Consider the following 115,343-nt stretch of genomic DNA (forward strand, 5'->3'; position numbering starts at 1 on the left):
CCGGGTCATCTCATTTAATTCTCGATATAATTCGGAAATATTTCTGCTTAAACTAAGCAGCTTATCTACGCCGTTTTCATATAGCATTTTCATTCCACCCCCGCATTTTCTTTTTCTTATTATAGCAAGAAAATTCTAAAAATAGTTTCTTTCTTCTGAAATATTAGGAAACTTATTTCAATTGCTTTACAATGAAACTAGTGAATGAGAAAGGAGAAAGAAAATTGGAGAAAAAATTATATTACAACGATGCTTATCAGCAAACCTTTACAACTAAAGTTATAAAACAAGAGCATGATACAGAAGGAAACTTATATGTTGTTTTAAATGAAACTGCATTTTATCCAACAGGCGGCGGACAACCACACGACACTGGAACTTTAAATGGTATTCCGGTAAGTAACGTTGAAGAAGTAAATGGAGAAATTCGTCATTTCATAATAGAACAATTACATACAGAAGAAGTAGAGGGTAAAATAGATTGGGAGCGCCGTTTTGATCATATGCAGCAACATACAGCTCAGCACATTTTATCTGCTGCTTTTTGGGACCATTTTGACATACCAACAATTGGGTTCCATCTCGGAAAAGAAACGGTAACAATTGATTTAGAAACGGAAAATCTTCCTACAGAAACGGTTGAAAAAGCAGCGCAAATTGCCAACAAAATTGTTTTTGAAAACCATCCAATCCATACCCAGTGGATGAACTTAGAAGAAGCGAAAACATTACCTCTTCGTAAAGAACCTACTATGACAGAAAATATACGCGTTGTTATTATCGAAAATTTCGACTACAACGGCTGTGGTGGAACGCATCCGAAACGTACAGGTGAAGTAGGTCCTATTCAAGTACTTAATTGGGAGCGCAATAAAGGTGGCATCCGCTTAACATTTATCGCTGGTTGGCGCACACTTAAACTAATGGGACAACAGCAACAAATTATGAAAGATGTTTCTAAACAATTAAACAGTAGCGAAACTGATATTCCAGCAAAAGTAGCACAGATTCTTACTTCTCAAAAAGAAAACGAAAAAGCAGTACAAGCAATGAATGAAAAATTATTATTTGCAGAAGCGAATGAATTATTGCAACAGCCAGAAGAAATACACGCTGGAACACTTATTTCTAAAGTATTTATAAATCGTTCCATGCAAGAAATCGCAAAACTTTCTGCTATTATTACAGAACAACAAGAGCATGCAATTACGTATTTCGTCATTGAAAATGATGACAAACTACAATGTATTCTTGCTTGTGGTAAAGCAGTGATACTCGATATGAATTCTCTTTTAAAAAATGCCCTTCCTTCTATTGAAGGAAAAGGCGGAGGAAATAAAAAGAGTGCTCGCGGCGGTGGGAAAGCAATTATGAGTGGAGATGAGTTTTTAAGTCGGCTTGTTTCTTCTTTACAGTCAGCAGTGTAGATTATTTTATGAGGAAGATGTCATCTAGTGAAGCTTTTTGACTAGGTGGCATCTCTTTTTGTTTTACTAGCAATACCTTTTCGTCTTCAATTAAAATTCCAGTAACCCGAACTTACATTACATTCGTCATAATCTCTCCCCTTTTTCTATTAAATTTACAAATAAATCCTTCCATAAAAAGAACGTACGTTTTATAATTAAAGAAAATTATGGAAGAAAGAAGTTGTTATATGCATGCGCCCACCTTTAACAAAAACTATATCTCTTGAAGATTTCCAAAACTATTATTGGTTAAAAACAGAACTGCAAACATTTTGTCGTGAGCATGATTTACCAGCTAGTGGCTCTAAGATCGAAATAAGCGGGCGTATCTCACATTATTTAACTACGGGTAAAGTATTAAAAAACCGTTCTCATCAAAAAGTGAGTAAAACTTCCCTCTCTTATAAAGATCTTTCTCTTCAAACAATTATTACTGAAAATCACCGCTGTAGTGAAGATGTGCGTGCTTTTTTCAAAGAAAAAATTGGAGCAAACTTCCGCTTTACAGTAGCTCTTCAAAAGTTCTTTAAAGAGAATATCGGAAAAACATATGAAGACGCTATAACGTTTTGGTATGAGGAAAACGAACGTAAAAAAGACCCCACATATAAAACAACTATCGGTACACAATTTGAATATAATCGTTTTACTCGTTCTTTTTTCGAAGACCCAAGCAACAAAGGAAAATCAAAAACAGATGCTATCGCTGCTTGGAACGAAATAAAAGCAAAACCTGGTAGCAACGCCTATATTCCTGAAAAAGTAGAAAACTAGTTAACTTGCTAGTCTTCTACTTTTTCAAATAAAAGAGCAAGCCCAATTCCCCCACCAATTCCTAATGTCGCAATTCCATATTTCATATGCTCTCTTTTAGCCTGATAAAACAAGCGCGTTACAAGCATAGCTCCAGACGCACCGTACGGATGACCAAGCGCTATTGCACCACCATTTACATTTAACTTTTCATACGGAATTTGTAACGTTTGCGCACATGCAACAACTTTAGCGGCAAACGCTTCATTCATCTCAATACAATCAATATCTTCTATCACTAAATTCATTTCTCTAAGTAGTTTTTGTACAGCAAATATCGGACCAGTTCCCGGAAGGTTTGGATCCACTCCAACTACAGCACTGCGAACGAAACGAAGAAAAGGCTTATATCCTAATTTCCGGGCTTGCCCCTCTTCCATTACAAGAACAGCACATGCCCCGTCATTTACACCACACGAATTCCCTGCTGTTACTGTTCCATTTTGTAAAAATACAGGTTTCGTTCTCTTTATCATTCTTTCATAATTCATTTCTCGCTTTATAGATTCATCTAATAATCCATTAAGTGACAATATTTCATCTTGTATATATCCATTTTCTAACGCTTGCAGGGTCCGTTTATAACTAAGACAAGCGTACTCGTCTTGCATTTCCCTCGTTATGTTATAACGCTCCGCGACATATTCAGCCGCTACTCCCATATCAGGATCTCCAAGTATTTCAGGTGAAAACCGCGCTCTCTTTTGAAAAGGTGACGTACTTGTACTCTCTACTCCCCCGGCGATATAACAATTACCTGCTCCCCCTTGAATGAGATGACACGCCATACGTACTGCTTCCAATCCAGCACCACATTGCCGGTCAATCGTTACACCAGGAATATGATAACCGAGTCCCGCTTCTAAAGTAGACAGCCTTGCAATATTTCCTCCCGGTCCAACAACATTCCCTAATATAACATCATCTATTTCTCTCTCAATTCCTTTACTTAAAAACGAAAGAATTGGTGCTGCTAAATGCTGAACTTCATAATCTTTCAACATCCCATTTTTCTTACCAATGGGTGTCCTTTTCGCTTCTACAATAACTGCTCTATTCATATATCTTCTCCTGATTTCCAATGATACTTTTTGCTGCATTACGAGCTATTTTCCCGCTACTTGTATAAGGGATGTCATCTACAAAATGCCATTCTTTCGGTATTTTAAAAGAGGATAATCGTTGTAGGCAAAAGCTCTTTAATTGTTGCTTCGTAGCACTTCCTTTTACGATAGCGACAGGTTTTTCACCCCAATAACTATCTTTTATACCAACAACAACTATTTCATCAACAGCTGGATGTGTCTGTAATACACTTTCTATTTCTTCTGGGAAAATATTGATTCCTCCAAAAATAATCATATTCTTCTCTCTACCGACAATGTATATAAATCCCTCTTCATCTTGATAACCTACATCTCTCACTGTCATCCAACCATCTACAGTCAACTCTGGAATTAAAACCCCATCCAATATGTATCCCATAAAAAACTGATCACTTTTCACATAAACAGTTCCTACCTCGCCTTTCTGCACTTCTTCTCCTGCTTCATTACATATTCGAACTTGTACATTATGACAAGGTTTCCCTACTGAATTCGGTTTTCTTTCACTCTCTTCTTCAACCAATGCCGTTACAAAGCTTAGCTCAGACGCACCGTAAAACTCATATCTTTTTGCATAAGGAAACACATTTTTCATCTTTTCTTTTGCTTCAGCTTCCCATTTCGCTCCTGATGAAATAATTTTCATTTCACTTTCAATTACTTTATTTTCTTTATACAAAGACTCAAGCATTGTAGGGACTGTATACATTACAGAAATATTCTCTATCTTTATACTAGATAGCACTTGAACTGGTACAAACTTTCTCATTATATGTACCGTTTGTCCTAAATATAAGGCACTTATTGCTCCATATAAGAATAAAGAATGAACAAGCGTCCCAGCTATTAAAATAGAATCTGTATTTTTCATATAAAAATCATGTACATTGCAATCAAAACTATGTACCCATGACTGTTGAGCACGTAAAAATGCTTTTGCTTTTCCAGTCGATCCTGATGTAAATCCCATATAAAAAGGAGCGTTTTGTACATTTTCTACAGGATGATATGTAGGAAGATAGTTCTCAATCATTTCTTTCCATTCTTCAATCTCAATAACCCTTCCTTCTTCGCAGAATATATCACTAAGCCTATACTGCTCCGCCACAATAATATCCGGTTTACTAATCGCTATTCTTTCTTTAAGTTCATCTCGTTTCCATTTTATATCTAGCGGCACACAAACCCATCCAGCCATTGCGGAACCCGCAAATATTTGTAAAAACTCAGTACAATTTTCTAATACAATTGCTACTGTTTTATTCTTCGATTCTTTTTCATTCAACCAGTTTGCTACTTTACAAACTGACTCGAACCAATCTTTATATGTTAACACTCTATCATTTTCTTTAATCGCTATTTTATTCGGTTGTAAAGAGGCATACTTTTTGTATTCTTTTGTAATCCCCATATGTGACGTCCTTTCTTTACAAAATAATAAAGAGAAACACGCAAGTAACGTGTTTCTCCTTTTTCTTATCCTGCATTTGTAATTTTTTTATTCTTTAAAGCAGGCGTAATAATATGTTTCAATGAGCGATGTAATCTTGTCACAAGAATCGCTGCTATAGTCGCCTTTATGCAATCACCTGGTAAAAATACGACACTTACTTTCATCGTTTCCCATACGGAAATATCCATTACGAAAGCTTGGACAATGATACCAAATACATAAACTACGAAAATACCACCAATTATATTAATGCATAATACTTTTATAATAGAAACTTCACGTAAACGCTCAATTAAATATCCAATGACAAACGCTCCAACGATATAACCAAGTAAATATCCTGCACTTGGCCCAACAAATACACTTGGACCCCCGCGTCCACCAGCAAGTAATGGTGCTCCAACTCCAACTATAAGTAAGAAAATAAGCTGACTTAATGCACCGAGACGTGATCCTAACAGTCCACCAGCAAGCATAACACCAAGTGATTGTAATGTAATCGGAACTGGTGTAATAGCAAGAGCAATTGGAGGTATTAACCCTAACACTCCCATAATAGAACTAAATAAAGCGACGAAAACTAAGTTTTTTGTATTCATATTTGCTTCTCCTATTTGTAAACTTAAATTAGATTTTAGATAACATATTATAGGAGTTATATTATCTTTCTATCCACCCTTTGTCAACCTTATTTCTACATAAGTTTACAAATATAAATTCAATCACTTCTCTTTATGCAAATGCTCAAGTTCTTTCCTAAGCGCCTGTTTTAAAAACTTCCCAACAGATGTTTTCGGAATTTCCTCCATAAATACAATATCGTCTGGTAACCACCACTTCGCAAACTGTGGTTTTAAAAATTCATATAGTTCCTCTTTTGTAACAGTGCTATTTTTCTTTTGTACAACGCAGGCAACTGGACGCTCTTGCCACTGCGGGTGTGGAATTGCAACGACAGCCGCTTCAAATATAGCGTCATGTGCCATTAGAGCATTTTCAAGGTCAACGGAGGAAATCCATTCTCCACCGCTTTTAATAACATCCTTCGTACGATCAACAATTTTGACGCAACCTTCCTCATCGACTGTAACGACATCGCCAGTATATAACCATCCATCACGGAACCCTTCCACCGTACGCTCATCGTTATAATAGCTTGCAGCGATCCATGGCGCTCGTAAACATAGTTCTCCCATCTCCGTACCATCCCACTTCACTTCACCATTTGTACCGACTACTTTCATCTCTACACCAGGGACAAGATATCCTTGCTTCGATCTTATCTCAAGTTGTTCTTCATACGCCAAATCTGTTTCATAGCTTTTTAGACGTGCAAGCGTTACGAGTGGACTCGTTTCAGTCATGCCATATGCATGTACGAAAGGAACATTATATTTTTGCTCAAACGCTTTAATAACGCTTTTCGGTGCAGCTGCGCCTCCGCATAGTAATCTCGTTATACTAGATAAATCATAACTATTATTTTCTAACTCTTGTAAAACACCGAGCCAAATTGTCGGCACACCCGCAGCTATCGTTACTTTTTCAGTTTGAATCATTTCTAATAAAATTTTCGGAGTAAACATCGGTCCCGGAAGAACTTGTTTTGACCCAAACCAAGTAGCTGCAAAAGGAAGTCCCCAAGCGTTCACATGAAACATTGGCACAATAGCCATTGCTGCATCACTTTCCGATAAAGCTGTCGTATCCGCTAATCCAAGTGCCATACAGTGCAACACTGTACTACGATGTGTATAAACAACACCTTTTGGATTCCCTGTAGTCGCTGACGTATAACACATACCAGCAGGTGTATTTTCATCAATATCTTTAACAAATTGGAAATTTGGGTCGCCGTCTTCTAAAAGTTTCTCATAATGATATACAGGCTGAAGGGTAGTTTTTGGGAGCTCCTCTTTATCAGTCATAATAATATATGCTTGTACAGTCGATAATTCAGACTGGATATTCTCAATGAGTGGTACAAGATCTTCATCAATAAGTAAAATACGATCTTCTGCATGTTGAATAATGTATGAAATATGTTGAGGAGATAAACGAATATTAATTGTGTGTAATACGGAAGCAATACCTGGAATAGCAAAATATGCTTCTACATGTCGATGATGATTCCACGCTAACGTTCCTATGCGCTCGCCTTCTTTAATTCCAAGCTTTTTTAACGCACTGGAAAGTCTTCTTGTCCTTTCCCCTAGCTGCTTATACGTTAAAGTCGTAACTGTATCATGTGTTCGAGAAACGATTTCTTTCTTCGGGAATAGTTTCTCTGCTCTTTCCATCATAGAACTAATTGTTAGTGGTACATTCATCATCATATTGGTTACAGCCTCCCTTTAAAGCGTTTTCATTTCTGTATATTATAACAGACTTCTACAAATAATTACGACATTTTTCTGTATTTTCTGAATTATTTCTTTGGAAATAATTCTAATAAATAAAAACCATGTTTTGAATACATACGATACAAAACATGGTTCTCTCCTATTTAAAAACTATCTACCTTTTTTCTTACTTTCTTTTTTAATTTAAAAATGAAACGATTACTATATTCTTTATTTTCTACTAAAATCCGATACGTCTCTAACACTCCTAACACACGAACAAAAAGATAAACTCCAATAGCAATAAGTACAACACAATAAGGGTAGTACTGCACGAGCTCTCCTGACGTGATTCGTTTTTTCTCAAATAAAAATGGTATTGCTCCTGCCGCGATAAAACAAAATCCAACGATCACTACTGCCGCATACTTCTTCTTAATAGTCGCATATTTTTTTGTCAATTCTTTTAGAAAGTTTTGATCAAATAGTAGTTCTTCCTTTTTTAATACATTGTATCGACTCTCTTCTATCGTTACAGGTACCATCATCGCTCCAATTCCAAGGACAGCAATGATAATGACAAGGAATGTAGACATTGTTGCATTTTCTTTAAATAATAAATACGGTATTGTAGATAAAATAAGCAAGCTAAATCCTAATGCGATATATTTAGAAATTTTTTGCCCATACACTACATACCCTTCCGCCATTTCCTTACTTACATAATAACCATTTTCCTTTTCATTACTTTGCTCAGCAGTTTCTTTTAATAAGTAATCAAGAGAGACTTCAAATATATTTCCAATCATTATTAGTTTTTCAGTTTCAGGAAAACCTTGACCATTCTCCCATTTACTAACTGCTTGCCTTGTTGTGTTTAAATTTTCAGCTAATGCTTCTTGAGAGAGGCCCTTTTCCTTTCTTAATTTAAATAACTTCTCACCAAATCCCATATGTGTATCCCCCTTTGCTTTCTTAACTAAATTGTATGTAAACATTGCTCTCATCTCTATCTTCCTGCGGTTGCACTTTGTCAACTTACGGTTGCGATTATGTTATATAACGGTTTTATATACGATTTAGCTGTTTTTTCTATGATTATTACGTTAATAAAATAACACCTCTAAATAACCAATTATAACAATTAAAGGTGATTATTGTTAAAAAAACAAAAAACTCCTTTATTCATTTAAAGGAGTTTTCGTTATGAATCATTCTAAGATGACTACTTTTTCTTCTATATATTTTTCCGTTTATGTAATGAATGATGAGCATCTCATACAGTATATGTTTTTATCTCTTTTTTTAAGGCGTACTCATATATATGTAAAATGTCACTTGTATTAACTTAATGTAAGATGTTTCGTATACGACGTTTTATATTACCACTTCTCAATAATCATAACGGCTTCTGCTTAAACTTTTCATAATTCCGTACCTTTAATAAAAGGATATTCCCGCAATCCGTACAAACATAAGCATCTACTGGAGATGATGTAAACATCGTTTCCTTTTTCCGTATTTGTGCATATCCGACAAACTCACCTTCTCCTATGTTTTGAGAACCACAATTAGAGCATGTCTGCACGTCTTTCTGTTTCATGAGAGCACCACCTTTAATCTGTTTTCACTCCCTTCGACAGTTCACTTCCATTTCCCTTCCAAAAAACTTCTTATTCTCTTACATTTCAACAGGAATCTCAGAACAAAAATCGTATATGTACTATGAAATATATTTATTGACGGAGGAATTTTATCCTTTTCGGCAAGAAGACTACATCTGATTTGTGCTACGGGTGAAGCCCAACAATTCAGGTGGAGATGAATTGCCGTCAGTCAATAGGCTGAACTCTCTGAGAAAGGTGGTGAAAACAATGGCTAGAAAGAAAGCAGTTAAAGTATTACGTAAACAAAAGAAAAGAGAAAACATGCAACGATTCACTCAGAAACAGAATATCGGACGAGCTTGCCTCACGGCAAAAGAATTTCGTTTACTTCAACGCATGTCGCATAGTTCAAAAGCGTTGCGAAATGTTGGATTGTACACCATTAAACAAAGTTACTTGAACAATAATAAAATGGCTACTGTAAAAGAAGTGGACACTGCCATGCAAGCCGATATGAACTACTCGGGCATGCAATCAAACTCTGTGCAAGCGATTCGTAGAACCTTATATACAGAAGCGAAGAGCTTTTTTAAAGCATTGGAACAGTGGAAGAAAAATCCTGAGAAATTCACAGGTCGTCCTAAGTTTCCGAATTATTCTGGTTCAACTGACAAACGAATCATTGAAATCTATCAAGTTCCAAAAGTTGATGATAACGGGTATTGGATGATTCCGATGAATGTTGAATTCAGAAAAAAATTCGGTTCCATTAAAATACGTATGCCTAAAAATTTAATAAATAAAAAAGTCTCCTACATTGAGATTGTACCCAAGCAAAAAGGTCGGTTTTTTGAGGTGCATTATACATATGAGATGCACGTTTCTCAAATGAAGAAACAATCCACGACTACTAGTAACGCTTTGAGTTGCGATTTAGGTGTAGACAGATTATTAAGTTGTGCAACAAATGCAGGTGATACATTCTTAATTGATGGAAAAAAATTAAAATCCATTAACCAATACTTCAACAAAATGATACGTAATCTGCAACAGAAAAATAGGGGAAATGGACTTTCAAAACGAGTTGTAACGAATCAAATGGCTGCACTTTGGCATAAACGAGAACGACAAATAAATGGTTACATTTCACAAACTGTAGGCCTGTTGTTCAAAAAAGTGAAAGCATTCAACATAGATACGGTTATCGTAGGTTATAACACTGGTTGGAAACAAGAATCTGATATGGGAAACAAGAATAATCAAAAATTTGTTCAAATCCCATTTCATAAATTGATTTCAGCAATTGAGAATAAATGTGTAAAAGAAGGCATCCGATTTTTGAAACAAGAAGAAAGCTATACCTCAAAAGCTAGTTTTCTAGACAAAGATAGGATTCCTGTTTGGTCTAAGGATGATAGGACTCATTATCGTTTTAGTGGCAAACGAATGACTCGTGGTCTGTATCGAAGTAAATCAGGAAAATGTATCCACGCTGATATTAATGGTGCGTTGAATACATTGCAAAAATCAAGAGTTGTAGAATTGGATGAAAATCTCAAAGTGAAAACGCCGATTCTATTAGAAGTGCAAACACGTAAGGCTGTTGCTTCGTGCATAGCTTAGTGGGTGCGTCAACCATCCATGTGTACTCGACTTGTCGGGGCTTGTAGCACACGCCGGAGTCATCTGAGTGGTGGCTTCTTCCACAAGGAAGAATTGCTCTTTTTCGAAAGGGTGGTGCAAGTGGGAAAACAATAGTTCGTTGCCAGTACCAACCAAAAACTTACTTGGGGTGTCACCGAAAGATGGCATGAATTCTAGAGCGTCAAACTGTCTAGCGATAGACGAAAAGACCTAGAGTTCTAACTCAAGCCCCCACTGAAACGTTTCACCTCAGTGGGGGTAGTTGACGAGTACTATTATGACACTCAATACAGCACAAGAAATTGAAAACGCAGAAATAGATATGCTATCTTCTAGATTAAAAGCATTACAAGCGATAGCTGGAAATCCAATGCAAGTACAAATGAAAAAGTTCGGGAGTGCCACTGCCTTTTCATCAAAAGTAATTGCTGGTCCTGCTTTTAACACAGTAAAGGGTATTGCATTCACAAGTACAGATGAGATAGATGAAATCATCTCTTATTATCAATCACTACACATCCCTTGTCGTTTTGAAATTACACCGGCTCAAGACACAACTGAACTATTTCAATACTTATCTCAAAAAGGCTTTTACCAATCTAGCTTCCATACCGCTTTATATAGCATACCGGAACAAGATTTTCCACTTCCCCCTTCTAACATTTCAGTACGCAAACTAAAAGAAAATGAGTTTCATACTTTTGCAGATATTTATGTTCAGGGATTTAGTATGCCTTTATTCACAAAAGATAGTGTTCGTCAAAATAATGAAATTCTTTACAATCAGCCAGGATGGCATTTTTTCATAGCCGAAGTTCAAAACACTCCAGCTAGTATAGGGGTACTCTATATAAAGTGAAACTTTAATCAGTGGGGGTTTTGTTCATCCCCCACTGATTATTAGCCCTCACCAATCGGGCGTTTACGGGCAGTTGATCTCCCACCTAACTTCTTTGCTCCACCTGAATTTTGAGGTGGGAGTTTTACTGCCCGTTAATGCGGGATAAATAACGGTGTCGCCTCACTAGCTGCTTCTGCTACTTTGCCAGAATTTCAACGTAAAGGTTGTCATACCGCATTAATTCAAAAACGAATTGAGACCGCTGTTGAATCCAATTGCAATTTAATAGTTGGACAAGCTAGATTTGGTAGCGGCAGTCAAAATAATATGGAACGTGCCCATATGAAAATTGCTTATACAAAATCAATATGGACTGCTAAAAACACAATCGGTAATGTAAAAGAAAAAACACATGAATATACAGAGCATAAAGAAAACAAATAAAAAAGAGCCATCTGGCTCTTTTTTATTTACCCTCATTCTTCTCTAACACATATAAATCTTCTTCAATATTAGATAATTTTTCAGTTACAAGCTTTCTTGCATCTCCAATTGCTTGATTGTATGCAAATGGCCCTACTAACTTTATCATTTCTTCTATTAAGCGCTCTGCTTGGAAACGTCCAATCTCATCTAAATCTTCTTCAACGAAAAATTGCTGAATTTGTGCTACAAGCTCTTCTTTTTTATCAGTCGGTATTTTTATGTTCATCATCATGAGTTACTCCTCTATATTTAAGATAATACTTTTCTTAACTCTACCATAGAAAAGCGATTTCCTGGACAAGTTTTTGTAACCCCTTCTAACTCCCTATGACCGAGTATATTTCTTTTCTCTATGGCAAACTGCTTCATAAACATTTTACATAAAGAATATAATGAATTCATTTGTACAATAGTTGGATCATATTTATCAAAATCCCCCGTCATACATATTCCAATTGTATCACTATTATTATCTTTCGCATGTGCTCCAATATGTAAACCTCGCCCTTCGACTACAGTTCCATCTTCTTCAATAAAATAATTGTAACCAATCCCGCTCCATCCTCTTACCTTTTGGTGAAATTCGTGAGTTTTATACACATCCCATCCATCTTCTGACGTATGGTGGATAATCAGTTTATTTACTTTTTCTAAAGGAACTAACTCATTTTGAAATGTTAAATTTGCACATTTAATTTCCATATGAACATCCTCCTCTTACAAATCGATCATAATAACTGTTTTATCATCTGGTCTTATTCTATTTTCTCCTTCTAGCCTTTCAATGATTGCTACATATTCTTTTATACTATTCTTTCTTATATATACTACAGTTTGTTCTAACGACCACTCTGGGTGAAACAATCCGTCTGAACAAATAAAAATCCCACTTACTTCAGCTACCTGTAATTCACCATATTGTAAATAATCCATAGCTTCTTTCATCCCATTTGCAACTGAGTAGCCGTTTGACATATTTGCAAGATAGCGATTGTATTTTAACTGCTCCCGAACATCTTGAAAAACGTGTTCTTCAGGTACAGGTAATCCATTTTCTCTATCTTCCTCTCTTTTCTTTTTTGCACGTTTACTAATTCCCTTAACTGTATCTTTCGTTAATACTCTCATCATTCCATCTTGAAGTATAGCAACGATCATACAATCACCTAACTGTGCATATTCAAGTTTCTCGCCTTCTATTTGAACTGCTGCAATACATGTACACCACAGATGTTCTTTTTTTCTCGTATCAACCTTGTACTCTATCATCTTGTTTTGCAATAATTCATTCGCCTTTGCAACTTCACCTTGTAAACTATTAATCTCCCGTAACGAAGTAAAATGACTTGCAAATAAATGCGAAGCGATGTATGCTCCATTATGTCCTTCTTCATCACAAAACGGAACGAGCGGAGTTGCTCCATCACATACACCGTACATCATTTTATCTTCATTACAAAAAAATGAATCCTCACACTCTTGTTTTAAAGGACTCTTCTGTTGGTACGTTGTTATCTTCATATCTGTACCCCCTTCTAAATAATTAAACACTCGAACTATTTAGATTAATCTAATTTTCCGAAATAAACTGTTTTCCCCTAAAACTTTCAATTTCATATATAATCTTGAAATAATATGATTATTTAGTGAAGGACGGGAAAGAGATGGTCAGATTTCTTGGTGTTATTTTTGGTTCTATTATTATTGCAATTGCCTTTAATCTTTTCCTTATCCCCCATAAAATTTTAAGTAGTGGAATTGGCGGAATTGCTATTATTTTAGGAATTGCAACCCCTGTGAACACAGGTATTATTAACTTTGTATTGAACTTACCTATCCTTATTTTAGGATACATAGGTCTTGGAAAAAAAGTAATTTTTAACACCGTTGTCTCTGTAATTGTATTATCTGTTGCACTATACTATGTTCCTGTAAAAGTCGTAGCAACAGATCCACTTTTATCTTCTGTATTTGGCGGTGTCATCGCCGGCGCTGGTATTGGCCTTGTCTTTAACTGCCATGGTTCAACTGGTGGATTTGATATTATCGGTATGTTGTTATCTCGCAAGCGAGATATTAAACTTGGTGGATTCCTTATTGCATTAAATACTGTTGTTGTTGTCATTGCGGGATTTTTCTTCACTTGGGATGTTGCCCTTACAAGCTTACTTTCAATTTATGTAACTGGTAAAGTAATTGATGCCGTTCATACAAAACATCGTAAAGTTACACTTATGATTGTAACAAATCAAGCGGAAGAAATGAAAAAAAAGCTTCTTTCAACTGTAGTACGCGGAATTACGTTACTTGATGGTGAAGGTGCTTATTCAAACGAAAAAAAACGTGTACTTATGACAGTCGTTTCGCGTGAAGAGTTAGCAAGTATGAAACTAACGATTTCCGAAATTGATCCTCATGCATTCGTTAATATTACAGAAACTGTTGAAGTATTAGGATTGTTTAGAAAAGCATAAAAAACTAGGTGGACCTTCACCTAGTTTTTATTTTGCATAAATTCAATTCGATTTCCAAACGGATCTGATACGTAAAATCTAATTACATCTGGTCGTGCATTATCATCTATTACTTCAACACCTTGCTTTATTAACTCTTGTTTAAATTCATCAATTTTTAAAACATAAAAAGCTGGATGCGCTTTTTTAGCTGGATTAAAGTTTTGCTCAACTCCGATATGAATCTCTTGATTTCCACACTTAAACCAACACCCACCACGCTTCTTTAATTCCTCCGGCTTTGGAATTTCCTCCATTCCAATTTTATTACCATAAAATTCTCGCGCCTCTTCTTCACATCCTACGGGCGCAGCTACTTGTACATGATTAATTCCTTGAATATAATTTTTCATATTACTTCCCCCTCTTCTATTCTAATCGTATAACGAAAACACATTCATGTAACTTACAGAAAATTAATTAAGCAATATAAGATTCTCTTATTACTACCTTTTATACCTTCCACTAATAATAAAAAAAGAAAATTTATTCTGTATTTTCCATTTTTTATAGAAATAAACGTCACACCTATATTATAGTTATTAATAGATCCATCTTTTTTAGATGCTAATTGTACGGAGGAAATATTATGAGTCGTAAAAAATATTCATCTACTCAAAAAAAGCGTCATCCGAACGTATCTGGACGCCTGCGAAACCATATACAAAATCGTTCTTTAGCAGAGATGTATGCATCTCTTTTTGAACATAACCCTGATAGTATTATTTCATTGAATTTAGAAGGAGTTATTTTACATATTAATCCCTCTGCTGAAAGAATATTAGGTTATACTTCTAACGAATTAGAGCGAAAAACAATCACTTCTATTTTAGAAGCACATATTTCTGATCAAGTACTACAATACATAAAAAATACTGCAGCTGACAATCAAAAAGAGTATATCGTCTCTATTTATCATAAAGACGGATATTTACTAGATGTCGTAACAAAACTAGTTCCTATTTTTGTTAAAAATCGTTTAACAGGTGTATACGCCATTATGAAACCCCTTGAAAAATCAGAAAGAATTGAGAAAGTATTACAAGAGAGTGAGAAACGATTACGCACATTAATGAATTCAATGCCTGCATTTGTTATTTTTAAGGATCATGAAGGACGCTGGCTTGAAGCAAATGACTATGCGCTTTCTTGTTTCAATTTCCATAACGTACCTTATCATGGAAAAAGAGATAATGAACTCATTCAATATAACGAAGCGTACCGCGAATCTTTTTTGCATTGTGAAGAAGTCGATGAACTAACATGGCAAAAAGGACAAATTCTTCACGGAGAGGAATTTATTATACATAGAGATGATTTTGACCTAGTTTTAAGTATTTCAAAAGTCCCACTCTTCCACCCTGATGGCTCACGCAAAGGTCTTATAGTAATGGGAAGAGACGTTACCGAACTAAAAGAAACTGAAAAGTTATTACGAAAATCCGAAAAGCTTGCAGTAGTAGGACAACTGACAGCTGGAATTGCCCATGAAATTAGAAACCCGCTCACTTCATTAAAAGGATTTTTAACATTATTACATCCAGAAATAAATGAGAAAAATAAATGGTATGTGGACGTTATGCTGAGTGAGATTTCACAAATGGAATCTATAACAAGCCAATTTATGGCGATGTCTAAACCACAAGTGTTATCTATTCATACATGCAACGTACAAACATTAATTGAAGAAGTTGTAACTTTTATTTTACCAACAGCAATTATGCATAGCGTTCATATCATCATGGACCATTTCGATTATATTTCTGACATTCAATGTGACAGTAATCAATTAAAACAAGTTTTTATTAACATAGTAAAAAATGCGATTGAGGCTATGCCTGATGGTGGTAACATATTCATTCAAACAACTTCGTTAGAAAATGATTTTGTTTCAATACGCATTATCGATGAAGGTTGTGGGATTCCTGAAGAGCGCATGGCTCGTCTTGGCGAACCTTTTTATAGCTTGAAAGAAAAAGGAACTGGCCTTGGCTTAATGATGTGCTATAAAATCATTCAAGAGCATCACGGGAAATTATTCATTTCAAGTGAATTAAACATAGGAACAACTGTCGATATCCAATTACCAGTTGCTACAGCTCAGCCTGTAACAAACTCTTAACTATGGTACATGAATAAAGTAAAAGATATCTGTTATAAGTAGTTCAGTTATTGTGGAAAACATCTACACTAATACGCTAAAAAGCTCAAAGTCCCTATATGACTCTGAGCTTTTTAGCGTATAAAACGCATTTCATTACATCCATTCTCTTCCATGTTCACGAATAAATTTAATATCCTTTTCGTAATGTTCAAGGTGTCCTTCATCTATCATCTTTTGGAAGTTCATATCGCCTTCTTTTGCTTTTCTTTTCATGTATTTACATAATCCTTCTAATCGTAGAAGTACCATCTCCAAATAATCCTCGTCCATACCCTCACCTTTATAGGACTCAAAAAACAATTTAATCCTTTGCTTTATACGTTCCACATGCTGTAATGAATTATAATAAACTGCCTTACCTGTTTCCGTATAATAAACTCTACTTAATGGGACACAAGTGTAAAGAGTATAGGCTATGTCCCAAAGTCTTGGTCCAGGACCAGCAACATCAAAATCAATAATACCTACTGGTTTTTCGTTATTAAAAATAATGTTATATATTGCAAAATCATTGTGGCATACAACCTCTATTTTATTTGGAGTATTATCCATTGGTTTCCAATCATCTGATAAAGGAAAATCACTCACAGCATCATGATAAAGACGGAGCATCTTCGCTATTTCTTTTAAAACATCATTAGACCACATGTACTCTTTTAAAGGATAATTACCAGCTTTCCCTTCAATAAATGATAATATCTCTCTATCTTTATCATCAATACCTAAAAACTTTGGTGCATAACTAAAACCTTTATTTTCTAAATGATTTAATAGCTTATGAATTTTGGTACTGCCTTGCTTTAATTCTCGTCGAACTGTATCTTCTGAACGATATACGTTTGAGACATTGCCTCCCGTTAGCATTTCTTCATTTTCGTAGTTTGCCATCTAATAGTTTCCCCCATTATTAGAATAATCGACACTCCTGCTCATTAACAAAACAGGAACCCCTTTACTTTTATTTTAACATAACTTTCCTATTCTCTTTTAACCCCTTAAATTGCAACAAAAAAATCGAGTATAAAATCTTTATGATTTTACACTCGATTTAGTCTACTATTTATGCATGTGAAAACATTTTTTCATACCATTCTGTTGCCTTCTCTACTTCATTCATCGTTAATTGATGTCCTCTATTTTCCCAATGCATTGTTACATTAGCATTTGCATTTTCTAATAGCATCTTCAATTCCTCTGACTCAGAAGGTGAACAAATTGGATCATTTGTTCCAGCAGCAATAAACACTGCTTTCTCTACTAAATTAGGAAGTTCTATCCCTCTTCTTGGAACCATTGGATGATGAAGAATGGCACCTTTTAATGCATTTTCATAATGGAATAATAAACTCGCTGCAATATTTGCTCCATTTGAATACCCAACAGCTACGATATTATCTCTATCAAATTCATATGTTTTTGCTGCTTCATTTAAAAATTCATTTAATTCCTTCGTACGGAAAACAAGATCCTCTTCATCAAAAATACCTTCTGCTAATCGGCGGAAGAAACGAGGCATCCCATTTTCTAATACATTTCCACGAACACTTAAGACAGAAGCTTCCCGATCAATTCTTTCTGCAAGCGGTAATAAATCTAATTCATTTCCTCCCGTACCATGAAGCAATAATAGTGTTGGTTTTGACTCATCTTTTCCTTTTTGAAAAACATGTTTCATCATTTTTCTCCCCTTTCAATTCCTTATATAATTAGTATAGTTATCTTACTTAAATTGGTAATAACCCTTGTTCAATCTGTTTTCTATGCTGATTATATCGCTGTGGTAATTTTAATTCCTCACCCATCGTCTTCTCCATGCCCTTTTTTATTTCATTACAAAAAACGTTTATTTGCTAAAATTCATTATTCATTTTGTCCATATGATAAAGTTCAATCCGCAATGCTATTTTATCTCAATTTTGAGATGCCTCTCAAAAAAACTAACACATTTCATCTCGCTCAGAAATTATCTCGAATTCGAGATAATCCGCAAAAAAAACTACAGTTCTTATGATTATATTTAAAATATTGATTTTATGTTTTTGACTATCCTTCAAAAATACCTTGAATTCGAGATTTATTATAGTCTAATTAGTTTTTATTGTCAATGCGTATATCGTTTCATTTTTTCATCAAAAACAATATTCTGATAACTCATCTCCATCAAATAATTTGTTTGAAAAAGAGCAACAGACAAGCGGGAACATTCATGTAATAAACTTCTACTTTTCCCATAACCAAAAAAGCCATACAAATGTATGACTTTTTACTCATATTTTTTGTTCAGCTACATATTTACTTCCCAATTACGGAAGGAAACAATTCCGAAAGTGGAACTACTCTCCCCATCTCATCTTTAAACACAATATGCTCTCTCGTTAAATGGCGCGGGCTCTTTACCCCCGCCGCTGCCGCTAATGAAAACAAACTATATCTCATGCTAATAATGTAGTTCATTACTCGCCATTTCTTCTCATATGGATCTAACGCTTTTTGGTAGTGTGGATTCGTAGTTGCAACACCCGATGGGCATTGCCCTGAATTACATTGAAGCGCCATAATACAGCCACTTGCCATCATGAAGCCGCGTGCTGAATTTACGGCATCTGCACCGATAGCTAAAGCAATCGCTACTTTATCTGGTGTGATTAATTTCCCTGAGGCAAACACCTTTAATTTATCCCGAACACCGTAATGATTCGCCGTATCAATAAATGTAAGTAATGCCGGTATAAGCGGTAACCCCATACTATCTGCCATCGATTTATACGTTGCACCTGATCCACCTTCTGAACCGTCGATTGTAATAAAATCTGGATAGATGTTTAATTCTTTCATTGTTTTTAATAAATCTTCCAAAGGCTTCTGTTGACCAATTACAATTTTCATGCCCACTGGTTTACCACCATTTTCTTGCAAATCTTGAATAAAATATAAAGCCTCTGCCGCACTATTAATAAATGAAAATCGATTTGGCGAATTAATCGTTTCGCCTTCTCGTACTTTCCGAACGGAAGCGATTTTCTCATTTACCTTCTGTCCTTCTAAATGACCACCACGTATTTTTGCTCCTTGCCCAAATTTCAATTCAAACGCTTTAATATTACTTTCTTTCGCCTTCTCCATAAATTCCTTCATCGAAAAATTCCCGTCCTCGTCACGGTATCCGAATAATCCAGGACCAATTTGCGCAACGATATTCGCACCCGTATGTAAATGTTCTGGAATTACGCCCCCTTCCCCAGTATTAATCCACGAACCACCTGCCATTTTTGCACCAAACCCAGCTGATAAAATATAATTTTCTCCAATCGCACCGTAAGATGTAGCTGACGCTCCAAACATCCCATACAGTTTCCATGGATATTTACGATTTTCGCCGACTATAATTGCATCATCTTCTTCATACAACCAAAGGTTTGTTGTATCCGCTGTCAATTTTTCTCTTCTTGAAAATAACCCTTCTTTATGAATCATATACTTTTTCCCCTCACGTTCTTGCGTGAGATTCACACTTAATTCATCTGTTAATGTGGGGAATAATGTATTAGCAATATAATAGCCAGATTCCTCAAAATCCCGTTTTGATCCAAAACCAAGTATTTCAGAACGGTATTTTGCTAGAAACATAACACTTTGAAAATCGTAGCGCGAAAAAGGCTTTCCGTCAGTATCATGATCAAACCAATATTGCCTAAATTCTGGGCCTATTTTTTCGAGTAAATAGCGCATTCTACCTAAGTATGGATGCAGTTTTAATATAGAATGATGCGTCCGTTTTTTAATAAAAAATGTAATGATAAAAAAGACAATTAAAAGTAGCATCAAAAAGAGCAATATACTAATAATAACGAGTAGCGCTTCACTCATTCCGCTTCCCCCTATATATGAAATTCCATAATAAAAAGAGAACACTCGATGTGTTCTCTTTTTATCCTTATTCACACTAACGTAGCAAGATGCTCTTTCGCGTCATATTCAACTAAACTTTCAGCATTTTTAATTCGATGAACAAAATCTGGGTTAGCGATTAATGGTCTTCCGAACGCCGCTACATCAATTGTTCCTTCTTGCAATGCTTCTTCTGCCTCTTTCGGATTCAAATTGCCCACCCCAACAATAGTACCATCCCAGTATTTTCTTACTAATTGATGAAAATTCTTTCCGTCAGCAATAACTTGCGTATAATTCATCGTTGAAGGGTGAATCATCGTTAATCCAACTTCTTTGAACATATTTACAAAAGTTTCAATCGCAAGTTCTGGGTTTTCCCACATATAGGCAGGGTTATCACCTTTAAAGGCAGAGAAGCGAAGCAGCGTTTTATTAGCTCCAACTGCTTCAATTACAGCCTCCGTTACTTCTTTCATAAATGTTAACCTTTGCTTTAAGTCCCCGCCATATTTATCTGTGCGCTTATTTGCAAATTCATAAGTAAATTGATCAATTAAATATCCATGTGCACCGTGAATTTCTACTCCATCAAACCCAGCTTCGATTGCGTTTTTTGCAGCTTGTGCATATTGACCAATAACTTCTTTTATTTCTTCTATTGTCATTGCTTCTGGTATATCAAACGGTTTACGAAAACGCGGAACATTACCCTCCGCAGCAATAGCAGACGGTGCTTGCGGCATTTGACCACCAATTATTTCGTGATGACTCATACGTCCAACATGCCATATTTGAGCAATAATCGTTCCGCCTTCTTTATGTACTGCCTCTGTAACAGGTTTCCAAGAATCAATTTGCGCTTGTGTATAAATACCTGGTACTCCCGGATTCCCTTTTGCTCTCGGGCTAATGACAATTCCTTCTGTAATAATTAATCCAATCCCATCCGCAGCACGTTTTTGGTAATACTCTACTACATCAGTACCAACTACCCCAGTCTCATTATTTGCAAAACATCTCGTCATCGGTGCCATCGCTATGCGATTACGAAGAGACCAAGATCCAATTTGAATCGGATCAAACACCTTTGTTTCATCAATGTTTTCAAAAGATCCCCAATTATTTATATTTGTTCCTGCATAAATATTTGCTGCTTTATTGTTTGAACTTGTCATTTTTCTTCCCCCTTATAAAAAAATTACTATAATCGCATCATACTTACTTTTAAATAGTAACGTCAATTTATACGTCTTTAACATTAAAGATTCGAATATTAAACAAATAGAATAATAAAAACAAAAATTAAAGAGGTTTCCTAATTAGGAAACCTCTTTTAGTTGACCATATAAGGCTAACAATTCGTTTATCTCTTTTACATAAAGAAAATAAACAATTATTATCTCCTCACATATGAAAAATCCCGTAACAATAGGAATGAGAGTGGCTCAGTATTCTTCTAAAAATAAAAACTTATATACCTAAAACAATGAAAGCCCTACCTCTCTTTCATCCTTACGGCTCCTTGTCCGTGCCAGTGTGAATCAGGATTGCAAAAATCAAGTAACTATTTTATCGAAGTATTGAATTAAACTTCGAACATTCGTAAAAGAAATTAAAAAATAAAAATGGATTAAATTGTAGTCATAACAAACGAGGTTAATGCTTTAAAAGTGGTTTGAAAGAGTTGAATGTTTTTGAAATGATTGATTTTCTATAATTATATTCCCAAAAAATTCAAGATCTTTTTTGGGATGTAATACATTATCTACAATGAATCTTAACAAAAGCTTTTTATTTGATTTTCTGTGATACCTTCAATTAATCCCAGTTCACTAATCAAAAATTCATGTGCATTATCTAACATTTTCTTTTCGCTTGCATTAAGTGCTTTTTCTTTCTGCATACGTAATAAATCACGTACAACTTCAGCACCTTCTTGTATTTTACCCGTTTTTATTTTATCTGTATTCAATTTATACCTTTGTTTCCACGTCAGTAATCTGTCTGATTCTCCATGTTGAAAAATATCTATTATGTTTGTTAATGCCTTTATATCTGTGACTGGTCGTATATTTGAAGTCAATACTTTCCCAATAGGAATCATCACTTCCATATTACTAGCCGACATTTTTATAACATAATACTGTTGTTTTTCTCCTGAGATTTCCTTTTCTTCTATGGCTTTAATTATACCTGCTCCGTGCATTGGATAAACGATGTTATCGCCAATTTGAAACAAATAATCCACCTCCATATATGGTAACCTTCTCAATCTTAACACACATTTATTTTTTTAGCAAAATTTTTATAATATCACAAAAATATTTTCTATGTCAATTTATTTACGCATAAAAATTCAATCTGTACAGAAACACTAAAAAACCCGCATTTTGTTACATTTTCCACACACATATCTATTCTAATTTCACATTCTCATTTAACATAAAAACACATTACTACATATGAGTAGTAATGTGTTTTTTATAAGTTATAGGAAAACATTCACTTTTAATTTTACGTCTATATACTAACCTGCTTACGAACTGTTTCTCGCGCTAAAAGAAAACTCATAATCACTTGCGCAGCTACTCTACTCGTCATATCCCTAAAATCAAGAGTTGGATCAATTTCTACTATATCCATCCCTTGAACGAGTGGCTCTTTACCAAGGAATTCAATTGCATCAAGTAAAGTTGTACTATCCATTCCACCAGGACCGATTGCTGGACAGCCTGGTGCAAACGCTTGGTCTAATACGTCCATATCAAGAGAAATATAAATAGAAGTCACACCTTGTTTTCTTAATACTTCAATACTTTCTGAAATAAGATCTTTTATTTCTCGCTCTCTTACATCTTTCATTGTATACACTGTCACGCCATGCTCTTTTGCATATTCATGGTACGCTCGTGCATTTGAAAAATTACGAATCCCAATTTGAACGAGTTGTTTTCCTGTAATCACATCATTTTCTAGTAAACTACGGAACGGTGTACCATTTGATGGACCACCATCATCTAAATTACGTAAATCATGATGGGCATCAAATTGAATAATACCGACCTTTCCTTTACTATTTGCAAAACCAGTTATACTCGGAAAACTAATCGAGTGGTCACCACCAAGAACGATTGGTATCATTTTCGGATTTACTTTCGTCAAGTGGCCAACTGTTTTCGCAATTCGGTTATGACTCTCTTTTATATCTGTCACATGCATCGTAATATCACCGCAATCATGAAGAACACTTTCTTTCATATCGTGTTCTTCTGTAATTGCGTACGTGCTATATGCATCTAACATCGCACGAATTGTTTTTGGCGCAAAACATGCCCCCGAATGACTAATAGATGGTTTAGAAAGGGGCGCTCCAATTAAGGCAGCACCGAATATTTCTACGCCTTCCTCCCAATCTTTAATCATTTCGCTCCATTTCGTTACTTCACGATCGATAAACTTTGCATTTTTCTTTAAATAGTGGCCGTACTCCACGATTGTTCACCTCTTGTATATGCGATATTACCATTCTTCCATACTGTATTCACATGACTTACACCGTAATGGTACGGTACGTAAGCATAATTATAAGCATCCCATAAAACTAAATCCGCCTTACGACCAACTCTAATTTTCCCAGCTACATCGCCTCGATTAATGGCATAAGATGAGTTAACTGTTACCGCATTCCAAACTTCTTCTGGTGTCATTTTTAGTTTCAGCATTGCAATACTCATAATAAGCTGAATGTTTTCAGTTGGACAGCTTCCTGGGTTAAAGTCTGTAGCTAAAGCAACAGCAACACCTTCATCGATCATTTTGCGGCCGCGTGCGAAACTTTCTTTATTTAAATAGAAAGTTGTTCCTGGTAATAAAGTCGCTACTGTATTAGAATTCGCAAGCATTTCAATTCCTTTATCAGAAGCGCCAACTAAATGGTCCGCTGTCGCTGCACCGATTTCAGCCGCTGCTTCCGCACCACCAAGAGGGTCGATTTCATCTGCATGAATTTTCACATCAAAGCCCAGCTCTTTCGCTTTTAATAAAAATTCTTTTGATTCTTCTACAGAGAACACACCTGTTTCACAGAAAATATCAACGAACTCAGCTAATTGCTTCTCTTTCATCTCTGGTAATAGATCTAGCATCCATTGTAAAAATTCTTTCGATCTTCCTTTATACTCTTTCGGAACTGCATGAGCACCTAAAAATGTTGAAACTAAATCAATTGAATGCTCTTTTTGTAATTGTGCAGTTACCTCTAATTGTTTCCATTCCGTCTCATCATCTAATCCGTAACCACTCTTCGCTTCTACGGTTGTTACACCGAAAGATAGCATACGGTCTAAATGAAATTTCGCTTTTTGAACAAGTTCTTCTTTCGATGCTTGTTTCGTTGCATTTACAGTTGAAAGAATACCTCCGCCTTGTTCTAAAATTTCTAGGTACGGAACTCCTTGTAATTTCAGCGCGATTTCATTTTCACGAGATCCACCAAATACAAGATGAGTATGCGGATCTACAAGACCAGGAGAAACCATTTTCCCGCCGCAATCAATAACCTCTTTCGCTTGTAATCCTTTTGCTTCTTCCGCTGTTCCAACGAAAGTAATTACGCCGTTTTCGATTCCAACAGCACCGTTTTCAATAACAGGAAGCGTGTTCATCGCTTCCTGTCTTAACAAGCCATCTTCTTGATCCATTGTTAGTAATTGACCGATATTTATTAGTAAAGTGTCCAGCATGTTTCTTCCTCCTTATTTCATCATTGGAATGTTAACGCCTTTTTCTTTCGCAGTTTGAACCGCTAAATCATAGCCAGCATCAACGTGACGAACAACACCCATACCAGGGTCAGAAGTTAATACGCGTTCAATACGTTTTGCCGCTGCTTCTGTTCCATCTGCAACGATAACCATTCCAGCATGAAGTGAATAACCCATACCAACGCCACCACCGTGGTGAACAGATACCCAGCTTGCACCGTTTACACTGTTAATTAATGCATTTAAAATTGGCCAGTCTGCTACTGCATCACTACCGTCTTTCATAGATTCTGTTTCACGGTTTGGAGATGCTACTGATCCGCAATCTAAATGGTCACGGCCGATAACGATCGGTGCTGATAATTCACCATTAGCCACCATTTCATTAATAATGCGGCCAAATTTTGCACGCTCACCATAACCAAGCCAACAAATACGTGATGGAAGACCTTGGAACTCAACTTGCTGACGTGCCATACGAATCCAATTACATAAATGCTCATTATCCGCGAACTCGCGTAAAATAACTTCGTCTGTTTTATAAATATCTTCTGGATCACCAGAAAGTGCTACCCAGCGGAATGGTCCTTTTCCTTCACAGAATAATGGACGGATAAATGCTGGAACGAATCCTGGGAAATCGAAAGCATTTTTTAATCCTTCATCGAAAGCAACTTGGCGAATGTTATTTCCGTAATCAAATGTAATCGCACCTTTTTCTTGCATTGCAAGCATTGCTTCTACATGTTTTTTCATACTTTCTTTTGATAATTGTACGTAACGTTCTGGATCTTCTTCACGAAGTTTCTCTGCTTCTTCTACTGTGTAACCTACTGGAATATAACCATTTAATGGATCATGAGCAGATGTTTGATCCGTAACTAAATCTGGCGTAATATTACGCTTCACTAGCTCTGGTAAAATCTCTGCCGCATTTCCTAACAGTCCAATTGAAATTGGCTCTTTCTTCTCTTTATACTCGTTCGCAATAGTTAACGCTTCTTCTAAAGACTCTGTATACAGATCACAATATCTCTTTTCAATACGACGGTCGATACTACGCTTATCTACATCAATAGCAATTACAACACCGCCGTTCATCGTTACAGCAAGAGGTTGTGCGCCACCCATGCCACCTAAACCAGCAGTAATCGTTACAGTACCTTTTAATGAACCATCGAAATGTTGACGTGCCGCTTCACCAAATGTTTCATATGTTCCTTGTAAAATCCCTTGTGTTCCAATGTAAATCCAGCTACCTGCTGTCATTTGTCCGTACATCATAAGACCTTTTTTCTCTAGTTCACGGAAGTGATCCCAGTTCGCCCATTTTGGTACTAAGTTTGAGTTCGCTAAAAGAACGCGAGGCGCATCTTCATGTGATTTAAAAATTGCAACTGGTTTTCCTGATTGAACAAGTAACGTTTCGTCGCTTTCTAACGTTTTTAATGAATCAACAATTGCATGGTAGCTTTCCCAGTTACGAGCTGCACGGCCAATTCCACCGTATACAACTAATTCTTCTGGTTTTTCAGCTACTTCAGGATCTAAATTGTTCATTAACATTCGAAGTGCAGCTTCTTGAACCCATCCTTTCGTTTGTAACTCAGTACCTCTTGCCGCACGAATTGTTTGTTGTACTTTTTCCATTTCAATCTCTCCCTTTTCTCATTTTATAGTGCTGCATTTACATCCAATCTTTCCTTTATTGAATAGTTCGTTTTTAACCAATACGCGATATTTTCGATATCCGTTGAGAATATACGGTCATTTGTAATAGAAGGCACTTGCTGACGACCTTGATGATAGAACGTTTTTGTAACTGTACTCATGTTTTCAATCCCGCGATATTCTGCTGCTTGCATCGCACAGATCATCTCAATTGCAAGAACGCGTCTTGCATTTTGAATAATTTGATGCGCATGACGTGAAGCGATTGTTCCCATACTTACGTGATCTTCTTGGTTAGCTGACGACGGAATTGAATCTACACTCGCTGGATGAGCTAATGTTTTATTTTCTGAAACGAGTGAAGCCGCTGCATATTGCATAATCATGGCACCTGATTGAAGTCCTGGTTCTGGACTTAAAAATGGTGGTAAGTCATTTAATTGCGGATTTACTAGGCGTTCAATACGGCGCTCTGAAATATTTGCAAGCTCCGCCATCCCTACTTTTAAGAAGTCCATTGCAAATGCAATTGGTTGTCCGTGGAAATTACCACCAGAAATTACTTTTTCCCCGCCATCAAAAATAAGTGGATTATCTGTTGCTGCATTCATTTCAATTTCTAATTTTTCTTTCACATAATTTAAAACTTGCCAAGAAGCACCGTGAACTTGCGGGATACAACGAAGTGAATATGCATCTTGCACACGAAGTTCTCCTTGTTTTGTCACAAGTTTACTATCATGAAGAATATCACGAATTCTGCTTGCCACTTCCACTTGCTCTTTATAACCACGCGCTTTATGAACATTTTCATCGAATGCATCAATAATGCCGCGTAATCCTTCCATTGTCATCGATGCAATTAATTCTGATTGATAAGCACTTGCTTCAGCTTCTATATAAGAAAGAACCCCTTGCGCTGTCATCGCCTGCGTACCATTGATTAACGCAAGACCTTCTTTTGCTTCAAGTTCAATAGGTTCAAGTCCTTCTTCTGTAAGAGCAACCATCGCATGAACTCGTTTTCCTTTGTAGAACACTTCACCTTCACCTAATAAAACGAGAGCAAGATGAGATAAAGGTGCTAAATCACCGCTCGCTCCTAGTGATCCTTGTTGCGGAACGACTGGATGAATTTTACGATTTACAAACTCAAGAAGCATATTTACAACAAGTGGTCTAACACCCGATACTCCTTTTAACATCGTATTAGCTCGTAAAATTAACATACCGCGTGATACTTCTTCCGGGAATGGATCGCCTATTCCGCACGCATGTGACTGAATTAAATTATGCTGAAGTGCCTTTACATCATCTTTTTGAATAAGTACATCACTAAACTTTCCAAATCCAGTTGTAATACCATAAACGACTTTTCCGTCCTCTACGATTTTCTCAACTACTTCGCGGCACTCCGCTACCTTTTGCATACTATTTGGACAAGCTGTTACACCTTCACCTTCAAGTAACAACCTCTTCATTTCTTCAACTGTCAATGTATGTCCTGTTAACGTAATCATTCTTTTTCCTCCTTATAAAGGCAAAAGGGGACCTTATCTTTTTAAGACAGACTTCTGTCCTAAAAAATAAGGCCCCCTTCTAACTAATAGACTATGGGCAAATCATATGTGATTAATTCCTAAACCAATCGCCTCATGCTCAGATCCTTTTACAGGTGCACCAATCGTTCCATAAAGTGCAACAGCAACCCATTCGCCTTCTTTTTTTCCGTCGTATGGTGTACCGCGCACAATCGCAAAGCGAAGTCCTACTGTACGAAGAACGTCTGCTAACTGAATTTGACCTCTCGTCACTCCGTACAAAGCTTCCATAATTGCATGATAAAGTGCATGTGTTTCTCTGTAAACATCTGTTTCAATAACTCGGTTGCTCTTAGCCGCTGTTTCCATTGCTGCTACTACTTTTTGCGAATTCATAGAACCAACTTTCCCAGTACAATATTTCCAACCTTTCGGAATAGATAATACGGGACTTTCATTCTCATCCGCAAGTGCCAACAGCATAGCCATACGACCAATTCGATGTGTTCCTTGAAGAAGCATGTGACTCTCTCATTTCTTTTGAATTATTTGAATATTACTTAATTTAAGAATATATGAAAACGGTTAAATCGTCAATAGTTTAAAATATTATTCAAACAATTTTTTATCCCTCTCATACTTGTGTACACAATTTATTTACAGATTTTTTTCAGGCGTGCTATAGTCTCACTAACAGATGCAAAGGGGCGAGATTTCAGTGGCAAAGCGAAAAGATATTCATTTTCGAATTGAAGAAAAATTACTTGCAAGGTTTGAATCGGCACTCCATTACGAAAGTTTAAATAAAACAGACGTGTTAACACATGCGGTCCAGCAATTTTGCACGAAGGTGGAATGTGAAAAAATGAATGATGTAAAACGCCAATACAACGTAAGCAACCATTTACAAACACGTATCGATACGCATAAACATTTCGAAGAGAAACGAGTGAATTTAGATGAAATCGTCATTGAACATTTACAACTTCAAGGGAAAGAAAAAATATTAGAGGTCGGATGCGCTAACGGAAAATTCCTTTCCCTTTTGCAAACGAATGGTCATAAAGGACATCTAACTGGTTTTGATCAATCGGAAACTATGCTTTCTGAAGCTACAATAAAGAATAATATAATCGAATAGAAACTGGGTGATGCTAGTAAACTTCCTTTCGAAGCTAATTGTTATGATTGGGTAATCGCAAGGCATATGTTATACCACATGAAAGATGTCGAAAAAACAATTCAAGGATTCCATAAAGTAATTCGTCCCGGCGGCGCACTTTTAGCTACAACAAATTCTAAAGTTTCATTACCTCGTATAGATGAAATGTGTAACAAAATGTTAGTCGCATTTGATTTACCAAAAACATCACCGTCAGCAGCTCCATTTTGTTTAGAAAATGGTAAAGATCTATTACACTCTGTTTTTTCAACTGTTGAAGAAACAATTATTCATAATGCACTTGTTTTTCATCATGCCACTCCAATCATTAACTATATTTCTAGCATGTTTCCGTCGCTGAATATACCTGATAATATGTCCCTTCACACCGAAATGAAGGACTGGCTAAAAAAAGAAATAGATAATGAATTAACAATTCATGACGGTATATGGAGCGATCCGAAAACGTTAGTAATTTATCGATGTAAAAAGAAATAAGCTAGCATTCGCTAGCTTTTACACGTTTTCCGGTAAAAGATTCTCCATCATTATATTGCCCTTTCCACGATAAAAATTTGTATCATGTTCATTCGCTGCTCCAAAATAAGAGGCAATCGCTAGTCCAAATGGCACAAATGCATGTCCTTGTGCTGTAATAATATTTGCGTGCTGTACAACTTCTGTATACACAAAATTTTCTACTGAAAAACAATCTAATTTTTGATAATCTATGGTCACTGTATAAGAACTTTCTTTTAGTAAACCTGCTCTTGCTAACGCATACGGTCCAGCACAAATCGCTGCCACTAATTTTTCTTGCTCAGAAAATTGACGAATAACTGAAAAAAGCAGTTCTGCCTCTTTCATATGTATTTCATCTCCGCCCGGAATGATAATCCCCTCATACTCTTCCACACGCACTTCATTTAATTCTATGTGCGGTTGTACTTGCAAGCCCGTTTCACTTATAACCATTTCTTTCGTTACACCCGCTGTAATAATCTCATATTTATTTTTCAGCAATGCCGTTGCTACCGTAATTTCAAACTCCGCAAATGTTGGGTATACGAATAATAATATTTTTTTCATAGTCCTTTCTCCTTTAGCCACCCTATAAAATATGCCTCTAATTCGTCCACTGCTAGTACATTAGTGTTCACATAAGTTATAGGAAATTGTTTATACCATTCCTTTTCGATTTCTACTAATTTAAATTGTTCATCAAATGTACTTCGATTTCTTGCCCTATCATTATTTTTTCTATCATACAAATTCTCTTTCGAAACATCTAAATAAAAAATTGCATCTGAACGACATTCTCTTAATTTATACAATTCATCTTTTAATTCTGTTTCTATATCCCACTCTTTCCCTATCATCTTCGGATAAAAAAGTGTATAAAATTCAATATCTTCTGGTCCGCGATCAAAAATTATGACTGAACTTTTCAAATTTTGAAACTCTTTTATTTTTGCTTCAATAAACATTTTTTGATTTGTAATAAACCCCTCTTTTGAGTTCATATCTAAATACAATTCTTTTCTTTTTTCTACAATTGGATATGGATTTTCATATATAATTGAAAGCCCATATTGCTCTAACCTTTTTGCCAATGTTGTTTTTCCACTTGCCATCGGTCCTTGGAGTGAAATTACGTATGCCATCCCTCTCATTCCCTTGTACTATAATACATGGATAATAAACAGAATTTTGAAAACTATCAACAAAATATATATCATCTTGTTTCTTATTCTTATCTAACTTATAATAAAAAATAGAGATTATGACGGACGCATCAATAATGTAAGCTTGGAAATCCAAGCTTACATTATTTTTTGCTTTCCCTTTTCTTATAAAAAGAGTATACTAGATTAGAACGTATGTTCTTAATAATTACATACAGTAAGGAGATAGAACAATGGTATACGACACAAAAGCAATTTCTTGGAATGAATCTTTAAAACAACTTCAACGCCGCTATACAAACAAACAAGTTGACCGAAAAGAATTTGAAGATATTGAACTGATGGAATTCTTCCGCGATAACGACTACATTTCTTTACCTACACATATAAGCGGCCTATCAACAACACGTTTTACTTCTTACTCTATTTTCACAACTGAAGATAAAGATCGTAAAGTTGGCACACTCATCATTGAATATGTAGAAAATGATAATGATATTTTATGTGTTGAACAACTATACTTCGTTTAAATCACAACGCTTGGTCAAAATGATCAAGCGTTCTTGCTTTCTATGAATCTCATTGCTTATAATATAAATAAAATACAAAATATTGCTTTCGTTAAAGGAGGGCATACAATTGCTTGAAGGATGGTTTAGTTGGTTTATAGTCACTTGGACTGTTGTATTATTAGGGCTTATGTCCATTGGTGGATATTTCATGTTCAGAAAATTCCTAAAACGATTACCGAAAGAAGATGGTATGTCCATTTTAGATTGGGAAGAGCACTATATTAATAAAACGAGACATTTATGGGATGACGAACAAAAACAATTATTAGAAGAACTAGTAAGTCCCGTTCCTGAACTATTTCGTGATGTTGCCAAGTCAAAGATTGCCGGTAAAATTGGTGAACTTGCAATAAAGGAAAACGCTTCAAAAATTACACAAGATTTAATTATACAAGGATATATCGTTGCCACACCGAAGCGCGACCATAAATTTTTAATTAAGAAACTTCAAGAAAAAAAGATTGATTATTCAAATTACAAATCTTTACTTGCAAAATAATCTTCATTTTTTATTTCCCTATTTTCGACAAGTTACGTTTTATACGTCGTGGTTGGGACAGAAGGTGCTAACAATACCAATAAAAAATACAGCGTCAAAGACGCTGTATTTTTTATTTTATACATATACAGTTTTAAGTTAGTTTCATATCTTTTTCGTTATAAAAACCATCTTCTTTTTCCATTTCCTTCTGTAATTTCGTAAAGGAACGGTACATCGCAATTCTCCATGACACAATCATTGCAAACGCAAGTAAGAAGAACATACCGCTAAGTTGTCCTAAATCAAGAGATTGGCTTAAGTATGTTTTAAACACGATACGCACTACAAGTAATCCAATTAAAATAAATACAAATGCTTTTGAACGCTTCAAATAAATCTCTTGTCCGCGTATTTCAAATTTAGATGTTTTAATAAGAAAAATGGAGAAAAATAGACCAACGACAATCGCTTCTAACATTTCTGCTGGAGTTAATCGAAATTCAGGAAAAACATACATCAATGCTCCTGTGCTCATGAAAAATGGCGGAAGTATAATTTTTTTCAATGTTGCAGGTTTCTTAGCTGCTTTTAAACGAATAAACATCGCACCGACAGCCATACAAACAGCAACGATACTTGATAACAAAACTATGTTCATATTTTCTCATCCTTTTTTGTGGCTATATGCAAAATATAATTTCATTATATGCTTTTCCGTTAGTATTTCCAACATTTTCACAGAATAATACTAAAAACCGGTAAATCCACCAAATAAACTTGAGAAATATACGATAATTTTCGTCATCCAATTAAAGTATAGGAAGATCCCCATAACGATCATTATGTATCCTCCGACTTTCATGAACGCCATACTATTTCTTTTAATCCAAGACATTTTCGTAATAAAGAATGAAAGTACGAAAAAGGGAATCGCAAATCCAAGTATGTAAGCAATCATATAAATCATTGCCGATTCTGGATTTGTTGCAGCTAATCCAATTACAGACACTAATATAGGCCCCGTACAAGGTGTCCATCCAGCGGCAAATGCTAATCCAATTAGAACTGAACCAAAATAACCACTCGGACGGTTTTTAAAAGTAAATTTACGATCTTGCATTAAAAACTTCGGCTTAAATACACCGACAATAATAAGACCGAACACGATGATAAATATACCACCTAGCTGTCTAATTAAATCTTTATAATCCGTAAAAATCCCTCCGATAAAACTTGTACCAAATCCAATTGCGATAAATATAATCGAAAATCCAAGTAAGAAAAACGCTGTATGTATCATACTTCTTTTGCGAAGCATTGCATTTTCTTCTTTCAATTCAGAAACCGACATACCTGTTATGTATGATAAAAATGCCGGATAAAGCGGTAAGCAACATGGGGATATAAATGATAAGAACCCAGCTCCAAACGCTAAAAAAATACTAATATCTTGCATTATTCCACTCCTCTCCTCCTCCATATTGTAGCAAAAACAATTGAAAATACTATGGACATTTCATGAATTCACTTTTCCAACGTGACAATAAGAAAAACTACCCTTTCACACAGTTTCTAATAAAACGTTTTCATTTCCTTCTATTATATAGAAAAATCTCAATTGAATTATGAAACTCTTTCTAATTGTTACTAACATAACAAAGGTTCCACAGTTTCTCAAATCATTAGCACATTACAATTAACTTCACACATATTAAGCCTAAAAATTTTTTTTCAAATGCTGTCTTTATACAACGTAAAGCTGATTTTACAATACTTTAATTATTATTAATTTCAAGATTATGCATAAATATCATACTTTTATTATTATTCTATAAAATTTCGCACTTTTCTTTCATTTGACCCTTCATTTTTAATTTTGTATACTTCCCTCTAGTTATATATGTCCGTTACGGAACAATTTCATATAGATGGGAGGAATTTTTCATGCTTCGTTATTCTCTTTTAGTTTTATTAGGAGCGTGTAGTTATGGGGTTTTAGCTATTTTTGTTAAACTTGCATATGCAGAAGGATTTTCACTTGGAGAGGTAATTGGTAGCCAGTATTTGTTCGGTTGGATTATTTTACTTGCTATTACACTTCTATTTTCTAGACATCGTGTTCCACTAAAACAAATGTTAATTTTATTCTTCGCAGGTACGTCTGCAAGTTTTACTGGAATTTTTTATTACGCTTCTTTAAAAACTGTACCAGCTTCTATTGCAATTATACTTTTATTCCAATTCGTTTGGGTTGGAATTATTATTGAAGCAATTACAACGAAAACATTACCTTCAAGAGAAAAAGTTATTTCAGTAATCTTCTTACTTGCAGGTACATTTTTATCAAGTGGGTTATTAGAAACATCAGCTGGTGATTTCGATACGACTGGAATCATTTTAGGCTTATTATCTGCTATTACATTTGCAACATACATTTTCGTAAGTGGTAAAGTTGCCGTTGAAGTACCTTCGTTACCACGCGGTGTCCTTTTAATGGCTGGCGCTTTAACTTTAGTCATGATCGTATTCCCGCCAACATTTATTTTTAACGGAGCAATTTCTCAAGGCCTTTGGAAATACGGCTTAGGCTTAGGAATATTTAGTATCGTTATTCCGTCCATTGCCTTTACAATCGGTATTCCAAAAATCGGATCTGGCTTAGCAACTATTCTTGGTGCAGCAGAACTGCCCGTTACAACAATTATGTCTGTATTCGTTTTAAAAGAAGCTGTACTATCTTCACAATGGGTCGGTGTATCACTTATTTTAATCGGTATTGCAATCCCGCAAATTGCATATGCAATGCGTGGACGTTATAAAAAACAGCATACTCATAAAAAAGTTGCAGCATAAACGAGAGAGGATTTTCATTTGAAAATCCTCTCTTTTATTATTGTGCTATATAATGAATACAAATATTTCACTTAAGAAAGAGGGGATAATAAGTGGCATCCATTCCAAATCAATTAACAGAAAAACTTATTTCTATTCGTCGCCATTTACACGAATACCCAGAACTATCGTACGAAGAATTTGAAACAACAAAAGCAATAAAAAATTGGTTAAACGAAGCTAATATTACTATTATTGATTCCAGTTTAGAAACAGGAATTATCGCTGAAATTTCTGGTAATCAAAACGGACCTGTGGTAGCGCTTCGTGCTGATATCGATGCCCTTCCTATCCAAGAAGAAACAGACCTTCCATACACTTCAAAAATACAAGGTAAAATGCATGCTTGTGGGCATGATTTTCATACAGCTGCTATATTGGGTGCGGCTTACTTATTAAAAGAAAAAGAAGCTTCTCTTAACGGAACTGTGCGTTTTATATTCCAAGCTGCTGAAGAAAGTGGAAACGGAGCATGTAAAGTTGTTGAAGCTGGACATTTAAAGAATGTGCAAGCCGTTTTTGGTATGCATAATAAGCCCGATTTACCAGTAGGTACAATCGGTATTAAAGACGGTCCACTAATGGCTGGAGTAGATCGATTTGAAATTGAAATTCATGGTGTTGGAACACATGCAGCTGTGCCTGATGCCGGCGTCGATCCTATCGTTGCATCATCTCAAATCGTTATGGCACTTCAAACAATTGTAAGCCGAAATATTAGTTCTTCTCATAACGCTGTCGTAAGTGTAACAAACATTCATTCAGGGAATACGTGGAACGTTATTCCCGAAAAAGCAATATTAGAAGGAACTGTCCGTACATTCCAAGCTAAAACACGTGAAAAGATTCCGGCATTAATGGAACGTATCATTAAAGGCATTTCTGATGCACTAGGTGTAAAAACAGAATTTCGATTTTACCCAGGTCCTCCTGCTGTTCAAAACGATAAAGTACTCACTGATTTTTCTATTCAGATTGCAGAGAAAATGAATCTAAACGTTATCTCTCCTACACCGTCAATGGCGGGAGAAGACTTTTCTTTTTACCAACAAGAAATACCAGGTTCATTCGTCTTTATGGGAACAAGCGGTACACATGAATGGCATCATCCAGCTTTTACAGTAGATGAAGAAGCATTACCTATTAGCGCGGAGTATTTCGCCTTATTAGCCGAAGAAGCTATTCATCAATTATCACAAACAAAAAGCCGTTAAGTTACCCTTAACGGCTTTTGCTTATGCTGTTAAATCTCGTTTTATAAATACAGTATAGGACACCCCTAAAAATACAGCTAAGTATAGAAGAAGCATACAAGAAGCGAATGGGAATGTTACTCCATCAATAAAGCTCCCGCCCTTTGAAAGCCCATATAAATCTGTATTCGCTGGTAATAAATATTTCGCCCATTCATATCTTGATGCCGGAATTAGCGCTATTCCCCCTGATAAAGCGAGAAATAGAGAAATCCCGATTGCACCTCCGCTCGATCTAGTTAAGATGGAAATCATAAATGCAAATGCAGCATACACCAGAGTTGGTAGCCACGATAAAATATAATATTTACTTGCTTCTACGAAAATATTTTGTTTTATTATATTTCCGTTTTGAACGACAAATTCAGTCCAAGCTGGTTGTTGGAATTTATAAATAATTAGCCCACATAATACGGAAAAAATCATATTAAATATAAATAATAATGCCGAAAATATAACGATTGCCAAAAACTTAGATGTTAAAATTTTAAATCGACTCGCCGGACGAATCGTTAAAAATTTATATGTTCCCCAGCTATATTCATTCGCAAAAATTGTACTCGCATATACGAGAATAAACGGAAGTAAAATAGGAAAAACAATAAAACCAGTATCTCTCATGAAAGAAAGTGGAGCACTACTTGCTGGCGCTGTATTCGTATCTAAATGCTTCATTTTAAGCTGGTATTCCTTTACAAGCTCGTCTCCTGACTTTTCTGTTAAAATATCCTCTTTTTTCATGCCGAGCTTTTTCTCAATTTCTACAGTGCGTTCTGTATAATCCGCTTTCCACCCTTTTGTTTCTGGCTCTAAATACTTTACCGTAACCCATCCTAACCCAATAATTAATACCGCAATAGCTGCAAAAGGAATAATCGTTCGCTTTCGCTTAAATATTTTATACAGCTCGTTATAAACTAAATTAAACAATATCTTTTCCCCCTGTTAATTCTAAAAACTGCTCTTCTAGCGTTTTTCTTTCTTCATATACACGATAAACTTGAATATTTTTCTCCATCAATGTACGAAGAATATTTGGAATTTCTTCATCTTTCACGTTTATAATTAATTCGTTTTCTTTTACTAAAACATCGTATTCTAAAACCTCTGCCGCTTTATTCGCATCATCTACACGGATATGTATTTCTTCTGTTTCTTCCTTTTGATCACTTTGAATATTTTGTGTTGCGACATATTCTCCGTGCTGAATAATAATAACCCTGTCACACATTAATTCAACTTCTGAGAGTAAGTGACTAGAGACAAGAACAGCTTTTCCTTGTTCATGTGCAATTTTCTTTATGTACATCCGCATTTCATGTATACCACTAGGATCTAATCCGTTCGTTGGTTCGTCTAGTATTAATACATCTGGATTATGTATAAGTGCCTGAGCAATTCCTAAACGTTGTCTCATACCGAGTGAATATGCTTTTACTTTACGGTCAATCACTTGTCCCATTCCTAATAGTTGCACAACTTCATCGATACGCTCTTCAGTTACATTTCCATTCATTCGTCCGAAATATGTTAAATTTTCATGGCCGCTTAAGAAAGGATAGAATTCTGGTGTCTCAATTACAGCGCCAATTTTCGCAGCAGTTTTTTCAAATTGCTGTTTTACAGATTGACCATCAATCCATACTTCTCCTTCTGTCATACGAATCATTCCGACCATCATTCGCATTAATGTCGTTTTTCCAGCACCATTTGGTCCTAATAAGCCAACTACTTCACCTTTTTTCACTTCAAAACTAATATTTTCTACTAACGTCTTTGAACCAATTCGCTTTGTTAATCGATCAACTTTTACGATCGCTTGCTCATTTATCATTCCATACAACCTTTCTTCTTAACTCTTTTTTTCAGTTCTTCCCACTGTATCATGATTAATAACATGTGTAAAATGAAGAAAAAGCCATGATTTCTCATGCCTTTTTCCTTGTTTCATATGACTTTTCACCCTTTAACCTTTGTGTAAACCTACAACATTGCCACATTGATATTATAATGACGGTTATCATAACAACTGCTGTTACCATTATCGCATACGTCGTAATCGGTGCATTTGTTACTCCTTGGATTCCTACTGCTTTCATAAAAATAATAATAAATAATTTCAAAAATAACATACCATGAATTAATCCGAAAACGAAAGCTCCTCCGTAAATTAATAATTGCTCATGACACAATAAACATAACATTTCCTTTCTCGTCATATTCACTACTTCGTACGATTTAAACTCCTCTCTTCTTACCTGTAAAAAAGAGGCTGTCATTTTATAAGTAATGAAAATACATACAAAAACTACAAATAGAAACATAGCATAAAACCACTTTACAAATATAAGTGTATATCCCACTTTACTTATTACAGCTTCATTGAATCGGAATGATATCATAAAAAAACAAATCATTGTATTCATAGCAATCCACATAAATTGTTTTAACCTTTTGGTAGCAAATGTTTGTATATTTTTTCTCGCTAACCGACATAAAGACATAGATCCCTTCCCCTACCTTACTTCATAACATACGCATTCTATACTACTAGTGTATAAAAATATGACATTTTAAACATCGCACTTCAATCGGAATCTTTACTAAGCCTTTAGTCCTAGAAATAAAAATGGAAATAAAACCATTTACATACTATAATTACAAAAAAAGTGAGGGGTTATATGCGTGTAAAATTACTGTTTATTCTTTCTTTGTTACTTTTCACTAGTTGTAGCCCACTAAAAAACAACGAAGATGCCACTGTTAAACCATACAAGTTAACAAAAGAACAATCTGATATTTTACAAATGACTCCTATACAAGAAGGAAATAGAATGTTTTATGATGTTACAGTCAAGAATAATAAAGATGAACTACATGCTACGATTGAATATTATCAAAATGGTAAAAAAGTGAAAGAGATTGCTAACATGGCTTCATCACATTTTTTAGAAAAGAAAATAAGGCTTTCTTTCATACCACCATATTTCCAATTTGATAAAGATGTACAAGAAAAAGGTCAATGGTACATTAATATCGAAGGTGGTTCAACACTTGTTCCTGCAGTAGCTCCTCCAAGCATAAATAGTTCTGCAACCACTACAATTCAATCTACTAAAAACGTAAAATACAATCAAAAAACGATTTTAGCCGCTGTAATAAAAACAAGTAAAGATACTTTAAGTGTTCCTACAATTGATGAAGAACCAGGCATTGAGTTACTCTTAAAAGAAAACGAACACGTTTATCTATTTAGTATCGAGCTAAAAAAAGAACAATAAAGAGGAAAGGCAACTCAAATGCCTTTCCTCTTTATTTTTTAACAAGGTGTACTTTTATATATATAAATTAAATCGCTTTTTCGTCACGATTACTACTCGTCCTTCTCATCTCCTATTTCTATTCGTTTCTTCTCTCTTGCAATTTTCAAAAACTCTAACAACTCTGGATTGTTATTCATTTTTTTATAAGCCACTGACATTTCTGCAACAAAATTAGAATCACATAACTCTTTATATACAACTTCTGTTTTATACAATTTATTTGCGGATACAGGTATTACTGTAATTCCAATACCTGCTGCTACAAGCCCCATGACAGTTTGATACTCCGTTGCTTCTTGTACAATATGCGGACTAAAACCTACATCGCGGCAAAGCGATAAAATTGTATCGTATAACGCTGGCCATACTGGTCTCGTAATAAATACGAAAGGTTCATCCCTTAAATCTTCGATATGTATTTCGTCCTTTTCAGCAAGTGGATGTGCCTTCGGTAAACATAACGTACACGAAAGTTTTTGAATTGGTTCTAACTCAAGTAATTGCGTTGGAATTGGCGGACGTAAAAATCCAATATCAATTCGATTATCATGAAGTGCATGCACCTGATCCGGTGTTGACAATTCATGCAATGCAACAGACACTCTTGGAAATTTCTTTCTATACTCCCTGACGATTGACGGTAAAATATCATATATCGCCGCACCTACAAAACCAATTGAAAGTGATCCCACTTCTCCCCTTTGAGCACTTTGTGCGACTTCTACTGCTTTTTCAATTTGTTCAAACGCTTTTTTTACTTCTTTTAAAAACATTTCTCCAGCTTCTGTTAATTCAACCTTTCTCTTCGTTCTTGAAAATAACATAACTTCCATTTCTTTTTCTAATTGCTGAATTTGTTGACTAAGCGGGGGTTGTGTCATTTGTAAACGAGCAGCTGCTCGTCCAAAGTGCAATTCCTCTGCCACTACAACAAAATATTGCAAATGCCGTAATTCCATTTTGGACACCCTTTTCATTTTCGATTAATACATCTAATATATTAATAACATATAATTTATATATTAGACAAATATTTCGAATGAACGTATAGTAGAAATTGCGAATTATTTTTTACAATTTTTATGTAAAAAAACAAAAAGGTGGTTACTGTATGAAATGGTGGAAGTTAAGCGGACAAATTTTATTATTATTTTGTTTCGCTTGGACAGGTGAATGGATTTCAAAACAGGCACACCTCCCAGTTCCAGGAAGTATAATCGGTATTTTTTTATTATTAATCTCATTAAAATTTAACATAGTGAAAAAAGAATGGATACAAGACGGTGCAGACCTTTTATTAAAAGAACTTATTTTATTTTTCATCCCTTCTGCAGTCGCTGTCATTCGTTACAAAGATACATTATCACAATATGGAATCGATCTCATTTTAATTATCGTGATTAGTACACTTTGTGTCACTCTCGTAACAGGACTTTTAACAGAATTGCTATTAAAGCGGAAAGGATCACCACAATGATCGGCTTTCTTTGTTTACTATTAACACTATTCACATATTGGGTATCTAAAAAAATGTATCAACGCTGGAATTGGAGTTTGCTTTCTCCCCTTCTTGTATGCCCAATCATATTAATTGCTTTATTACTTGGATTAGATACACCATACGAAACCTACGAATCTGGTAGTCATTGGCTAACAGAATTATTAAAACCTGCTACAGTTGCTTTCGCATGGCCAATCTATAAACACTTTAATTTATTAAAAAAACATGGAACGGCCATTTTAATTAATGTCATTGTTGGTTCATTTCTATCGGTTATTACTTCCGCACTATTAGCTGATTTTTTTCAAATTGACTCTACAATAGAACAAAGTTTAGCACCGCACATTGTAACAACACCTATTGCAATGGCTATTTCAGAAATGATTGGCGGCATGTCACAATTAACAGCCGTTTTCGTCGTATTAACTGCCTTAACTGGAGCATTACTCGGTCCTACGCTCATACGCATATGCCGTATTAAAACAGCGCTCGCAAAAGGGATAATGCTAGGTACTAGCGCGAATGGAACCGGAACATCAAAAGCATTTGAAATCGGTCCTGTAGAAGGTACAATTGCAAGTTTATCAATGCTTTTAACAGCTGGAGCTAGTTTAGTTATCGTTCCGCTTTTCTTATCTTGGATACAATAAAAAAGAAAGTATTTAAACACTTTCTTTTTTATTTGTATATTTATATAATAACTCATATTCTTCTGGAAACGATAAAGATAATTTTTTCACTTCATCTATTCCTTTCCAATCTATTTCATGTATTAACTCATCAGGGTCTTGTATTTTCATGTTACCACCTATTAACTTCACAACATAGTAATACACATGAACTGGTACCCCATATGTTATCCCCTTTTTTTCACATAGCTTGTCTATAACTTCTACTTCATAACCCGTTTCTTCCCATACTTCACGAACACAACACTCTTCAAGCTCTTCTCCCTCTTCTTGTCCTCCGCTCGGCACAGACCATCGCTTCTCTTCATTTACTTTTCCTTGTAATACCATTAGAAACTCATTCTTTTCATTCATACATATAGCTGCCGTACCAATCCATCTTTTCATCCTATCTCCCCCCATACTAACTTTCTATCTTTCTTTATATTTATCCTTGAAAAAAGAGGAAAAAAGTAAAACGATGACGAAAGATTACATCAACTTCATGAGCAGTCCCTTCTTAGAAATTCAAACCGAAAGGATGAAATTATGATTTCTAAATATGTTGTGGAATGTATTTTTTGTGAAGAAAATCGGAAACCTCGACAAGCAATTGTCACAGTGCCTGCTACTTCTCAGCTACTAGCCATTCAAAAAGTACGGGCTGAATGTAAACGCCGCTTTGGAAAAACTTTATTATTGCAAACAGAAATTAAAGAAGACTTACTCTTTGAACAAAAAGAAAGCTGACCATAAATTGGCCAGCTTTCTTATCCGATCATATTTTCACATGAAGATTAGGGGCATCCTCTTTAAGGATTGGGATTTACCCATTATGTGCGTTCCATAATGGTCATCGAACAATATATTTCTATACAATAAACTATTGAATAGAATAGGGCAAAACTTGTTCGCATTTTTAGAAAAGGGATAGGGATATAATTCAAGTAATACTTCGAATACTCGAACTTTACACTCATTATATTAAAGCAAATCTTTTTATATGGGAAATATGAATTACTTACATAATTCATTCGTAAAATATATTAATAGTTTTCTTTACTCTACTAACAACATACATACACCCAGCTAGTATCGGTGTCATAATAATTTCCACATATTCCCCCTCCAATTATCTATCATATGCGCACTTCTATACAAACAAAAAGCACCCTAAATGGATGCTCTTTCTACTTTTCTATATTGATACTATGTACTTACTCTTGATTAATCAAAATAACAGCCGGACCAGAAACAACTACTCCGGCCACTTCTATCTTTTCAAATTCCATCACTGTAATAGATATAACCCCTTCTCTTTCCATCAATTCCTTACTCAGGACATCAGTCGGTATCGCTTTCACCGCCCTACCTCCTTTTCATTTTATACAAAATTATAAAAAACTACCAATGCCTCTAAATATATGCATCACCTCCGCTTTCATTCCTTATTCCATTCAACAATTCATGCCCCTTCTAAAACAAATTAAACAATAAAAAAGAAGCTATAAAAGATATAGCTTCTTCCCTCAATATTTTAATCTCGTTGCACCTTATATTCTATTACTCTTCCATCTCTATCAAATTGCAATACAAGGCACTCACTATCTATAGAAATAAAACCACGTTCATTCCCAAGATAATACAAAGTAGTAATTCCCTCTTCCCAACTTCTTGTTTCCGTAGGGGCCCCTAACAATTTTGTAATTTCCTCGTTTGATTTCCCTATCATTTTATGTTCTTCCAATAAGTTATCTACCATATATACCCGTTTTTCTTTATAATTTAACCATCGATCCTGATTAAAATTTGAAGTGTATGCATTTATACTTAATTGTACGATGCACACTATTAATGGAATGAGCCCCACCATCATTACAGTAAACAGTTGTTTCTTACCCTTATTACGTTTTGCAGAAACATGCAAGCTAAACTTTTGAATAATAACTAATAGGACAAAAGGCATTACTACCAAAAAAATACTCATTACACTCAATGACACATGAACCATATCAATAACAAAAATAAACGTAATATACATTAATATATACAAACAAAAATAAATGTATAATATCCCCCTCAATATAGCGCTTTTACCTTTTACCTTTCTCCATTCATTCAACACCCCTACTTTATTTTTCACTTCGCAACATAATTCATCTGGCCAATCATATCTCTAAGCTTTTGTAGTTCTCTTGCTGTATATATTACTTTACTTGTTAAAACTTCATTTCTGAAAAACGTTACAATTTGCTCTCTATCTTTAAATCTCGGCAATTCTTCATTAGAAAGATCAATAACTTCTTTTCCGCTTTCATTTTCAAAATATACAATCGGTTTTACTTTTTCCTTTACAATATCTACTTGCATTTCTTCCAAACAATTATATAAATTTTGAGATAGTATTTTCGCTTTATACGCTGGATTCCCTTCATTTCTTACTTGCATAGTTAATGAAGTTCCCTCCGTAATAAATTCAAACGTCTCTTCTTTTTCAATTTCATGTTGATACTTACCAATTTCCTCTATCATAAATGAATATATACCAGCATTTTCTCTCGTTAAACCATGAATTAATGTCCCCGTCCATTCTTTCGTCTCAAGTAGATAAATGCCAGTTTTACATAAGATGAGGTGATGGATTCGATTATCATTTATGTCACGTTTATCTCTATATTTATTACTTCTCATAAAAACGTTCGGTATAATATGAAACTCTTCTTCTAGTATTATTCCTTGCTCAACGAAACCTCGCTTCATATAATGTAATGTTTCATGCGCATTCACTTCAGCACCATTTTTGGTATATTCTCGTAAATCCGCAATTAAATTTTGAAACATATGTATTTCATTACTATGCTTATCTTGTATTTCACTACGTTCTTTACTATGTTGAACAGCCAATTGATTTTTCATCATACGCATATTTTCAAGTTCTCTAGCTGTATTCACTTGTAAATCATTATATTTTTTCTGTTCCATATTCTTTAAAGTATCCTGTTGTTCTTTATGCTCTGTAATCGTAGCTGCAATCTCACTTTCATACGTTTCAATCGCTTGTTTCTTTTCAAACTCTACTTGCTGACTCTCTGATTCTAACTGTTTATTTTTATAAAATAGTACAAACACTACAGCTAATAATATTAAAATCCCACCTATTAGCACATACTCCATATTATTACTCCTTTATTTCATTTCCGATTATTTTTATAAATATATCGATTATATTATACTATGCTTTTAATATACACTTTGTAAAAATTATATATTTTTTATAAAAAGGCACCTCAAGTAAGATACCTTTTTATAGTTAGACTGCTGGTAAAAAACAATTGGTACTGGCCAATTGTCCAATAATCAGTGTGGACAATCCTCATCAATTAAAGTTTCACTTTATTGTACACCATACTGAATATAACTTGAATCATAGTATACCCATTGATTTGCCCCTAAGCAAAGCCATCCATCTTGCCTACTCCATACTCGATATGATTCACCATGATGTAACTGTCTTATAACATTCCCGTTTAATGATGGGGCGTCTCGTAGATTCACATTATCACCAGAAATAATTGCCACATAATGTTTATACTGAATATAACTAGGATCATTATATACCCATTGATTCGTCCCTAAGCAAAGCCATCCATTTTGTTCCCCAAAAACTTCATATGATTCACCACGATTTAGCTGGCGAATCACACTAGATTGTAAAGTTGGTCCACTTCGCAAATTTACATTATCACCATTAATTACAGCAACTCCGTATACTGGGGCTGCATTATTAGGCGTGGAAACATTACCTCCACCACTTGCTCCATTTCCTTGTAAAGCTTCTAATGAAACAGCTGCTGATACATCACAATTTCCTACACCTGAAATTTGCCCAGAATCTGTGTACTGCCATGCTGTCCACTCTGTCCATCCACCAGCATCAGCAGGCGGTGTACTAGAATATCTGGAAATCCAAAGTGAAATGTCACTTAACCCGTTAATTCCAAATTCATTAATATACCAAACTCCTGTATATAACATTACATCTTTCCCTGTAGCTTGTTTCACATAATTTACGAAACTTCTTGCCCAATTCGATATATTCGCACCCTTTAAACTACTATTGCTAGTATCCGTTGGCGATTCTAAATCTAAAACAGGAATTAAGTCCGTCTGATTACTCTGTAATATACTCACAAAATATTTCGCTTCTGAAATTGCATCATTTTGTTCTGGGTGCGCAAAATGATATGCACCGATTAATACATTCGCATTTTTCGCAGCTTGTACATTTTGAACGAAAGTAGGGTCAATATAGTTCACACCTTCCGTCGCTTTTGCATACGCCGCTGGAATGCCAGATGACTTCACAGCATTCCAATTAATGTTTCCTTCCCAATGAGACACATCGATCAACGTAATATTTGAACTGGATCTATTTTGCATATAAAAGCTCCTATCAAATTTTGTTATTCTATATACAATATGTACAACTCTAGTTAAAGGACACGACAAACCTCTCACATATTTTGAAAATTTTATTACATTTTAATATCTGAGAGAATAGAAAAAAAACCTTGTAATTCTACAAGGCCTGTTGCAAACTCCCTTTATTTTGTAGTAAGTACATATTGTAGTAAAGTCCTTGTTCACTAAGCAACTCTTGATGTGTTCCTCTTTCTATGATTTCCCCTTCATGCATAACAAATATTTGATCCGCATCTTGGATTGTAGACAATCTATGTGCAATCGCTATCGTTGTTCTACCTTTTCGCATTTGCTGCAATGCCGTTTGGATCGCCTCCTCTGTTTCTGTATCAATATTTGCCGTCGCTTCATCTAACACTAATACTTTCGGATTAGTTGCTATCGTTCTAGCAAAAGCAATTAATTGCCTTTGACCACTAGAAAACGCAGCTCCTCTCTCGACAACTTCTGTATCATACTGCTCCGATAATTTTTCAATAAACGTATTCGCTTGCACAAATCGCGCTGCTTCTTCTATCTCTTCATCCGTTATCTCTTCATTATACATACGAATGTTTTGCTTTACATTTCCTGCAAATAAAAATGCATCTTGCAGCACAAGACCAATTTTCTTTCGAATTTCTTGTTCTTCAAACTTCTCTAAACCCACTCCGTCTATTACAATATTACCTGATTTAATATTGTAAAATCTCATTAATAAATTCATAATTGTACTCTTACCACTACCAGTGTGTCCAACGAAAGCAACCGTTTGCCCTGGCTTTACGTGAAAAGATACATTTTTTAAAACGTCACGCTTTCCATCATATGAAAAAGTAACATCTTTAAACTGAATTTCCCCGTTAACTACTCGTGGATTTTCACTCCCCATTTGAACAGGAGCTAAATCTTTATCGTCCATTAAATGAAATACACGCGATGATGAAACGAGCGCTTGTTGGAAGAAAGATAGTTTCATCATCATCTCATTTACTGGCTGGAAGAAACGATGAATATAGTTAACGAAAGCATATAAAACCCCTACTTCAACAGGACTCTTTAAAGCGTCAATTCCAAATAAACCAAGAACTAACGCAATTGCTACAATATGAACAAGATCTGTTGCTGGACGTAAAAGTAATGCATCTAATTTCAATGTACGACGTCCAGCACTATAATGCTTGTTGTTCACTTCTTCAAACTCTTTTCTCATCCGCTTTTCTTGCCGGAACACTTGAACAATATTCATCCCTTGAATGGACTCATTTAACTTTGCATTTAATACACTCAGTTGATTACGTACCTCTAAATAAAAAGCTGCACTTTTCCGTCGATACAGCACCATAATCGCAAACATAATTGGAATTAATATGAGAGAGAATAGCGCTAATTTTACATCTAGTAAAAACATCGCTACTAAAATCCCCACTAAAAAGACTACATTTTTCACGAATGTTGATAGTACACTAACATAAAAATCCTTAATCGCTTCCGTATCATTCGTTATACGAGATACAAGTGTACCAATCGGCGTACGATCAAAGAAACTTAATGACAATTTTTGAACATGGTCATACACTTCAACTCGCATATCTTGAACAATCTTAAAAGCGATATTTTGAAAGTACAATAAGTCTAAATACGTAAATAATACTTTTAATAAGTGAGCAATAATATACACTACAAATAGAGTTACAAGTGCTGATTGTTCAAAGTTACGTGGTACTAAGTGTTCATCAAGAAATTGTTTAATTAAAAAAGGACCCATCATTTCAGTTACAGTTGCACCAACTAGAAATAAAAATGCTAATGCTAATAACCCTTTATATGGTCTCATATAAGAAAGCAATCTCCTTAAATCACTCCGCTTTTTCTCAGCCATCATACGCCTCCTTTCTCTACCAGTTCCTCTAACTGCTGGCTTTCATACATTTCTTTATACCAACCATTTTTGTTCATTAGTTGTTCATGTGTTCCTCGCTGCATAATCTTACCCTCATCAATAACAAGAATAAGATTTGCATGCTGAATCGCACTTAAACGATGCGCAGTAATAATCGTCGTTTTTTCTGCTCTTTCTCGTTTCAATGCAGTTAATATAGTTTCTTCTGTTTTTGCATCTACAGCTGATAAACAATCATCTAAAATTAAAATTTCAGCATTCGTTAATAACGCACGTGCAATTGAAATCCGCTGTTTTTGGCCTCCTGATAGCGAAACTCCTCTTTCACCTACTACCGTGTCATATCCTTCCGAAAATTGAATAATATCATTATGAATACAAGCAATCTCAGCAGCCCTGCTAATTTCTTTATATGTAGCATCGGCCTTTCCAAAAGCAATGTTCTCCCCAATACTCGCTGAAAATAAAAAATGATCTTGCGGTACGTATGAAATTGCAGAGCGTACACCGTGAAGTGTTAAATCTCGAATATCCCGCTCACCAACTTTTAATTCACCATTAAAGTGGTCATACTCGCGAATTAAACATTTTAATAACGTCGTCTTCCCTGCACCGGTACGCCCGACGACTCCTAACGTTTCACCTTTTCTTAAATTAAAGTAAATATCTTTTAAGTTTAATAGTTCATTCTTTTTATAAGAAAACGAATCAACAGCAAACGAGACATCACCACTTGCTATAGCATGTATAGCATTTTCCTTATTCACTACATCCGAAGTTTGTGAAAGTATTTTCTCCACACGATCATACGAAGCACGTCCACGCTCCATAATATTAAATAGCCATCCAAAAGCTAACATTGGCCATACAAGAGTCCCTAAGTATGTTGTAAATGTTACCAATTCCCCTACAGTTAATTCACCCCGTACGACTAATAATGATCCGTAACAAATTGCGATTAAAAATGAAAATCCGACAATTAAGGAAATCGTTGGATCGAATAACGAGTCAATACGTGCAACTAACATATTTTTATGTACGACATCTTCCGATTTTTTCCGAAACGCTTGTAAATCCTCTTTCTCTTGTCCAAGTGAGCGAATTACCTTCATCCCACTCATACTTTCTTGTACTTTATCATTGATTTCAGAAAACGATTGCTGCGCTTTATGAAATCTTCTATGCAATAAAGTTCCATAATAATTTGTAGAAATAGCTACAATTGGCATCGGAATTAAACTTAATAACGTTAACTTCCAGCTAATTGTAAACCCCATCGCTACGAGTACACATCCTCCAACAGCTAATGAATCAACGATTGTTAACACACCTGACCCAGCAGTTTGCTGAATCGCCTGAATATCATTTGTCGCATGTGCCATCAAATCGCCCGTACGACGTGATTGATAAAAGGATGGGCTCATCTTTGTAAAATGTTCATATAAATTCTTTCGCAATTGACGAGCTAGTTTTAAAGAAGATCCAAAAATCATAATACGCCATAAGTAACGTAATATATACATCGTCATTCCTACAACTACTAATAGAATAACCCAGTTCAACAATTTTTCAGACGTTAATGTTCCATTATTAATTTCATCTACTACAATTCCTAGTACCCTTGGCGCTACAAGTTCAAGAAGCGCGACACCAAATAACATAATAATTCCAATTATGTACGCTCGTTTTTCTTGTTTAAAAAACCAAGCTAAATTAAAAAATACTTTCATATTTATCCTCCTCCCTTAAAATGAGCGATATTTTCAGTTTATCAAAAATACAGAATTTTTAAAAGTTTTAAATATCTTTTATATCCAAAAGAAAAGGGCACTCGGTAAGAGTGCCCTTTTGCGCTTATTTTGTTTGTTGCTTATTCATCGCGCTCATCATTTGATTGATTTTCTTTTGGGAAGGTTTTTGTCCCATTTGCATCATCATCATTTTTAACATTTGTTCGTTAATTGGTGGATTTTTTTGTAAGTAATTCATCATATATTTGCGGGCAATGAAAAATCCTAACGCCACGCCTGCTACTAGTGCTACTACGCCCACTAGAATACCTAACCACATTGGCATATCTTTTCCTCCTTCATGTTGTCTACCTTACAGTGTACTAAAACCTTTTCAATAAGACAAGATACTATTCGACATTTTTTACACATATGTTCGTACTTGTTTGAGAGGATTTAACCATCCGTACTTTTTATTTTCATAATCCATCGCTAAAAATGTTAACTCACACTTTCTAAGCACCTCAAAGAAAGTTGTTTCCATGGATACATTTCCAGAAGTATTCATTCGAATATATTGTGGTTTCACCATTATTTCGCCATATTCGGCTCCTGTATAGAGCGTATGAGTATGATGTGTTCTTTCATATTTGCCAAGAACATGCAAAGCTTGTTCTAATTTATGCTGAAGTTTCATTACTTGTAATGGCATCGTAATATACGTCATTTGTTTATATAATACTTTCTTCTCCGAAAGGGACCCAGATTCTGAAAATCGAGCAAATAAATCAAAAAACAAATATTCACGACCAAAGTAAGCTTTCGCAATATCCTCTTGAATTAAATACAATTCATACGTTTTCATTTTTTCCCTCCCGATCTGGACAACCTTTTCCCTACATTATATAAGAAAAAATTTGCAATGATTGTCTGACTACGGAGAGAGAAAAAACTTTTCCTGTCGAAAAAACTCAATTACATAGAAAAATCTCCCCATGCTGGAGAGATTTTTCTAAAATCATTAAAGCATTTCTTTTACTTTGCGAACAACGTTCTCTACAGTAAATCCATACTCTTCCATAATCTTCTCACCAGGAGCAGAAGCACCGAATGTGTCGATACCTAGTACATCTCCATCAAGACCTACGTAACGGTGCCATCCGAATGTAGCACCCATTTCAATTGCGAAACGTTTCGTTACTGCTTTTGGTAGTACAGATTCTTTGTACTCAGCAGTTTGAGCTTCAAAGCGATCCATAGATGGCATGCTAACAACAGCTGCATCAACGCCGTCTGCTGCTAAAGCTTTTTGCGCTTCGATTGCTAAGCTTACTTCAGATCCAGTTGCAAGTAGGATTACATCAGCCGTTTCTTTCTTGCTTGCAGAAACTACATATGCACCTTTTGCTACTTTTTCATAAGTATCGTCTTTTGCACCTTCTAATGTCGGAAGATCTTGACGAGTTAACACTAATGCAGTTGGTGTTTTTGTAGATTCTAAAGCTAATCTCCAAGCTGCAACAGATTCGTTACCGTCAGCTGGACGAATAACAGAAACGTTTGGCATTGCACGAAGTGCTGCTAATTGTTCAACCGGCTCATGCGTTGGACCATCTTCACCAACAGCGATACTGTCGTGTGTGAATACATACGTTACAGGCAATTGCATTAATGCTGCAAGACGAATTGCTGGACGTAAGTAGTCAGAGAATACGAAGAACGTACCACCGTAAGTTTTTAAACCGCCATGTAGTGCAATACCGTTCATTGCTGCACCCATCGCAAACTCACGAACACCGTACCAAATGTTTTTACCGCTGTAATCAGCTCTTGTGAAGTCTTTTTCGTTATTCATGTATGTTTTGTTAGAACCAGCAAGGTCAGCTGATCCACCAAAGAATGATGGTACAGACTCTGCAATAGCATTAATTACAGCACCTGAAGAATTACGTGTTGCTGCTTTTGATCCTAATTCATAAGTTGGTAAGCTTTGTTCCCAACCTTCTGGAAGAAGACCATTCATTGCTGCTTGCAGCTCGTTTGCTAATTCTGGATATGCTTGTGCATATTCACCGAGCATCGTGTTCCATGCAGCTTGTGCAGTCTCACCAGCATCTTGTACCGTTTTACGGAAGTTGTCATATACTTCTTCTGCTACATGGAAATCTTGTTCAGCAGTCCAAGCATATGCTTCTTTCGTTAATTTTGTTTCGTCTACACCAAGTGGAGAACCGTGTGAAGCTGATTTTCCTGATTTGTTTGGAGAACCGAAACCAATTGTCGTTCTTACTTCAATTAGCGTTGGGCGTTTTTCGTCAGCTTTCGCTTCTTCAATTGCTTTTGCAATTGCTTCAATATCGTTTCCATCCTCAACACGGATTACTTGCCAGCCGTATGCTTTGTAACGATCTTCTACACTTTCAGAGAATGAGCGATTTAAATCGCCATCTAATGAAATATCGTTTGAATCGTAAAGCACAACAAGACGACCTAATTGTAAATGAGCAGCTAATGAAGATGCTTCAGCAGAAACGCCTTCCATTAAATCGCCATCACCACAAATAGCGTATGTATGATGATCTACTACATTGTACGCATCACGGTTATACTTTGCTGCTAAATGTCTTTCAGCCATCGCCATACCAACAGCTGTTGCAATACCTTGTCCAAGTGGACCAGTTGTTGCGTCTACACCTGCTGTGTGACCATACTCAGGATGTCCTGGAGTTTTGCTTCCCCATTGACGGAAGTTCTTTAAGTCATCCATTGTTAAGTCATAACCAGATAGATGAAGTAGGCTGTATAGTAACATTGAACCATGACCTGCAGATAATACGAAACGATCGCGGTTAAACCACGTTGGGTTATTTGGATTGTGTTTCATAAATTGAGTCCATAATGTATAAGCCATTGGTGCTGCACCCATTGGCATTCCTGGGTGACCAGAATTTGCTTTTTCAATCGCATCAATGGATAATGTGCGAATCGTGTTGATAGAAAGTTGTTCGATTGAATGTGACATGCTATTCTTCCCTTCGCGTATGTTAGTAAACGTTTTATACATTTATATGATAGCTTCCCACGCAAGATTATACAACATGTATCGACAAATATGTTGATGTTTTTTTGATTTTTTATAAAAAAACCAATGTTTCCGGTAATGTATGGGTATTCAATATGACATACTTTTTTATTGTTTTTATTTTAAAAATAAAGGGAATTATCTGTATATTTATACAGATATATGAACTTCTTCTATACCAACTTTTTTGATAAACACTAAAAAAATACAAAAAAAGCATCTAACTTCGATGCTTTTAAAATTCGTTAAATAATCCGTTTTCGAATCGAACTTGAAATAAAATCAATTATAATTACCATTAAAATGATGCCTAATAAAATAATTCCCACGCGGGACCAATTCCGTGAACTCAGTGCAAAAATTAATGGAGTACCAATACCACCTGCTCCAATAACACCTAAAATCGCAGCGGATCGTACATTAATTTCGAATCTGTATAACGTATACGATAGAAAATCCGGTAACACTTGTGGTAATACTGCATACCAAAGTATTTGAAACCGATTTGCACCTGTTGCGATTAACGCTTCCGTCGGTCCCTTGTCTATATTCTCAATTCCTTCCGAATATAGTTTCCCTAACATTCCGATAGAGTGTAATCCTAAAGCTAGAACTCCGGCGAAAGAGCCTGGACCGACAGCTTTTATAAATAAAAGGGCCATAACTAATTCAGGAAATGTACGAACAAAACTAAGTACAAATTTCCCAGTTACTGAAGTTAATTTTCCACTACTCATATTCGTTGCCGCCCAAAAAGCAAATGGAACAGATAAAAAGGCAGAAATAAATGTACCTAATATCGCAATTGCCAATGTATCAATTAAACCATGTAACAAATCTTCACCATCTGGTAAAGATACATAGGACCAATCTGGGTTCAGTACGCCTGTCATAATTGCTTTTGTAATTTCTCCCGCTGTATCCTTTATTCCCTCTAGCGGGACTCCTGAAAAGGCCCATACATATATAACTGTAAGTGCTATAAAAATAATCCAGCGATATACACTCGGTTTCTTCGGTTTCGGTACGATTATCGTCGTTTTACTCATTATAATTTCTCCCGCAACAATGTACTTACATAATCAATTAGCAATACAACAACAAGAGTATAAATAATAATAGAAGCAGTTTGTTGATATTGTAAAAATCCAAGTGTACGATCGTAATATAATCCAATACCACCCGCTCCTACTAAGCCTAGAACAGCTGCTGCACGCACATTCACCTCAAATGTATAAAGGACATAGGAGACAAAGTGCGCTTTTACTTGCGGAATTACCCCATAAACAATCCATTGCACCTTATTTGCTCCTACCGCTGTCATTGCTTCTAATGGACCTGGGTCAATTGATTCAATTGACTCATACAACAATTTCGCCACGAGTCCAATCGAGAAAAAAGTAAGCGCCAAAATACCTGGAAGTGGTCCTATTCCAAAAATAGCTACGAAAATTGCCGCTAATAATAAATCTGGTATTGTCCGGATAAAATTTAAAATCAATCGAGCTGGACTGTACAAAAATGCGCTAGTAAACACATTACTTGCCGCAAATAGTGCAATTGGAATAGCTAAAATCGCTCCTAAAGTCGTCCCAATAATTGCCATGCGTATTGTATCTAGCATTGCTGTTGTAATAACTTGAAAATAGCTCCAATCTGGCGGCACCATCTCTTTCAGCAAATCCATCATATTAGGAAAACCAACTACTAGTTTTGCAAATGATGCGTCGACCTGCACACTACTTCCCCACAAAAGTAAAATAACTAGAATAGCCGTTAACATATGTTTCAATTTACTCGGCGGCTTCGGTATCGATTTCGAATATATCGTCACGTCATTCATTTAGCTGCCACCTCTAATAATTCGCTTTTCTGAGCTACGTCCCCATAAATTTCAGCAAATTTTTCATCCGTTGCCTCTTCTACTGAACCATCAAAAACAATTTCACCTGCATGTAATCCAATAATGCGTGTAGCATATTGCCTAGCTAAATCAATAGAATGTAAGTTTACAATTGTCGTAATTCCAAAATCTTCATTAATTTTTTTCAAATCATCTAGCACTTGCTTTGTTGTCAACGGATCTAACGATGCAACAGGTTCATCTGCCAATATGATTTTCGCTTCTTGCGCCAACGCTCTAGCAATCGATACACGTTGCTGTTGTCCTCCTGATAATTCATCAGCCCTCGCATATGCTTTTTCTAAAATATTCACTCTTTTTAACGATTGAAATGCAAGCTCCAAATCCTCTTTTGGAAATAGACCTAACGTTGTACGCAGTGTCGAATGATACCCAACACGTCCAGCTAATACATTCTTCAATACCGTTGACCGCTTTACAAGGTTAAAGCTTTGAAAAATCATACCAATATCTCGACGCATACGTCGTAACCCTTTTCCTTTTGCAGCAGTAATAGACTCACCTTCTATTATGATTTCACCTTCCGTAATCTCATGAAGGCGATTTACCGATCTGAGAAGTGTAGACTTTCCAGCCCCGGATAACCCTACCATTACAACAAACTCACCTTTTTGAATTTTCAAATTTATATTATTCAATCCTTTTGTACCATTCGGATACACTTTGGAGACATTTCGAAACTCTATCACACATCTTACCTACCTTCTATGTATTCAAAACGGCAAACTAACTGAAACTACACCCCTTCCAGTTAGCTGCCATTTTCATATGTATTATTGCGTTTTTACTTTCTTTCCGTATTCACGAACGATATCAAATTTACTATCATCAGATTTAACGTATCCTTCATGTGAGTATACTTCTTTAATGATTTTGTGCCCTTCCTCATTCTTTCCTATTTCAATGAAAGCATCCTGTAATTTCTTGCTCCACTCTGCATCTAAATCAGAACGTACAGAAATCGTATCGTTTGGAATTTCCTCCGTAAATTTCACTATTTTCGTTTGATCGAATATATTAGGATAATCTTTTTTTACAATATTACGAGCATCTTGGAATACAACAGCTGCATCTACATCACCATTTAAAAGCGCAATAAGTGACTGATCATGACCTTTTAATGTAACAGGTTTCACATCTTTCAACGGATCAATTCCCTCTTTTAACAATACAGCCGCAGGCCATACATACCCCGCTGACGATGTTACATCCTGATAACCAATTTTTTTACCTTTTAAATCTTTTACACTGTTAATATTAGAATCTTTCTTAACAACAAACTCAGATTTATAAAAGTCTACTAAATCTTTTGTAGGAGCTCCTGTCTCATCATCTACACCAAAACGTTGTGCCTGTAAAATTACATTTGCAGCCTTTTTCTCATGCGCTAACACATACGCTGTTGGAGGTAAAAAGCCTACATCTACTTGCTTAGATGCCATCGCTTCTACAATTGTATTGTAATTCGTTGAAATACTAACTTTTACCGGCATATTTAATTTATCACTTAATAGCTTTTCCAACGGTTTTGCCTTCGCCTCTAACGTATCTGCATTTTGAGAAGGAACAAATTGAACATTTAAAGTCTTCGGTACATAACCTTTTTTCGTATCTTCATTTTTACTTGCACTTGATTCCTTCGTTCCACAGCCACTTAATAATCCCGCTGCTAGTACAACTGTTGTACTCATTACAAAAACTTTTTTCAACATATTAATGCCCCCATTTTTGTTGTTATAAAATAACCTTCCGTAAACATGAAGAAATATATCACACATTTTCACGAATAATTCCCTATTTACAGAATCTTTACACATTCTATACATTCACATTAAAATTCCCTTCATATATTTGATATGCTTAATTAGTAGATAACAATAGAAAAGGTGAATGATATTGAATCAAAATCAAATTGTAACTTTAAACATCTTATTAACAAGCGATATACATGGTACTGTTTATCCAATTCACTACCAAGATAACTCCCAAGCAGACATTGGTTTAGCTAAGATTTCCACTCTTATAAAAAAAGAACGTTCTCAAAACACAAACGTTCTTTTAATTGATAACGGGGACTTCATTCAAGGAACACCATTTACTTATCATTACGCTACATACGAAAAAGATATGGAAAACCCAATGTCCTTATTAGCCAACTACTTAGAGTATGACATTGCAATTATCGGAAATCATGAATTTAATTATGGAATGGATATATTAAATAATGCTGTGGCTACTGCAAATTTCCCTTATCTATCAGCAAACATTTTAGATAAAAACAGAAAAGAACCTTATTTCGGGAAACCATATATAACAAAACATATTGAATCAAATATAAAAATTGCTATTTTAGGGGTGACAACGCATTACATCCCCCATTGGGAACAAGCACATCATATTAAAGATTTACAATTTGAAGATGCATTTGAAACAACAAAAAAATGGGTTTCTTACATCCGTAAACATGAAAAATCAGATTTACTAGTCGTAGCCTATCACGGGGGATTTGAACGCGATTTACAAACCGGGGTACCGACTGAAGTTTTAACAGGTGAAAACCAAGGATATGCAATGTGCCATGAAATTGAAGGCATAGATATTTTACTAACAGGCCACCAACACCGAGAAATCGCTCACACCGTGATTAATGGTGTAACAATTTTACAGACCGGATGCAATGGACACTCAGTTGGAAAAGTAACAGTAACATTCGAAAAAGCAGAACAAAAATGGGTGAAAAAAGAGAGTTATTCAGAGTTATTGCCCGTACAAAGAATTGCGGCAGACCAAGATGTTCTTTCCTTGGTTGCCAATTATGAAGAGAAAACACAAAATTGGCTTGATAAACCTATTGGACTAATCTATGGGGACATGCAAATTTCAGATGCTATGCAAACTCGTTTGCAAGACCATCCTTTTATTGAATTCATAAATAAAATACAGATGGATATAGCTAATGTTTCAATTTCTTGCACAAGTTTGTTCCATAATACATCTCCAGGTTTCCCGAAACATGTAACAATGCGTGACATCGTTTCTAATTATATTTATCCAAATACATTAAAAGTAATTAGAATAACCGGAGCGGATATAAAAGATGCTCTCGAACTCTCTGCTTCTTATTTCACATTAAAAGCAGATGGATCCATCATCGTAACCCCTACCTACATAGAACCAAAGCCGCAACACTATAATTACGATATGTGGGAAGGGATTTCGTACGTATTAAACATTTCAAAACCAATTGGTGAGAGAGTAGAATCTTTACAGTATAAAGGCGCTCCCCTTAATATAAATGAAGAATATGACGTTGTTATGAATAATTATCGCGCAAGTGGCGGAGGGAACTTCTTTATGTTTCAAAATAAGCTAGTAGTAAAAGACATACCAACAGATATGTCTGAACTTATCGCTAACTATATATTGAAGCACAAAAGGATAGAAGCAACAGTCAATCACAACTGGAAAGTTATTAAATAACGAATTTAACAAATAAAAAAAGATGGGCTATGCCCATCTTTTAATTTAATTTTGCATTCTCTTGCTTTTTTAAAGCTTTTAATTTCGCCGGTGTAACATCCGTTCCTTCTTCGTTAACGACTTTAATTCCTTTTAATTCGTTTAACATATTTTGACGAAATCCTTTTAAATATTGTTCACGTAGCGATTGGCGCTCACGTTGTTCTTCTTCAGTTAAGCCTTCAGCTTTTGCTTTTTTCGCTAAGAAGTTAATGCGTTCAATGAGTTCTTGACTTGGCATCTCGAATCCCCCTTCTACTCAAAACTGATTATTATCATACAATAGTTAGTCCTCTTTATCAAGCAATTTCTTTGTATATTCTACATACCTTCGATGTACAGTTGCTTTTGAAACATCATGACCAAAACCACGAAGTGTTGCTGCAATTTCTTCAAAAGTTAATTCATTCCGGCGCAAACGTACAATTTCCTCAATTGGCACTTCTTTTTTCTCACGTCCTACGCTTAAATGACGATTTTTCAAATTATTCTCTGGACGAAATCCTTTCTCCACTGCTCTTTGCATGCCACGTTTAATTTTTAAATTGTGGATCTTTCTTTGATACTCTTCAACGATCCCAATTATATTTAGCACCATCGAATCAGAATCTGAAAGCTGTAATTCACCACTATGCGTGTGCGTATAAACTTTTATCCCCTCTTTATGTAAACAATGCATTAATGCAATCTTTGCATTTCCTCTACCAAGACGCGTTTCATCTTGTATAAGTAGTACATCAACTTGTTCATCTCGAATTGTATCTAGCACTTCTAATATGCCATCACGTTCAATTGTATAACCGCTAGCCTGCTCCTCAATTACCTTTGTAACATCCATTTGATAGCGCTCAGCTAAATGCAATAATTCATCTTTTTGACGCAATAATGATGTTTCCTGCGCTTCTTTTGTTGTGCTCACACGTGCATAAATAATTGCATTCATTTTGAACCCTTCTTTCTCACTATATTTTCCTTATAGTGTATCATAAATTCGCCTTTCGTTCGAACTTATGTTTGTAGAATGTTTTTTCGCATGTTATACTTAATAATAAGAAAAATGAAAGAAAACGAGGTGTTAGAAAACATGGAAAAGTTAACGAAACGCCAGCAAGACATTCTCGACTTTATTAAGCTAAAAGTACAAGAAAAAGGATATCCACCTTCCGTACGTGAAATCGGTCAAGCAGTCGGCCTTGCTTCTAGTTCTACAGTGCACGGACATTTATCACGACTAGAAGAAAAAGGATATATTCGACGCGACCCAACAAAACCACGCGCAATTGAAATTTTAGGTGACAACCGAATAGAAACACAATCTGTTATTCAAGTTCCAATCGTCGGAAAAGTTACTGCCGGTTTACCGATTACAGCAGTCGAAAGTGTAGAAGATCACTTCCCACTTCCAGCTAGTATCGTTTCTGGAGCAGATCAAGTGTTTATGTTACGCATTTCTGGAGATAGCATGATTGAAGCTGGTATCTTTGATGGTGATTTAGTTGTTGTTCGCCAACAACAGTCTGCATACAACGGTGAAATTGTAGTTGCTTTAACAGAAGATAACGAAGCGACTGTTAAACGTTTCTATAAAGAAAAAGATCATTTCCGTCTACAACCGGAAAACTCTTCACTAGAACCTATTATTTTAAAACAAGTGTCAGTTATTGGAAAAGTAATTGGCGTATATCGTGATTTACATTAAAAGTAATAAAAAGAAGATAATTACCTATTTATATAAGTAATTATCTTCTTTTTATATTTTGATAGATTTCCGTTCATTCAAAAGAATGCGTTTCATTAATTATTAACGTGTTTCAATAGTAACATCTCCAGCAGCGGTTTTACCGCTAATCTTTTTACTACCATTACCAATCGTTATATTTTTATTGTCTTCATTAAAAATTGTCACGTCTCCAGCAGCGGTTTGCCCAGTTATAACTGCATCTTGTGGTTTTTCCAATAAAGTAATATCTACATCTCCAGCAGTTGAACTTGCCTCTAAATCATATTTAGAATCATGATCAATAATATCTATATCCCCACTAGCCGTTTTTGCTGTTACTTTCCCTATTACTTTTTTAAAATTCACCTCACCAGCTTTTGTAGACCCCTCCACACTCTTTGCTGTTACATGTTTCAAATCCACTTCTCCGGCGAGTGTTTCAACACTTACGCGGTCACTTTTCACATTACTTATTTCTATTTGTCCAGCGGATGAATTTACTTTTATCTCTTGATAAGAACGTTCTGGTACAAATATAGTCAATGTAGGCGTTTGAAATCCGAAATTGTAAAAGGAAAAATTAAATGAAACACCTTTTTCTATTTCCCCTATGACTTTTAATGTGTCACCATCTTCAGCAATACGAATCTCCTGTTTACTTACGTCTCCTGTTTGCTTTACATAAAAAGAGGAATCAGGAGATTTTTGGACAACAATATCTCCAGCATCTAACTTAACTTCCACATTTTTTAGCGTTTCGTTTTTAATAACTTCTTCCTTATTTCCTTTCTCTACAGTTTCTACTGCTTTCTTATATGTTTGTGAAATCCCTATTACTCCAATAATGATACAAGCGATAGCTACTAATAATATTTTTTTCATCATCTACTCCCCTTTTATCATTTTGAAGTTCCATACTACATAGCGTACACATAATCTTTTAAACCACTTCGTACTATAATAAGCTACAATACATAACAACAAACCTACTCCAACAAACGTTATACTAACGAAAAGATCCAACCATATAAAAGTACCCATAAATACTTTTACAATAACGAAAAATGGTGTCACTACACTAGCAATACCACCGACCCAAAAGGAAAATATAAAAGCTATAATTGCAATTAATGGGCCTAACACAATAATGAAATTAAACAAACTAAGTCCAACCGCTGCCAGGACAGCTCTTGTTACATTCGAAGTCGATGGATCTTTTTTCATCTCATCAAAGCGATACAAAGCAAGCAAGTCTTTCGCAATTACTTTCGGAGAACCAAGCCCCTTTATTATTTCTGATTCAGTTTTCCCCTCTTCCATCCCAAACTGAAAGTGCTCTTCATAATCAAATAAAATATCTTGTCGCTCTTCTTCTGGTAACTTTCTAAGATGACTTGATAATTCTTTAAGAAACTGTTCTTTACTCATCCCATTCCACCCCTTCAATAATTTCTTGAACACCTTTAGCAAAATCACGCCACTCTGTTACTAATAACGTAAGTTGCGTCTCCCCTTGCTCTGTTAGTTGATAATATTTACGGGGCGGTCCTTCCGTGGATTCTTTTAAATATGTTTGAAAATACTCCTCTTTCGTTAAACGACGTAATAGCGGATATACAGAACCTTCCGATATTAAAAATTTATTTGAAATTTGCTGAACAAGTTCATAACCATAACAATCCTTACGTTTTACAAGCGCCAATACACACAGTTCTAACACACCTTTTTTAAACTGAACGTTCAAGGACAATCCCCCTTTCTTATTTCAGTACTGTTCAATACACGGTACCTGTTATATCCATAATATACCATTAAGTACTGTTTATTGCAAGGTACTAAATTATATTTATTCCCTAAATTTACAAAACACAAATATAAAAGCCCGAATAAGATCTGCTGTAACTGACCATTATCCGGGCTATCATTCAACTCGAATTACAATAATACAAGATTTCATTCACTCTTTCTCCCCTAAGAACCAACTTCCATTTGTGACCCTAATAAATTTCGAAATACACCTTTTCTCTCTTTAGCCAATTGATTAAATTCACCTTTTTGAACAATTTCACCTTTTCCTAAAACAATAACTTGATCTGCATTACGGATCGTAGATAACCGATGCGCAATAACAACAATAGTCATCGTTCCTTTCAATCTTTCTATTGCTGATTGGATTTTTACCTCATTTTCAGTATCTAATGCACTCGTAGCTTCATCTAATACTAAAATGGATGGTTGTCTTAAAATAGCTCGAGCTAGTACAAGTCGTTGACGTTCACCACCTGAAAGTCTCACTCCACGATCTCCAATTAGAGTATCAAGCCCTTTTGGAAGCATTCGTACAAATTCAGCTGCCGCCGCAAAATCTAATGCAGCCCAAATTTGTTCTTCACTCGCATTCGGATCAATCATCAATAAATTTTCTCTTATGCTTGCATTAAATAAGAAAGGATCTTGTGGCACATAACTAATAGCCCGTCTCAATGACAATAAATTTTCACTTGTAAGAGGGGTTCCATCTATTAATACTCGACCTTTCTCTGGTTGAATCAATCCCATTAAAACATCGATTAATGTACTCTTCCCAGCTCCCGAATGTCCCACAATAGCCGTCATACTATTGATTGGTATTTGCACATTAATATTTTGAAGTGCATACAAATGCTCCTTCTTATTATACCGAAAATAAATATCCTTACATTCAATACCCTGTTCTATACAAATCGGCTTTATATGTTTTTGCTGATGTATATCCTGCATTTCAATCGCTTCATTACATTCCTCTTGTAATTCCCATAATGACTTAAAAGCAGGAATGCTTGCAGCAAGCTGTTCTAAATTTGACTGAATTGTCATAAATCGTGGCCATAGTCTCGAAAAAATGAGTATGATTAATAGTAATTGGGTGGGTTGAGCTTTGAATATACTTACTGATAATAATATAAAAAATGCAATTAAAATAGCCATTGAAACTTTATAAAATAATTGAGAGTTCGATCTTATTCTCATATACTCCATTTGTTCGTTACTCATCTTTTCTGTTATAGATTGTAACCAATCTATACGTGATGCCTCCAAAGTATTACTCTTTATATCTTTAATTCCATTAAAATGATCTGTTATACCAGAAAGATAGTCTCTTGCCAATTCTGAGGTCTTACCGCCTAGTATTCGGGCTTTTTTTATAAAAACACGAGAAGCTAACAAGAATAATAAGCCAAAGACCAAAACAAATATAGTTATTTGGGGAGATAATAAAAACGCAATCCCCACTTGTATAAATGTAAACAGAATAGCAGCTAACAATTGTAAAATTAAATTAACCCCATAACTTACACGAGCTAATTCTGTAGTTAATATATTTATTAGATTTGTTTTCCTTTTCTCTAAAAAAAAACTCCACCTTGCTTTTAAAATCATACTATATGTTTCTATTCTTAATTCTCGTACAAAAGCTTGTTGCGTTCTCGCATCCCTTAGCGTTATATTTCTTTGTAGTAAATTTTGACCTAACACTATTAGTATATATATACCTAAAATGGAAACTAGACTTGTTGTTTTAGGAAAATCCTGCAAAAATCTAGAGACAGGTGCAATAAAAGTAGTCTCCTCGCCTATATTAATTATTCCAGTCATACTTATCATAGGAATTAATAAAATAATACCTATCCCTTCAAGTAAACTTATTAAAACCATACCAAATAAATTCACATACAGTATTTTTCCCGCTGAAGAGTATAATTTCTTCATAAAATATATAATATGATTCATCGATGTTCCCCCTATAACAAAGCAAGCTTCTTTGTTTTCCTCCAAAGACATAAAAACGGGCGTAAAGGAAAATATAAAAAATGAAGAAATTTAGGTAACGGTAATGTTTTTGCATCAATTGGATAAGGATATAGTTGGCTCATAATATATAAAACCTTTTGCTGATTAGACATTAGTGAAAATAAATGTCGACTATGATAAGTAAGTACTTCTTCAGGAACAGGGTCTGTATGCAAGTTTATCATTTGCTTGAAATAAAACAACGCCTCTTGAGCTAACTGCTTTGAATGTTTTTTCGCTACTAATCCCATCATTCTTTCATCTAGTCGTACACCTAGCAATTGAGCTGCCAAAATTAATGCTTGTCCTCCTAAATGAAGCATTTGATATTTTCTCATTAACTTATGAATCTCACTCCAATTAAGTTCTTGATCGACAATTTTTTTTATATCTACTAACCAACGTAATCTGGACCAACCATGTCTAGCACCATGAGATACAAGAAATAAAAATAAATCTTCCTTCCCTAACATATATACAGAATTACTCGTAAGGGTACTTTTTCTCTTTCGCTTCCAAAGTTCTTCAAACCCAGGTTCCTTACCAGGTCCGGGATTTAACCTCCAATGAATCTCAAGCTTAATCTGCTTTGTTGGATGAAAAAATGTTATATGATGATGCCTCCATTTCCAATCATTTAATATCGTTTGAATATAATCATCTTTTACATACCCCTGCTCTAAAAGTAGCATTTCTACTTTTTCTAAATTTTGTATCGGAATTAGAACGTCCAAATCACAGGATGTTCGTAAAGAAATATCCCCATATAAGTCCTGAGATAGTACAGGTCCTTTTAGAAAAATCATACGAATCTCATTTTCATTACATAGTTTATTTATTCGTTCCATTTCAGCACTTAAATAAAGCATTTGAAATGTATTTTTTTTATATTTTCTATTCAAGATTTGTACAATATGTGAAGGAATTAGTTCCTCATCCACCTGTTTAAGTTTTTGATATATCACCGGATAAACACGATGATGCACAGCTTGCTCAAGAAATACCTCCCAATCAATATCCGAAAACCATTCATTACTGTAAGTTTGCATTATTTCGTCATCTTGTAACTTCAAAATTGTAAAAAGAAGGTTCAATTCCTTAGACATGAACTCTACATTAAGACCAAAATCTTTCCCCATTTTACTCTCCTTTAATAGTGTCCTCATTTAGCCTCTTTGCAAATGATCCAACGACAGTAAATTTCTCCATTCCTTCTGATCCAGTAACATAAAAAGAACCGCTCCGTAACCATGCATGCGCAATTAATTCCCCATGACTATCCTTAGCAGTTCCTAAATAAAGAGTACTCTCAATGTGACGTTTTTCGAGCATTTTCATCCCAGCTATAGCTTTAACAAGACATTGGCTTTCCCAAAAAGTATAACGACTCATAATAGAAATAGCTTCAGACACTTTCTTTAGTGTATCCCCGTGTGGCTGAATGTGAGCAACTGATGTTTCGTTCATGTAATCCCCTAAAGAAGGTGCAACTTTGGAAAAGGTAATACTTTTTAGTACACGCGCCCATCCTAAAAAAATAAAAGCCTCTAAAAATAAAAGCTTTATTTCCATGTTCAGTGATAAAAATATCCTTAACCTTTTCACAATATTCATTAATCCCTTCCTAACAGTTCTCTTGAAATTACGAATCTATCTATTAGATTGATCTTTTATTCGAATTAAACCTTCGTGAAATAAACACTCTAAAAAGGAAAGAACTTGCTCTTCACAATCTTTTCGTTCAATATCATAGTTAGATACTAACATAGTAACAAGCTGATTAATTATTATCGGCTTTTCAATAAGCTCCCATATTTCTCCGCCTATTTCACCTAAGTTATAATAATTTCCTTTTTGGACATTTAACATAACTTTTTCTCCATCCATATCACTTACTATATTGCCTTTACTCTGTACAACGTTATGTTCTAATGATATTTTTCTCGAATGAACAACCATCAACCATACTCCCTTTCTGTATAGCATTTAAAATAGCTTGCACAAGCTCATGAGCTGTAAATCTCGAAGCCGGGCGTCTTAATTGAAACATTTCTATTCCACTTGCAATATTAGATGAAGTTTCAAAATGCCATTCCATCAATCCTAATTTAGAAATCAAAGAACTCCTAAAGGTATGCTGATATAACTTATACAAGCGTGTGAGACCTTCTATACGGGTCATCTCAATATCTTCTCCCTGCGTTTTTACTAATTCAATAACACCAGCAAGAGGTAATGGCTCGGGAAAGAATTGAGAATTCACAGGAACAGCATACTTCGTTTCTCTTTCAAACAAAGGGCTAAATTGCGCTACTTCCATTCCTAACTCATTTATGCTCTCTTGCCATAATTTTTGTTGTGCGTAAGAAGGATGAACTATTGCAGTATTTTTATTCAAAAGAGACACAGCAACTACATCATCACTTAAAAGCTGATATCCTGTATTCAAAAAAGCCGAGGCTAACGTTGATTTCCCAGCTCCTGAATCACCAATTAATGCATACGCTTTCCCATCTATGGCAATTACACTCCCATGCAATGGAAGTATTTTCCGTTGCATTAAAAGCGCCCCCATACAAGTTCCCAGAATATATAATCGAATTTTATCCTCTTTCGCCTCTGGCATAGGTGAAAAAGTAATTTTCTCGCCCGCTTGGATAGAAAATATTGCAGTTTGAGGAACATGAAACATCACTACATCATCTTCCACTACAATTTTTTTTTGCTGTGATTCGTCATATCTACCCCACCGTTCAGATAAATCAGTTATTTCAATTTGAACATCCGCCATCTCTTTTTTTTCATTCAGCTGAGACAACTCGGGTAATGGGATTTCACTTACTATTTTTAACCCGAAGGCTTTGTATAAAACATTTCCCATCGAATCAATCATCCTATTCACCCCACATTGTCAATTTTTTTGAAAGCTCTTATATAATAAAACTATATAAGAGCTTTATTTTCCCAATAACTTAACTATACTTCACTGGATCATCTGGATCAGGTTGAACTGCGTCAGGAATTCTACGTCCTGGCCCCGCCATAGTCATATTAATATTAAGTACTTCTAATACAGGTTGTTTCCATTCCTTTTTCATACCTATCACCTCCTTTCATATTACTTTTTTTATAAATCGATAGAAGATTAAGCTACGCATTAAAATTCTAAAGTCTAAATCAAATGCATATTCTGGTCGAGGTTCTTTACAAATTTTTGAGATAGCTTTCTTAATTACCTCTACATTTAGAAATTCAGAGATTATTGGATCTACACTAAGTTCTTGAACTTCCTCAATAAATTCATTCCAAAAAGGAGCCATACGGTAAACACCATCTGCACCCTGAACACCTCGAACGCGTTGATTTAATCGTACTTTATCCGGAAGGAAATTTTTTGTGGCTCTCCGAATAAGAGATCGATCTAAACCATTTTGAACATACTGTTCTTCTGGGACTGACAAACAAAATTGAATAATCCGTAAGTCATTTGTAGGATCACGATCCCATAAAGCATAACGTAACGATAATTTCGTTTCATAGGTTCCATTTATGCTCCAATAATATGTTTTTTCAAATTGTTCTCTTTTCATGTCATATGCAGTTGAGATAGAGGTACCTGTTATATCAATATTCTGTTCTTTGAGCCTATCAAGAACATTCATTTTTTTTGCAAATTCCGGATTGATTATTATAGGAAAAACATCTTGTTCCTCTGAAGAAAGTAACTGATGCAAAAACGGAAATGCCTTTCTTCTTACCACTTCAAAAACACGTGATTTTTTTACTCCTATATTTCTACTATATAAATGTAGTTCACGATAAAACCGAATCCAATGTAGCTTTTTCAATAACATTGCCTGGTAATCAAAAATAGGCCCCCATGATACTGTCCAATTACCTCTTTGACCACTAAGGAGTACTCCTATGTCACGCTGAGATGCTTTTTCATAAACGCCCCTCAACCAAAAGGTATTCTCAAAAAATTTATATGGCATCTCCATTGTTTCCAGCCAATCATCAATTTCCGATAGTGGGCTTCTCTCTGGCAATTCTAAATAATAGTCCTGTATATTCCCTACATGCTCTACAGTCGATTGAATAAATGGTCTTTCGTCAGCTATCCTCCCTCTGTGTGTCCAATCTACAAATCCTTCTGCCGGGACATAACTAAACGTATGTAATTTTTTATTTTCAGCACGTAAATCTTTTGCAGCAAAGCTAACGACAGACCCTGAGTCTAGCCCTCCGCTCAAATGAGCTCCTACTTGGTGATGTGTTCGTAAACGTGCCTTCACTGCACTTTGATACACCTCTCGAAACGCCTCTTCATACTCTTCATTTGATTTTAAATTAAGCATTTTCCCAGCAGTTGGTATATAGTATCGCGAAAACTTCACTTTGCCATCCTTTACCAAAACAGTGTGTGATGGAGGAACCTGTTCTATATATTTATAGACTGTTAGCTGTGGATCTACTGATTCGAAATTTACAGGTATAGCTAAAAATTCAGCAATCCACTGCTCATTCAATTTTTTCTCAACATGTGGTAGAGTAAATAACGGCTTTATAATAGTACAAAAAGCAAATTTGTTCTCACTACGATAAAAATAAAGTGTTCGGCTCCCAGAAAAATCTCTAGCTCCAAACAGAATTTGTTTTTTCTCATCCCAAATCATAAAGGCAAAATCCCCCACCAAATATTTCGGTGCTACTTCTCCCCATTTCTGATAAGAGAGCAAAATCAACTCACTATCTGTCATATTTTTTCTATCCGCATAATCTACTTGTAATTTTTCAAACAACTCATAACGATTATCAATAATAGCATCTGCTGTAATTGCCAGTTGTTTTTCATAATTATAGAAGGGTAATTGTTCACCAACTGACTCTGGTGTAATCCATTGTGCGTGGCATCCCAGGAAAGCGTTTTCTTTATGCCATATTTGAATATCATCAGCAGGGTACTTTTGTAGGTCACTCATTAATCGTGTGCCATGTTCAATTGATACAGGTTCATTATTAAAGTGAATAATGCCAGTTATAGCGCTCATTTTTCCCCTCCTAATATATGGAAAGTTACTACAAATACTATTTATATATTAAATTCGTTAAACATACCCCTTTATCATTCTTTTTAACGAACAAAATACTTATTTTATTCCCTTCTCAATTACATGCTTTAATTCACTTATAGATTAGGGTTTAGATATTTAAAACCTATCACAATTCCCTTTTTATGTCAATTCAAACTAAATACTCCCAAACAATTTTCGTGAAAAAATTCATTATAAAGAACTGATAGTGGTACGTATACAAATCTAATTCCACTTTTACTTACTTTTTATTTCTTCTATTCTATAGCTTTTAAAACGCCTTGAATTACCCTTTGTTGATCCTCAACTAACATATTAGATCCTGAAGGCAAACAAATCCCACTTTGAAATAGACGCTGCGACACATCTTCATTTTTGCTATGCGGATAATACTTCTTCTTTTTAAAGAGCGACTGTATATGAAGTGGCTTCCACATAGGACGTGCTTCAATATTCTCTTCTGCTAAAGTGCTCAACACTTTTCCAATAAAAATTCCAGATTCCTTTTCATCAATTGTCAATGCAGTAAGCCAACGATTTGAGCGTGTATTTTCTAATTCAGGCATAAAATAAAATCCTGGCATGAGAGATAGTGCTTCGTAATACCGTTTATATATAGATTTTCTAGCTCTTACCCTATCTTCTAACACTTCTAATTGTCCTCTTCCAATACCAGCTAATATATTACTCATTCGATAATTATACCCTACCTCACTATGCTCATAATGTGCTGCTGGATCCTTTGCTTGTGTCGCTAAAAATCTCGCTCTTTCTAATGCTTCCACATCATCAGAAACAAGCATTCCACCGCCCGAAGTTGTAATAATTTTATTTCCATTAAATGAATAAACACCAAACCTTCCGAATGTACCACTTGCTTTTCCTTTATATGTAGAACCTAGAGATTCTGCTGCATCCTCAATTATGGGAACATCATAGTGATTACAAAGCGAAAGAATTTCATCTAATTTAGCACTCTGACCATATAAATGAACAAGAATGACAGCCTTAGGTAATTTCCCTGCTTTATCAGCATCATGCAACGCAAGTGCTAGAGCTTGCGGTGACATGTTCCATGTTTCCGGTTCTGAGTCAATAAATACCGGTTCAGCGCCCAAATAAACAATCGGATTTGCACTCGCTACAAAAGTGAAACTTGAACAAAACACAGTATCCCCCTTTTGAACGTTTAATAATCGTAAAGCTAAATGAATGGCCGCAGTACCTGAACTAACCGCAGCACCACCTTTAACTCCTACAAAAGAAGCAAGTTCTCTTTCAAATTCATCTACATTTGGACCAAGAGGTGCAATCCAATTTGAATCAAAGGCATCTTTTATATATTTCTGTTCATTTCCACTCATGTGCGGTGAAGAAAGATAGATTCGCTTTTTATGCTGAACTGTTCGCATGTAAACACACCCTTTATACATATTTAAAATGCTATGTATCTAAAAACATATGCTTTAATACAGGTATATCAGATAATCTCCTTAAATTATCAATTGTATAATGTGCTTTATAAGCTTGCTCAACTTCAAGATTATAGTAAATTCCATCTTCTCTATTAATGTGAATCGTTAACCATTTCAGTTTCTTAGCGGTTATAAAATCCTTACTTAAATTATCTCCTATATAGACACATTGCTGATGAGGTACCTGTAATTCCTTACTTATTTTTTCGTAAGGAATTTTGCTTGGCTTCCAACATTCTTTTCCAAGCTTATCAGTGAGAATTATTGAATGAACTCTCTCTTTTAACTTTAATGCACTTATTTTTCTTTCTTGCGCAACTAAATATCCGTCTGAAATTAGTCCTATTTTTATGGAGTTAATTAAATTATTTAGTACCCAATCCGCTTCATCCAATAATTGAATATCTGGTTTATGACACCTATATTGTTCTATCAATTTACTAATCAATTTTTCATCATAATCAATATCTAACTTTTCAAGTGTTTTATTAAACAAAAACTTTCTTTCGCCTAAATTGAATAATCGAATTGCGATATTATAAAAATCAGTTTTTTCATAATTCTCTTTAATCCAATCATCTACTGCTTTAAAACCACTTACGACATAATCTTTCTCTTTATATAAAGTATCATCCATGTCAAAAACAATTGCTTCAATCACCATGCTAAGTACTCTCCGTAAAAACTGCTTCATCATATCTAAGCATTGTTAAGTCTTCTCTCCAATTGAAATCTTGCTCCGTAAACATTTCTCCTTGACACATTTCAATTGTCCATAGTGGAAAATCCGCTCCCACTTCAATCGATAACGGAACCCCTCCACCAAAACGAGGATTTATTTCAATAAATGTAATTTGTCCATCCTCCTTTTTAAAACATTGTAAAGTAATACATCCAATAGGATTAGGAAGAGCTTTTATTACAGTTTCTGCTGCTTTGATGATTTCAATATCCTTCTTGGTCATACCTTTACTTACCTCACCTGCTCGTGTCTCTATACGCAATCTAGGAACAATCGTTTTTATATTCCCATAAAAATCTACCATGACATCTATAGTGTATTCCTCTCCTGAAACGTACTTTTGTATCATGGCGTTAGGTATATATTCCTTAAAAAATTCCAATTCCTTTTCATTCATTATTTTTGTTACACCTTTACTAGAACTGCCATCATAAGGTTTAATTAATAGTGGAAATTGATATTCTTTTCTTTCAATCTCTTCATCACTAAATACTTTAGGTGTGGGGATATTATGAGAAGTAAAGAAGTTATAAGTATTTACTTTGTTACTAGCTATCTCATTCAGTTCTTTACTGGAAACTAATACTTTTACACCAATTCCTTTAAAAATCGGCTTATTTTCGGCTAAAAGAATCAATTCAGTATCAATTAATGGAATAACTAGGCTAATATTTTCTTTTTGACATATTTGTAATAGCTCTTCTACATAATTTTCTTCCGTTACTCTTGGAACAATAAAATGCTTATCACTAAAATGAACAGTCGGAGCAGTTTCTTTTAAATCTGCAGTAATGATGTTCCCGTTCATTTTTTCTTGCGCAAAAACTTCCTTAAATTTTTTTATTAAAGCTACTCTCCTACCAGAACTAGTAAACAAGATATTCATATTATTTTTCATCATGTTTTATACTCCCTTTAAAAATCGGCATAGTTGCGTGGCTACCATTTTGTATGCCTTCTGATTTTAAGACTTTACTAAAAGTTAAATATAAAATTTTTAAATCTAGAAGAAAACTTTGATTCTCAACATACCATACATCCAGTTTAAATTTTTCATCCCATGAAATGCTATTTCTCCCATTTACTTGTGCCCATCCAGTGATTCCAGGTTTTACATGATGTCTTTTAGCTTGTTCATTAGAATATAAAGGCAAGTATCCCATTAATAATGGCCGCGGTCCTATTAAACCTATATTACCTTTTACAACATTTATAAGCTGCGGCAATTCATCTAAACTATATTTTCTAAGAAATTTCCCAAATGAGGTTAACCTAATTTGATCAGGTAAGAGCTCACCATTATTATCCCTTGCATCGGTCATTGTACGAAATTTGTAAAGGTGGAATGTTTTTTCATATAATCCTGGACGTTGTTGCTTAAATATGATCGGAGAGCCTAGCTTAATCCTAACTAAAATAGCTACTATAAGAATAGGCAATGAGAGAATTAATAACAATGACAAAGCAACTAACAAATCAAAAAGTCTCTTCATATATAATTATACTCCTCATTCAAATTTTTCAGAGCGTCTTCCTAAACCATATCAATATAATAAATAAAAAGAAGGAAGGGCTACTGATTCTCTTCCTTTCACTCTTGATTCTATTAAAAATAAATCATTTTTTATTAGACTAATAGACAATAATATAAAAAATCCGTACTAACAAATACAATTAGGATTATAAGTAGCTGTATCTTCTTTGCACAAATTGGTTCATACTACTTTTTCCCCTCTTTTTATAAAAAACAAACAGCGTATATAAAATAAAGATTACTTAAATTTAAGTACATATTTTTTGCCATCAAGTACCTCCAAATCTTCATTAGATTATTAATTTTTAATACCCTCTTTTCCTAAAGCTTCTTAGATTCTTGCGTTTGAAAATAAAAAACAGCTCAATTCATTTATTGAGCTGTACAGTCCTCTAAAATCTTTTATAATTTATTGGTTTAAGTTAAACCATCTTAACCAACTGCTTTTTGATTATTACGCACCACGGAACTCCTTTTGTCAATACTTCGTATTATAGGCTTATATAGAATATTTTTTATGTATGATGAACTAAGACAAAGCACTATCGACCAACTAAAAATTAAGATGGGATATCTAGATGCAAATATAAGTTCTGGAAAAATTGACATATAACAAACATATGTGTTAGCCATAAAAAATGCACCTCCAATTGTTAGACTGTGTCTAACAATTGGGGTGCACTTCAGCTTATTAAAAGAACATAGTAGCTTTTCTTTTTCTGTATTAATAACTAAAAGTGAATAAACACATTATGCGTTTATAAATCCGAATGTTTTGAATACTGCTAATGACCCAATTTCCTTCCATATAATATTATTATCAGTAACTGCACTACCGGAAACTGATGAAAAGGTAGGCATAGTTGTATATGACGTACCATCATTTAATGCCTCATATACATGATTACCCAAATTAATTCTACTACCTTTCGAATAATATTTAGCTGCTACCCATGTTTGATTATTTGCATATCCGCCTGTGGTACAAATCCATCCAACATATCCCCCGGCAGTCGGGTTTGAATTTTTCACTTCTTGTCCTAATCTATAATAACCTGATGTTGGGATACTTGACATTCGGTAGTATGGATCCATCACACCGTAAATAATATTTCCTTGCAGAAATTCTTTCCCTGTAATCATCATTGTTGCATTATTTAACACATTGTTTTTCATTACAAGTTGAAGAGTATTACTTGCTGTTCTATTATCAATTCCTACTTGTGTTAAGTTCGTAGCAGTTACATTATTATTTTGAATTATTGCTTGTTTCCCTGCAAAGGCTACATCTAAAATAATAATAGCTCTTGGAAGAGTATCATTTGTAATTTTTATAACATTCCCACCTAACATGATATCATCAGACACATTTTGAATATTTAAGACTGTTCCATTTGTTTTTTCAATGTAACAATTAATCATTTTGAATGTTTTGAAATTTTTTACTGTAAGTAACGTATTATTTATATCCGTACTAATGATCTTACAATCTCTTAATTCTAACGAATTTGCTGTACTTGATTGTGTGCCTAAAAACACAATGTCTTTAAAGAAACAATTTGTATACGTTCCCGCAAATAAAGTTGGATTTTTCACATTTTTAAATATTGTATTTTCAAAAATCCAGCCTGGTTTAAATGTTCCTGCTGTTGAATAATTTAAATATAATACATCTTGTCCTTCAAATACGCAATTCGATATCGTTTGTGGTTCATTTTTCACTTCTAGAGTCCACTGATACAACGTTGACAAGGAGTTAAGTTTATCCACGTCATTAAAAAAACGACAAGAATCAACCCTAACTACATATGGGAATGGTGTATCAATAATCATTTTACTGTTACAAAAAACATTATCAAATATATTAATAGATCTGTTTGCATATACACCTTGAGCATTTATTTGTGCTCCATACACATAATTATTAGAGAAAATAACATCTCCTGCTAAAAAGACCTTTGCTAGTCGGATATTATTCCCTGTTACAATTACTCTATCTGCACCACCATTAATCGATACCCCAACATAAGCATTTGAAAGGGTATTCATGATAGAATTATTTACTATATAAATAAATTTCCCATTTACAACAATAATGTTATATTTTTGATTGTCATGAAAATTATTTCTTTCAATATAGATATATTGGTTCAAATCATATCCATCTTCAATATCAATTCCACTTTGTGGATCAGTACCTGCGATATGATGAATGTCATTATCACGAATGTACACATTCTTTGCGCCACCTACAGTAATCCCTTGTCTACGACAATGATGTAAGTTGCATTTCTCAATATAAGTATATTGAGAAAAAGAAGGGACCCGAACATTTATTAAACAATTTGTGGGAGCAGGAACAGTACTTTGATGAAGAACAATTTTAGCATAGCTTGCTCCATTAGGAACTTCCACTTCATCAAAAAATTGCACATTAATTTTAGCGGATATAAATGCGTTACTTAAATTATAAAAAATAACATCATAATAATCACATGTTACATCGGTACCCAACCCGCCAAATCCATTCCCATAAAGACCGAAATAACCATACTTTACAGTAGCAGCTTGCTTCATATCAATTTGTAATTTGGAGCGTATCTTTGTCGTACTACTTACTTACTAACGAACCATCTGTTGTACTGATTGAGCCTTGTTCAAATGAACTAGCTAATGATGTTGGAAAAGGCGAAATCTGACCAAAAGTACTGTTAAGTGTAATAGCATCTCCTGTACAATTCAAAATCTCTAGATTATCTAAAGATACAAATCTTGTATTATTCCCTCCATCGGCAACCGGAGTAAAACTCCCCACTGCAACGCCGTATCCTCCCTCATGTGTTCCTCCGCTAGAGTAATCATGCGTATCTTTATCTCCCTGGATAATACCATTTGTAACCCTAGAGTAGACTTGATTTTTACAGAAACTCACAATCGCATATCCCGTCAAGTTATTTGTTTCCATTTTTAAAGTTGCACCATTCAAATTTAGCGTTAGGTAACTTTGTGGTTCAATTGGTTTATTTTTATCAATCAAGTACGTTCCTTTTGGTAATACAACTTCTGTATATCCTTGTTGAGATGCCCACTTTAAAGCATTATTAATACCTTGAGAAGTGTTAACGGCATCAGTTCCATCATTTTTAGCATTCCATCTATTTAATTCAAGCACATATGTGTTTGAATTAAATGTATCTTCTGGGGATTTTGGAACCCATTTTGATTTTGTACTATCATAAGTCAAAATATCATTATTCGAAGGCATCTTGCTCGTTAAATCTACATCACTAAGTTCTCCCAGATTAGCCAAATCAATTTACACCTCTTTCTTGTTTTTCTATATATTATGTTTAGCGAGGTAAATTGATTGGATATTAATAATAGAGAAAAGAATAAAAGCGGCTGAACATAAAGTGACTTTATATCTCAAATTTTTACCGTTAGACAGTCGAAACGTTAAAAGAACATGAACAGAGACGTATAGTATGATAGCCGATTTAAATGCTACATTTTTATTCTACTTGTAAAATACTCTATTACTGATTTATCAAAGTTTTGATCAAATTTTCTTGCAAAATATTGATCTGAGCTTTCTATTGAATTGATATCTTCCAAGGTGAAGGTAATCGGATGATTTCGGGTTTTAAAAGTCTGGCCCCACCTCAAGTATATTAAATTATTATTTACAACTTGAGATTTGTACTCCGAATTCATTATTATTGTCTGAAAAAACCATTCATCTGGACATAAAGCATTTTTAAAAGCATCATAGTACCATTCATTTCTTTCTAAAAAATCTATAATATATCTTGCAATATCCAAAGGGATACAAAACCACGATGAACCGTGATAAAGTGAGAGCTCTTCAGGCAACTTATATGGGTTGGGAAATATGTTAAATCCCCAACCATACAAACGCATAATTATTCTTCTAAAAACTCTAAAAGGATGAAATACATTGTATTGTTTCCTTGCTACCTTTGGCCAACTGATATTCTGAAAAGAAACATCTGAATTACTCCTTTCAATATGAGTTGCTGTCATAAATATTTTGTTTTTATTATTTAATAGAAAATCTCTAAATCCGTTTTTCACCAATAAATCTTGACCACTTCTCAGGCACACAAAATCGTAACTTTTTTGTGTATCTAATACTTTTTTTAGCAACAAAATCGTAGCATCTATCTGGCTTATATCACCCCATTTTACGTCTATATTCTCATGCAAAACTTCCACATTAGGATTTCTTAATATTTTCCTACATAATTTATTGTGTGTTTTTTTATCAATATGAACAAATACATCGGCTTGTTCTTCTGAGATGATTTGGTTAATAAACCCATTTGCTTGATCTGGATTTTTGTGGATTTGTAAGATATATGCTGTACGCGGAACTGTAGTATTCTCAATACGGTTCTTTGAAATTAATTCAGAAAATTCAGTTAAATGTGACGCCATACCTTTACAGTCGTTCATAATTTCCTCCACTAAAATAAATTGACTAAATTCACACGTTCATTATATAAAACCATGAGAACTAATTTAAGTTAGATATTTTTTGCTTATTCATTTACATTTTCTATACCAGAAAGCTATTATTCCTCATATTGCTCTTCAACTATTTTTAATATTTCTGGAATAAGTTTTTTTTATTAATAACTTAGATAAAATTTTGTTAACAATTTGTCTTACTATATCCCGTAAGTATTTAAACTCTTTATGTTTTCTAAACGCAATTAAAAAAATTACATTGGGAATAATAAGACACAAAATACTGCGTATTACCATATTTATAAATATATTGGTATAAAAAATATTGCCAAGAGTATCTGTTATGATTACAGAAACAAAAACCAGAAATCCAAACAAACTATAATTTTACCGATTTTTTGAAAACAAATTTAAATATAACATACGGATCGTACCAAAAATAGGTACACAATCTGCTGATAACAGTGCCAAAAAATACACCTGCAATTCCTATTTGTTTTGCGAGAATTATAGAAACTACAATATTTATAACAGCCGCTATAATAGGTCTGTATTTTCCTTTTTTAAATAAACCAGTGGTTTCTCTAAAAGTTGTAGAAGCATTTTGCATTCCAGTAGTAAAAAAATTCAATATTATGGCAAATATTATGCACTTATTAAACACATAATTCTCACCTAACCACAAAGTTATAAATGGGTTTATTAAATTCCAAAGACAAACAGTACAGAATCCATATATCCAAAAATTAACAAAATTAAGCACACGAAAAATAAAATATTTTTTATCTTCATTTTCTTTTACATTTAAATTTCCAACACTGGCAGTAATAGAATAAAACAAATAACCCAATAAAGTATTCAGTGTATTTAAAATTAATAGATAATTCGAATAAATACCAACCCAGGTAATCCCAATAAATTTAGAGATAATAATATTGTCAGTTCCATTAATTACTACACCGCTAATTTTGTATAACAATAGAGCATACAAATTTTCAAAGAAAAGCTTTCTGTCTTCTTTAGATAATTTTGCATTATTTTCCCCTTGTAGATACGGATATAGTTTATTCGCTTTATTTGCAATATATATATTTTCAATTACTCTTAATGCCAGTTGAACCATTAATATTACAATATAATTTCCGATGATTATTAATAAAATAATTTGTAAAGAGTGAGACATAATTGTGAATATACTGTGTATTTTAGAAATAATGTGATTACGCTGATCAGCAATAATAATAGATTGTTTATACACAAAATAATATGATGAAACCGAACTCAGTAAAAATAGCAGATAGATAATGTTAATATTACTAATTGTCGTCTCGCTATTCATTAAGTGAGGAAGAAATGGTAATAACGATAATCCTATCAATAAAACGATTAATCCTATTAATCTATATGCCTTTTGATATAAGTTCATTAATGCCTGTATTTTACAACTATCATTCTCAGCTAAGGGCTTATATAAACTGTAAATTATAGCCGTATCAAAACCTAAATTAGCTAATGACAACATAGTTAATATACTTGTAAAAAGTCCTTCCACACCTAGGTATTCTATACCTAGTGTATAAATAAAAACGGTTCTAACAATGAAACCCATACCAATACTAATTATTTGGCCCGACAAACCGAATAATATATTTTTCAGGGAATTTTGTATTCTCATAATAATACCTTCTATTTCTAATTGTTTTGTGCAAACATTCTACTTAATTTAGTACTAATCTTCCTCTTCAAAATAGGAAAGAACTTTATTACTCTATATTTAAGTAATGCTTTTCTTCGCTGTGCTTTAAAATCATAATCTAAAAACCAATCTAGTAAATCTTTATATAATATATTATTGTAATTTTCCTTCATTCGAATTTGAATTATATTCCAATAAATAACAATGAATGTATCTGTAAAAAACTTCACCTCATTATCCAAAGAAGTTTTAAGGTACTGGAAAAGATTATTTGGAATATTAAAGCCATAACCACAAGGATCTTGACCTTCAGCGATAATTCCCATAATAGTTCTTAAGCATTTTTCACATTTACAACAATTTTCTTCATTTTTAAAACATACTCTGATATTAACCAATTCCTTAATGGCCGAATAATGATCAACAACTACCTTAACCTTATCTTGCCTGTTGAGTTCATATCCATCGTGAAAAACCTCACCTGATGCATACCTTATTTCATTGTCCACTGTGGGATCAGATGCACAAGTAACTTCATATAAAGGAGAATTAGAGCTTGCAATGTATATACATTTTATCTTAAGTTTGAAAGCTATAGGGATAGCTGCAGATATTATTGCTAAGCCATGGTGTAATCCATGCCACCATGTATCCTCCAATTTCCCCCTAAAGTCATGATCAATATTTCCTGCACTTATAAAAGTACCATAATTAGATTGTATAAGGATGTTTTCTAATCCGTGACATTTTGCAAAATTTATAGCGTTTTCTTTGTTTGCCTCCCACACATCACTTTCCTCTATATTGTCTTCATGCCATCCATATTCAGTAATTAATAATGGTTTTTTATCCTTTATTCTTATAAATGTAGTAAGTGCATCAAGACCTCCACTAAATAAAGATGCTGCTTCGAGTTCAGGAGTATAGGTATTATCAATAATTTTATCTACAACAATAGAACCCTTAAACCTGACACTAGGAAACATATTTTGATATGCAATTTTTATATTATTGAGACATTCATAAAAAGATTCATCTAATTCATTTATCAATATTGTTGAATCAGTAATCCACACAAGAGGAATTACATTTGAAACAAATGGAATAGCTAAAATACTATTTGGAATATCAGATATATCATAGTTGTATTCGAGGAACATATGATTATTTATTTTAAAATATTTTTGTAAATTCCCTTTAATGCTAAAAAAGTAATCAACCCTGTTATTTTTTACAACGATTTCATCAAGAATTATAGTATTCATTTTAGCCTCCTAATAAGTTTACCTTTCAAATTCTTGAGTATTCATTAATTTGAGAATTGTTTTAACCATTGATCTACCACTTCAAAATCCACCTTAACATCTGTTATAATTTTTGAGTTAATTATTTTTTCAAGATTATCAAAATCGGCTCTTTCGATTAAATTCAGATTATATGTCTCACTCATCCCTCTAGCTCTTTCGTCTATAGAGATAATGATTGTGCGCTTTTTATGTCGCATTGCAAATACCCCACCGTGTAATCTTGTTCCAATATAATCAACATCTGTATTGAGCACTTTTTCATAAGCTTCTATATTAGGTGGAACAACTTTTATATCTTCTGTATTACTTAAATTTTCGAAATATAAAAAATCACTCGCATCCTGTATCCAAAAATAAATATTTTTATAATTTTTTCTCAGTACATCTATTAATAATTGATCTTTTACTAGATCTTTCGAATGATGAGTAAGTGTAAAAATAACTGAATCTGATTTTTTAGTTGGAATCTCTTTACAGAATTCAGGTGTAAGAGACCACAATGTTGCACAACCTGTATTTAAAGCCTTTAATCCCATTTCTTCTAAAAATTTTTTTGTTCTTTCGTCTCTAACACTATGTATATATTCATGTGATAAAACTTTTTTATATAACATTTTTGTATATGCGTTTATCTTATTACCTTTCCCTGCACCTACACCTACACCTACACCAACTAGAATACTACCTTTCAAAGGACCGTAATTGAACATATTAATATTCCACTGTGGGAAATGAGTAAGCATGTCCATTGTTAGTAAATTTGAACCACCTACAAATTTATATTTAGCATTACTATAAAGCTTTACCCTATGTGATCCTCTTGCTACTTGATACCAATGAAATGGTGAAACGTGAGTCGGTAGTGTTAAAATATATGAATTTTTAGTTATATCAGACAACTGATACCTTACACACTTCATTATTATGTCATCCCCCTTGTTAAGAGAACCGACCGACGTATCTAACACTAAAACATTATCCATGAAAATAATACCTCCAAGTATATTTTATGAACCAATAAAAGATTTTTAGTTTTATAACTTAAACTATTATCACTCAATTAGCCTATATATCTTTTCTACTTCTGCTTCATTACCATAATTCCGTTGACTAGCATTATTAACAATTTTATTTCTGAAATCGACATCATCAATCAGTTTTTTTATCCCTCCGATAATCCCATCAATACCCGTTGGACAAATACACCCATCTACTCCATCCTCTAGCTGACTTTTAGCAGTTGGAAAATTAGTTATAAGTACAGGTTTCCCAAGAATTTGTGCCTCCCGAACTGTCACAGCCTTTCCTTCATACCTAGATGGTTGTACATATATATCACACGCTTTTATATAGGGATAAGGATTAGTCTTTTTGCCCAGTAGAAAGAACCTATCCTGAATTTTTAGTTTATTTATCAATATTTTAAGCTCAGTCTCTTGAGGACCATATCCTACAATATACCACTCAACATCGTATCCCTGATCCAATAATTTTCGAAAGGCATATATAGCATCATCAATCCCTTTAGCGTGTGAAAGTCTACCTACAGTTACAAGCTTTATCCGATTAGGAGTTAATGACATTACATGCGTAACATCTTGATTAGATTGTTCACGTACAAACTCAGGAGATATAATATTTTCGATAATCTCTACTTTTTTATTAATATAAGGAAAGATACTAAGAAATGAATCCCTACAACTTTCAGAAACCGCTACGATATTATCCATTTCTCTCCACATTTGATACTCCATACGTTTATTCAGCGGTATGTTTAAGTAGTCTGTATGAATCCAACCAATCTTCCTTTTCGCTCGGACCTTATTTCCTATGAAATAATGAGGCCACAAAAAACTAATTGCAGCGTCATATTCTTCCTCTAATCTCGGAAGATATGATAGGGACATTTTCCATCCGTATTGAATAACCAAGTATCCAGGTTCTTCACTCTTTATACACTTACCATGTAAAGTACCCATCACTCTGGCTATCAATCTGATGATCCCAATAGATGTATTACCCTCTTGCAGTATTTGTCCAATAGATTTTCTAAAAGTAGTGTATGGAGGTATTTCCGGTAATAAATTTGGTTCTTTTGGTAATAAAGAGAAAAATTCTCCCTCGTGTTTAAATAACATTAAATCTACGTCATATCTGTTGTAATCAATTTTATTTAGTAATCCAATCAGACTTCGTTCTACACCACCGATTGCCATGTCAAAAGAAGTGATTAATATTTTTTTCTTTTTCATCATCAAATACCTCACAAAATTAATTGTCAACTTCTATCATTCCTTATGATAGCCCCCTATTTTCCCTTGCAAATATAATCAGGATTGGTTTATGCAAAATGGTGATGAAACAAAACTATCTTATATATTCCTTACACTCTATTCCATATAACGATAACCAATCAGGAATATTACTATTAATATCAAAACCTAATTTTGATATATTGTTAATTATCTTTGATCTTTCAGGTTTTTCTTTTAATAAAGCTTTATTAATTTCTCCGGACCATACCTCAAGCTTTTCGTCTAAACTAATAAATGAGATTATTCCTAAGCCCATATCAGTATTTCTAGGTATCGTATCCGCAACAATACAAGGTGTACCTGAACATTGTGCTTCTAACGTTACAATACCGAAACCCTCGAATAAAGAAGGAAATAAGAAAACATCGAATGCTTTCAACAGTCTTGTTATATCCTTCCTCACGCCTAAAAACCTTATATTGTTGTTAATCCCCAGTTCTTTTGCCTTCAATTCAATAGAGCTTTTTAACGGACCATCACCCACTAAAACAGCGATAAAATTTACATCTCTCTTTAAAATTTCGTAACTACTCAGCTTAGTTAGGAAAAAAGGCATACCAAATACATGTTTTACATTCGAAAACATGAAAAAGAAAATACTCCAATAATAGAAAGAATCTAGATCAAATCGAGAATTCCTCTTATGAAGTTGTGCGATTCCAAGGAACCGTTCCGGTTTCTATAACCTGGCCTATCGCTTGTAAGACAGATTGTTTTTGCTTTTTCATGGTACTCATAAAGCTTCGTATCTGACAAAAAGATTCTGCGCCTTTCTTACTTCGGAAAGGCCCAGACACTTTCTGTTTTACTTTCGTCATTCGAATATCCCGTTCCGCTTGATTATTATCAAATGGAATGTCTGGATGTTCTAAGAATGCTAGAATTCTGTCAGCGTATTTGACGAAGCGATTCCATAAATTTTGAGCAGGTGTCCGCTTTCCTTTCTTTTTTAATTCCGTAGAAAGGACTGATTGTTCTTTCAATATGGATTGATAGACGGTAAACAGATTCTGTTGCTCCGCTTTTGGCAGGCTTCCTTTGTATTGCTTTTTCAGTGTTAAGGCTTGCGTTAGAAATTCCTGCATCTGTTGAGCCCATTTTTGTCCCGTACTATCTATAATTCCTTGCAAATCTCGTAAGAGATGGGCATTACATAATACATGACGACAATCTATATACGCATCATACGATTTCCAGCCATCATGTATCGCAATTCCAGAAAAAGACGGTAAGATTTCGCCCGCATCCATTGCTTCTTTGCCACGTTTTTGATGAATATGTTGCAATGTCACCTCCGGTGTACTAGCAGTATGTAACCATTGTGTTTTATTTTCTACACGCATACCGGTTTCATCAAAATGGACAACAGGAGACTGAAGAACCTTTTCTTTTACTTCTTCGAGAAAGGGCTGCAATTGAGCTGAAAAACTGTTTGTATGATTGACCAAAGTTCCTTCACTAATCGAATGTCCAAAACAATCTTGAAAGAATTCTTTTGTTCGTTTCAAAGAAAGACACTGATAATGAGTTAAATAAGGAACCAGTCTTTTTATATTTGGACCATATTGAACAGGACGAGAGACAATAGAAGGAAACTGGGATTCTTGGATAGAATGGCAATGTGGGCATTCTTTTTGTTCTACTTTATGTTCTGTCACTTCTATCTGGATAGGTGGTAAATCATACACTTGGCGAATGCGGTATCCTTTTACAGGTTCGTGTTGTAAGAACGTGTTACAACAAGTGCAATGCGTAGGAGAATAGGTAATCGTATGGTCCGGAGTCGTTGTCAAATGAAGCGTATGTCCTTTATGGCCCAACTGGCCACCAGTTTGACGATGAGACGATTTGCGTAAACTTTTTGTAACAGGCTTACGTAAACCATCTGTAGAAGGTGGTTTATGACTGTTTGTAGAGTTTTTTTTGAAGCATTTTCTAGTTCTTGAATCCGTTTTTCTAACTTAGAAAATGTTTTTTCAAATAAAGAAATAACAGCTTCAGGTCCTTTTTTATATGCATCTAAAATGATTTTTCGATCGACCATCCTATTCACCTCCCTGTTTGATATACTCAGTATTTACAAATGGGAGGCATATGAAACTAGTAAAATTAAAAAAAGACACCAAAAGGTGGCTGAGTAGTTACAAAATTTCTTTTAGAACTTGTAGGATAAAAATATGATTCTTTGATTCTGAAAACCGACCAATATGACCTATTATTTTCGCCTCATCTGGTATATTAAGCTCTTTTCTCACACTGGCAACATCCCTCATCTCCACATCAGTAAATTGGTTAATATCTATTCCATTTTTGATCAATTCTATCCTATTATCGTTAATTATTCTTTTACCAAATAAAAAACGTGCAGCTTCAATACTGCACGCACAATAATCCGTTCCAGCATATTTAATAATAGATCGCAAAACCTTTAGAGTAATTTTCGCTTTAATTCCAACTCCTTGAGGCCAATTATTACTATGAGAATGACAAACCCTTTTTTTATACCTGCCATTTTCGCAGCCACCGCTGCAAAGCCACCTTGATAATCGGTATGTGCATGTACGGCTACATATCGATTATCAGACATTATCTTTGTAAGTTCTTTAATATACGCAAAAGGCCCTACTTGACCTAGACTTGGAATTCTATAGACTTTACCACCTAATACTGCAATTTCTTCATCATAATCACTCTTTTCAGTTCTGTGTGAAACAAAATCAAATTGAACTTGTGATTTGTCTATATTTCTATATATATTCATTAGTAGCGTTTCAGCACCACCTTCGATTCATAGCACTGACAATGTGCAAAACTCTTGTGGCCTTTTTAGCCTTAACCATTGAAACCTACCCCAATCTTATAATCAATTCCATATATTGAACCTTTATTATCCCAAAAAGTGACTCTTATAAATAATCCGCAAAGTAATGACATGCTCATATACAAAGTAAACAAAGTAACATACTAAAATTGCATAATAGACAAACTTCTGATCCTTTTCAGTGAACAGCTTTACAACCCAAGAAATTAATATTAATTGGTATAATCCAAAATAAATAGCAAACCTTGCAAAAATCCAGTTTTGTGTTGAAATAAGCATAAAAACTGCACCCAGTAATGCCATATTTACAATATAATCACTCTTTGGAAACAATTCTTTCAGTCTTTCTCTACCAAAGAACGCAAGTATGAGTGGTGCAGCCTCAACAACAACCCTAAGTATATTGGCACCGCCTTCATGAAAATCTTTGTAATGACCATATTGAGTATCCCCTATCGCTGCAAAGAAAACCTCAGAAAATTGATTAAACCCTATAACGATAAGCACGGCTAAAAACAGAAGGATAAACGTTGTTGTTGACCAAGCTTTTCTGCGAATTAGAAAATATATTGGTATGAGAACAAGCGCACTCTGATGAAATGTTGATGCAAGCAGAACAATAAAAATGTATTTTTTCCAGTTACCATCAAGAATATATTTGGTCGCAGCAAAAACAATAGCAGCAGCTAAATACTGCCTAATCCCATTCATTGATGTTAAGTACATCCCAGACGTGATATAGACATATAAACTTAAGTCAATTAACCTTGAATACTTATATAGAATGAATACGATTAGTACATTTGTTATCAATGCTGTAATAAAAACCATGACCTGAGGATCCTCGGTATACTTTTGTAAAATCATTTGCAAAATATTAAATCCTATGTCTTTATTGTTTTTAATATACTCCCAAGTGAAATTAGTAACAGTATATCCATGCATATAAAAGTATGTATCTCCAATATTGTTTCGAAGGCCCGATACCAATACAAGAGATAGAACGGCCACCAAAGTCAAAAAATGATTCGGCTTTATCCATGCTGGCCCCGTGGTCAATGGCATAGCAAAATATCTTGCAAAAAAAGAGAGCATAAATACTATAGCAAGATTCATCCAAAGTATGGTCATTATTCTGTCCTTTCATTTAATTACTAAGTAAGTCTCTAAATGTTTACTTTCATTTTCGTTTTCATTGCAATATAACTATAAAGGATAGCCCCAAATGGTAGTGCGCACAGTGTTAGTCCTTTACATGGCGATTCTTGTATAAACCTTCCATTTCTTGCTATGAAACTACTAGATACATAATGTATAGCTTGCCTATACTTAAATATTCGATTAGTAAATGGCAATTTCATAAGTTCCTTGCGATAAAAAGCAAACCCTCTTGGATTTTTACGATATTGATTTAGCATATTCATTGATGATCCATCAGCCATGTATTCCACATAACAAAGTGCCTCATTCATCAATAACATCTTATACTGATGATCTAACCTATAGTATTTATATGCTAATCCTACATATTTTTCATTTTCAAAAATGGGGTATGGATATTTTTTAGTCAATTCCGTGCGATAGACCAATTTTTTATCACCTGTAACACCATGTTTGTTGTAAAGATCAAAAAGCGTGGAGTATTTAAGGTCCTCTGGTAACTTTGAGCCAATTATTTGCCCATTTATATACAAGTCCAGTCCAATTATTCCACTAACTTCATCATTCCCATAACTATTCCAAAAAGAAAGGATTTTTTCTACAGCATCATCTGGCATGTAATCATCAGAATCAATACAAACGTTTAACTCCGTATCAATCATTTCATAGGCTGTATTATGAGCACCATGCATCCCTTGATTTTGTTGCCAATGATACATAATTTTGATATGTTTTTCAGCAATCCAGCTATCCACCAATTCTTTTGTGTTATCACTAGATCCATCATCTATTATTAACCATACAAAACCCTTACATGTTTGACGTTTTAAACTCTCATAACAATTTTGAAGACAATACGCTCTATTATAAGTAGGGGTGAAAATCGTTAAATTCTCCAAATTACTCACCTCGAAAGTACGGAATAAAAATCTTGGATTAATTCTGCCGTATGCTTAATATCGTATCCTTTTTCTAATAATAATTGAGCTGATATATTCCTCGAGAAATTACTAGTTTCTAATTTTTTCATTTTTTCTATCCAAGCCACTTTATCCGTTAGAGGCAAATGTTCAACTAAATTCATTCCCAAATCCACTTCTTTCGTAATAGTATCCGATATGATACAAGGTAAACCAACCCCTTGCGCTTCTACAAGTGTGACTGGTAATCCCTCATGAATAGATGGAAAAACTAATGCATCAAATGCTTGAAGTATACGTTCTATATCACCTCGTACCCCAAGAAATCTTATATTCTTCTCTATATTCAAATCTTTTACTTTTTTTTCAATTTCCATGCGAAGCGGCCCTTCACCAGCTAATAACAGTATTGAATTTGGCCGGAATTGAGTTAACTGAGCAAATAAATCTATAAGATAGGTATGATTTTTTTGATAAGCGAATCTTCCGACATGACCTATAACAAAAGCTTCCTGTTCAATTTGTAATTCCTTTCTTACTTGTTTTCTTATTTCAGGACGGAACAAAAATCTATCACAATCAATTCCATTTTTTAAGATTTTGGCTGTATCAGCTTTATCTGCAAATAACCATCTCGCAGCAGCATTTGAACATGCTAACAAATGTGTTGCACATGTAGATATAGATTTTCCTGCATGCCATTTATAGATTTTTGCCGCAATTCCTCCCTCACTACTAGTATTATGACTGTGAGCAATCCTAACCGGTATTCCCGCCTTCTTAGCAGAACGAAGTACAAATCCGCTCATTTTATCCATGTGTGAATGTACAATTCTATATTCTTGATGAGAGGTAAAGAAAGCATCCAGTGCCTTTATATATCCTCTATGTCCAACGTTTGTGGTATATGGAATTCTATGAATTTCCCCGCCTAACTTTACTATTTCTTCATCAAACACTCCTTCTTTACACGTTAAAAAATCAAATTGAACTTTGGAACGATCTATATTGCGATATAAATTCATAATTAGCGTTTCGGCGCCGCCTCTATTCATATTTACGACTACGTGTAATACTCTTAATGGAGTACCCACCTTAACTCCTCCATTTCACCCATGAATGTTGTATAAATTTCTTGTTTCTCTTTTAACACTTCATTGACTGAATATTGATTTTTAATACTAGTACATCCATACTGCCCCATCTGAGCTAATACTTTAGGATTTATAGAAATACCCTTTATCCTGTCAGCCATGGCTTTTATATCATCACGATCTACAATCCAACCATTTTTATTATTAATAATCAATTCCCTATGTCCCCGGTTATCAGTAGCTACAACCGGAAGTCCACATGCCATGGCTTCCATAATATTAACTGGCAAACCCTCCCTGTAGCTGGATGCAACTGCAAGATCACACATCTGTAGTAAGGAAGCTATATCATTTCTGTAACCGAGAAAATGAACCATGTTAGTCACTCCGAGTTGAGTAGCTATTTTTTCACATTCTTCCATTAACGGCCCTTCACCAGCAAGCAAAAGCTTTGCATGTGGCATTTCATTTTTCAATTGTGCTAATACATGGATTAAAAAACTTTGATTTTTATTCTTATTAAATTCAGCAGCATAAAACATTAAAAAATCTTGTGATTTATAGCCATATTGTAGCTTTAATTCTCGTTTCTCAATTTCAGTTACAGGAGTAAATCGTTGTACATCTATTCCTACACCGTGAACTAGCTTAATATCTTTCACTGGAAAGCGATGTTTAACTGCTAAATCATAATCTTCTTGGTTAATTGTTATTAGACAATCCGTATGAGAAGCTAGAATTCTTTCAATCGGATAATAAAGCAACCAATTCATATACGGTGATCCTTTACAAAAGTGAAATCCATGTGCTGTATATACGACTTTCGTTCCTTTCTTCCTTGATTTCCGAGCAGCTAAACGCGCTATTACTCCTCCCATGGGCGTATGGCAATGAATAATGTTATATTTATTTTTATCAATAATTGACATTAACTTTTTGTATGCATGAAAATTTTGTGATCTAATAGGTGATCTTTGAAAAGGGATATTGTATTTTTGATTGACATATGGAAGTTGCATGTTACCATTTGCTGCAACATGCACTTCCCATCCCTGCTCTGCGAACCATTTCATATACGGTAAATGGAACGCCTTAAAATGATAATCCACAGTTGCACAAAACAGAACTTTTTTAGACATCATTCCCACGCACCCATCTTATTTTATTCTTATTAAGCTCACACACCATTATCCTGATACTGGAATTAATATTTTCAAAGGCTTACGATGATTAACTAAATATAATAATCTATCTCGCAATTCCGCTTCATTCAAATCTTCATATATAGAGACGAATTCTTCTACCTCTTCTATACGAACATTCATTTCTTGCCCTACATAAATTCTCGGATGAACTTGCTTCTCATTCATTTCATCTTCTTTTAGTAATTCTTCAAAAAGTTTCTCTCCTGGACGTATACCAGTAAATTCTATTCCTATTTCATCTACAGAATTTCCTGATAATCGAATTAGATTTTTGGCAAGATCGACAATTTTCACTGGTTCTCCCATGTCTAAAACAAAAATCTCTCCACCTTTAGCTAAAGAACCAGCTTGCACTACGAGTCTTGATGCTTCCGGGATTGTCATAAAATACCGAACCATATCAGGATGAGTAACTGTAACTGGTCCACCATTTTGAATTTGCTTCTTAAATAAAGGTATTACACTCCCTCTACTTCCTAGGACATTCCCAAATCGTACAGTAACAAACTTTGTATGACTTATTTTATCTTTATGCTGAATTACCATCTCAGCTAATTTCTTTGTTGCTCCCATAACACTCGTCGGGTTCACTGCTTTATCCGAAGAAATCATGACAAATGTTCCCACTCCATGCGCTCTCGCTGCCTCTGCTATATTCATAGTCCCAATCAAATTATTTTTAACAGCCTCTTCAGGATTATTCTCCATTAGTGGTACATGTTTATGTGCAGCTGCATGATATACAACATTCGGAAGATGTTTGCTCATAATTAATTGCATCTTCTTTTCATCTTGTATATCTGCGATTTCAGGAATAAACGTGCCTTTCATATCTCCATATTTTCTGTTTAATTCCATTTCTATAGAATAAATACTGTTCTCCCCATGCCCTAGTAAAATCAACTTTTTTGGCCTGAATTTTGCAATTTGTCTACAAATTTCCGAACCAATCGAACCTCCTGCACCAGTAACTAAAATGACTTTGTCAGTTATATAATCTGAAATAACATCCACATCAAGTTCTACAGGATCGCGCCCTAATAAATCTTCTACTTGAACATCTCTGAATTCGTTCACCGATACTTTACCCGTTACTAAGTCTTCTAACATCGGAAGAATTTGAGTTTTCACTTCTGTTTTTAAACATCTTTTCAAAATAACATTTTGCTCTCTTTTGTTTAATGAGGGAATTGCCAAAATTATTATTTCAATATTCAGTTTTTTTATAGCGTACTCAATTTGCTTTATACCACCAATTACTGGAATACCCCAAATATCAAGATTATGTTTTTTTGCATTATCGTCGATAAATGCGACTGGCATTAATTCAGCGGCACTATTCTTCAACAACTGCCTTGCAACCATTGTCCCAGCAGATCCCGCACCAACAATTAACGTTCTTTTTTTATCACCCTTTTTTACATAATAAATATCTCTGTACATTCTCCATATAAAACGTGAACCACCAATTAATAAAATATGAATCATCCAAGTTACAACTAACAGCCGGAAATACATTTTTTGCATGATTAGTTGCTGCACAACTGCTGTAGCAATTATAGAAAATGTAACAACTTTGCATATAATGAGTAATTCTCCTATACTTGCATATTCCCAATATTTGTTATACAACTTATACATTAAAGCAAACAAATGATGACCGACTAATAAAGTGATAGAGCTAATAACTGATGATAAAGTGATAACACTAAAGCTAGCATTTACAAAGAAATAACTAAAAAAAATAGCACTTAACACAATCAGTGAATCCATTAAAAGCAATAACGATATCCTCCGCCGATACGTCATGTAACTTCCTCCTTTAATCAATTCCATACTTAACTCTTTCAAATTTAAAGTTTCTAACTATATTCTCTTTATTAAAAGCACATAGTTAGAAACTTTAATAAAACATGGGCATCTAACCCGACCTCACATTACACTCTTGATGACTCGCATCTAAGGTTGTTTTCACAACCCACAGCATAATCGAGTGCCTCCGTTGATAGCGGTAAGGAGACATCACCACATCGTAGCCCTTTAAAAAATTCTTTTTAAAGAACATCTTTATATACGAATTTTAAATTTATTTTTCTAAAGTACATTTATACTATTCATACTTTTCCATTCAAAATCGCACCTAATATCCTACTTTTCGTAAAACTTAACGCCCTTTTCGTTTCAAGCGCATCTTCGTTCACAGTACGATTATAACGGATCACCAATAATACACCTTCACACTTATCAGCCAACACACTTGTATCCGTTACTTCTAGTACAGGAGAAGAATCCAATAATATGATATCATACCGTTCCATTGCCCGTTGAACTAACATATCCATGGCACTCGAACTAAGCACTTCAGATGGATTGAATGGTATCGGTCCGCTAGTTAATACATCCAGACTTTCCATCTCTGTTTTTTTCACAGCACCCTCTAAAGTTGTTTTTCCGTTCAATATATCAGTTAATCCAATTGTATTTTCTACTCCAAACATTTCATGAATCGTTGGTGTTCGTAAATTTGCATCTATTACCAATACTTTTTCACCTTTTTGTGCTATCGAGACTGCTAAATTAACTGTAATCGTTGATTTTCCTTCACCATACCTCGGAGAAGCAATAACTATAGTTCTGCTTTTATGAATAGATGAAGATAATTGAAGGTTTGTTCGAAGCGAACGATACTGCTCTGAAATTTTAGATCTTGGAGCGGTATAAGCAATTATACTTTCTCCTTTAACTTTATTTGTTTTTCGTCTATTTTTGTAAGCCACTCCGTTCCCTCCCCCAATAATACCGTATTTTTTTTACTGAATTTTTCTTTCGCATTTTTTCTATTCATTTTAGATATTCCACCCAAAACAGGAACATCTAACAATTGTTCAATTCGCCGTTCCGATTTGATTCTCTCATCAAGTGAATCCAATAAAAAAATGAATCCAATACTGAACATCATACCTATAGAGAATGCAATTAGTATCGTCTTAAAGTGATTTACATTTATAGGCATAGAATTTTTTTGAACTGAGTCTTCTGGTAATATACTCACATTATTAAAATTCAGTATATTCGCTACTTCTTTCTTATAAACAGCAGCTGTAGTATTTGCAATTTTATGAGCAAGCACAGGATCTATATCCACTACATTTATTCTCATAATCTGGGACCCTTGTACACTTTCTGTGCTTATTTGCCCACTTAATGCACCTGCAGATCTGTTAATATTCAATTCAGCAGCCACTTTTTCTAATATTACAGGCTCATTTACCATTGCTTTCAGTGTATTCATCGTTTCAGCGTTAGCTTGAACAATAACCCTTGCTGAAGAGGCATATAATGGTGTTTTTACATATATACTATACATCGCTCCCGCTACTGTTGTGAGAGTTGTAAATAATAGAATTATCCAAATCCTTTTCCGTATAATAGTAAATAGATTTTTCAAATTTATTTCCTTATCCATAACTTCCCTCCTCATTTAAAACCAATGAGCTTCAACTTGAAATTGGCATCGAAAACTTAAGAAAAAATAATATTTTCATTCTTTTAAATATACAAACATTTCTAGTTAATGCCATTTTAGTTCTTTATACAGAACGAGTCAACACAAATTATTTTCACTAAATTACTTCCTAATGATACTAAAAAAATTACGACAACATTCGTGTTTTTTCACTGTAGATAAATGACGAAAAAGCCCTAATACCGTAGTATTAGGGCTTTTTTCTCTCTTAGTATAGAGACATATATTGATCGCGTTCCCATTGGTGAACTTGCGTGCGGAAAATATCCCACTCAATTTCTTTTGCTTCAATGAAGTGCTCAAGTAAATGATCACCTAATGCGCCACATACGATTTCATTAGATTGTAAAGTAACTAATGCTTGCGCTAATGTTGCTGGTAAGTCAACGATACCTGCTTCCTCGCGCTCTTCTTTTGTCATTACATAGATGTTACGGTCTACTGCAGCTGGTGGAGTTAATTTGTTTTTAATTCCATCAAGACCTGCTGCTAGTAAAGTTGCCATTACTAAATATGGGTTTGCAGCTGGGTCAACACTACGTACTTCTACGCGTGTACTAATACCACGAGATGCAGGGATACGTACTAACGGGCTACGGTTTTGTGCAGACCATGCTACGTAACATGGAGCTTCATATCCAGGTACTAAACGTTTGTAAGAGTTTACAGTTGGGTTTGCTACCGCTGTAAATGCTGGCGCATGTTTTAAAATACCTGCGATGAAGTGACGAGCATCATCACTTAGTTGTAATTCACCGTTTTGATCGAAGAATACGTTCTCACCATTTTTAAATAATGATAAGTTACAGTGCATACCTGAACCATTTACACCGTATAATGGTTTCGGCATAAACGTTGCATGTAAACCATGTTTACGAGCAATCGTTCTTACAACAAGCTTGAATGTTTGAATGTCATCGCATGAGCGAATTGCATTTGCATATTTAAAGTCAATTTCATGTTGACCTGGTGCAACCTCATGGTGAGATGCTTCAATTTCAAAACCCATTTCTTCAAGTTCAAGAACGATATCACGACGACAGTTTTCCCCTAAATCCATCGGCGCAAGGTCGAAGTATCCACCGTTATCGTTTAATTCTAATGTTGGATTTCCTTTTTCATCAACTTTAAATAGGAAGAATTCTGGCTCTGGTCCAAGATTGAAATCTGAGAATCCTAATGCTTCCATTTCTTTTAACACACGCTTTAAGTTGTTACGTGGATCGCCATCAAATGGAGTACCATCAGCATTGTAAATATCACAGATTAAACGAGCTACTTTACCTTTTTCAGCTGTCCAAGGGAAAATTACCCAAGTATCTAAATCCGGATATAAATACATATCAGATTCTTCAATACGTACGAAACCTTCAATAGAAGATCCATCAAACATCATTTTGTTATCAAGAGCTTTTGTTAATTGGCTCACTGGAATTTCTACGTTTTTAATTACCCCTAAAAGGTCCGTAAATTGCAGACGGATATACTTTACATTCTCTTCTTTCGCCAAACGGAAAATATCTTCTTTTGTGTACCTAGCCATTATAAATTCCTCCTTAGTCCCTCTAAACACCTTAAGAATCAGTTATCTTTAGTGAAAAAACCTTGAAATGTCACCTTGTCGCAATGAAGTCCGATTAAATCTACCTGTATGTTGTAGTTCATCTCGAAGAATTTTGCGAAGCTCGGATTTTGAAATTTCTTTCGTTTCTTCTTTTACTTTCACTGCTTCTGTTTGATTTTCTTTCATTTGCAATACTTGTTTAATTCCGGCCATATTTAAGCCTTGATCTAACAAATCTTTAATTTCCAACAATTTATCTACATCGTTAAATGAAAATAATCTACGATTCCCTTTTGTACGGGTTGGAAAAATAAGATTATGCTCTTCATAGTAGCGAATTTGACGTGCAGATAATTGTGTTAAATCCATTACAATACCAATAGGAAACAGCGGAGCAGAACGTCTATCTTCTTTCATCACTTCAGTTCCTCCTTCGCCTTAACTGCTTCTCATTTTATACCACGTTATGTTTAGTGTCAATAGATGTTAGCTTTTCTTACATGGTTTTTTTATAAATTTTTTCATTCTTTTTTCTAATGGTACAAATCATTACTTTCACACGAAAAAAAGCTGTCGAAATCGACAGCTTCCCTTTAAGAAATTGTTAATAGATTTTTTTCAATTAACGCATCAATTGCAGAACAAATCGCAATTTTCACATGAGAATACGTCAATCCACCTTGTACGTATGCAACATATGGAGGACGAATCGGACCATCCGCAGATAATTCGATACTTGCACCTTGAATAAATGTCCCAGCAGCCATAATTACATCATCTTCATATCCCGGCATATAGTTTGCATACGGAGTGAAATGAGAATTAATTGGAGATGCATATTGAATCGCTTGACAGAATGCAATCATACGATCTTTATCGTCAAATTGAACAGATTGAATTAAATCCGTTCTTGGTGCATTCCATGCCGGTGATGTATTCATCCCTAATTTCTCTAAAAATGCCGCCGTAAAAATAGCACCTTTCAGCGCTTGACCCGCAACATGCGGCGCTAAGAAGAAACCTTGATACATTTCTTGCAGACTGTATAAAGATGCCCCTGCCTCCGCACCAATCCCTGGAGATGTTAGACGATATGCACACGCTTCAACATACTGTTCTTTACCGACAATGTAACCACCCGTTTTAACAATTCCCCCGCCAGGATTCTTAATAAGAGAACCTGCCATTAAGTCCGCACCAACATGACATGGCTCGTTTTCTTCAATAAATTCGCCATAGCAGTTATCTACAAATACAATAACATCAGGTTTAATCTCTTTAACAAACGCAATCATCTCTTTAATTTGTGAAACTGTAAACGACGGACGAGTAGCATATCCTTTTGAACGTTGAATACCAATCATCTTCGTGTTACTACGGATCGCAGCTGCAACAGCTTCAAAGTCCACAAATCCCTCTTCAGTTAACGGAACTGCGTTATAACCAATATTATATTCTTTAAATGAGCCTACACCTTTTCCGCGCACACCAACGATTTCTTCTAACGTATCATACGGTTTCCCCGTTATGTATAGTAACTCATCTCCCGGACGTAAAATACCAAATAAAGCTGTTGAAATTGCATGAGTACCCGAAATAATTTGAGGACGAACAAGACCCGCTTCCGCTCCAAATACATCCGCATACACTTTCTCTAACGTGTCACGACCAATATCATCATACCCATAACCTGTCGTCGGAATAAAATGCGAATCACTAATTTTATGTTTACGAAAACTTTCTAGCACACGAAATTGATTACTCTCAATTACTTCATCCACACATTTATGCACTTCTATAATTTGACTTTCTACTTCTTTTACGATTGGAGCAATTTTTTCTCCATTTTTCAAACGATCAAACATTATTATTTTCTCCTTCTTCCACTAAAAATCTCTTTAATTGCCCATTAAGCGATGAATGAGCAAATATATATCCTGTACAATCATATACAAATTTATCTTCTAGAAACTCCATTTTAGTTAATAACGTTTCCGTCTTTAAAAGCGTTAACAACCTACCTTCACTCGGAGGAATTTCCACTTGATAATCATCCATTTCTTCCTTCATCTTCATTCCTATCGCTTCTTTTATACACAGTAAATCACTTTCTTCAAAAGCACTAGTCATTAAGAAATCACTTTTCGGAAATGGAATGAAGTTTTGATGCAATTTATCTTTTTTATTATATAACGTAATAATAGGAATATGATTAATTTCAAGGTCTGACAATAATTGTTTTACTGTCTGCTCATGCCCTACATAATTAGGATCTGCTGAATCAACAACATGTAAAATAACATCCGCTTCCCCAGCTTCTTCTAACGTAGATCGAAAAGCAGCAATTAGTGACGTAGGTAAATCTTGTATAAAACCAACCGTATCAGTCAAAAGCACTGTATACCCAGAAGGTAATGGCATCTTTCTTGTCGTCGGATCTAGCGTTGCAAACAATAAGTTTTCTTCAAACGTATCAGCTTCCGTTAATCTATTAAACAACGTAGATTTCCCTGCATTTGTATACCCAATTAACGCAACTTGAAATACTTTATTATCTTTCCTTCTCTCACGATATCTTTTCCGATGTTCTACAACAACCGCAAGTTGCTTCTTTATTTCATCAATACGTGATCGAATATGACGACGGTCCGTTTCGAGCTTCGTCTCTCCCGGCCCTCTCGTACCAATTCCACCACCAAGACGTGATAAAGACAAACCTTGCCCCATAAGGCGCGGCATTGTATATTGCAACTGAGCTAACTCTACTTGAAGCTTACCCTCTCTCGATTTCGCACGTTGCGCAAAAATATCTAGTATTAACTGCGTTCGGTCAATCACTCTCGCATCTAATACTGAAGATAAATTCCGAATTTGACTTGGTGTTAACTCATTATTAAAAACAATAACAGCCGGCTCTAACTCTTCCGTCATCGCAGCAAGCTCTTCTAGTTTACCTTTTCCTATATAAGTTGCAGGATGAAACTTCGGACGCTTTTGCGTCGTTGATACTAACACTTCCGCTCGCGCAGTCTTTGCTAGCGATGCCAGCTCTTTCATGGAATGCATAAATTTTTCATCATCATCTTGCGACAATTGACAGCCAACTAATATGACTTTTTCTTTTTCTTCCATCAAATATGTTCACTCATCCTTTTCGAAATTTAAACCTTCTAATATAATAGCAGAGGAAGCATATTTCATCTAGTTAGCGGGGGAGAAAATTCATGGCATGGGAGATTTTTAGCATCATAGGCACAATCGCCTTCGCACTAAGCGGAGCCATTGTTGCAATGGAAGAAGATTATGATATTTTCGGGGTATATATTTTAGGAATGGCAACCGCATTTGGGGGAGGTGCCCTTCGTAATTTATTAATCGGTTATCCAATCGTCGCATTTTGGCAACAAGACATGTTATTCCAAATCGCACTATTATCAATGACGATTATTTTTCTTTTTCCAAATAAATTAATTAGACATTGGAAAAAGTGGGAAAACATCACGGACGCCATCGGTTTATCAGCATTCGCTGTACAAGGAGCACTATATGCTCAAAAACTAGATTTACCAATCAGCGCTACAATCGTAGCTGCTGTTTTAACAGGCATCGGCGGCGGTATTATTCGCGACCTTTTAGCTCGCAGAAAACCTCTTGTCCTTCGAGCTGACGTATATGCGTTTTGGACGATTTTAGCAGGGTTCTTAATTGGCGCTAAAATTATCGTTAGCGATTGGGCTCTATACACCTTATTCATTTTAATTGTTTGCTTCCGCATGATTTCTATTCATTACAAATGGCATTTACCGCATAGACGTATTGATACAAAGGAACGTTCAATGCATAAATAGCGCTCTAACCTCTTTACATATCGTAAAGAGGTTTTTCTTTTCTAACGAGTTTTTCTTTACATAATGTTCATACTAACTTTTAAAGCGAGGTGAATACAAATGACAAACCATGTTAATAAAGGTGCTCAAAAAAGCTCAGTAGACCAAATTACACACGATCCTAATTCAGCACACGAAAAAAGCGCTAAAATGGAACGCTTCCATAAATCTTACCAAGAAAAAGCGAAAAAAGAGTAACGTACTTATACATCAAAAAACAGACGCACAGTTTACGTACTGTGCGTCTCCTCTTCAAGCATCAAATCCATACTTGATATCCCAATTAAATCATATTTATCATACGTATCCTCTTGTAACAATCGCATAGCTTGTGTGCGAATTGATTTTTCAACAATATTCCGTACGTATCGCCCATTACTAAATGATGTAATTTGTGACGAATACTTGACCGCATGTAAATGATCTCTAAATTTCCACTCTGCTTCTTTCGATAACTGATATTCACGTTCTTCATACATTCTCTTTCCAATTTCCAACAACTGATTTACCGAGTAATCCGCAAATTCAATAATAAACGGAAAACGAGATTGTAATCCTGGATTTAATGAAAGAAAATGATTCATCTCTCTTGAATATCCAGCTAAAATTAATACAAAACCGTGCTGCTTATCTTCCATATGCTTCACAAGTGTATCAATAGCTTCCTTCCCAAAATCCTTCTCTCCACCCCGCGCTAATGAATACGCCTCATCAATAAATAAAATCCCTCCCATAGCCTTCTTTATTAAATCTCTTGTCTTCTGCGCTGTATGACCGATATACTCACCTACAAGATCAGCACGTTCAGCTTCAACTAAATGCCCCTTCGATAAAATATTCATCTCAAACAACAATTTCCCTATCATTCTAGCAACGGTTGTCTTCCCAGTACCCGGATTCCCCCTAAATAACATGTGAAGCACTTGCTTCTCAGACTTCAACCCCACCTCTTGCCTTTTTTTGTTTACATAAATCCAAGCATAAATTTCTTTTATTATCTTTTTTATATCATCCATCCCAACAAGTTTTCCCATCTCTTCTTCAATTCTCTGCAACATCTCATGTTTAGTAGTGGTTTCACTTGAAATTACCGTTTTATTTTCTGATGCCGGTAACGAAATTTTCTTTCGATGGTTTAATACAATATTAATTTGATTGTTATTTTTCTTACGCATCGATTGTTCCATACAATCACCTCATTTTATCCACTCACCAAATATTATTATTCCAGTCCCTCTTGCAAATGCCTATTTTCAGAAAAGTTTGCTATAATATAAGAAATAATCAAGGTGGTGGGACTATGGAAACAACGGAATTCCATGATACAATACAAGCCTTTTCTATTTTTTTATTGAATAAAGGCCGAAAGTCTTCAACCATTAAACGTTATGTTTATGACATTGAAGATTTTGGACATTGGTTAGAAAAAAACAAAAAGCTCCCTTCCAGTAATATATGGGCAACACTTTGTACAAAAGACTATGAAGATTACTTTTCAGACTTAAAAAAGAATCGACACTACTCTGAGAAAACAATGCATCGTGTATTTATTGTATTAAATAGAATGCATCATTTTCTTAACATTCCAAATCCATTAAAGAATATGGAAATTACTATTCAACCAAACCGTGCATTGCGTAATGAAGATTTCATTTCATGCGAGGAAGAAAAAAGATTAAAGTATATAGTCACTTCATTAGAAGGACTTTCAGAAAAACAACGTCCTGTTCGTCCATTATTAATGGATCGTAATATTGCCATTTTAAGTCTATTAATCGACTACGGACTATCCTTACAAGAGCTTACAGCATTAACTATGCATCACGTTCATTTTGAAACTAATACACTTTCTATTCCGGCAACCGCAGGAGTAGAAAGAACAATCCCCTTAGCAACCGAAGACAAAAAACAACTGTACACATATTATAAAAGTATTCCAGAACCAGTTCGTCCTAAATACCATAGTAATGACCCGTTGTTTGTCGCATTCGATTTTAACCGCGGAACATACAGATGGGTATATGAAAACGACGCACCAAAAGCACTAACAGAAATCGCTATCCAAAAGATGATTCGACTTGAAGTAGCAAGAGCGAATTTACGTAAAGGCATTTCTGGACAGCATTTCCGGAACACGTTTATTTTACGCCTAATAAAAAAACAAACCCCAGAGCCAGAGATCATAAAATTAGTTGGCTTCAAATCAAAAATTTCACTAAAGCGATATTATCAATACGCTGAAAATAAAAAAAACGCCCTATAATAAGGCGTTTTTTTATTTTTTCTCGAAATAATCAATTTTACTATGACCATTTAACTACTCCCTGCATCTACTATGATGAGTTTCGTTTACATCCTCATTAGAAAGGAGAGATTTAATGTCTCATTTTAACGACAATCAAAATAAATACACCAAGCCATGCTTTCCAACTAGTGCTGGACGAATCCCAACTACTCCAACGATACCAATTACTAAAGCACAAATTAGAATATTCCGCGCAATCATTAACGATTTAATAAAAATAATCCCTAAACTTTTCGCCAATCCATCCCCAAAAAACATAGAAGATCTAATAGATACATTGCACCTACTAAGCAAATTCATTTGTTTACTAGACGCTACTTCCGCTCTGAAAGCACAAGGATTCGCCATTATCAAAAACTTAATAACTATATTAAAAAATCCGACCTTCGTAGCAAGTGCTGTATTTATTGAACTTCAAAACCTAATTAATTATTTACTATACATTACCAAACTATTCCGAATTGACCCTTGCACGCTTCAAGAGCTTCTTAAATTAATAGCAGAATTACAAACCGCTCTAGTTAATTCAGCTTCGTTCGGTCAAGGACCTACTGGACCTACCGGACCTCGAGGCAACACCGGTGCTACTGGTGCCACTGGACCTCAAGGTAATACGGGCGCTACTGGACCTCGAGGCAACACCGGTGCTACTGGTGCCACTGGACCTCGAGGCAACACCGGTGCTACTGGGCCTCAAGGTAATACGGGCGCTACTGGCGCCACTGGACCTCGAGGCAACACCGGTGCTACTGGTGCCACTGGACCTCGAGGCAACACCGGTGCTACTGGTGCCACTGGACCTCGAGGTAACACCGGCGCTACTGGCGCCACTGGACCTCGAGGCAACACCGGCGCTACCGGTGCCACTGGACCTCGGGGCAACACCGGCGCTACTGGCGCCACTGGACCTCGAGGCAACACCGGCGCTACCGGTGCCACTGGACCTCGGGGCAACACCGGCGCTACTGGCGCCACTGGACCTCGGGGCAACACCGGCGCTACTGGCGCCACTGGACCTCGAGGCAACACCGGCGCTACCGGTGCCACTGGACCTCGGGGCAACACCGGTGCTACTGGCGCCACTGGACCTCGAGGCAACACCGGCGCTACTGGTGCCACTGGACCTCGAGGTAACACCGGCGCTACTGGCGCCACTGGACCTCGAGGCAACACCGGTGCTACTGGTGCCACTGGACCTCGAGGCAACACCGGTGCTACTGGCGCCACTGGACCTCGAGGCAACACCGGTGCTACTGGTGCCACTGGACCTCAAGGTAATACGGGCGCTACTGGACCTCGAGGCAACACCGGTGCTACTGGTGCCACTGGACCTCAAGGTAATACGGGCGCTACTGGCGCCACTGGACCTCGAGGCAACACCGGTGCTACTGGACCTCAAGGTAATACGGGCGCTACTGGCGCCACTGGGCCTCGAGGCAACACCGGTGCTACTGGTGCTACTGGTGCTACTGGACCTCGAGGCAACACCGGTGCTACTGGACCTCAAGGTAATACGGGCGCTACTGGCGCCACTGGGCCTCGAGGCAACACCGGTGCTACTGGTGCTACTGGTGCTACTGGACCTCGAGGCAACACCGGTGCTACTGGACCTCGAGGCAACACCGGTGCTACTGGGCCTCAAGGTAATACGGGCGCTACTGGCGCCACTGGACCTCGAGGCAACACTGGTGCTACTGGGCCTCAAGGTAATACGGGCGCTACTGGCGCCACTGGGCCTCGAGGCAACACCGGTGCTACTGGTGCTACTGGACCTCGAGGCAACACCGGTGCTACTGGGCCTCAAGGTAATACGGGCGCTACTGGCGCCACTGGACCTCGAGGCAACACTGGTGCTACTGGGCCTCAAGGTAAACGGGCGCTACCGGTGCCACTGGACCTCGGGGCAACACCGGTGCTACTGGCGCCACTGGACCTCGAGGCAACACCGGCGCTACTGGTGCCACTGGACCTCGAGGTAACACCGGCGCTACTGGCGCCACTGGACCTCGAGGCAACACCGGTGCTACTGGTGCCACTGGACCTCGAGGCAACACCGGTGCTACTGGCGCCACTGGACCTCGAGGCAACACCGGTGCTACTGGTGCCACTGGACCTCGAGGCAACACCGGTGCTACTGGTGCCACTGGACCTCGAGGCAACACCGGTGCTACTGGTGCCACTGGACCTCGAGGCAACACCGGTGCTACTGGTGCCACTGGACCTCAAGGTAATACGGGTGCTACTGGACCTCAAGGTAATACGGGTGCTCAGGGCAACACGGGCGCTACCGGTGCCACTGGACCTCGAGGCAACACCGGTGCTACTGGTGCCACTGGACCTCAAGGTAATACGGGTGCTACTGGACCTCAAGGTAATACGGGTGCTCAGGGCAACACGGGCGCTACCGGTGCCACTGGACCTCGAGGCAACACCGGTGCTACTGGTGCCACTGGACCTCAAGGTAATACGGGTGCTACTGGACCTCAAGGTAATACGGGTGCTCAGGGCAACACGGGCGCTACCGGTGCCACTGGACCTCGAGGCAACACCGGTGCTACTGGTGCCACTGGACCTCAAGGTAATACGGGCGCTACTGGCGCCACTGGACCTCGAGGCAACACCGGCGCTACGGGTATCGGAGTTACTGGACCGACTGGACCTTCTGGTGGACCAACTGGACCTACGGGGCCGACTGGTCCTCAAGGTAACACGGGCGCTACGGGTATCGGAGTTACTGGACCAACTGGACCGACTGGAATTGCCTTCCCAGTAGCAACAATTGTTGTAACAAACAACATTCAACAAACTGTACTCCAATTTAACAACTTCATTTTTCATACAGTATTTAACGCAAACAATATTATCTTCAACGGCACAGATACAGTTACTGTTATCAACGCTGGTATTTATGTAATTAGCGTATCCATCTCTACAACTGCACCAGGATGTGCTCCGCTCGGAGTAGGAATTTCAATAAATGGAGCAGTCGCAACTGACAACTTCTCTTCAAATCTAATAGGCGACTCACTTTCATTTACTACAATTGAAACGTTAGTAGCTGGCACAAATATTTCTGTCAAATCTACCCTTAGCGAAATTACAATTCCCGAAACAGGCAACACTAACATCCGACTTACTGTATTTAGAATCGCTTAAATTTCACTATTTATTGTTTATGACAAATAAAAAAAGAGCGAGAATGAACTGCACCCCAATTGTTAGACACAGTCTAACAATTGGAGGTGCAGTTTTTCTATGGCTAAATTTACAGCTGATGAAAAAATACATATCGTTCTACGTTATTTGAACGGAAATGAAAGTTATCGAGAAATTGGTAAAGCGATCGGTATAAGGGACACAGTAATTTTGAATTGGGTAAACCAATATAAGCAAAATGGTGTGGAAGCTTTTCTAAAACGGTATACAAATTACACACAACAATTTAAACTAGACGTACTAAATTATATGATTGAAAACGGTACGTCCTTATTTGAAACGGCAGCTATCTTTAACATTCCTGCCCCTTCAACGATTATTGTTTGGAAAAAACAACTCGAAACACAAGGAATCGATGCCCTTCAATCAAAGAAAAAGGGGCGTCCATCCATGAAAAAAGAGTCAAATAAACAATCAAAACAAGCACCAGTTGAAGGTTCAGTCGAAGCACTTGAAGCACGTATTAAACAGCTTGAAATGGAAAATGAGTACTTAAAAAAGTTGAATGCCTTAGTTCAAAACAAGGAAAAGTCACTAAACAAGACAAAGCGCAAGTAGTCTATGAATTAAGGCATAAATATTCGGTGAAGGCACTCGTGGAGCTAGCTGATATTCCACGAAGCACGTATTATGATTTAGTAAAGAAAATGAATCGTCCGGATTTAGATGCCGATTTGAAAGCCGAAATTAAAGCGATTTATGAGGAAAATGAAGGTCGTTATGGCTACCGTCGCATTCGTGATGAGTTGACGAATCGTGGTCAGAAAGTAAATCACAAGAAGGTTCAGCGCATTATGAAAGAGCTTGGATTAAAGTGTGTTGTGCGTATGAAAAAATATAAGTCTTATAAGGGGAAATTCGGTAAAATTGCACCAAATATTTTAGCGCGCAGTTTTCATGCAGATGCACCGAATCAAAAATGGGTAACAGACATCACAGAGTTTAAATTGTTTGGAGAGAAACTTTATTTATCACCTGTATTAGACTTGTATAATGGTGAAATTATTACATATACAATTGGCTCTAGACCGACGTATTCACTTGTTTCAGAAATGTTAGAGAAAGCATTAGAACGTTTACCTGAAAATCACCAACTATTGATACATTCAGATCAAGGGTGGCATTATCAAATGAAACAATATGTCCGTACACTTGAATCAAGAGGTATTGTGCAGAGTATGTCTCGAAAAGGAAACTGTTATGACAACGCAGTAATGGAGAATTTCTTTGGGATCATGAAGTCGGAATTCCTCTACATAAAAGAGTTTGAAAGTGTAGAGCATTTTAAAATAGAATTAGAAAAATATATAGATTATTATAATACGAAACGGATAAAGGCAAAATTAAAAATGAGCCCGGTACAATACCGGACTCACTTTTATCAAGCTGCCTAATGAAATAACCGTGTCTAACTTTTAGGGGTCACTTCAAAAACTCGCTCTTTTTTTGTTATGTACAATAATTCATTACTACTCTAATTCAATCGAAACATTTTTTTGTGGTACAAATGTAGAAATTGCATGTTTATAAATAAGCTGTTGCTTACCTTCTGTTTCCAGCAGGACTGTAAAATTATCAAATCCTTTAATTAATCCACGAAGCTGGAAACCATTTAATAAGTACAGCGTAACGAACGTATTCTCTTTACGGAGTTGATTTAAAAACTGATCTTGAATATTGATTGATTGCTTCATGTCGAATCCTCCTCTTTTTCTCTACTTACTATTATTCGACTTTAGTTGTAGCTTTCCTTCTATGTATCGTAAAATTTCTGACGTTTTTTCACCATCAGTAACATCGAACCACGCGACATCCATCTTATTACGGAACCACGTTAATTGACGTTTTGCATAACGGCGTGAATTCGTCTTTAATTGTGATACCGCTTCTTCTAAAGATACACGATTCTCAAAATAATCATATATCTCTTTATAACCAATCGCTTGAATAGATTGACAATCTCGCACTCCTCTTTCATGTAGACCTTTTACTTCTTCTAATAAACCTTGTTCAATCATTAGGTTAACACGTAAGTTAATGCGATCGTATAGCATTTCTCGATCCATTGTCAAGCCAATTAATGAAACATCGTACAGTAACTCATTTTCTTGTTTTTCGAGCTGGTTACTCATTTTTTCACCCGTCGTGTGAAAAATTTCTAACGCCCGAATAACACGCCTTACATTATTGGCATGAATACGCTCCGCACTTTCTGGATCTACTTCTTGCAACTTTTTATGTATATATTCCACACCGCGTTCTAATGCTAATTTTTCCATCTGTTCTCGGTATGTAGCGTCCCCAGCCTCATCTGTAAACTGGTAATCGAATAGAACAGATTGTATATAGAGACCGGTTCCACCAACAATAATTGGTAATTTCCCGCGCTCAGTAATTTCTCGAATGCACTTACGGACACGTTCTTGAAATTCCGCCACAGAAAATGAATCTTCCGGATCTTTTATATCAATCATATAATGCGGAATTCCGTCCATCTCATCTGTCGTCACCTTTGCAGTCCCGATATCCATCGTACGATAAATTTGCATGGAATCACCACTAATAATCTCACCATTCAACGCTTTTGCAAGATCGATACTTAATTTCGTCTTCCCGACAGCAGTTGGCCCAATGATGACAGCAACTTTTTCACGTTGCACTTCTCCCATATCATTCAACTCTCTTTATGTAATATACTCCATCTATTGATTATACCCAATCTTACCAATTTTAACGGCATGATTGCAAGTTCTTTGAATCTAGTACATGAAATTATACATAAAAAAAGAGCATAGCTTGTCCAATTCTGCATATACATGATAAAAAATAGCTCGGGAGAGGGTGCAGTGACTATGAAACAAGCGACTATCGATTTTCCATTATTAATAAAAGACCTTATTTTAGCTACCGCTACAAAAGAACAAAATTGTTCACAAGAAGAATTATATTTCGCACTAAATTGTTTACTACGTTCCTTTCATTCTACTCTTCAAGAAACAGCGTTACATCCAGAAAATAAAAATACAGAGTATATGCAAACTCAATTTTGCACCGCGTATAAAATTATTACAGGTAAAACAATTTACCCTTTTCAATAATTCTTATAAAAAAAGCGGCCGCTTAGACATTTTCAAGCAGCCGTTTTTTATTTTAATACATTATTTTATAACTTTCACTTTAACGGATTTACGACCCCAACTATCAGCAGTGCTATCTGAACCAACTAAAACGTCAATACGGTTTCCTTTAATCGCGCCACCAGTATCTCCAGCAATTGCTTCTCCATATCCTTCCACCCACACTTTTGATCCTAGAGGAATTACTTTCGGATCAACAGCAATAACTTTCATATTTGGATTTGCTGTTAAATCATGCCCCATCGCAGTTAACACACGACCACCATATGTGCCATTTTCACTCGGATTAGCTGTGTAAGCTGTCGCTTCTACTGTTATTTCACGACCAGCAGGTGCACTTGTTTCAGTAGATTTCGCCACTGGCTTAGCTGCCGGCTTCGCTTGTGCTACTGGTTTACTTGATGCCCCACTTTTAACAGATTCTTTTCCGTTAACTGCCGTATCATTTTTAGCCGGAGTTTTCTCCTTAACTGATGCATCATTTTTAACCGCCGTTTTCACCTTAGTTGGTGCTTCATCTTGAGCTGGAACTTCTTTTCTTTCAATAACAGGTGCTGTACCTGTTAAAAATGGTACGTGAACATACGCCGCTTTCCCACCATATTCGAATTGTAACCATTCGTTTTGTACTTGATTTGTCGTTTCAATCAAGTCATCTTTTTTAAGCGTACCAAGAATTTCTGAATCAGTATTCGCTCCAGCACGAACGTTTAATACATTTGCTGTTACATAATAAGAACTTTTCGTAAACTCAGCACTTACAAACGCTTCTTTGCCATCTAATTTAATTTTGGACCATCCGTTTTCTGTATTTATAACATCTAATTTATTTCCACTTAACATTTTACCTACAAGCTTTGATTCTACAGTTGGGTTTTCTCTAACGTTTAATACATCTGTTGTTACAATCGTTTCCGCTTTAGCAGAACCTGCAAAAATCCCAAGACCAAAAACTGCTGCTGTTGCTATACCTAATAATTTTTTCATGAATAGCCTCCATTTGCTTTGTTTTCGTGTTCTCATTATAGCAACAGTTTTTTGTAGAATTTCGAAAATCACACAATTACAAAGCATTCGTAATAAACGATTAATGATTTGTAACATAAATTTCCATATTAAAGAATTGCATTTCTACCAAAATTAGCAATAGTTTTCATATATTTCTCACAAATTAGTATAAGAATTTTTTTCCAGAAAAAATTACAGTATTACTTTTTTGTTACAAAAAAATCACTTTTCATTACATCTTTTACCAAAATCCATCATAATCCAATTATTAAATTACTTTTTGTAATGAAAAAGGAACAACTCCTATTAGCTGTCCCTTTTTATCTTTTATTTAACTTTCTTCTTCCAAACACCTATCATAATAGCTGAAACAATCGTCCCAATTAATATAGAGAAAATGTATAGCAACGGTTTATTCACTAATGCGATAACAAACAATCCACCATGCGGTGCCGGCAATGTAATTTGGAATAACATAGATAAGGCACCCGCGATACTTGAACCAACAACACAACTTACTATTACTCGAACTGGATCGGCAGCTGCAAATGGAATCGCACCTTCTGTAATAAACGAAGCTCCCATAATATAATTTGTTAAACCAGATTTACGTTCCGCTTCTGTAAATTTTGTTTTAAAGAATGTGGTTGCTAATGCAATCGCAAGTGGTGGTACCATACCACCAGCCATAACTGCTGAGTGCACTCCAAAATTCTGTGCTTCTATGGCAGCAATACCAAATGTAAATGCCGCTTTATTAATTGGACCCCCCATATCAATTGCCATCATACCACCTAAAATAAGGCCTAATAATATAGCATTTGTACCACTCAAACCATTTAACCATCCTGTTAACATTTCATTTAATGCTACTACAGGCGGGTTTACTACTTTTTGCATAACAACTCCTGTAATCAACAATCCAAAGACTGGATATAACAAAACAGGTTTAATTCCTTCTAACTGTACTGGTAATCCTGAAAATAATCTTTTCAACCCTAAAACAACATATCCAGCTAAGAAACCAGCAATTAATCCACCTAAAAATCCAGCATTCGCTTGTGCTGCTAAAAATCCACCAACAACACCAGGCATAAAACCAGGACGATCAGCAATAGAGCTTGCGATAAATCCAGCTAAAATTGGTACAAGGAATAAAAACGCACCTGTTTCTCCACCGCCAATAGCCATTAATATTTCAGCAATAGGACCTTTTGCCTTAATTCCACCGAACATAAACGCTAGCGCGATTAAAATCCCGCCACCAACAACGAATGGAAGCATATTACTTACACCGCTCATTAAATGCTTATAAATTCCCAGCCCTTTTTCTCTCTCTACACTTTCTGCCTTCCCATCCTTTTTTACACCCTTAAAGATTGGTGCATCTTGTTTTACAGCTCGATTAAGAAGGATTTCAGTTTTTCTAATGCCATCAGCGACCGGCACTTGAATGACATGTTTTCCAGCAAAACGGTTCATTTCTACTTGTTTATCTGCCGCAACGATAATCGCTGTTGCACGTTCAATATCCTCTTTCGTTAAACCATTCTTTATACCTGTTGATCCGTTCGTTTCAACTTTAATGGCTATACCTAACTCTGCTGCTTTTGCTTTTAAACTATCCGCAGCCATATATGTGTGAGCGATACCAGTTGGACAAGCTGTAACAGCTAATACGTACGGTTCATTCCCTTCTGGCTTTGCTACTTCAACTTCTTCTTCTTTTTCATTCTCTTTTTCATCAAATAAACGAAGAAGTTCCTCTTCATCCTTTGCTTCTAATAATTGTTTACGAAAACCTTCATCCATTAATAATGTAGATAGACGCGACAACGTTTCTAAATGAGTATTATTCGCCCCTTCACTTGCAGCAATCATAAAGAATAAATGTGCAGGCTGTCCGTCAAGCGATTCATAGTTGATACCGCTTACACTTCTACCAAAACAAATTGCTGGTTGCTTAACAGCTTTCGTCTTCGCATGAGGTATAGCAATACCTTCACCAATTCCTGTTGTACTTTGTGACTCCCGCTTTAAAATAGCTTCTTTAAATTCAGCTTTATTATTTAAACGATTAGCACCATTTAATTTCTCAACTAATTCATCTATGACAGCTTCTTTATTTGAAGCTGTCATATTCATAATGACTGTATCCCTTTTTAATAGTTCTGTAATTTTCATATGTTGCTTCCCCCTATCGCTTAACTACAACTACTTGCGACAACAATTCTTCTACTTTTTCCTTTGTACATAAATCTGCTGAAAATGCTGTTGCACTCCCCGTTGCAACACCATATTGAAATGCTTTTTCAATATCTTTTGTCTGTTCATATTTACCTACAAATCCTGCAACAAGGGAATCTCCTGCCCCAACTGAATTAATTACAACACCTTTTGGAACAGTTGCTTCATATATACCTTCTGTCGTAAATAATAAAGCTCCATCTCCTGCCATTGATACGATAACGTGCTCTACACCTTGTTCGATTAATTTTCTTCCATACGGTAAAATGGCTTCTACTGTTGAAAGCTCCACTCCGAATAACTCACCAAGTTCATGATGATTTGGCTTTATTAAAAATGGCTTATTTTTAGTTACATACTGCAGTGCACTTCCACTTGCATCTACTACTACACGAATACCTTTTTCGGCTCCAAACGCTGCGATTGATTCATAAAAGGTAGTTGGAATAGAAGAAGGTACACTTCCAGCTAGTACAACACAATCTCCAGATTGCATACTTTCGATTTTTTTCATCAATTGTTCAAATTGCTCATTTGTCACAATAGGACCTTGTCCATTTAACTCTGTTTCTTCTTGCCCTTTTATTTTCACATTAATTCGAGAATCTCCATCTACTTGGACGAAGTTCGTTGTTACACCTTCACCATGCAATACATCTTTAATAAATTGACCAGTAAATCCACCCGTAAATCCAAGCGCTACATTTTCAACACCTAAACGATGAAGAACACGAGAAACATTAATCCCTTTTCCTCCAGGAAACTTCATATCTTTCTCTGCTCGGTTTACTGTTCCTAAATCGAAAGAATTAACTTGTACTACATAATCAATAGATGGGTTTAAAGTAACTGTATAGATCATTGTTTATCAGCCTCAATTACATTGGTTTGTCTTTTATATTTTTCTAAATCAATTTCTAAATGGTTTGTAATAATGCTTGCATCTTCAACATTTGCAATTTTCGCAAACGCAACTTCTGAAAATTTACTTTCATCAATTAAGAAATACCCTTCGTTCGCTAATGTTAATGCCATTTGTTTCAAGAGTGCTTCTTCTGGATCTGGCGTTGTATACCCTAACTGTTCATGTACACCATTAGCTCCTAAAAAACATTTATCAAAACGATACTTCTGCATACTTTCCTGTGCCATAGCACCAATTAAAGCTTTCGTCCTACCCTTCATCATCCCGCCTAATAAATACGCACAAATATTATTTTCAACTAAGGCTTCAATATGCATAAGTCCATTCGTTACGACAGTAACATCTTTGTTTATTAAAAATGGAATCATTTCAAATGTTGTACTTCCTGCATCTAAATAAACGCAATCCCCTTGTTCAACAATACTAGCCGCATACTTGGCAATTTGTTGTTTTATTTGAATGTTTTTGGATGATTTTTCAATCATCGTGGGCTCCTGTCCTTTTCCTGTTAAAACAGAGGCACCACCATGAACTCTTTTTAATAACCTTTGTTTTTCCAATTGTGCTAAATCACGACGAATTGTCGACTCAGAGCTTTCTGTTCTTTCCACTAATTGCTGTAATTTAACCACTTTTTGTTCTTTTACAAGTTGTAGTATCATTTGATGACGTTCAGGAGTTAACATCTTCTTCACCTCTTCTTTGATTACAGTATAATGAAAACGATCACAAAATTCAACCACAAACAACCAAAAATAATCATTAACAATCACATTCGGTTATAAACAACAAAAAAGAAACCTATTTGATACAACAATCAAATAGGTTTCTTCTCTCGCTTCACTTATAAAGAAGCTTTATAAATTGCAAGAACATCATCTTTATTTAATTTTTTAAAGTTACCGAATTCACCATAAGCCATCGCTTTATCCGCCATTAAGTCAATTTCACTTTCTCTAATAGCGTAATCAGCTAATGTTACTGGCGCTTCAATCGAAGTCCAAAATTGACGTAATGCCTCAATTCCCTCTAATGCAATCTCTTTATCGGTCTTCCCATCTGTTTCTACATCGAATACACGAATAGCGAACTGTTTAAAACGACTTATATTTTCATCTACAACATGCTTCATCCAGTTCGGGAATAAAATCGCAAGGCCACCCCCATGTGGTATATCATGAACAGCAGAAACTGCATGCTCAATATTATGAGTTGCCCAATCTCCTCTTACTCCCATCGCTAAAATGCCGTTTAACGCCATCGTTCCGCAATATAATATTGTTTCCCTATGCTCATAATTTTCTAAATTACTTAAAAGCTTAGGAGCTGTTTCAATGACTGTTCTTAAAACAGATTCACAATAACGATCTTGTAGTTCTGTATTTGTTCCATGATGGAAATATTGTTCTAATACGTGTGACATAATATCTACCATACCGTAAATTGTTTGATCTTTCGGTACAGACGCAGTATGAACTGGATCTAAGATTGAAAACTGAGGGAATGTAACTGGACTGCCCCAGCCGTACTTTTCATTCGTTTCCCAGTTTGTAATTACAGAGCCTGCATTCATTTCAGAACCTGTTGCCGCAAGAGTGAGTACAGTACCGAACGGTAACGCCTCGCTAGCAAATGATTTTTTCGTTACAATATCCCATACATCTCCATCATATTTACTACCAGCAGCAATCGCTTTCGTACAGTCGATTACACTTCCTCCGCCAACCGCTAAAATAAATTCGACTCCATTGTCTTTACAAATTTGAATCCCTTTCTTTACTGTTGATAAACGAGGATTCGGTTCAACACCCGTCAACTCAAACACTTCCGCATTTATATCCTTTAAAATAGAAATTACATTATCATAAATACCGTTTCTTTTAATACTTCCTCCTCCATATACGAGAAGAACTTTTTTACCGAACTGTGGAATTTCAGTTTTTAACTGCTCTAATTGTCCTTTACCAAAAATAAGTTTTGTTGGATTACGAAATACAAAATTTTGCATATACCTTTACCATCCCTTCCATATGAAAAGCAACTATACTTTTGTATACCACACTTTTTTAATTTCACAAACAAATTTGCTTAACAAAAAAATCCCAGCCTTAAAGGCTGAGATTTTTTATTGATAATAAGGCGAGATCATTAAGTAAACAATAACACCAGATAAACTTACATATAACCAAATCGGCATCGTCCAACGTACAATTTTACGGTGACGTGTTAATTGATTCGTAAAACCAAATACTAGTGCGAACAATGCAAGTGGTACAATAATCGCCGCAAGGATAATATGTGTAATTAAAATGATGAAATACACATATTTAATGAATCCTTCTCCACCGAAATGTGTTGCTGGTGCTAAGTAATGGTACGATAAATACGAAACACAAAATAGTAAAGTCGTTGTAAATGCTGCCAGGATAAAACCACGGTGCATTTTCACATTCTTTTTAATAATAGAGAATAAAGCTGCTAATAAAAATACAAACGTAAAACTATTAAAGATTGCATTTAACATTGGTAAAATTGTTACATCAAAATGTACTTCTCCTTCATAGCCAACAGGTCCAAAGAACAAAAATAATATAATCGCATTTACAATTACAGAAAGCGTTATCACAATAGGAGCATAGCTTTTCTGATTTGTTGATTGATCCACCAAAATGGTCACTCCCTCTTCCTTCAAATATGTATACGTAACCTCACTATTTTAACATATTATTCACAGTGTAAATGTGACAATAGTTTGACACAGCAAGACAAGGCAAAGAAAAAATCCTTCTTAATAAAACTTCTTAAGAAGGATTTTATCGCTTTATTATTTAAATAGCAATGCAATTAGTTTTTGTTAAAAAACGTATTGCTATACGCTTGATATATTTCAGACACTTGATATCCCATTAGTGAAATTGCTGTTAATGAAAAGAAACCAATCATAAGAAATCGAAACCACATATAAATCTCCTCCTTGTATTTAGCTTAAAAAACGTTAGCTATCTTACAAGTTAAGTGGCACTCTTCTTCATCACTTTCTTTCCTCTTCACAATCGCTGTTATAAAACGAATCATAAAGAATATAACAAAAGGAATTTGTTTATCATTTATATTGGCATAGTTTGGTAACGGCTCTCTTTGCAAATCGAACGGAGATGAGAAGGAATAGAACATACCTTGCTCTTCCATATATACGATTACAATCTTCATACAAAATACTATCCCGAGAAACGAAACAATATCTTGCCATTCTGTCGTATATAACAGGTTATACAGCTCTAATACGTACTCTTCCATCGTCATCCCCCCTTCCTTTTTTATCATTTTGCTCTCCTTCATATAAAAAGTCAAGAAAAAAGTTTATTTTCACTATGCTAATAGTAATTACTTGTTTCTTTACTTATATATGAATCTTTTCTAGCAATGATTGGATATACCATTCTTCGAAAACAAGATATCATAGGAAGTTCGATAGCCGAATTCATGCTATAGGTAAAATAATATGTGACGTCAAGAACAAGGCGCTAAAACATCGGAACACGAATCTGTACGGTATGCTGATAGTACCTAGCTCACGAACCTATATGGTCTGTCGTGAGAGTGGTGATGGCACACCGCAATCTTGCACGTCAGCGATACCAGAAATAGACTTCTCCTTTGGTA

General features: G+C 35.4%; 104 protein-coding genes and 12 pseudogenes (1 of these 116 only partly in view). 24 read left to right on the top strand and 92 right to left on the bottom strand.

The genetic code is table 11. The annotated features are described in order from the left end of the window. Positions 1–93 carry the 5' end (the start) of a hypothetical protein gene (locus MHI07_RS16325; protein ID WP_088099413.1) on the bottom strand. Its footprint begins 306 nt before the window's first position, so only the first 93 of its 399 coding nucleotides appear in the window; its start codon is at positions 91–93; the stop codon falls past the left edge of the window. A 131-nt stretch (positions 94–224) separates the two neighbouring features. On the opposite strand from MHI07_RS16325, the gene MHI07_RS16330 reads away from it, so the two are divergent. Next, a complete protein-coding gene (locus tag MHI07_RS16330; RefSeq protein ID WP_215571913.1) occupies positions 225–1,427 on the top strand; it encodes an alanyl-tRNA editing protein in 1,203 nt (400 codons plus the stop codon). A 55-nt stretch (positions 1,428–1,482) separates the two neighbouring features. Here the strand turns inward: MHI07_RS16330 and MHI07_RS16335 are convergent. Next, a pseudogene (locus MHI07_RS16335) lies at positions 1,483–1,602 on the bottom strand (NUDIX hydrolase); the annotation flags it as partial. A gap of 59 nt (positions 1,603–1,661) precedes the next feature. Here MHI07_RS16335 and MHI07_RS16340 point away from each other — a divergent pair. Beyond that, a complete protein-coding gene (locus tag MHI07_RS16340) occupies positions 1,662–2,243 on the top strand; it encodes a DUF6434 domain-containing protein (protein WP_340825125.1) in 582 nt (193 codons plus the stop codon). An 8-nt stretch (positions 2,244–2,251) separates the two neighbouring features. Here the strand turns inward: MHI07_RS16340 and MHI07_RS16345 are convergent, their stop codons facing one another. From MHI07_RS16345 to MHI07_RS16370, 6 genes are all read right to left on the bottom strand, one after another. Then, positions 2,252–3,343 carry an acetyl-CoA C-acyltransferase gene (locus MHI07_RS16345; protein ID WP_340825128.1) on the bottom strand — a complete coding sequence of 364 codons (1,092 nt, stop codon included), beginning with the start codon at positions 3,341–3,343 and terminating at the stop codon, positions 2,252–2,254. Next, positions 3,336–4,799: an acyl-CoA synthetase gene (locus MHI07_RS16350; RefSeq protein ID WP_340825129.1), complete on the bottom strand. Its 1,464-nt coding sequence runs from the start codon at positions 4,797–4,799 to the stop codon at positions 3,336–3,338. Before MHI07_RS16350 ends, MHI07_RS16345 begins: the two co-directional genes overlap by 8 nt. Before the next feature lie 65 nt (positions 4,800–4,864). Continuing rightward, on the bottom strand, positions 4,865–5,440 hold the full coding sequence (locus tag MHI07_RS16355; protein WP_002111152.1) for a biotin transporter BioY: 576 nt from the start codon (positions 5,438–5,440) through the stop codon (positions 4,865–4,867). A 123-nt stretch (positions 5,441–5,563) separates the two neighbouring features. Beyond that, a complete protein-coding gene (locus MHI07_RS16360) occupies positions 5,564–7,177 on the bottom strand; it encodes a long-chain fatty acid--CoA ligase (protein WP_340825135.1) in 1,614 nt (537 codons plus the stop codon). Positions 7,178–7,347: 170 nt separating this feature from the next. Then, complete coding sequence (locus tag MHI07_RS16365) at positions 7,348–8,136, bottom strand: helix-turn-helix domain-containing protein (protein WP_340826910.1); 789 nt, start codon at positions 8,134–8,136, stop codon at positions 7,348–7,350. 446 nt (positions 8,137–8,582) lie between these two features. Then, a complete protein-coding gene (locus MHI07_RS16370) occupies positions 8,583–8,786 on the bottom strand; it encodes a hypothetical protein (RefSeq protein WP_078174182.1) in 204 nt (67 codons plus the stop codon). A 271-nt stretch (positions 8,787–9,057) separates the two neighbouring features. On the opposite strand from MHI07_RS16370, the gene MHI07_RS16375 reads away from it, so the two are divergent. From MHI07_RS16375 to MHI07_RS16385, 3 genes and pseudogenes are all read left to right on the top strand, one after another. Beyond that, positions 9,058–10,413: a transposase gene (locus MHI07_RS16375; RefSeq protein WP_340825137.1), complete on the top strand. Its 1,356-nt coding sequence runs from the start codon at positions 9,058–9,060 to the stop codon at positions 10,411–10,413. 298 nt (positions 10,414–10,711) lie between these two features. Continuing rightward, positions 10,712–11,287, top strand: a pseudogene (locus MHI07_RS16380) (GNAT family N-acetyltransferase); the annotation flags it as partial. A gap of 153 nt (positions 11,288–11,440) precedes the next feature. Next, positions 11,441–11,719 (top strand): annotated as a pseudogene (locus MHI07_RS16385) (hypothetical protein); the annotation flags it as partial. 22 nt (positions 11,720–11,741) lie between these two features. Here the strand turns inward: MHI07_RS16385 and MHI07_RS16390 are convergent. Genes MHI07_RS16390 through MHI07_RS16400 form a run of 3 tightly spaced genes read right to left on the bottom strand, consistent with a single transcriptional unit; the run spans position 11,742 to position 13,282 of the window. After that, positions 11,742–11,993 carry a DUF2164 domain-containing protein gene (locus MHI07_RS16390; RefSeq protein WP_002111161.1) on the bottom strand — a complete coding sequence of 84 codons (252 nt, stop codon included), beginning with the start codon at positions 11,991–11,993 and terminating at the stop codon, positions 11,742–11,744. Positions 11,994–12,010: 17 nt separating this feature from the next. After that, positions 12,011–12,463 (bottom strand): peptidoglycan recognition protein family protein, encoded by a 453-nt coding sequence (locus tag MHI07_RS16395; RefSeq protein ID WP_340825140.1) that lies wholly within the window; start codon positions 12,461–12,463, stop codon positions 12,011–12,013. A gap of 15 nt (positions 12,464–12,478) precedes the next feature. Further along, positions 12,479–13,282 carry a protein phosphatase 2C domain-containing protein gene (locus MHI07_RS16400; protein ID WP_340825142.1) on the bottom strand — a complete coding sequence of 268 codons (804 nt, stop codon included), beginning with the start codon at positions 13,280–13,282 and terminating at the stop codon, positions 12,479–12,481. A 143-nt stretch (positions 13,283–13,425) separates the two neighbouring features. Here MHI07_RS16400 and MHI07_RS16405 point away from each other — a divergent pair, with 143 nt between their 5' ends. Further along, positions 13,426–14,235 (top strand): YitT family protein, encoded by an 810-nt coding sequence (locus MHI07_RS16405; protein ID WP_215579267.1) that lies wholly within the window; start codon positions 13,426–13,428, stop codon positions 14,233–14,235. 20 nt (positions 14,236–14,255) lie between these two features. Here MHI07_RS16405 and MHI07_RS16410 read toward each other — a convergent pair whose 3' ends face one another. Continuing rightward, positions 14,256–14,627 carry a VOC family protein gene (locus MHI07_RS16410; protein ID WP_340825147.1) on the bottom strand — a complete coding sequence of 124 codons (372 nt, stop codon included), beginning with the start codon at positions 14,625–14,627 and terminating at the stop codon, positions 14,256–14,258. A gap of 236 nt (positions 14,628–14,863) precedes the next feature. On the opposite strand from MHI07_RS16410, the gene MHI07_RS16415 reads away from it, so the two are divergent. Then, positions 14,864–16,396: a BA3702 family sensor histidine kinase gene (locus MHI07_RS16415; protein ID WP_340825149.1), complete on the top strand. Its 1,533-nt coding sequence runs from the start codon at positions 14,864–14,866 to the stop codon at positions 16,394–16,396. A 135-nt stretch (positions 16,397–16,531) separates the two neighbouring features. Here the strand turns inward: MHI07_RS16415 and MHI07_RS16420 are convergent, their stop codons facing one another. From MHI07_RS16420 to hutP, 11 genes and pseudogenes are all read right to left on the bottom strand, one after another. Continuing rightward, a complete protein-coding gene (locus MHI07_RS16420) occupies positions 16,532–17,326 on the bottom strand; it encodes a phosphotransferase (protein ID WP_070128872.1) in 795 nt (264 codons plus the stop codon). 172 nt (positions 17,327–17,498) lie between these two features. Then, positions 17,499–18,113 carry an alpha/beta hydrolase gene (locus tag MHI07_RS16425; RefSeq protein ID WP_002111171.1) on the bottom strand — a complete coding sequence of 205 codons (615 nt, stop codon included), beginning with the start codon at positions 18,111–18,113 and terminating at the stop codon, positions 17,499–17,501. Positions 18,114–18,162: 49 nt separating this feature from the next. Then, positions 18,163–18,246, bottom strand: a pseudogene (locus MHI07_RS16430) (VOC family protein); the annotation flags it as partial. A 484-nt stretch (positions 18,247–18,730) separates the two neighbouring features. Then, complete coding sequence (locus MHI07_RS16435; RefSeq protein WP_016105844.1) at positions 18,731–20,305, bottom strand: FMN-binding glutamate synthase family protein; 1,575 nt, start codon at positions 20,303–20,305, stop codon at positions 18,731–18,733. A 71-nt stretch (positions 20,306–20,376) separates the two neighbouring features. Further along, complete coding sequence (locus tag MHI07_RS16440) at positions 20,377–21,504, bottom strand: alkene reductase (protein WP_078180381.1); 1,128 nt, start codon at positions 21,502–21,504, stop codon at positions 20,377–20,379. Positions 21,505–22,106: 602 nt separating this feature from the next. Further along, positions 22,107–22,568 carry a CarD family transcriptional regulator gene (locus MHI07_RS16445; RefSeq protein WP_171902567.1) on the bottom strand — a complete coding sequence of 154 codons (462 nt, stop codon included), beginning with the start codon at positions 22,566–22,568 and terminating at the stop codon, positions 22,107–22,109. Positions 22,569–22,849: 281 nt separating this feature from the next. After that, positions 22,850–23,821 carry a formimidoylglutamase gene (hutG, locus tag MHI07_RS16450; protein ID WP_340825156.1) on the bottom strand — a complete coding sequence of 324 codons (972 nt, stop codon included), beginning with the start codon at positions 23,819–23,821 and terminating at the stop codon, positions 22,850–22,852. Further along, on the bottom strand, positions 23,800–25,071 hold the full coding sequence (gene hutI / locus MHI07_RS16455; RefSeq protein ID WP_340825159.1) for an imidazolonepropionase: 1,272 nt from the start codon (positions 25,069–25,071) through the stop codon (positions 23,800–23,802). The genes hutG and hutI overlap by 22 nt, the downstream gene beginning before the upstream one ends. A 12-nt stretch (positions 25,072–25,083) precedes the next feature. Continuing rightward, positions 25,084–26,742, bottom strand: coding sequence for a urocanate hydratase (hutU, locus tag MHI07_RS16460; protein WP_002111180.1), 1,659 nt, complete (start codon positions 26,740–26,742; stop codon positions 25,084–25,086). A gap of 23 nt (positions 26,743–26,765) precedes the next feature. Beyond that, positions 26,766–28,283 carry a histidine ammonia-lyase gene (gene hutH / locus MHI07_RS16465; protein ID WP_340825162.1) on the bottom strand — a complete coding sequence of 506 codons (1,518 nt, stop codon included), beginning with the start codon at positions 28,281–28,283 and terminating at the stop codon, positions 26,766–26,768. A gap of 102 nt (positions 28,284–28,385) precedes the next feature. Continuing rightward, positions 28,386–28,826: a hut operon transcriptional regulator HutP gene (hutP, locus tag MHI07_RS16470; protein ID WP_000926519.1), complete on the bottom strand. Its 441-nt coding sequence runs from the start codon at positions 28,824–28,826 to the stop codon at positions 28,386–28,388. Positions 28,827–29,022: 196 nt separating this feature from the next. Between hutP and MHI07_RS16475 the strand changes: the two are divergent. Next, positions 29,023–29,964 (top strand): annotated as a pseudogene (locus tag MHI07_RS16475) (class I SAM-dependent methyltransferase). 18 nt (positions 29,965–29,982) lie between these two features. On the opposite strand, the gene MHI07_RS16480 reads toward MHI07_RS16475, so the two are convergent. Next, positions 29,983–30,555 (bottom strand): DJ-1/PfpI family protein, encoded by a 573-nt coding sequence (locus MHI07_RS16480; protein WP_215579273.1) that lies wholly within the window; start codon positions 30,553–30,555, stop codon positions 29,983–29,985. After that, on the bottom strand, positions 30,552–31,130 hold the full coding sequence (locus tag MHI07_RS16485; RefSeq protein ID WP_340825166.1) for an AAA family ATPase: 579 nt from the start codon (positions 31,128–31,130) through the stop codon (positions 30,552–30,554). The genes MHI07_RS16480 and MHI07_RS16485 overlap by 4 nt, the downstream gene beginning before the upstream one ends. A gap of 254 nt (positions 31,131–31,384) precedes the next feature. On the opposite strand from MHI07_RS16485, the gene MHI07_RS16490 reads away from it, so the two are divergent. Together MHI07_RS16490 and MHI07_RS16495 are read left to right on the top strand one after the other, a co-directional pair. Then, positions 31,385–31,681 carry a hypothetical protein gene (locus tag MHI07_RS16490; protein ID WP_002160887.1) on the top strand — a complete coding sequence of 99 codons (297 nt, stop codon included), beginning with the start codon at positions 31,385–31,387 and terminating at the stop codon, positions 31,679–31,681. 109 nt (positions 31,682–31,790) lie between these two features. Then, complete coding sequence (locus MHI07_RS16495) at positions 31,791–32,222, top strand: DUF2621 domain-containing protein (RefSeq protein ID WP_002160886.1); 432 nt, start codon at positions 31,791–31,793, stop codon at positions 32,220–32,222. Between the two features lie 133 nt (positions 32,223–32,355). Here MHI07_RS16495 and MHI07_RS16500 read toward each other — a convergent pair whose 3' ends face one another. The 3 genes and pseudogenes from MHI07_RS16500 to MHI07_RS16510 form a co-directional block, all read right to left on the bottom strand. Next, entirely contained in the window at positions 32,356–32,862 is a 507-nt protein-coding gene (locus MHI07_RS16500; RefSeq protein ID WP_002160885.1) for a CcdC family protein, read from the bottom strand. Positions 32,863–32,952: 90 nt separating this feature from the next. Then, positions 32,953–33,660, bottom strand: coding sequence for a cytochrome c-type biogenesis protein CcdA (gene ccdA, locus MHI07_RS16505; protein ID WP_001152675.1), 708 nt, complete (start codon positions 33,658–33,660; stop codon positions 32,953–32,955). A gap of 60 nt (positions 33,661–33,720) precedes the next feature. Next, positions 33,721–33,828: pseudogene (locus MHI07_RS16510) on the bottom strand (peptidase T). Between the two features lie 320 nt (positions 33,829–34,148). Here MHI07_RS16510 and MHI07_RS16515 point away from each other — a divergent pair. Both MHI07_RS16515 and MHI07_RS16520 read left to right on the top strand, forming a co-directional pair. Next, positions 34,149–35,057 (top strand): EamA family transporter, encoded by a 909-nt coding sequence (locus MHI07_RS16515; protein WP_215579276.1) that lies wholly within the window; start codon positions 34,149–34,151, stop codon positions 35,055–35,057. Positions 35,058–35,149: 92 nt separating this feature from the next. Further along, positions 35,150–36,310 (top strand): M20 peptidase aminoacylase family protein, encoded by a 1,161-nt coding sequence (locus MHI07_RS16520; RefSeq protein ID WP_340825174.1) that lies wholly within the window; start codon positions 35,150–35,152, stop codon positions 36,308–36,310. A 21-nt stretch (positions 36,311–36,331) separates the two neighbouring features. On the opposite strand, the gene MHI07_RS16525 is transcribed toward MHI07_RS16520, so the two are convergent. From MHI07_RS16525 to MHI07_RS16535, 3 genes are all read right to left on the bottom strand, one after another. Beyond that, positions 36,332–37,279: an ABC transporter permease gene (locus tag MHI07_RS16525; RefSeq protein ID WP_340825176.1), complete on the bottom strand. Its 948-nt coding sequence runs from the start codon at positions 37,277–37,279 to the stop codon at positions 36,332–36,334. Next, the gene (locus tag MHI07_RS16530) at positions 37,272–38,183 is read right to left on the bottom strand and encodes an ABC transporter ATP-binding protein (protein ID WP_340825177.1); all 912 of its coding nucleotides are present in this window, start codon (positions 38,181–38,183) and stop codon (positions 37,272–37,274) included. Before MHI07_RS16530 ends, MHI07_RS16525 begins: the two co-directional genes overlap by 8 nt. 94 nt (positions 38,184–38,277) lie before the next feature. Continuing rightward, the gene (locus tag MHI07_RS16535; protein WP_340825179.1) at positions 38,278–38,853 is read right to left on the bottom strand and encodes an FtsX-like permease family protein; all 576 of its coding nucleotides are present in this window, start codon (positions 38,851–38,853) and stop codon (positions 38,278–38,280) included. 177 nt (positions 38,854–39,030) lie between these two features. Here MHI07_RS16535 and MHI07_RS16540 point away from each other — a divergent pair, with 177 nt between their 5' ends. Further along, positions 39,031–39,630 (top strand): histidine kinase, encoded by a 600-nt coding sequence (locus MHI07_RS16540; protein WP_340825181.1) that lies wholly within the window; start codon positions 39,031–39,033, stop codon positions 39,628–39,630. 92 nt (positions 39,631–39,722) lie between these two features. Here MHI07_RS16540 and alsR read toward each other — a convergent pair whose 3' ends face one another. Continuing rightward, positions 39,723–40,631 (bottom strand): acetoin biosynthesis transcriptional regulator AlsR, encoded by a 909-nt coding sequence (gene alsR, locus MHI07_RS16545; protein ID WP_002160879.1) that lies wholly within the window; start codon positions 40,629–40,631, stop codon positions 39,723–39,725. A gap of 152 nt (positions 40,632–40,783) precedes the next feature. On the opposite strand from alsR, the gene MHI07_RS16550 reads away from it, so the two are divergent. Both MHI07_RS16550 and MHI07_RS16555 read left to right on the top strand, forming a co-directional pair. Beyond that, positions 40,784–41,149, top strand: coding sequence for a CidA/LrgA family holin-like protein (locus tag MHI07_RS16550; RefSeq protein ID WP_340825184.1), 366 nt, complete (start codon positions 40,784–40,786; stop codon positions 41,147–41,149). Further along, a complete protein-coding gene (locus tag MHI07_RS16555) occupies positions 41,146–41,823 on the top strand; it encodes an LrgB family protein (protein WP_002111197.1) in 678 nt (225 codons plus the stop codon). Before MHI07_RS16550 ends, MHI07_RS16555 begins: the two co-directional genes overlap by 4 nt. 12 nt (positions 41,824–41,835) lie before the next feature. Here MHI07_RS16555 and MHI07_RS16560 read toward each other — a convergent pair whose 3' ends face one another. Then, positions 41,836–42,249, bottom strand: a complete 414-nt coding sequence (locus tag MHI07_RS16560; protein WP_016105860.1) for an NUDIX hydrolase — start codon at positions 42,247–42,249, stop codon at positions 41,836–41,838. A 141-nt stretch (positions 42,250–42,390) separates the two neighbouring features. On the opposite strand from MHI07_RS16560, the gene MHI07_RS16565 reads away from it, so the two are divergent. Next, positions 42,391–42,591 (top strand): DUF3903 domain-containing protein, encoded by a 201-nt coding sequence (locus MHI07_RS16565; protein WP_340825190.1) that lies wholly within the window; start codon positions 42,391–42,393, stop codon positions 42,589–42,591. 467 nt (positions 42,592–43,058) lie between these two features. Here the strand turns inward: MHI07_RS16565 and MHI07_RS16570 are convergent, their stop codons facing one another. From MHI07_RS16570 to MHI07_RS16630, 13 genes are all read right to left on the bottom strand, one after another. Beyond that, the gene (locus tag MHI07_RS16570) at positions 43,059–43,205 is read right to left on the bottom strand and encodes a BC1881 family protein (protein WP_002111200.1); all 147 of its coding nucleotides are present in this window, start codon (positions 43,203–43,205) and stop codon (positions 43,059–43,061) included. A 173-nt stretch (positions 43,206–43,378) separates the two neighbouring features. Further along, complete coding sequence (locus MHI07_RS16575) at positions 43,379–43,882, bottom strand: hypothetical protein (protein WP_283747400.1); 504 nt, start codon at positions 43,880–43,882, stop codon at positions 43,379–43,381. A 98-nt stretch (positions 43,883–43,980) separates the two neighbouring features. Further along, on the bottom strand, positions 43,981–45,015 hold the full coding sequence (locus MHI07_RS16580) for a nuclease-related domain-containing protein (RefSeq protein WP_340825195.1): 1,035 nt from the start codon (positions 45,013–45,015) through the stop codon (positions 43,981–43,983). Between the two features lie 219 nt (positions 45,016–45,234). Beyond that, positions 45,235–46,281 carry a GH25 family lysozyme gene (locus tag MHI07_RS16585; RefSeq protein ID WP_340825197.1) on the bottom strand — a complete coding sequence of 349 codons (1,047 nt, stop codon included), beginning with the start codon at positions 46,279–46,281 and terminating at the stop codon, positions 45,235–45,237. Positions 46,282–46,420: 139 nt separating this feature from the next. Then, positions 46,421–48,184 (bottom strand): ABC transporter ATP-binding protein, encoded by a 1,764-nt coding sequence (locus MHI07_RS16590; protein WP_016105862.1) that lies wholly within the window; start codon positions 48,182–48,184, stop codon positions 46,421–46,423. Then, positions 48,184–49,935 carry an ABC transporter ATP-binding protein gene (locus tag MHI07_RS16595; protein ID WP_340825199.1) on the bottom strand — a complete coding sequence of 584 codons (1,752 nt, stop codon included), beginning with the start codon at positions 49,933–49,935 and terminating at the stop codon, positions 48,184–48,186. Before MHI07_RS16595 ends, MHI07_RS16590 begins: the two co-directional genes overlap by 1 nt. A 124-nt stretch (positions 49,936–50,059) precedes the next feature. Then, positions 50,060–50,281, bottom strand: a complete 222-nt coding sequence (locus tag MHI07_RS16600; protein WP_001132292.1) for a YneF family protein — start codon at positions 50,279–50,281, stop codon at positions 50,060–50,062. Between the two features lie 78 nt (positions 50,282–50,359). After that, positions 50,360–50,800 carry a sporulation inhibitor of replication protein SirA gene (gene sirA, locus MHI07_RS16605; protein WP_070128874.1) on the bottom strand — a complete coding sequence of 147 codons (441 nt, stop codon included), beginning with the start codon at positions 50,798–50,800 and terminating at the stop codon, positions 50,360–50,362. A 156-nt stretch (positions 50,801–50,956) separates the two neighbouring features. Further along, a complete protein-coding gene (gene tkt, locus MHI07_RS16610; RefSeq protein ID WP_002111206.1) occupies positions 50,957–52,957 on the bottom strand; it encodes a transketolase in 2,001 nt (666 codons plus the stop codon). 305 nt (positions 52,958–53,262) lie between these two features. Further along, positions 53,263–54,066, bottom strand: a complete 804-nt coding sequence (gene phnE, locus MHI07_RS16615; RefSeq protein WP_002160869.1) for a phosphonate ABC transporter, permease protein PhnE — start codon at positions 54,064–54,066, stop codon at positions 53,263–53,265. Beyond that, positions 54,066–54,860: a phosphonate ABC transporter, permease protein PhnE gene (phnE, locus tag MHI07_RS16620; RefSeq protein ID WP_002160868.1), complete on the bottom strand. Its 795-nt coding sequence runs from the start codon at positions 54,858–54,860 to the stop codon at positions 54,066–54,068. Before phnE (MHI07_RS16620) ends, phnE (MHI07_RS16615) begins: the two co-directional genes overlap by 1 nt. Continuing rightward, entirely contained in the window at positions 54,857–55,630 is a 774-nt protein-coding gene (gene phnC, locus MHI07_RS16625) for a phosphonate ABC transporter ATP-binding protein (RefSeq protein WP_016100236.1), read from the bottom strand. The genes phnE (MHI07_RS16620) and phnC overlap by 4 nt, the downstream gene beginning before the upstream one ends. A gap of 84 nt (positions 55,631–55,714) precedes the next feature. Then, entirely contained in the window at positions 55,715–56,653 is a 939-nt protein-coding gene (locus MHI07_RS16630; RefSeq protein ID WP_033710861.1) for a phosphate/phosphite/phosphonate ABC transporter substrate-binding protein, read from the bottom strand. A 184-nt stretch (positions 56,654–56,837) separates the two neighbouring features. Between MHI07_RS16630 and MHI07_RS16635 the strand changes: the two genes are divergently transcribed. Continuing rightward, positions 56,838–58,421, top strand: a complete 1,584-nt coding sequence (locus tag MHI07_RS16635; RefSeq protein WP_215579311.1) for a bifunctional metallophosphatase/5'-nucleotidase — start codon at positions 56,838–56,840, stop codon at positions 58,419–58,421. A 40-nt stretch (positions 58,422–58,461) separates the two neighbouring features. Here the strand turns inward: MHI07_RS16635 and MHI07_RS16640 are convergent, their stop codons facing one another. Further along, positions 58,462–58,701: a DUF896 domain-containing protein gene (locus MHI07_RS16640; protein ID WP_002111213.1), complete on the bottom strand. Its 240-nt coding sequence runs from the start codon at positions 58,699–58,701 to the stop codon at positions 58,462–58,464. Between the two features lie 45 nt (positions 58,702–58,746). Continuing rightward, positions 58,747–59,403, bottom strand: coding sequence for a YneB family resolvase-like protein (locus tag MHI07_RS16645; RefSeq protein ID WP_340825210.1), 657 nt, complete (start codon positions 59,401–59,403; stop codon positions 58,747–58,749). Between the two features lie 141 nt (positions 59,404–59,544). Here MHI07_RS16645 and lexA point away from each other — a divergent pair, with 141 nt between their 5' ends. Continuing rightward, on the top strand, positions 59,545–60,159 hold the full coding sequence (gene lexA / locus MHI07_RS16650) for a transcriptional repressor LexA (protein WP_215579317.1): 615 nt from the start codon (positions 59,545–59,547) through the stop codon (positions 60,157–60,159). Positions 60,160–60,261: 102 nt separating this feature from the next. On the opposite strand, the gene MHI07_RS16655 is transcribed toward lexA, so the two are convergent. The 34 genes and pseudogenes from MHI07_RS16655 to hflX form a co-directional block, all read right to left on the bottom strand. Further along, entirely contained in the window at positions 60,262–61,062 is an 801-nt protein-coding gene (locus tag MHI07_RS16655) for a DUF4097 family beta strand repeat-containing protein (protein ID WP_002160864.1), read from the bottom strand. Between the two features lie 3 nt (positions 61,063–61,065). After that, positions 61,066–61,608, bottom strand: a complete 543-nt coding sequence (locus MHI07_RS16660; protein WP_002111217.1) for a DUF1700 domain-containing protein — start codon at positions 61,606–61,608, stop codon at positions 61,066–61,068. After that, positions 61,601–61,924, bottom strand: coding sequence for a PadR family transcriptional regulator (locus MHI07_RS16665; RefSeq protein ID WP_002111218.1), 324 nt, complete (start codon positions 61,922–61,924; stop codon positions 61,601–61,603). The genes MHI07_RS16660 and MHI07_RS16665 overlap by 8 nt, the downstream gene beginning before the upstream one ends. A 227-nt stretch (positions 61,925–62,151) precedes the next feature. After that, the gene (locus MHI07_RS16670) at positions 62,152–63,951 is read right to left on the bottom strand and encodes an ABC transporter ATP-binding protein (protein ID WP_215579320.1); all 1,800 of its coding nucleotides are present in this window, start codon (positions 63,949–63,951) and stop codon (positions 62,152–62,154) included. A gap of 11 nt (positions 63,952–63,962) precedes the next feature. Then, on the bottom strand, positions 63,963–65,150 hold the full coding sequence (locus MHI07_RS16675) for a nucleotidyltransferase domain-containing protein (RefSeq protein ID WP_340825213.1): 1,188 nt from the start codon (positions 65,148–65,150) through the stop codon (positions 63,963–63,965). Between the two features lies 1 nt (position 65,151). After that, the gene (locus MHI07_RS16680) at positions 65,152–65,625 is read right to left on the bottom strand and encodes a lasso peptide biosynthesis B2 protein (RefSeq protein WP_215579326.1); all 474 of its coding nucleotides are present in this window, start codon (positions 65,623–65,625) and stop codon (positions 65,152–65,154) included. 36 nt (positions 65,626–65,661) lie between these two features. Continuing rightward, positions 65,662–65,970: a lasso peptide biosynthesis PqqD family chaperone gene (locus tag MHI07_RS16685; protein WP_215579329.1), complete on the bottom strand. Its 309-nt coding sequence runs from the start codon at positions 65,968–65,970 to the stop codon at positions 65,662–65,664. Then, positions 65,933–66,904 carry an aldolase gene (locus tag MHI07_RS16690; protein ID WP_215579331.1) on the bottom strand — a complete coding sequence of 324 codons (972 nt, stop codon included), beginning with the start codon at positions 66,902–66,904 and terminating at the stop codon, positions 65,933–65,935. Before MHI07_RS16690 ends, MHI07_RS16685 begins: the two co-directional genes overlap by 38 nt. 79 nt (positions 66,905–66,983) lie before the next feature. Beyond that, entirely contained in the window at positions 66,984–67,109 is a 126-nt protein-coding gene (locus MHI07_RS16695) for a paeninodin family lasso peptide (RefSeq protein ID WP_215579334.1), read from the bottom strand. 15 nt (positions 67,110–67,124) lie between these two features. Next, positions 67,125–69,062, bottom strand: coding sequence for a lasso peptide isopeptide bond-forming cyclase (locus tag MHI07_RS16700; RefSeq protein WP_215579337.1), 1,938 nt, complete (start codon positions 69,060–69,062; stop codon positions 67,125–67,127). 299 nt (positions 69,063–69,361) lie between these two features. Further along, complete coding sequence (locus MHI07_RS16705; RefSeq protein ID WP_215579340.1) at positions 69,362–70,516, bottom strand: aminotransferase class I/II-fold pyridoxal phosphate-dependent enzyme; 1,155 nt, start codon at positions 70,514–70,516, stop codon at positions 69,362–69,364. Positions 70,517–70,547: 31 nt separating this feature from the next. After that, positions 70,548–71,243, bottom strand: a complete 696-nt coding sequence (locus MHI07_RS16710) for an HAD family hydrolase (RefSeq protein WP_340825220.1) — start codon at positions 71,241–71,243, stop codon at positions 70,548–70,550. Position 71,244: 1 nt separating this feature from the next. Then, positions 71,245–72,207 (bottom strand): ATP-grasp domain-containing protein, encoded by a 963-nt coding sequence (locus tag MHI07_RS16715; RefSeq protein ID WP_445661760.1) that lies wholly within the window; start codon positions 72,205–72,207, stop codon positions 71,245–71,247. A 1-nt stretch (position 72,208) separates the two neighbouring features. Next, positions 72,209–72,814 (bottom strand): sugar transferase, encoded by a 606-nt coding sequence (locus tag MHI07_RS16720; RefSeq protein ID WP_340825224.1) that lies wholly within the window; start codon positions 72,812–72,814, stop codon positions 72,209–72,211. Between the two features lie 791 nt (positions 72,815–73,605). Next, positions 73,606–76,120 (bottom strand): annotated as a pseudogene (locus MHI07_RS16725) (right-handed parallel beta-helix repeat-containing protein). A gap of 239 nt (positions 76,121–76,359) precedes the next feature. After that, complete coding sequence (locus MHI07_RS16730; protein WP_215579351.1) at positions 76,360–77,331, bottom strand: beta-1,6-N-acetylglucosaminyltransferase; 972 nt, start codon at positions 77,329–77,331, stop codon at positions 76,360–76,362. Positions 77,332–77,469: 138 nt separating this feature from the next. Further along, positions 77,470–79,021, bottom strand: a pseudogene (locus MHI07_RS16735) (lipopolysaccharide biosynthesis protein). Between the two features lie 17 nt (positions 79,022–79,038). Continuing rightward, entirely contained in the window at positions 79,039–80,307 is a 1,269-nt protein-coding gene (locus tag MHI07_RS16740; RefSeq protein ID WP_340825228.1) for a peptidase, read from the bottom strand. Positions 80,308–80,351: 44 nt separating this feature from the next. Next, positions 80,352–81,332, bottom strand: a complete 981-nt coding sequence (locus MHI07_RS16745) for a polysaccharide pyruvyl transferase family protein (protein WP_340825229.1) — start codon at positions 81,330–81,332, stop codon at positions 80,352–80,354. A gap of 69 nt (positions 81,333–81,401) precedes the next feature. Next, positions 81,402–82,601, bottom strand: coding sequence for a glycosyltransferase (locus MHI07_RS16750; protein WP_215582143.1), 1,200 nt, complete (start codon positions 82,599–82,601; stop codon positions 81,402–81,404). Between the two features lie 115 nt (positions 82,602–82,716). After that, positions 82,717–83,247: pseudogene (locus MHI07_RS16755) on the bottom strand (glycosyltransferase); the annotation flags it as partial. A 58-nt stretch (positions 83,248–83,305) separates the two neighbouring features. Next, positions 83,306–84,708 (bottom strand): annotated as a pseudogene (tnpC, locus tag MHI07_RS16760) (IS66 family transposase). A gap of 100 nt (positions 84,709–84,808) precedes the next feature. Then, positions 84,809–85,504: pseudogene (locus MHI07_RS16770) on the bottom strand (glycosyltransferase); the annotation flags it as partial. Positions 85,505–85,551: 47 nt separating this feature from the next. Next, positions 85,552–86,616, bottom strand: coding sequence for an EpsG family protein (locus MHI07_RS16775; protein ID WP_215579363.1), 1,065 nt, complete (start codon positions 86,614–86,616; stop codon positions 85,552–85,554). Positions 86,617–86,651: 35 nt separating this feature from the next. Further along, positions 86,652–87,545 (bottom strand): glycosyltransferase family 2 protein, encoded by an 894-nt coding sequence (locus MHI07_RS16780; RefSeq protein ID WP_215579365.1) that lies wholly within the window; start codon positions 87,543–87,545, stop codon positions 86,652–86,654. Positions 87,546–87,550: 5 nt separating this feature from the next. Further along, entirely contained in the window at positions 87,551–88,660 is a 1,110-nt protein-coding gene (locus MHI07_RS16785; RefSeq protein WP_340825238.1) for a glycosyltransferase family 1 protein, read from the bottom strand. Beyond that, positions 88,645–89,802 (bottom strand): glycosyltransferase family 4 protein, encoded by a 1,158-nt coding sequence (locus MHI07_RS16790; protein WP_340825240.1) that lies wholly within the window; start codon positions 89,800–89,802, stop codon positions 88,645–88,647. Before MHI07_RS16790 ends, MHI07_RS16785 begins: the two co-directional genes overlap by 16 nt. A 45-nt stretch (positions 89,803–89,847) precedes the next feature. Beyond that, entirely contained in the window at positions 89,848–91,674 is a 1,827-nt protein-coding gene (locus tag MHI07_RS16795; protein WP_215579371.1) for a polysaccharide biosynthesis protein, read from the bottom strand. 305 nt (positions 91,675–91,979) lie between these two features. Beyond that, positions 91,980–92,642 (bottom strand): CpsD/CapB family tyrosine-protein kinase, encoded by a 663-nt coding sequence (locus MHI07_RS16800; RefSeq protein ID WP_340825244.1) that lies wholly within the window; start codon positions 92,640–92,642, stop codon positions 91,980–91,982. Continuing rightward, positions 92,591–93,331: a YveK family protein gene (locus MHI07_RS16805; RefSeq protein WP_340825247.1), complete on the bottom strand. Its 741-nt coding sequence runs from the start codon at positions 93,329–93,331 to the stop codon at positions 92,591–92,593. The genes MHI07_RS16800 and MHI07_RS16805 overlap by 52 nt, the downstream gene beginning before the upstream one ends. Before the next feature lie 268 nt (positions 93,332–93,599). Continuing rightward, the gene (glnA, locus tag MHI07_RS16810) at positions 93,600–94,934 is read right to left on the bottom strand and encodes a type I glutamate--ammonia ligase (protein ID WP_088079154.1); all 1,335 of its coding nucleotides are present in this window, start codon (positions 94,932–94,934) and stop codon (positions 93,600–93,602) included. 48 nt (positions 94,935–94,982) lie between these two features. Next, positions 94,983–95,372, bottom strand: a complete 390-nt coding sequence (gene glnR / locus MHI07_RS16815; protein WP_002014475.1) for a transcriptional repressor GlnR — start codon at positions 95,370–95,372, stop codon at positions 94,983–94,985. A gap of 176 nt (positions 95,373–95,548) precedes the next feature. Then, on the bottom strand, positions 95,549–96,820 hold the full coding sequence (locus tag MHI07_RS16820) for a methionine gamma-lyase family protein (RefSeq protein WP_016105895.1): 1,272 nt from the start codon (positions 96,818–96,820) through the stop codon (positions 95,549–95,551). Beyond that, a complete protein-coding gene (hflX, locus tag MHI07_RS16825) occupies positions 96,813–98,087 on the bottom strand; it encodes a GTPase HflX (RefSeq protein ID WP_215579374.1) in 1,275 nt (424 codons plus the stop codon). Before hflX ends, MHI07_RS16820 begins: the two co-directional genes overlap by 8 nt. Before the next feature lie 92 nt (positions 98,088–98,179). Here hflX and MHI07_RS16830 point away from each other — a divergent pair, with 92 nt between their 5' ends. Both MHI07_RS16830 and MHI07_RS16835 read left to right on the top strand, forming a co-directional pair. Then, positions 98,180–98,803 (top strand): trimeric intracellular cation channel family protein, encoded by a 624-nt coding sequence (locus tag MHI07_RS16830; protein WP_002111257.1) that lies wholly within the window; start codon positions 98,180–98,182, stop codon positions 98,801–98,803. Between the two features lie 99 nt (positions 98,804–98,902). Then, positions 98,903–99,040, top strand: coding sequence for a hypothetical protein (locus MHI07_RS16835; RefSeq protein ID WP_002111258.1), 138 nt, complete (start codon positions 98,903–98,905; stop codon positions 99,038–99,040). Positions 99,041–99,072: 32 nt separating this feature from the next. Here the strand turns inward: MHI07_RS16835 and spoVK are convergent, their stop codons facing one another. Next, the gene (gene spoVK, locus MHI07_RS16840; protein WP_002111259.1) at positions 99,073–100,029 is read right to left on the bottom strand and encodes a stage V sporulation protein K; all 957 of its coding nucleotides are present in this window, start codon (positions 100,027–100,029) and stop codon (positions 99,073–99,075) included. 113 nt (positions 100,030–100,142) lie between these two features. Between spoVK and MHI07_RS16845 the strand changes: the two genes are divergently transcribed. The 3 genes and pseudogenes from MHI07_RS16845 to MHI07_RS16855 all read left to right on the top strand — a co-directional run bounded on the left by MHI07_RS16845 (position 100,143) and on the right by MHI07_RS16855 (position 105,757). Continuing rightward, the gene (locus tag MHI07_RS16845) at positions 100,143–101,105 is read left to right on the top strand and encodes a tyrosine-type recombinase/integrase (RefSeq protein WP_016105898.1); all 963 of its coding nucleotides are present in this window, start codon (positions 100,143–100,145) and stop codon (positions 101,103–101,105) included. Between the two features lie 115 nt (positions 101,106–101,220). Continuing rightward, positions 101,221–104,303 (top strand): annotated as a pseudogene (locus tag MHI07_RS16850) (Gly-Xaa-Xaa repeat protein). Positions 104,304–104,402: 99 nt separating this feature from the next. After that, positions 104,403–105,757 (top strand): IS3 family transposase gene (locus MHI07_RS16855; RefSeq protein ID WP_215579378.1). Its coding sequence is split into 2 segments (ribosomal slippage): positions 104,403–104,856 and positions 104,856–105,757, totalling 1,356 coding nucleotides; the frame shifts between segments, so codons are not numbered across the junction. A gap of 75 nt (positions 105,758–105,832) precedes the next feature. Here MHI07_RS16855 and hfq read toward each other — a convergent pair. Both hfq and miaA read right to left on the bottom strand, forming a co-directional pair. Further along, a complete protein-coding gene (gene hfq / locus MHI07_RS16860) occupies positions 105,833–106,057 on the bottom strand; it encodes an RNA chaperone Hfq (protein ID WP_000813896.1) in 225 nt (74 codons plus the stop codon). A gap of 21 nt (positions 106,058–106,078) precedes the next feature. Further along, positions 106,079–107,032 (bottom strand): tRNA (adenosine(37)-N6)-dimethylallyltransferase MiaA, encoded by a 954-nt coding sequence (miaA, locus tag MHI07_RS16865; protein ID WP_002111263.1) that lies wholly within the window; start codon positions 107,030–107,032, stop codon positions 106,079–106,081. A gap of 183 nt (positions 107,033–107,215) precedes the next feature. Here miaA and MHI07_RS16870 point away from each other — a divergent pair, with 183 nt between their 5' ends. Then, entirely contained in the window at positions 107,216–107,461 is a 246-nt protein-coding gene (locus tag MHI07_RS16870; RefSeq protein ID WP_002199601.1) for a hypothetical protein, read from the top strand. A gap of 60 nt (positions 107,462–107,521) precedes the next feature. On the opposite strand, the gene entD is transcribed toward MHI07_RS16870, so the two are convergent. From entD to MHI07_RS16905, 7 genes are all read right to left on the bottom strand, one after another. Then, complete coding sequence (gene entD / locus MHI07_RS16875) at positions 107,522–108,487, bottom strand: cell wall-binding protein EntD (RefSeq protein WP_078172986.1); 966 nt, start codon at positions 108,485–108,487, stop codon at positions 107,522–107,524. A gap of 348 nt (positions 108,488–108,835) precedes the next feature. After that, positions 108,836–110,692, bottom strand: a complete 1,857-nt coding sequence (locus MHI07_RS16880; protein ID WP_002160826.1) for a PTS fructose transporter subunit IIABC — start codon at positions 110,690–110,692, stop codon at positions 108,836–108,838. A 13-nt stretch (positions 110,693–110,705) separates the two neighbouring features. Beyond that, entirely contained in the window at positions 110,706–111,617 is a 912-nt protein-coding gene (gene pfkB / locus MHI07_RS16885) for a 1-phosphofructokinase (protein ID WP_340825259.1), read from the bottom strand. Next, a complete protein-coding gene (locus tag MHI07_RS16890; RefSeq protein WP_078180973.1) occupies positions 111,614–112,366 on the bottom strand; it encodes a DeoR/GlpR family DNA-binding transcription regulator in 753 nt (250 codons plus the stop codon). The genes pfkB and MHI07_RS16890 overlap by 4 nt, the downstream gene beginning before the upstream one ends. A gap of 158 nt (positions 112,367–112,524) precedes the next feature. Then, a complete protein-coding gene (locus MHI07_RS16895; protein WP_088079157.1) occupies positions 112,525–113,688 on the bottom strand; it encodes an iron-containing alcohol dehydrogenase in 1,164 nt (387 codons plus the stop codon). Between the two features lie 117 nt (positions 113,689–113,805). Further along, positions 113,806–114,348 (bottom strand): DUF420 domain-containing protein, encoded by a 543-nt coding sequence (locus MHI07_RS16900; RefSeq protein WP_000228315.1) that lies wholly within the window; start codon positions 114,346–114,348, stop codon positions 113,806–113,808. 317 nt (positions 114,349–114,665) lie between these two features. Further along, positions 114,666–115,004 carry a hypothetical protein gene (locus MHI07_RS16905; protein ID WP_002160823.1) on the bottom strand — a complete coding sequence of 113 codons (339 nt, stop codon included), beginning with the start codon at positions 115,002–115,004 and terminating at the stop codon, positions 114,666–114,668. Between the last annotated feature and the right edge of the window lie 339 nt (positions 115,005–115,343).

Origin of the sequence: Bacillus sp. FSL H8-0545 (assembly GCF_038006105.1) — a bacterium.
GTDB lineage: Bacteria > Bacillota > Bacilli > Bacillales > Bacillaceae_G > Bacillus_A > Bacillus_A cereus_U.

Coding starts and splice junctions, on each gene's coding strand:
- tkt (WP_002111206.1), bottom strand. CDS start 52,957: ATGTCACATTCAATCGAACAACTTTCTATCAACACGATTCGCACATTA.
- MHI07_RS16880 (WP_002160826.1), bottom strand. CDS start 110,692: ATGAAAATTACAGAACTATTAAAAAGGGATACAGTCATTATGAATATG.
- MHI07_RS16590 (WP_016105862.1), bottom strand. CDS start 48,184: ATGGCTGAGAAAAAGCGGAGTGATTTAAGGAGATTGCTTTCTTATATG.
- MHI07_RS16395 (WP_340825140.1), bottom strand. CDS start 12,463: ATGGAAATTAAATGTGCAAATTTAACATTTCAAAATGAGTTAGTTCCT.
- MHI07_RS16435 (WP_016105844.1), bottom strand. CDS start 20,305: ATGAGTGAAGCGCTACTCGTTATTATTAGTATATTGCTCTTTTTGATG.
- hutI (WP_340825159.1), bottom strand. CDS start 25,071: ATGCTGGACACTTTACTAATAAATATCGGTCAATTACTAACAATGGAT.
- MHI07_RS16370 (WP_078174182.1), bottom strand. CDS start 8,786: ATGAAACAGAAAGACGTGCAGACATGCTCTAATTGTGGTTCTCAAAAC.
- MHI07_RS16700 (WP_215579337.1), bottom strand. CDS start 69,062: ATGAGCGCTATAACTGGCATTATTCACTTTAATAATGAACCTGTATCA.
- MHI07_RS16405 (WP_215579267.1), top strand. CDS start 13,426: ATGGTCAGATTTCTTGGTGTTATTTTTGGTTCTATTATTATTGCAATT.
- MHI07_RS16655 (WP_002160864.1), bottom strand. CDS start 61,062: ATGAAAAAAATATTATTAGTAGCTATCGCTTGTATCATTATTGGAGTA.
- MHI07_RS16540 (WP_340825181.1), top strand. CDS start 39,031: ATGCGTGTAAAATTACTGTTTATTCTTTCTTTGTTACTTTTCACTAGT.
- hutP (WP_000926519.1), bottom strand. CDS start 28,826: ATGCTTCTTCAAGGAACACATCGAATTGGTCGTATGGCTATGCTGTTG.
- MHI07_RS16895 (WP_088079157.1), bottom strand. CDS start 113,688: ATGCAAAATTTTGTATTTCGTAATCCAACAAAACTTATTTTTGGTAAA.
- MHI07_RS16420 (WP_070128872.1), bottom strand. CDS start 17,326: ATGGCAAACTACGAAAATGAAGAAATGCTAACGGGAGGCAATGTCTCA.
- MHI07_RS16350 (WP_340825129.1), bottom strand. CDS start 4,799: ATGGGGATTACAAAAGAATACAAAAAGTATGCCTCTTTACAACCGAAT.
- MHI07_RS16440 (WP_078180381.1), bottom strand. CDS start 21,504: ATGACAAGTTCAAACAATAAAGCAGCAAATATTTATGCAGGAACAAAT.
- MHI07_RS16530 (WP_340825177.1), bottom strand. CDS start 38,183: ATGATAAATGAGCAAGCGATCGTAAAAGTTGATCGATTAACAAAGCGA.
- MHI07_RS16425 (WP_002111171.1), bottom strand. CDS start 18,113: ATGAAACATGTTTTTCAAAAAGGAAAAGATGAGTCAAAACCAACACTA.
- MHI07_RS16480 (WP_215579273.1), bottom strand. CDS start 30,555: ATGAAAAAAATATTATTATTCGTATACCCAACATTTGCGGAGTTTGAA.
- lexA (WP_215579317.1), top strand. CDS start 59,545: ATGGAAAAGTTAACGAAACGCCAGCAAGACATTCTCGACTTTATTAAG.
- ccdA (WP_001152675.1), bottom strand. CDS start 33,660: ATGCAAGATATTAGTATTTTTTTAGCGTTTGGAGCTGGGTTCTTATCA.
- MHI07_RS16375 (WP_340825137.1), top strand. CDS start 9,058: ATGGCTAGAAAGAAAGCAGTTAAAGTATTACGTAAACAAAAGAAAAGA.
- MHI07_RS16490 (WP_002160887.1), top strand. CDS start 31,385: ATGGTATACGACACAAAAGCAATTTCTTGGAATGAATCTTTAAAACAA.
- MHI07_RS16365 (WP_340826910.1), bottom strand. CDS start 8,136: ATGGGATTTGGTGAGAAGTTATTTAAATTAAGAAAGGAAAAGGGCCTC.
- phnE (WP_002160869.1), bottom strand. CDS start 54,066: ATGAGTAAAACGACGATAATCGTACCGAAACCGAAGAAACCGAGTGTA.
- MHI07_RS16905 (WP_002160823.1), bottom strand. CDS start 115,004: ATGATAAAAAAGGAAGGGGGGATGACGATGGAAGAGTACGTATTAGAG.
- MHI07_RS16720 (WP_340825224.1), bottom strand. CDS start 72,814: ATGAAGAGACTTTTTGATTTGTTAGTTGCTTTGTCATTGTTATTAATT.
- MHI07_RS16685 (WP_215579329.1), bottom strand. CDS start 65,970: ATGGTTGTTCATTCGAGAAAAATATCATTAGAACATAACGTTGTACAG.
- MHI07_RS16675 (WP_340825213.1), bottom strand. CDS start 65,150: ATGGGGAAAGATTTTGGTCTTAATGTAGAGTTCATGTCTAAGGAATTG.
- MHI07_RS16680 (WP_215579326.1), bottom strand. CDS start 65,625: ATGAATATTGTGAAAAGGTTAAGGATATTTTTATCACTGAACATGGAA.
- MHI07_RS16890 (WP_078180973.1), bottom strand. CDS start 112,366: ATGTTAACTCCTGAACGTCATCAAATGATACTACAACTTGTAAAAGAA.
- MHI07_RS16535 (WP_340825179.1), bottom strand. CDS start 38,853: ATGTCTTTATGTCGGTTAGCGAGAAAAAATATACAAACATTTGCTACC.
- MHI07_RS16355 (WP_002111152.1), bottom strand. CDS start 5,440: ATGAATACAAAAAACTTAGTTTTCGTCGCTTTATTTAGTTCTATTATG.
- hflX (WP_215579374.1), bottom strand. CDS start 98,087: ATGGAAGAAAAAGAAAAAGTCATATTAGTTGGCTGTCAATTGTCGCAA.
- MHI07_RS16390 (WP_002111161.1), bottom strand. CDS start 11,993: ATGATGATGAACATAAAAATACCGACTGATAAAAAAGAAGAGCTTGTA.
- MHI07_RS16410 (WP_340825147.1), bottom strand. CDS start 14,627: ATGAAAAATTATATTCAAGGAATTAATCATGTACAAGTAGCTGCGCCC.
- MHI07_RS16775 (WP_215579363.1), bottom strand. CDS start 86,616: ATGACCATACTTTGGATGAATCTTGCTATAGTATTTATGCTCTCTTTT.
- MHI07_RS16340 (WP_340825125.1), top strand. CDS start 1,662: ATGCGCCCACCTTTAACAAAAACTATATCTCTTGAAGATTTCCAAAAC.
- MHI07_RS16550 (WP_340825184.1), top strand. CDS start 40,784: ATGAAATGGTGGAAGTTAAGCGGACAAATTTTATTATTATTTTGTTTC.
- MHI07_RS16485 (WP_340825166.1), bottom strand. CDS start 31,130: ATGGCATACGTAATTTCACTCCAAGGACCGATGGCAAGTGGAAAAACA.
- MHI07_RS16500 (WP_002160885.1), bottom strand. CDS start 32,862: ATGAACATAGTTTTGTTATCAAGTATCGTTGCTGTTTGTATGGCTGTC.
- MHI07_RS16595 (WP_340825199.1), bottom strand. CDS start 49,935: ATGAAAGTATTTTTTAATTTAGCTTGGTTTTTTAAACAAGAAAAACGA.
- miaA (WP_002111263.1), bottom strand. CDS start 107,032: ATGGGAGAAGTGCAACGTGAAAAAGTTGCTGTCATCATTGGGCCAACT.
- MHI07_RS16400 (WP_340825142.1), bottom strand. CDS start 13,282: ATGAAGATAACAACGTACCAACAGAAGAGTCCTTTAAAACAAGAGTGT.
- MHI07_RS16820 (WP_016105895.1), bottom strand. CDS start 96,820: ATGTTTGATCGTTTGAAAAATGGAGAAAAAATTGCTCCAATCGTAAAA.
- MHI07_RS16845 (WP_016105898.1), top strand. CDS start 100,143: ATGGAAACAACGGAATTCCATGATACAATACAAGCCTTTTCTATTTTT.
- MHI07_RS16630 (WP_033710861.1), bottom strand. CDS start 56,653: ATGTTGAAAAAAGTTTTTGTAATGAGTACAACAGTTGTACTAGCAGCG.
- MHI07_RS16795 (WP_215579371.1), bottom strand. CDS start 91,674: ATGACGTATCGGCGGAGGATATCGTTATTGCTTTTAATGGATTCACTG.
- MHI07_RS16555 (WP_002111197.1), top strand. CDS start 41,146: ATGATCGGCTTTCTTTGTTTACTATTAACACTATTCACATATTGGGTA.
- MHI07_RS16830 (WP_002111257.1), top strand. CDS start 98,180: ATGGCATGGGAGATTTTTAGCATCATAGGCACAATCGCCTTCGCACTA.
- MHI07_RS16695 (WP_215579334.1), bottom strand. CDS start 67,109: ATGAAAAAGGAATGGAAACAACCTGTATTAGAAGTACTTAATATTAAT.
- MHI07_RS16575 (WP_283747400.1), bottom strand. CDS start 43,882: ATGTATATTACGTTTATTTTTGTTATTGATATGGTTCATGTGTCATTG.
- MHI07_RS16580 (WP_340825195.1), bottom strand. CDS start 45,015: ATGGAGTATGTGCTAATAGGTGGGATTTTAATATTATTAGCTGTAGTG.
- glnA (WP_088079154.1), bottom strand. CDS start 94,934: ATGGCTAGGTACACAAAAGAAGATATTTTCCGTTTGGCGAAAGAAGAG.
- MHI07_RS16640 (WP_002111213.1), bottom strand. CDS start 58,701: ATGCCAAGTCAAGAACTCATTGAACGCATTAACTTCTTAGCGAAAAAA.
- hutH (WP_340825162.1), bottom strand. CDS start 28,283: ATGATTACGTTAACAGGACATACATTGACAGTTGAAGAAATGAAGAGG.
- entD (WP_078172986.1), bottom strand. CDS start 108,487: ATGAAAAAATTATTAGGTATAGCAACAGCAGCAGTTTTTGGTCTTGGG.
- MHI07_RS16715 (WP_445661760.1), bottom strand. CDS start 72,207: ATGAATATCTTGTTTACTAGTTCTGGTAGGAGAGTAGCTTTAATAAAA.
- MHI07_RS16670 (WP_215579320.1), bottom strand. CDS start 63,951: ATGAATCATATTATATATTTTATGAAGAAATTATACTCTTCAGCGGGA.
- MHI07_RS16415 (WP_340825149.1), top strand. CDS start 14,864: ATGAGTCGTAAAAAATATTCATCTACTCAAAAAAAGCGTCATCCGAAC.
- MHI07_RS16740 (WP_340825228.1), bottom strand. CDS start 80,307: ATGAATACTATAATTCTTGATGAAATCGTTGTAAAAAATAACAGGGTT.
- MHI07_RS16585 (WP_340825197.1), bottom strand. CDS start 46,281: ATGCAAAATAGATCCAGTTCAAATATTACGTTGATCGATGTGTCTCAT.
- glnR (WP_002014475.1), bottom strand. CDS start 95,372: ATGAAAGAAGATAGACGTTCTGCTCCGCTGTTTCCTATTGGTATTGTA.
- MHI07_RS16360 (WP_340825135.1), bottom strand. CDS start 7,177: ATGATGATGAATGTACCACTAACAATTAGTTCTATGATGGAAAGAGCA.
- phnE (WP_002160868.1), bottom strand. CDS start 54,860: ATGAATGACGTGACGATATATTCGAAATCGATACCGAAGCCGCCGAGT.
- MHI07_RS16600 (WP_001132292.1), bottom strand. CDS start 50,281: ATGCCAATGTGGTTAGGTATTCTAGTGGGCGTAGTAGCACTAGTAGCA.
- spoVK (WP_002111259.1), bottom strand. CDS start 100,029: ATGGAACAATCGATGCGTAAGAAAAATAACAATCAAATTAATATTGTA.
- MHI07_RS16345 (WP_340825128.1), bottom strand. CDS start 3,343: ATGAATAGAGCAGTTATTGTAGAAGCGAAAAGGACACCCATTGGTAAG.
- MHI07_RS16805 (WP_340825247.1), bottom strand. CDS start 93,331: ATGGATAAGGAAATAAATTTGAAAAATCTATTTACTATTATACGGAAA.
- MHI07_RS16560 (WP_016105860.1), bottom strand. CDS start 42,249: ATGAAAAGATGGATTGGTACGGCAGCTATATGTATGAATGAAAAGAAT.
- MHI07_RS16870 (WP_002199601.1), top strand. CDS start 107,216: ATGAAACAAGCGACTATCGATTTTCCATTATTAATAAAAGACCTTATT.
- MHI07_RS16835 (WP_002111258.1), top strand. CDS start 98,903: ATGACAAACCATGTTAATAAAGGTGCTCAAAAAAGCTCAGTAGACCAA.
- MHI07_RS16790 (WP_340825240.1), bottom strand. CDS start 89,802: ATGATGTCTAAAAAAGTTCTGTTTTGTGCAACTGTGGATTATCATTTT.
- MHI07_RS16660 (WP_002111217.1), bottom strand. CDS start 61,608: ATGAGTAAAGAACAGTTTCTTAAAGAATTATCAAGTCATCTTAGAAAG.
- MHI07_RS16730 (WP_215579351.1), bottom strand. CDS start 77,331: ATGAACGACTGTAAAGGTATGGCGTCACATTTAACTGAATTTTCTGAA.
- hfq (WP_000813896.1), bottom strand. CDS start 106,057: ATGAAGCAATCAATCAATATTCAAGATCAGTTTTTAAATCAACTCCGT.
- sirA (WP_070128874.1), bottom strand. CDS start 50,800: ATGAAAACGTATGAATTGTATTTAATTCAAGAGGATATTGCGAAAGCT.
- MHI07_RS16745 (WP_340825229.1), bottom strand. CDS start 81,332: ATGGATAATGTTTTAGTGTTAGATACGTCGGTCGGTTCTCTTAACAAG.
- MHI07_RS16705 (WP_215579340.1), bottom strand. CDS start 70,516: ATGCGAACAGTTCAGCATAAAAAGCGAATCTATCTTTCTTCACCGCAC.
- MHI07_RS16690 (WP_215579331.1), bottom strand. CDS start 66,904: ATGATTGATTCGATGGGAAATGTTTTATACAAAGCCTTCGGGTTAAAA.
- MHI07_RS16565 (WP_340825190.1), top strand. CDS start 42,391: ATGATTTCTAAATATGTTGTGGAATGTATTTTTTGTGAAGAAAATCGG.
- MHI07_RS16515 (WP_215579276.1), top strand. CDS start 34,149: ATGCTTCGTTATTCTCTTTTAGTTTTATTAGGAGCGTGTAGTTATGGG.
- pfkB (WP_340825259.1), bottom strand. CDS start 111,617: ATGATCTATACAGTTACTTTAAACCCATCTATTGATTATGTAGTACAA.
- MHI07_RS16750 (WP_215582143.1), bottom strand. CDS start 82,601: ATGAAAAAGAAAAAAATATTAATCACTTCTTTTGACATGGCAATCGGT.
- hutU (WP_002111180.1), bottom strand. CDS start 26,742: ATGGAAAAAGTACAACAAACAATTCGTGCGGCAAGAGGTACTGAGTTA.
- MHI07_RS16645 (WP_340825210.1), bottom strand. CDS start 59,403: ATGAATGCAATTATTTATGCACGTGTGAGCACAACAAAAGAAGCGCAG.
- alsR (WP_002160879.1), bottom strand. CDS start 40,631: ATGGAATTACGGCATTTGCAATATTTTGTTGTAGTGGCAGAGGAATTG.
- MHI07_RS16710 (WP_340825220.1), bottom strand. CDS start 71,243: ATGGTGATTGAAGCAATTGTTTTTGACATGGATGATACTTTATATAAA.